This window comes from Mangrovibacillus cuniculi (genome assembly GCF_015482585.1).
Lineage (GTDB): Bacteria > Bacillota > Bacilli > Bacillales > R1DC41 > Mangrovibacillus > Mangrovibacillus cuniculi.
This window is the reverse complement of the sequence record NZ_CP049742.1, coordinates 70,172-184,476: the sequence shown is the minus strand read 5'-3', so window position 1 is coordinate 184,476 and position 114,305 is coordinate 70,172. Positions and strand designations below refer to the sequence as shown.

Here is a 114,305-nt window from a genome sequence, read left to right as displayed (position 1 = left end):
ATATAAGAGAGAGCCGACGAGGCGGTCGTCTGTTGTTGAGTCATGTTTTGATCCTCCATCATGGAAATCGTGAATTAGTGATAATTATTTTCATTTAGATTCTAATTGAATATGATTCTCACTGTCAATTATATTCCCCACAATTGCATATTCCGTAGCTGTTTATTTCCTTAGTATGGAAGTTTTTTTGATTTTTAGCCGGTGAACTTGGATTTGAGGAAAAAGTCGTGGGGGGATTGTTGAGGAGAGGGATGGGGTGGTGGGGTGTATGGGCTTTTGTAGATAGGTTTCCTTCTCTTGTCTGGCGGCTTAAGCGCTTTGTACATGGGGGCCTTCTCCTCCCTGGCGGCTTAAGCGCTTTTGTACCCTTGATTTCCTCTCTCGCATGGCGGCTTAACCCCTTTGTCGCCTTCCCATCCTCTCTCGCATGGCGACTTAATCGCTTTGTCGCCTTCCTTTCCTCCCCCATATGGCGACTTAACCCTTTTGTCGCCTTCCCTTCTTCTCCCACATGGCGACTTAACCGCTTTGTCGCCTTTCTTTCCTCTCCCATATGGCGGCTTAACCCCTTTGTCGCCTTCCCTTCCTCTCTCGCATGGCGACTTAATCGCTTTGTCGCCTTCTTTTCCTCCCCCATATGGCGACTTAACCCTTTTGTCGCCTTCCCTTCCTCTCTCGCATGGCGACTTAATCGCTTTGTCGCCTTCCTTTCCTCGCCCGCATGTCGACTTAACCCTTTTGTCGCCTTCCTTTCCTCCCCCGCATGGCGACTTAACCCTTTTGTCGCCTTCCTTTCCTCCCCCGCATGGCGGCTTAACCCTTTTGTCGCCTTCCCTGTCACCCCCGCATGGCGACTTAGCCTTTTTGTCGCCTCCACTCCCTCTCTCGCATGGCGGCTTAAGCGCTTAAGCCGCCATCCTCTCTCAACATGAGCTAAGTTGTTACTGTTCACGAACACAAAAAAGACCAAGCTCAATGCCTGGTCTATCATAATTAATTATTTAAATACTTTTCAAACACCGCGCCGAAGTCTTTGCGACGGTAGTTTTGGTGTGCTTCCTCTAGGAAGGAGAAGCCGTACTCGGTGATTTGTTTAAATTCTGCAGATAAGGATTGCTCTTCGGAACGAGAGCTTGTTAGTACCTTTGCAGCGTTTTGCAGGCTGTTTTCCGCGAAGCCGAAACGCGTGTTGTTTTCTTCTACCATTTCAGCAATGCGAAGTAATGTTTTGTATAGGTCTTTTAGTAGTTCGATTTGTTCTTTGTGAACGTCGATATCAAAATCCACATTTCCCATACGGAATTTAATTTCTACGTCTAGGTCCACTTTACCAGCTGTTTCTAGGAATACGTTTGAGATAGGATATTTTGCATAAGGGTAACGCTTAAGTGTACGTTTAGATGAGATGGCATTTTCTCCATCTACGTGTATTAGCGCTAAGTTTGTGAAGCAATACTCATCCGCTTTTGTCTTGATCAAGAAGTAGATTTTCTCCGAGTCCTCTTCAAAAACGTAGTCGTCTGAATCTGTTTTATCATAGTCTTGTGGGGAAATAATCTTTCCGATATCAGATAGTCCTAATGCGTCTGCTGCTAATTTTTTAAACATAATGATCACACTCCCTTGTGATAATTGTAACTTTTCTTCCAATTCCTCACAAGGGTCATTAGATGGAAAAAATAATCCCGCACTAACAAAGCACAGCTATCTTCCCGAAACCTCCATACTTCTAATCATTCTCCCATCCATTTCAAGAACAGTGAATTCAGTATGATCTTCTACAACAGTTTCGCCAACTTCAATGTCGATGTTTTTTGTTAAGATCCAGCCACCTATGGTATCTAGCTCCGAATCATCAATGGTCAAATTAAAAAGCTCGTTGACATCACTAATGTGTACTCTTCCGTCTAAAATGTATTGATGACTAGATATCTTTTGTATTTGGGGTTTTTCATCTTGATCAAACTCATCTCGAATCTCCCCAACAATCTCTTCTAGGATATCTTCCACTGTCACTAGCCCAGCGGTCCCACCATACTCATCTATTAAAACAGCAAGGTGTTTTCGTTCTTTTTGCATTTTCATCAATAGATTATGGATTGGAATTGTTTCAATTACTTTCAAGACAGGGCGTACATATTTTTTTAAAATAAATGTCTGTATCTGGTTTGGTGTAAAGTGAATATAATCCGTAAAGATTTCTTTTGTGTTTAACATTCCGACAATGAGGTCTTTATCCCCATCTACAATTGGGTAACGAGTAAACTGTTCCTCTTTAAATGTTTCCAACACTTCTTCGATTGGATCGTGCAAATCTAATACGACCATGTCCGTTCTTGGAACCATTATTTCTTTTGCTACACGGTTGTCAAATTCAAAAATCTTATTTACATAATTAAATTCAGATTTATTGATTTCTCCTTTTTCGTAACTCTCCGTAAGGATTATGCGAAGCTCTTCCTCACTGTGTGCTACCTCATGTTCGGAAGCTGATTTGATTCCAAACACTCCTACAAGAAAACGAGCAGAGCCATTTAGCGCCCAAATGAATGGATACATAATTTTATAAAACAAAATTAATGGCCTCGAAAGCAACAATGATACTTGTTCTGCTTTTTGAATCGCCACTGTCTTCGGTGCTAGTTCACCAATTACTACATGTAAAAAAGTAATTAAAGAAAAAGCTATTCCGAAAGATAATATATGTGAAACAGAGCTTGGTACAGCCAGTTCCTCAAATACGGGATGCAGAATTCGCTCGATAGTTGGTTCCCCAAGCCAACCAAGACCTAATGCTGTGATGGTAATACCCAATTGGCATGCGGAGAGATAGCCATCTAAGTTATCCAGTACTTTTTGTGCTGCTAAAGCGGATTTGTTTCCTTCTTCCGCCAATTGTTCAATACGCGTTCCCCTTACCTTTACCACTGCAAATTCTGTTGCCACGAAGAATGCTGTCAATGCTATTAATACCGCGACTAGAAAAAGATTTAGTATAATCAAGTTATCCAAGACCAAATCGGTCAAGGTTCACCTCCTATGTAAAAAAGCTTTCTAGTAGCTTGTGCAGAAAATTAATTTTTAACAGGGAGAAGAAAAAAGGGGGAAAAATTGTGGTTAAACTAGCATTATTAAGCGCTTGGCATGTACATACGGGAGGATTTGTTACAGAGGCATTAAAGCACGGTGCAGAACTGTCTGTTGTTTGGGATGATGATGTGACTAGAGGCAAGGCTTTTGCCGACTCGTTTGCTACATCATTTAATCCAAATTTAGAGGATGTATTAGCTGATCCAACGATTGATGCCGTCATGGTTGAGTGTGCGACGGTTAAGCATAAAGAAGTCATTATAAAAGCGGCAAAAGCAAAGAAACATATCTTTACGGATAAAGCATTAGCCTTAAGTGTAGAAGACTGTGTGGAAATACAAGAAGCGATGGAGGAAAATGGTGTCCATTTCATCATTTCGTTAGAGTCATTAGAAATTGGGCCATATCGTTATGCTAAGCATTTAATAGATGATGGAAAGCTAGGCGAGATCACCTCGGTTTACTTCAGACGTGCACATCAAGCAGCTTTGGATAAAAACATGCTTCCAAGCTATTGGTTTGACAAATCACAAACAGGTGGCGGAGTAACGCTAGATTTAGGGTGCCACGGACTATATTTGTTACCTCATTTTCTAGGTAAGCCGCAGAAAGTATCCTGCCTAATGAACGAGTTAAAGGGAACAGGCAGCGATGAAATTTCTACAACTGTTGTCGAGTTTGAAAGTGGCGCAATTGGAACAGCTCATACGTCATTTGTTTCTGGAAAAATGGATAACTTACTAGAGATCGTTGGTACAGAAGGATCCCTTATTGTGAATGGAACAAAGCCGGAAAATTTCCGCGCATTTCTTCAGTCTTTTCACGTAGAAGGATTTGAGCAATTGTCACCTGTGCCAAAAGAAGCGTTTCTTTTAGAGGAAAAAAAGCCAATAGTGGAGTTTATTCAAGCTATTCAGCGTTCCGATTTTACTCCATCTCGCTACTATAATATAGAAGCTGCTACAGGTTTAACAAGAATGATCGAATGCGCGTATGAATCCTCGAAATCGGGTAAAGTGGTACATTATTAACCAAATAATAGCTGACCACTTGTTGCGTCAGCTATTTTTATTTTGTGATTTTAGTATGAAATATTCACGAATAAACGCACCTACCATACCAGATAATATAATAATGGATAGCAAATTAATTATTTTCACAAAAAGGAATGGTGTAGTTAATAAAACTACGCTGCTAGACAAAATAATGCAACTAAACAATAGGCAGAAAAGAAGTATTCTATTAGGAGGAATCATCTTTCTCTCCTAATAGCAAAACCATTATCCAACATCTCCATCCCAATCTTCGGATAGTAGTCCATAGCTGTTGGCGCTGATAATAAAATTAAAGAAACTTGTTCTCCCAACTCTTCTTTTGTCAGTCGCACTAATTCCTTCCCAATCCCTTTTTTCTGATATGCTTCATCCACCGCTAAATCAGATAGGTAACAACAATAGACGAAGTCCGTAACGGAACGCGAAATCCCTACTAGTGTGTTACGATCCCATGCAGTGACTGTTAAATCAGCATATTGCAGCATTTTGTCCAGTCTTTCTTCGTCTTCTATCGGGCGATTGATGGTGGATTTCTTGAATAGGCTGGCTAAATCTTTTGCGAGAATCGGTTTATTTATTTCGTATGTAATGGTCATCATTTTCTCTCCAATTTTGAGAATTTTTCATTTATTATACCAAGAAATTGTATAATTCACCTATAAGGTGGTGGGGAATTTGAAAAAAGATAAAAATCCCATAGGTGACCATAGAGATGCCGTGGACCGCTCCATGTTTGGTGATATGAGATACTTAACTGATGGAGGATGTTTAACGCAAATCGTCACCTTGATTATCATTGTAGGGGGCATTTTATTACTATCTCAGTGTTCTGCGGGTTAAATTAAGGAGAGTTTAGGCCAAAACTAAAAAAGTACATTCAAAAAAATGCCTAGTAGAATAAGTTTCATTCTTCTAGGCACTTTTCTTCATATAAATCATAAAGCTTATCTTGATTAGGTAACATGGTTTCTCCAACCTTAATCATACCTAACTTCTCTAAAACTCTTGCAGATGCTACATTTCCACGTGTAGTAATGGCAAGGATCTTTTTCATCTTTAAAAAATCTTTTCCGTACTTTAATGTAGCTTGCGATGCCTCGAATCCATATCCTTTCCCTTGAAATTCAGAAAGGAAAGCGAATCCTAGGTCGGGGTGCTCTAATCCGATTCGTTTCACAATGCCACAGATTCCGACAGGCTTTCCAGAATCTTTCTGTTCAACCACGTACAATCCGTGCCCATATGTTGCATACATAAGAATAAAGCCGTCTTGGATATATTGTTTTACTTCTTCTACACTGGTAAATCCTTTGTCCCCAATATATTTTACCCAGGTCGGGTCTTTAAGTAGATTCCATAAAAATGAAGCGTCTTCTTCCGTGATGAAACGAATGGCTAAGCGTTCCGTTTCAAAAATCATGCAATTCCCCCTTAGTAAACTGGGTTACTATTAGCTTTCCACACTTACTATCTCTTCCTCAACACGCGCAGTGCTCACCATTTTATCTATGGTAACATAGACAAAGCCAGCAATGACACATCCAATGCCAAGTCCTGTAAACATAATGTTTCCTAGTGAACGATCTAACAAATAACCTGATAGTAAAGGTCCAATTGCACCACCAACTATCCATTGCAATCCAGATGCTCCCATGTAGGTTCCACGTAAATGCTCTGGAGCAATATTAGAGATAAAGGTCATTTGCACAGGAGTGATTAACATTTCTCCTAATGTGTAAAAAGTATATATAACTAGCATAATCGCGATAATTGTCCAAAATTCTGTCTTTCCTGCAAAAAATACTAATGGCAACCAACCAACTGCAATTTGACTTAGTCCAAATAATGCTGCACCGATAATCATTACGAACCCTACTGTTCTCTTTGCTGCCCAACTGGAAACAGCTAATTGGAATAACACGACCAACAATCCATTGAAAGCCATTAGATATGGAAATGGATTTTGTTCTGGTGCTAAATGTTTTAATTCCTTATCAAAATGTAGAGGTAACATTCCTTCCATTTGAGAAAAGGACATGGAAATGACGATTCCCGTCACGATAAAGATTAGTAAAATCTTGTCTTGTACCAACACTTTAAGTGGAGATGGTAATTCCTCTTCTTTCTCTTTTTCGCCTTCTTTTTTACTTGGTAAACTCTCATATATGAAAATCGCGACCACAATTGCATAAATAAATACCGTTGTAGCAGCTATGAAGAAGATTACACTTTTAGAAACTACGATAATAGCGGCACCAATTAATGGCCCAATTGTTGCGCCTATGTTGTGTCCTAACCTTAATAACCCAAACGCTTCTGTTCTTTTCTCTGGCGCTGTGACATCTGCCACCATTGCAGAGGCTGCTGGATGAAATAACGAATTAAAAAAGCCCATAAAAGCGGAGAGAATGATATATCCTATTAAAGAATCTATTACTATAAATAAAGACATCACAATGGCATTCCCTATCATGGACCATACCATGACTGGTTTTCTACCATATTGATCAGCTAATCTTCCTCCAACCATCGTTCCTACAACTGATGCAATTGGCGCGACAGCAATAACTAAACCAACTAGAAACAGCGAATCTACACGATCTTTTAGATATAATGCAAAAAACGGCATCAGCATCATAAACGCAATACCATTAATTGCTTCTCCAAAGAAACGAATCCATACGTTGCGATCTAGATCTTTTAACTGACGGAAAGAATTCATCTTTACGCCCCCTTTCTTCTCTAAGTTCATTGTAAGGTAAAAATGGAAAAAATATATTTTTTAGAAATTTTAAACAATAACATAGCAACTCATGTCGATGTTGGTAGTTTTATAGAATAATTCCCTGTGAAATATTGTCGCTATTTCCTAGGAAATGTCGATTAAAGGGAAAAGAGCAGGTAGCACTTAATCGCTACCTGCTCTCTTGTTACCTATTTCATTTGCAACCGTCCAACCACTCAGACTACTCCCAAGTGAACCGGCTCCTGGGAAAACAGTGTCTCCACACAACCATAAACCTTCTATGCCAGAATTAGGCGAGTAAGCTTTGAATAAACTGAATTTACTCGTAGGTACATACCCACCTACTAACCCTAGTTTCCTTTGTGTATAGCGATGAAACGTAACAGGGGTGCCTGGAAGATTGGTTTCTATTTGTTCTTTAAATGTAGGATAAGTTCGTTCGATTGTTTGAAGAATGCGGTCTGTATAGTTTTTCTTTAGCTCATCATACTGATTTCTGTTCCACCATTGTTTTGCCTCGGTATGTGTAGAAATCGTAATGGCTCTCTTACCTACTGGAGCAAAAAGTGTATCTCCTGGCTGAGAGATAGAGAATAAAAACTGATTGCCTTCTGATAATGGACGATCATAACTCCCGATGAATTGATGGAATGGTATTGAATAAGAAGACTCATCTAAAAAGCCTTCCTCTGCTCCAACGTATAAAGTAAACGCTCCCCATGATTCTTGGCGTTCTTCTTTTTCTTGTTTAACAGCCAATCCATTTTGAGCTTCCTCAGAAAGTAACGTAAATATGTTATGAATTGGCGCGTTGACGATGACTTTCTTAGCTTTAAATTGTTCTCCTCTTTTGGTCTCGACAACCCAATGATTTGACTGTTTTTTAATAGAAACAACTCGCTTTCGCTTCTTTACGTCACCACCATTTTGCTCAATCGAATCTGCTAATGCATGTATAACGGAAGCTAAGCCACCGTTTACATAATAAGCCCCTTTATGAAAAACTCTTAACGCCATGTAACCAAGTAAAGCCGGGCTTCTTTCAGCTGTTGTTTGGACACTATCCATCAACTGGCCATTGATAAAAGTCATGAATTCTTTATTCGTATGCAAGTTATACTTAACTAAACCATCATAGACGGATTTCGTCAAAAAAGGGGCAAGAGACAACGTTTTTACATCCACTGAATAAAGTAGCTTTTTCCATTCTCCAAGTGTTGCAGGAGGAAAGATGACTTTCTTATCAACAAAAGAATAAAGTTTATTTGCTACGCTAAACACTTCTTCAAAAAAGAATTGAATGTTCTCTTTTTGCCCAAATACACGGTCTGCTTCCTTATACCACAGCTCTTTTTCCGCGTAGTAACTCACTTTTCGATCAGGCAAATACACATTCATGATGGTGTCTAGCTTATTCATCGTAGGTATCGGCATTTCTAACTCTTCAAACAGCTGAGCAAACACTCCACCCTTTTCAAAGCCCATACCAACTGTTGCACCAGCTGCAAACCGATAACCATCTCTGTCAAATTTACTCGCACTACCTCCAAGTTCATTAGCCGCTTCCAACGTTAAGGTAGAATATCCCCTTTTTGCTAAAACTGCCGCCGCCGTTAATCCACCAAAACCTGTACCAATAATTATCGCATCGTACATGCTCTCACCTTCTCTTTAAGGTTATACCATTCATTATAATAATCCTGTTGTTTCAGTTGAAATTTGAGTATGTTATATAATCTTAATATTCTAAATTATTAAACTATAACTTATTGAACTTTGTCCCTTCCAAAAGTACTATTGTTCGTGCTAGAATGACAACTATACTATTTCGGTATACAATTATCGTTCGTAAGGAGGGCAACATGATGAGAAAGCTAATCCAAACATGGAACAGCTGGAGCTTAGTAACAAGAATAATAATAGGTATGGTTCTCGGGGTAATTCTAGCTTTAGCTGCTCCAGACACATTAAGTTGGATATCCATTTTTGGTATGCTATTCGTTGATGCGTTAAAGGCTGTTGCACCGATCTTGGTCTTATTCTTAGTGTTACATGCCATTGCTAAACAGCAAAGTGGGCAAAAAACAAACATGAAATCCGTCATTATTCTATATGGTATTGCAACGTTTTCTGCTGCATTCATTGCGGTTTTAGCAAGCTTTTTATTCCCTGTAACACTTTCTCTACAAACTGGTGCAGAAGGATTTGAGCCTCCTGGTGGCGTGAATGAAGTGTTAGAAACAGTTTTATTTAACATCGTAGATAATCCAATCAGTGCGTTAATGAACGCAAATTATATCGGTATACTAACATGGGCAGTTCTGTTGGGACTTGCTCTACGAAAAGCTTCAGATGCTACAAAGAGTACGTTAAATAGTTTTGCGGATGCAGTGACAAAGGTAGTCCGCTGGATTATTAACCTAGCGCCAATTGGTATTTTAGGTTTAGTTTTTGATGCCATTGCGACAAACGGTTTGGAAGCATTACTAGAGTATGGTCAATTACTTCTTGTTTTATTAGGTTGTATGTTTTTTATTGCACTTATTGTCAATCCCTTAATTGTGTTTATAGCGGTCCGTAAGAATCCGTATCCATTAGTTTTTCAAGCGTTACGTGAAAGTGGGATTACTGCATTCTTTACGAGGAGTTCGGCTGCCAATATTCCGGTTAACATGAACCTTTGTGAAAAATTAGGATTAAATAAAGATACGTATTCGGTTTCTATTCCGTTAGGTGCTACGATTAATATGTCTGGAGCAGCGATTACGATATCCGTCCTAACGCTTGCAGCTGTGAACACTTTAGGGATCGAAGTGGACTTTGCAACTGCCTTCATCTTAAGTGTACTTGCTGCCGTTTCAGCATGTGGTGCTTCCGGCGTTGCGGGTGGATCACTATTATTAATTCCTTTAGCAAGTAGCTTGTTTGGAATTCCAAATGACATTGCGATGCAAGTGGTTGGTGTAGGATTTGTTATCGGTGTCCTACAAGATTCTTGTGAAACAGCATTGAACTCTTCTTCTGACGTGGTGTTTACGGCTACTGCCGATATGATGCAACGTAAAGCTGATGGGGAAGCAATTTAACCAAAAAAGAGAAGCAAAGCCTGGGTGGCTTTGCTTTTTTTGTTATAGCGTATTTATTCCATCGATATCTCTTCACTACTCACCAGGACCAAAAAAGGAGACAAAGGTCTCTACCTTGTCTCCCCAAATCTTACTTATCTAATTCTAGCAATGCTACTACTTCCACATGGAATGTATGTGGGAATAGGTCTACTGGTTGAACCTTTTTCAGCTTGTAACCGAATGGTAGCAACTCTGTGATGTCCGTTGCAAATGTATCTGGGTTACAAGATACGTAAACGATACGCTCCGGTTGTGCACGACCGATACGACGCATTACTTTACCGCCAGCTCCGGAACGAGGAGGATCTAGCATGAGAAGTTGCGGTGCTCCGAAACTTTCTAGCACTTCATCAATTCCTTTACGAGCGTCTTTTGCTAGGAAGTATGTGTTGTCGATGCCGTTATCCGCTGCATTACGCTTTGCAGATTCGATAGACGTCTCCACGATCTCAATACCAGCAAGCTTCTCTACTTTTGTCGCGAAAGGAAGTGAGAACGTACCGACACCACAGAATAGGTCGATCATTTTCTCGTCTTTCTTCGGCTCACCCATTTCTACCGCTAAGTCTACTAATACTTGCGCTTGAACTGGATTGGTTTGGAAGAAAGTATCAAACCATAGACGGAAACGGTAGCCGTCCATTTCGTCATAGATGAAGTCACGACCAGCTAAGATGTGTACGTCTTCTGCTTGCGTACGGTCTGCCCAATCTGTATTTTCCATCCATAGTAAACTTTTCACATGAGGGAATTTACTTTCCACACGTTGTTTTAAGTCTTCTGCTGCCGCTTCTAGTTCCCCTGTAGGACCTTTCGTTGCGAATACAGCAAGCATTAACTCGCCAGTTACGAACGATTGGCGCACCATTAGATGGCGAAGAAGTCCTTCATGCTTGTCCTTGTCGTAACCAGGTAAACCGTGTTGCTTCACCCACTCGGATACTTCCATTGTTGCTTCCACCATTTGTTCGCTTGCGATTAGACAAGTTTCTAGTGGGATAATTTTGCGGAAGTTACCTGCTTCGTGAAGGCCTAGAGAACCGTCTGGAGAGAAAGTGAACTCCATTTTGTTACGGTACTGCCAAGGATTTTGTTTCATACCGATAGTTGGTTGAACGATCTCAGGATCAAAGCCTTCTGTCTCAAGCGCTTTTTTCACGTGATTCGTTTTTTCATTTAATTGTCCCTCGTATGTCCAGTGCTGCCATACACACCCTCCACAACGAACAAAGTGTGGACAAGGCGGTTCTGTACGATCTGGATTTGGTTCAACGATTTCTTCTAAGTCTGCGATTCGACGACGGCGGTCTGGACGATCTACCGTTACTTTTACCTTTTCGCCAGGTAAAGTTTGTGGGATCGTCAGTTTTAATTTCTTCTTGTTGCCGTGTTCATTCTCACGCCAAACAATCGCTTCTCCTGAGCCTTTTGCATCAAGTTTTCGTATATCAACAATCATTGTTTCTGGATTACTCAATTTGGTGCCTCCTGCTACTCTATTTTTTCTAGTTTGTCTGATTTCTACCTCAGCTATTATAACACCTAACGTGGGAGAACATAACTGTGTTTGGAAAAGTGGGTGGAATTGGTGTGGAATGTGTGTGATTCTCTTGATTTTCTGAGCATTACTTTCGGATTGTGCGCAGTTACCTCGATTTTGTGTGCATAACTTCCAATTTATGTGCAGATCTCTCGCTTTTGTGTGCACAACTCTCCAATTGTGTGCAGATCTCTCGCTTTTTTGTGCACAACTGCCAAATTGTGTGCAGATCTCTCGCTTTTGTGTGCACAACTCTCTAATTGTGTGCAAATCTATCGCTTTTGTGTGCACAACTCTCTAATTGTGTGCAGATCTCCCGGTTTTGTGTGCACAACTCCTAAATTGTGTGCAGACCTCTCGCTTTTGTGTGCACAACTCCTAAATTGTGTGCAGACCTCTCGCTTTTGTGTGCACAACTCCTAAATTGTGTGCAGACCTCTCGCTTTTGTGTGCACAACTCTCCAATTGTGTGCAGATCTCCCGGTTTTCTGTGCACAACTCTCCAATTGTGTGCAGATGCCTCATTTTTCTGTGCATCAACCAAGAAAAACCGGTCACCCCGAGTGACCGGCATACCAAGTACTATTCCAACTCCATCCACTTCAGCATCGCGGCTTCTAGTTCTGCATCTGCCGCCTGCTTCTTCTCATACAGTTTCTGCATGTCCTCTAGCCCGAGCGTCGCATCTTCTAATTTTTTCTCCAGCTCTGCTACTTGCTGCTCTAAGGCGAAGATTCGCTCTTCTACTCGCTTCCGATCAACCTTTGGTGCCTTCTCAACTTCTCGCACCACCACTTTCTTCGGTTTCTCTACAACCACAGGCACTTCTTTCTCCTTCTGCTGCCGGTAGTAATCGTAGTTCCCCGCATAGCTTGTGAGTGTGGCATTCTCTAACGCAATCAACCTGCTTGCAAACTTATTAATAAAGTAACGGTCATGCGAAATGAAGAAGATCGTACCTTTGAAATCGTCCAAAGCCGCTTCGAGCGTTTCTATCGATTCGATATCCAAATGGTTCGTTGGCTCATCCAGAATCAAAACATTGATTTCCTGGAATAACAAAATCGCTAACTTCAAGCGAATTCGTTCGCCTCCTGACAGCTGTTTCACTTTTTTAAACACACTGCCACCGAAGAACATAAACTTCGCCAAGTACTCTCTTGCTTTTCCTTCAAAAATATCAAAGTCTTCTCGGAACGTTTCTAACACAGTGCTATTTTCATCTGTAAACGTAAATTTTTGTGGTAGATAAGCAGCTTTCACACTCGCTCCGAATGCTACTTGACCGCTATCGGGTGCTTCTTCTTCGAGTAGCATACGTAAGAAGGTAGTTTTACCACTGCCGTTTGCACCGATGAGACTTACTCTTTCACCGTAATGAACGATCGCATTCGCGGCATCCAGCAAAACTTTGTCACCATACCGTTTACTAATCTCCATGGCCTTGATCGTTTCTTTCCCCGAACGGTCTGTCGTATGAAATTGAAGTTTCATCTTTTCTCGTTCCGACACTGGTTTATCGATCTTCTCCATTTTATCAAGTCTTTTTTGAATGCTCGCTGCCCGTCTGAAAAACTTGTTGTTGTCCGCCCTCATTGCCCAGTCTCGCAAACTTTTAATCTGCTGTTGCATACCATGAATCTTCTTTTGCTGCTCTCGGTATTGCTCATATAAAATGCGCATATTTTCTTCTTTTTGCTCTACAAAAGAGGAGTAGTTCCCTTTATACATGGTCGATTCCATATCTTCTATTTCAACAATTTTTGTTACTACATTGTCTAAGAAGTAACGATCATGGGAAACGATTAACACGATACCTTTATAGTTACGCAAGAACCCCTCCAACCACTCCACCGAGTCCATATCTAGATGGTTGGTTGGCTCATCCAGCAGTAAGACCTCAGGATTATTCATCAGCAATCTCCCTAGTCCAACAGTGGTTTTCTCTCCTCCACTTAACATCGAGAAGTCTTTCTGAAGGAACTCTTCGGTAAATTTTAGCCCTGTGCACACCTTTGCAAGTTTTTCTTCTCGCTCATATCCACCTTTGGCTTCAAATTGTTGGGTGACATCGCTGTACTTTTTCAACAGTCGTTCTAACTCTACGCCCTCTACCTCATTCATCTTTGCCTCTATTTCGCGAAGCTGTCCCTCTAGCTCCATTACTTCCTCAAATGCTTCATTAAGCACATCAATGACTTTACAATGGCTAGGGTAATGTGGTGTCTGTTCGAGGTAAGCACACGTCGCGTGTTTCGGCCGATGGATCAGTCCTTCATCATAGCCAAAACTCGTAGTCTGTGGATATCCTGGGTAGTAATTCATAGGTTCCAAACCTGCGATAATTCGCAAGATCGTACTCTTCCCACTTCCATTCATTCCGACAATGCCTACTTTTTCGTGACCATAAGCCTCTAACGATACGTTTTCTAATACGAGCGTGGAATCCATATATTTTTTGATGCCTTGAATTTTCAGTTCTAACATGTTCATTCCTACTTTCCTTCAAAGTCACTTATGGACCAATAGAAGATGAAAGTAGCTTACTAGTTGGATATTATATTAGGGATACTCCGTTAAGAGCTGGCCACATCACGTGGCCGACACGGAGTTGTTACTGGTCAAGTAACAAAAAAGACGACAAGAAGTCTACATCACTCCTTACCGTCTTTTCTACGCACGTGTGGAAAGAAACATGCTTCAAGCGCATGCATTTCCGCATAATCCGCGAGTCCAGTATAGTAAGGTACCTTCTAATTTCTATCCATTCCATAAGCGCATAACAAATAAACCTATTTTGCTAGGCAATTTTTTCACGTCTTACAAAATGACTATTAATTTTTCAATTAATAAATTAGAAATTAGTTGGTTCCATACTGTACCGTCCCTCCTTTAATTACCATAATCATCTCATTTTTCCATCACCGTGTAAATAGCTAGTAACGTGTTAATTCACATATATGTAACAATGCGTTCACTGTCTTGACACCACATATTCACAAATATTCACAGATTACCACACAATTATGGTGTAGAGTAATAGACAGAGAGGTGAAGAGAATGTTACCAGCAGAAAGAAAAGAACAGTTAATAGAGTGGTTAAGGCAAGAAAAATATTTAAAGATATCCGAAATAAGTAAGCGCTTAAATGTATCAGAAATGACAGTTTATCGTGATGTGCATCAGTTAGTAGAAGAAAAACTAGTGGAAAAAACGCCAAATGGAATTTCACTAAAAGTCACAAGCTCTGTATCTTCTAATGACTGTGTCGTTTGTTTTAAACCTGCAACAAGTAGATTATCGATGAAATTTGTGAAAAAGTCACAAGAAGTTGTTAGTGTATGTTGTCCTCATTGCGCCTTACTACATATGCAACATGTGGAAGAAGAAGTGTTAAACATAATCGGACAAGACTACCTGATGGATACAACGATAAACGGAAGAATGGGTTACTATGTTTTACAATCTTCTCTTCCACTAAAGTGCTGTGAGCCTCAAGCTTTGTTATTTTCTTCAGAAAGTGACGCAATTGGTTTTACAAAAGGATTTGGTGGAGAAGTCCATACGTTTGAAAGCGCCAGAAGAACAATTGAAATGCAGATGACTAAACCTTGTTGTAGTAAAGGAGAATAATAGTGGAAGCAGTAAAACTAAAACAAGATAATGTACCAAACAAAAATAAATCTGCCGGATGGAAACAAACCATATGGCGTTGGCATTTCTTTGCTGGAATTTTAGTTGCGCCATTTGTACTAATACTAGCGATTAGCGGTGGTGTTTATTTATTTAAACCACAGATAGAATCTATGGTTTACAACGATCTGTACTACGTGAAGGAGTCAGGAGAAGCAGAACTATCGATAAGTAAGCAAATAGACAGTGTAAAGTTAGCTCTTCCATCTGCAATGGTTACTTCTATTCAACTTCAAGCTGATGATAGAAAAACCACACAAATTAATTATATGGATGGAGAAGCAATGAGAACCGCTTACGTCAATCCATATACAGGTGAATACCAAGGTTCCTTAGCAAACGAACAAAAAGTAACGGAGATTTTTAGAAGGATACACGGCGAATTATTTGTTGGTGGGACAGCCGCAAACTACTTAGTAGAACTTGCTGCTTGTTGGACACTTATTTTAGTGATTACAGGACTTTATCTGTGGTGGCCTCGTAAAAAGTCCTCTATCTGGGGGACAATTATTCCAAGATGGAGAAACAAAAAATTACGACTAAGAGATTTACACGCAGTTCCAGCATTTTGGCTATCATTTTTTACTATTATTTTGATTTTAACGGGTCTACCATGGTCTGGTGTAATGGGAGAACAAATTAACAGATTAGCAACAGCAACAAACTCTGGATATCCGGCATTTGCTTATCCATTCATGGGAGCGCCAGAGTCACCAATAAAAGCAACAGATGTAGCCGATGATGTACCATGGGCATCGGAAAATTTAGCAGTCCCTGCATCTTCTCCTACGCCTACACCAATATCTATGGAAGATGCTTCTCACGTAGCTAGTTTTATGGAATTACCTAGACCGTATACCCTTTCACTCCCGCGTGGTGAAACAGGTGTATATACGCTATCTTCTAGTCATGGAGTTCCGACAGAATCATTTACCATTCATTTAGATCAGTATTCAGGAAATGTTTTATCGGACGTACGATATGATGATTTTGGTATTATGGCAAAGGCAATCACACTTGGAATTGCCTTACATGAAGGTCGACTGTTTGGTTTACCTAACCAGCTAATTGGCTTGTTAGTTTGTATTGGATTAATATTTGTTGTGTTAAGTGCACTTGTTCTTTGGAGAAAAAGAAAACCTGAGAAGCATTCTGGGGCTCCAACAACAGCAAGAACGAAAAGCGTTACCATTAGCGCTTGGGTGATTATGGTACTCTTTGGACTACTTATGCCATTAGTTGGAGCATCGTTAATTATTGTCTTCCTTCTAGACCGTATACTGTTATCCAGGTGGAGTATTACGCGTAAATGGTTACAATACGATTAAATGGTTAAAGGTAAAAACCGTTCTCATAGATATGAGAACGGTTTCTTGTTATAGAGAAACTACAAGGACTATTACCGAGTGGGATTTAACTAATTGTTCAAGTTTTTACGTCCAATCTCAATAATGCCTTGGAAAAAGTATATGATAAAGGAATAACTTGTAAAGAAAAGAAGAATGTGTTTTTGTTTAAAATTTAGTAATTTGTACAGCTTCCACTTTTGAAAAAGGTGATTTAACGGATAGGAAAATGCCCAATCAAAAAGGAAATTTACTAACGCATATACCTTAAAATTCCCATATGTAAGATGGAAGATCCAAAGTGTACCTGCAAAAAACGGCCCTAGAATAAAGGATGCATCATTTAGCACTTTTCCTTTTATACCACCGGTGACTTTCCACCACTTATAGGGCACAGCTAATGTGCACATAAAAATCACCAAAAAGGATGTAAAGATAGATGTAGGTAAGAAGCGTTTTAGTGCTTGTTTTGGTAACAGAAAAAGGGAGATAATTGCAATAAAAATCATACCTAACCGAACTAAATTTGGTGAATTAATTCTCATATTCCTTCCTCCTCTTCCCACCTATCTTTCCCATATAAGTCTATTTGATGTGATTTCCTTCTTAATCATTTTGTCACTTCTAATAGCTCCCTCATTCCTTTTGGATCGTCACAACGAACAGCTATTTGTTGATACTTCTTTGAAAACCCTAAATAATACTTCACCTTAACCGGCTGCGATAAAAGAATAATAAAATCAGGCTCAGGTGTATTCATATCACTCGCCATGAATTCTACGGTGCCTTTCTTGCGTAAAATCTTCATCTCTTCTGCGTTTTCCACTACACGCACCACACTTGTCAAAGGGATCTTTACTCTCTTCATTAATCCCATCGATAAATAAAGGGTACCATCTTCTACATAAGTTGGATTTAATCTCATGGCTTGAATATCTCCCAAAAAGAAAAAGACAGTGTAAGCATTCAGCACCAGTAGCACAATGGAAAGAACCGCTGACTCCTTATGCAAAAACCAATGAAACCCTACTGATTCTAAGACAATCGCATGGATAATCATCATTTGTGTTGCTAGGTAATTAGAGTTTTTATACATTGTAATACCTTGTCTCGGCTGCTTATTCCAGCTACCGAATGCATAGTACAGCATTAACATTTCTGTGCAAATGATGTGGACGATTGGATTTTTATTTACGTAGCGGTCTACCGATTGCGGAAAGGCAAATACGGTTGGAGTGGGTGATTTTTTTACTTCACTTGTGATTTTCGGTAAGTAAAGAACTAAGGAGATGACTAGAAATAGTTCTAAAGCGATAATCGTCCCTTCAATAGCAAACCCGACCCACGTAAACGCCACGAACGGTTCTAGGTGTTGAATAGGAATGAGGAATCTTGCTGCAATAAGACCACCGGCACCTAAAAGAATGGCTTGCTTCCAAGTGAATTGCTTCTTGTAAGCCATCCACAATAATGGTGCGACGATGACCAAGTCCAAGAGCGAGCCTAGAACGACTGCTTGGCTGCCTTCGATTACAATGGATTGCCCAAAGGTGGTGTAGTAGAGCATGAGATTACTGGATAATACGAGTCCTAATAATAGAAGCCAGATGTTGCGTTTTTCTTTTAACACCAACATGATTAACTCCCCCTATCTCTTTTTTAACATTATATCCCACCTAATCTGATCATGTATTTATATGGAAGAAAGTTACTGAATTAGACACACTCTTTATGACAATGTTGGAACACTTCAAAAAATGTAGTTTCCGACTACGTTTGATGAAAAACTTCAAAAAATTTCTTAATAACAAGGATTCTGAAAATGTACCTGTAACTTCTACTTGGAAAAATCGTCTAGTGTAGTGATTAAATTCAAGGAGGCAACATGAAAAAACTTTTATTATTAATGCTGTTAACTCTCATTCTTACTGCATGTGGAACAACCAGCACTGGAAGTTCACAGACTCCGCCATCTGCTGAGGAACCAGTAAAAGAAGTTCGAGCGGAAGTTACGGAAGGCGATTTTATTTATCGATTAGTATCCGAAAAGAATGTATATAAAGAAGGCGAACCGTGGGAGTTTTATGCGGAGCTTGAATATGTTGGGGAGTTAGATGAGGTGGAGATTGGGCATGCCGCTTCTCCTTTTTATTTTGATATGGTGGAGACGACGAGAGGATATCAGATTGGTTATCCTATGGACGAACCATATATTGTAACGACGCTGAAGCGAAATGAACCTTACCGCGAGAATGGTTATGTGGGTGGAGGGTATTCGGAACACGATTCGGAAGAGTATGTGGAGTTTATGAAGAGTCTTATGAATGACGAGTACCCTCATGGCCATTACGTAATCAACGGCGCGACGGATTTCTATTTGCATGACGAGAGTGTCAGCGAAAAGCAGAATGTGAGATTAGAGGCAGTCGTTGAGTTTGATGTTATAAAATAAAGTGGAGCTGGAGCGCGTGGGTGCGTTCTGGCTTTTTTGTTTGGGATTGTTTTTCTTCTTTTGGCGGCTTAAGCGCTTTTGTGCATGGTTCTGACCCTTTCCCTCTGCGGCTATGGCGACTTGCCGCTAGAGTCCGTTCCTTCTCTCTGCGGCTTAAGCGCTTTTGTACACGGTTCTGACCTCTCCGCTCGGAGGCTTTGGCGACTTGCCGCTGGGATCTTTCCCTCCCTCCTGCGGCTTAAGCGCTTTTGTGCCCGGTTCTGACCTCTCCGCTCTGCGGCTTTGGCGACTTGCCGCTGGATTCCGTTCCCTCTTCCTGCGGCTTAAGCGCTTTTGTGCATGGTTCTGACCTCTTCTCTCTGCGGCTTAAGCGCTTTTGTACACGGTTCTGACCTCTCGGCTCGGCGGCTTTGGCGACTTGCCGCTAGATTCCGTTCCATCGTCCTGCGGCTTAAGCGCTTTTGTGCATAGTTCTGACCTCTCCGCTCTGCGGCTTTGGCGACTTGCCGCTGGAGTCCGTCCCCTCTTCCTGCGGCTTAAGCGCTTTTGTGCATGGTTCTGACCTCTTCTCTCTGCGGCTTTGGCGACTTGCCGCTGGAGTCCGTCCCCTCCCTCCTGCGGCTTAAGCGCTTTTGTACACGGTTCTGCCCTCTCGGCTCGGCGGCTTTGGCGACTTGCCGCTAGATTCCGTTCCCTCTTCCTGCGGCTTAAGCGCTTTTGTGCATGGTTCTGACCTCTTCTCTCTGCGGCTTTGGCGACTTGCCGCTGGAGTCCATCCCCTCCTCCTGCGGCTTAAGCGCTTTTGTGCATGGTTCTGACCTCTTCTCTCTGCGGCTTTGGCGACTTGCCGCTGGAGTCCGTCCCCTCCTCCTGCGGCTTAAGCGCTTTTGTGCCCGGTTCTGACCTCTCCGCTCTGCGGCTTAAGCGCTTTTGTACCAGGGATCGCAATCCTTCAAAGGGCGACTTCCTCCCTTTACTGCCTAAAAGTCCTCGCAAAGAATCTTCTACCATAAGTACTCAATTTGCCACATTATCAAATGGTACCGACTCTCCGTTTATTGTTGCTTCTACTCCGAAATGGTCTACTTTAGTTTTTAGTTCAAATACATGTGGGGTTGACATCTCTTCCTCGTTAAGATTAGTTTCCATAATTTCTATCACAGCTGCGTCTCCACTCTCACCTAGCTCCATCGTTACATCCCCATTAGAGCGAAAAACAACAAAGTAATTTTGTTCGCCCTTCACAATGAGTTGCAGTCGATAGTTACTGCTCATGTGACGAGATAAATCATCCGGAATTTCTTCTATTTTACTTATTCCAGGTTCATTAGAGGTACATGCCTGTAAAACCAAACTTATACATAGTACAAATAACCAGATTTTCTTCAACTTAGTTCCCCTTTAGATCAAATCTATTAAAATTTTAAATTTTTCTTCCAAGATATAAATACTATCGTTATTATGCTAAAAAAAACCGCTACTACCAGCACACTTACTACCATCCCATGAGGAGAAATTCCTCCTATAGCCACAGAGTTCTCGGTTAAAAACACCGTTTGCTCTCCCAAACCACTCGGTACATAAAACCAAGTCTTAAGTAACTCCACTCCCACGGTTCCATTAAAGAATATTACATGCAGCACCACGGAAAAAAACATTGATCTTATCACTAATTTTCTCATGTCCTTCAATCCCTTTCTGCTAAAATAAGCTCTCCAGACACAGCGTCCACGTAACGGATAGGATTTCCCGATTCCTTATCACAAAGCTTGTAAACTAGTTTGTAAGACTTCTCATCCTCATCGTAGTCAATTTTCCACTTCAGTTCGATGTCTAAGCTTTTCGAAATTCTCTCCACTGCTTCTTCCATAGATATCGGCGGATTGGTTTCTAAGGCAGCGGCAGATTTGAGGTCTATATCAATGCCACTGTAAAAATAAACTCGGCCTGTTCGTTTGTTAACATTGACACCAAGCATAGTAGGTAACTGCAAGGAAGTATTTTTTAAGAAGATTTCAAAATGAAACAGCTGTTTTTCTGTATTTATATTCTCTCGTTCCACTAATTTCAGAGTGAAATTCTCAAGTAGCTCTGGATTGATTGCTTGTATGTAATCCACGGCAAGTTGCAAACATTCTTGTGAAGATAAATCCACATTCCCATCACGCTCCATAAACCATAAGAACCCCTGCAGTTTACCTGATTTTTTATCAAACTTTGCCTTCACCGTTTCCCCTGCTCTATTATGGATGTAATCGTCAACTGAAAGTGTACCCTCCTTCTCTTCAAAGCCCGCTTTTCGCCATACGACAGCGGAGACATCTTCCATATCCCCTTCACGAATCTTTTCTAAATCAGGCGTAATACCAATCAGCTCTTCTACACTCCAGTTCATCAGCCTGTTAGTTGGCGCAGGAGGATCCACCATCACTTGAGATTCCTCTTCTATTATCTGATCCACTTTTGATCCATCAACTGGAATGGGGCGATAAAATCCATCCCACTCATACACCAACGCCAGGCGGTCCACTTCCCCTAAATGGATTACTTTTATAATAGAAGCAACGCTAAGTTTTAGTTGAATGTCCTTCTTCACCTCTGCTAGAACCTGTTCTTTCGGCGCGATATAACTCAGGATTTTCGGCTCGACTTCCAGTGGTCGATAAGATACGTCTGTCACAATGCCTTTTTTGTTTACGCGAATCGTCACGCCTGCATCCTCTATTGGGATCTCCATTATCACAGGGCAAAATTCAAGATACCCCGCTTCCTGTTTTACAAGTGTCCATCTAGACAGTTCTTCTCCATAATGCTTGTCCAAAAATGCCTTCGCAATTTCTATACGCTCTTCCAAAGAGATTTCTGGCAACTCCGAGTCATGTAGAAAAGCATGCAAAGCAAGGAGGCGTCCTTCTGAATCTAATCGAACGGATACCCCTTCCTCCATCCCCTCTTCCCAAACAAAGTAGGCTTCTTTATCTTCAAAGTAATCTTCTATGGTTAAAGGTAAGTGCGAAGGTACGTCGAAAACGGAAGTGGCAATTTCCTTTAGTTTTGTGTGGTCCATTTTTATTCGCTCCAATCAGTTAAAAAAAGTTTCCAATAAAACAACTGTCCCCAACAGTCCTAGATACATCATCGCATGATAACGAAACGCCACTTTCCTATTCAACCACCCTATCTTCTTTGCTAATAAGTCAACGATTGCCATAGCTGCGAGCACGCCTCCAATCACCCAAATAGTGGAGAGACCTACCTGAAAAAGAAGTCCAGCTACTAAGCTACAAACAATGATTAGGATAGGATTTTTTATCTTCACTGTTATACACCTCCATCCTATATTTTACAGTAAATATTCACCTAGATGTGTGTAAATGGATAAGATGCTACAAAATAGTGGAGCATTATTTTCGACGGTGGCATACTATTAGATTATAATTATTATAATTTAATATATATTTTAATAAGGAGGTCTTTACTATGCCCTTTCAACTTTCGTTATGGAAAGATACGTTGCATCAACATGTGGAATTGATATTAGCAATACTCTCTGGCTTTTTGTTAATCGGTGCATTTATTTTAGAACAAAATCAGCTGGAGTCTGCTGCTGTAACTCTGTTTCTCCTCGCATATGTTATTGGGGGGTTCTTTAAAGCCAAAGAAGGTATTGAAGATTCCATAGAGACAAAATCTTTCAATGTAGAGTTGTTGATGGTACTGGCTGCAGTTGGAGCTGGTATTATCGGCTACTGGTTTGAAGGTGCCATGTTAATTTTTATCTTCGCGTTGAGTGGAGCACTGGAGACCTATACGCTTCAGAAAAGCACGAAAGAGTTGTCTTCTCTTCTTTCTATGCAACCGTCAGAAGCAATCGTGGTAAAAGGAGAGCATCATGAACTTGTTCCAATTGAGTTAATCGCTGTTGGAGAACAGATTTTTGTGAAGCCCGGTGAAAAAATAGCTCTAGATGGAAGGGTGGTAAACGGGACTTCCACAGTTGATCAAGCAGCGATTACTGGTGAATCTTTACTCGTTACAAAGTCTATTGGTGAGCAAGTTTACGCAGGGTCCATTAATATGTCAGGAGCAATAACCGTAGAAGTGACGGCTGGGCACGAACATACCCTAGCTAGTCAGATGATTACTTTGGTGCAAGAAGCACAAAAAGCAAAAGCACCTTCTCAACTTTTCCTCGAAAAGTTTGAAAAAGTCTATGTTCAGATTGTGCTTTGGGCCGTTACTGTCATGATTTTCTTACCGGTTCTCTTGTTTGATTGGAGTTTAACAGAGTCGTTTTATCGCGCAATGATTTTGTTAGTAGTGGCTTCTCCTTGTGCGCTCGTAGCCTCCATTACTCCAGCCACACTTGCGGCTATCTCCAAGAGTGCACGTGAGGGAGTTCTTGTGAAAGGTGGAGACCACTTTGAGCATCTTGCCTTTGCAAAAGTGATGGCGTTTGATAAGACCGGGACGTTAACAAAAGGAGAACTACGTGTAACAGATTATCAATCACCTGCTGGTATGGAAGATAATGATTTTCTCAGATTGCTAGGCAGTATGGAGAAAAGCTCCGCTCACCCCTTAGCTGCAGCAATTACTTCTTTTATGGAAAAAGAAAGAGGTTTAATTTTACGTACGGTAGACACAACAGAGTATCCTGGGGAAGGGATTAGCGCTTCTGTAAATCATGTGAGCTGGAACGTCGGAAATGCTTCGTTCACAGGTGCCACTGTTACACCTACTATTCAAGAATTTATGGATAACGGGAAGACGGTAGTTTTCGCGAAAAGTGATCAAGGACAGGAAGGATATCTGGTGTTACAAGACACTATTCGTCCTGAGGCATCCTCCTTTATTACTAGTTTAAAAGAAGATGGGATTTATACGGTAATGATTACGGGAGATACGCACCATACCAGTGCATCTGTTGCAAAGCTTTGTAACGTTGATGAGTTTCACGCTGCTTGTTTGCCGGTGAAAAAAGTAAAGATTTTAGAGAGGTTACGTTCTACCTATACACATACTGTCATGGTTGGTGATGGAATGAACGATGGTCCTGCTCTCGCAACAGCTAAAGTGGGCATCGCGATGGGTACGGGAACGGATTTAGCGATTGAGACCGCCGATATCATTTTAACAAGAAATTCTTTGAAAGCTATTGGTAGCACGTTGAAAACTGCTAAGAAACTGAAGAAGATTATTCTTCAAAATATCGTCTTCTCTATTTCCGTTATCTTTCTACTGATCCTTTCTAATTACCTTCAAATCATTGATATTCCGTTAGGTGTCATTGGTCATGAAGGAAGTACGATTCTTGTTATTTTGAATAGCTTGCGGATGTTGAAGTAATTTTTACAAAATCGTAGAAAAAGAACATATACCTTAGTTCCATTACAACTATATCCTACCTCTATAGCGCACAATTTTTATTCATTGTGTGCTTTATTTTTGTATGATTACTTAGATAAATCTTTTATTACAGATGGAATTTTATGTTAAGATAAATTAAATTAGATTTAATTTATTGCTACTTTTGTAAAATAGTTAATTTTAAAGGAAGTGCCAGCAAATGTATGTAAAGAAAAATCTACTGTTATTTCCGTTACATGGTTTCCTCTATCTTTGTTTATTCATTTCCATTTTATTGGCTGGGGAAAAAGATGGTTATCTCTTCAGTGTATCGGCTGTAATTGCCCAAACATATATTATTGGATTGTTGCCAACTATCTACCTACTAATCAAAAACCGAAAGAAACCTCTCGATAAATGGGATCTTGCTAACACACTACTGCTTCTATTTCTTCCCTACGTCATCATTGCTACCTTCATGTACATACTTTACCTATGAGAATACTGGTAAAATGCTAAAACGAAATTTTTAATTACTTCATTTTAGTGGTCTCACAATCCAGAATTTCAATCAAGTAAGATCCTGAAATGCAAATTGCTATTCTGGTAAGCTAAACAGGCATGTTTAAAATATACTAAAAGAGGAGGGCAAATAATGAAAAGAATGAAATGGTTTCCTCTTATATTTACATTATTCATACTTTCTTCATGCATCGGGCCCTACACATCAACTACTTCCGCCATCTTCATTATCGACAAAGGTCACTCTGCTGATTATGAAGAATATTGGATAAAGGCCTATGATCCAAACAATCAAGAAGAATATGAAGCAATGAAAATCATCGTGAAAGAACGGATGGCTTGGAATTTAATTGAGGTGAACAAAGAGTATTTTTCGACTTATTCTAAAAAAGGAGAAAATCCATGGATCTTAGTTAACATACAACATTTCGAGTTGGACTAAGCTCTTAGGATTATTTTAATTACTATGAAATCTATTATTCTAACAATTACTGGCGCATTTGTTGCTTGGCTTGTCATTGGGTTTGTTACAGACGACTTCGAATCCAATACGTTGGTTGTTTTTATTATTGGTCTTTTAGTAGGCTATAACATTCGAAAAAAAGGAGAATGAATACTTGAAGAGATATATTCTCCTTCTAGTAGTGAGTACCTTACTTATTGCTTAATCTAGACGACGGAATAATAGCTTACCAAGTAAGATAGGGAAATAGACAATGAACCGGAGTACTCTTTCCTTCTACTGTATCCCATTGAGCTATTTCTTCCGCTTCCATTCGTTGATTCCAGCTTGGAAATTGTCTTGAAATCAAAAAAAACCAGGCCATTGCCTGGTTTTCCTCTTACAACCTTCTAAACTTCCTCAATGCTTGCGTATTCACCATATACAATACAAGCGCATAACCGAGCAACGCTAACAAATAGATCCAAATATCTCCAATTCCATGTCCATACACCATTACTCCTTTAATCGCACTCGCCCCGTAATAGATTGGCATAAGATAACATAAGTTTCCTAGATTGTACGGAATTAAATCTAACGGAATTAATCCAGAGAAAAACACCTGCGGGATGATCGTGAACGGGATCATCTGCACGACTTGTAATTCCGAATTAGAAAAAATAGAAATTGTTGCTCCAAAAGACACCGCTGTGATGGCTAATAATACCATCGTAAGCATCACCAGGCCGATGTTTCCAGCTGAAGGTAGGTCTAAAATGTAAACAGAATATAAAACAATAAAAATGGATTGGATAATAGCAAAGATTCCATAGCCTAACGTGTATCCGAGAATAACTTCTCCCCGTTTTATTGGAGACATTAATAATCTCTCTAATGTACCACCACTTCTCTCCCTTACTAATGCCATTCCGCTAATAATAAAAACTAAAAAGAACGAAAACAATGCTAAAAAGACAAACCCCAACGAGTCGAAAGTAGATTGTTCTTGATCTCCAAAAACAAAAGATGTTGTTACCTTCGCAGCTGGATTAAGTGAAGACATAGCTTCTTGTATTTCATTCGCTGCCTTTCCTCCTTTAGTGGAAGATTCAAACATCGTAATTTCCATGCCTAAATCTAATGAGTAGTTAAAAATGGCATCTACTTCTTGATGCTCCTCTAAATATGTTTTTGGATTTTCAACATCTTCACTTGATAAGTCTTTCATTTTTAGTTCTTGTTCCTCTAATGCATCCACTATTTTAGTCGGTATACTAGTTGGATCTACTCCGACTGTTGGTACATAATCAGAATTGCCTAATAAAAAGTAGACTAATGTTAAAATTAAAAGTGGCGCAAATAGAATCATCATCACACTGCGCTTGTCATTCCATGTTTGACGGAACACTCGTTTAGCTAAGTGCATCATTTCGCCTCACCTCCTTGAACATTTCCAGCAGCTTGAATAAATAATTCCTCTACTCTCCCACTCTCTGTTTTCTCTAACAATTTTTGCACTTCATCATACTGAATTAACTCTCCGTTATAAATCAAAGCTGCTTTGTCACACTCACTTACCTCGTCCATTACATGCGTAGAAACTACAATTGTTGTACCTTCTCGTTTAATTTTTTGAAACTGTTCCCAAATGGATCTTCGTAACACAGGATCTATCCCGACAGTTGGCTCATCTAAAAACAAAACAGATGGAGAATGTAAAATGGAAGCAGCTAACGAAAGTCGCTTCTTCATTCCTCCTGAAAAATTTCTCACGTGTTTCTGACGATGGTCCGTCAATTCCACAATCTCTAAAACCTCTTCTATTCTCGAAGCCAATTCCTTTTTATTCATTTGGTACAAACCACCGAAAAATTCTAAATTTGCCTCTGCTGATAAGTCATCATAAAGAGCATCATTTTGAGGCATGAATCCAACTTTAGAAAGCATGCTTCTATTCGGCATCTTTACTTCATCAAACTGAACCGAACCTTGATCGGCAGAGATTGCTCCAATCATTAGTCGAATTAACGTTGTTTTCCCTGAACCTGACGGACCTAACAAGCAGCAAATCTCTCCTGAAGGAATAACCAAAGAGATATCTTTAATCACTGCTTTTTTCTCAAAGCTTTTATGGACTTTTTTTAACTGGATATCCACACTACCGCCTCCTAAGTCATATAGAACATCATTCATGTTTCCCTTATAATAGAAAACAACATGTTGTTCATTTCCTATAAAGAGTATATTAGAGGAGTATACATCCTTCCATAATCAAAAATGTTGATACTGTTGGTTAAACGACACTTATATAAAAGGTGTTCAAAAAAATTTAAGGGAGGCTGTTCAGTGAGCGATATTGGAGCAGATTTGCGTGTAGTACGAACAAAAGAAGCGATAAAAACTGCTTTTATTGAATTAGCGGAAGAAAAGGGATTCGAAGCGACGTCAGTCAAAGATATAACGACGAAAGCTATGATTAACCGTGGGACATTTTATAGTCATTATCAAGATAAATACGATTTGATGACGAAATGTGAAGAAGAGTTAGTTAAAGAGTTGGAGAATAAAATCATTCAAAAAATGCCTCTTGTGATTGCTAATATGGAGACAAATAATTCTGATACACTACCTTTTGCACTCCTTGTTCCGTTCTTTGCTTTTTTACAACAAAATAAAAGATTAGTCCGGATATTATTAGGGCCAAAAGGTGATCTTTCTTTTCATACAAAGTTGAAGATTCTAATGACAAATGCATTATTCCAAGGTACTAGTCGCCCCATCATTAACGAGGAACACTTACTTGTGCCACGAGAATATTTTGTATCGTATGTATCGTCTGCTCACTTAGGAGTGATACAGGAGTGGGTACATAGTGATCGAGCAGAACCACCTGAGGAGATTGCTAGAATTATTGCAACAATGACAATTAATGGGCCGTTTTTTGCGGCTGGATTGAAGAAATAGATAAGAGACCTGCACTTGACAGGTCTCCAAGTTCTTAAAACACCGTATACAAAGTCGTGTTCGCAACAGTTATTGTCGTCATCAATAAAGTATTCACAAACGTTCCAACATACACGTTACCTGTCTTCAGGTAGAAGTAACGGTTAATGATAGAAGCTACTAACAGCACTGGCACTAGTCCGATCACGATGATGGAAGATAACGATTCTCCTGGATATCCCGCTGTTCCTGTTGTAAACAGTAATCCGTAGTGATAACCAAGGTACAGAAGTAATCCTCCTATAAAGTGTAATGCTGCCACCACATATCCTTTTGCTCCGTTGTATTTTTCTCCCGAAGTGTTCATGTTCACCGATAATCCGACCACAAAATAGTACAAGAAGAACAACGGTGCGTATTTTAGCACAGCTACCACATGATGAACTTCAAATGTTTTTACTGCCAATGTCCATAGACGGAAATCTGTTTTAAATACAGCGTCTACTAGGAAAAGTAGTGCATAACCAATAACAAGTGCAGACACTGCCAGACCAAGTGACGCGACGACGGACTGGACACTTGTTGTCACCCCATAATTTTTAATGGTTGCGCCGTTCGCCTTTTTCGATACGAAGTGATAGCACACCATGATCATCAGCGTGACGATGGATACATTGATTGCCCAATACGCAATTGGGTTAACCGTTGGAGCTCCAAAGAACGCGGTTGTTTCTAAGAAAGTTGCTTGGTTTTTCAAGTAGAAGAACTGCACCACGCTCAACACGACCATGATGCTCGCGCAAATCCTAATTTTCTTTTCTGTCGCTTTCCTATAAGTTTGGATAAGTATTCCTAACGATAAGACAAACACTATCATACTCGCTTGTAGCAATAGTCTCATGCCAGATTCATCGCCACTGTACAACGCTGGGAAGAATAGCGCTGGATACAGTCCACCGAATACTAGCAGCAATAGTCTTGCCAGTTTTGCTCCGTTTGTCTTTGGCTCTGATAAAGCTTTTGGCTTTTCTGTAAAAGATTTCTGGAAAAATGGCACTTTTGATAGCAACCTGATTAACGGTAAGAATGATAGGAAGAAACCAACTAGTGCAACAAACGAGAACCATTCTTTCCACATCCACGTTTGGCCGTCTGTCCCTACTTTGACCAAGTCTCCGTAGTCCGCAAATGCCATATCATAAAAATCGATCGCGTGACCTGTGGATGTTTTCGAGAAATGATTCCACGGGTGTGTCTCGTTTGGTTGGTAAACGATACGCTTCCCTCCATTTACGTCATACACCTCTCCAGCTGTTGCTGTTTCCGGATTACCTAAGAATCCTTTCCCTTCTTCTGTCGCTACATAATCTTTTTTCACAACAGACTTACCAGCCACTGCTGCTTCTGCGTTAAAGAAAAACTCGTCGTACTGCGCAGCAATGTTCCCTGCAAATCTTGGTCCATAAGAGTTGTTGATGTCCTCGTCCGTGAAACCAAGTACCTTCACCCATTGATAGTCAGATCCTACCGGGAGTGAAGCAAAAATTTTACGAATACCACTCTCCGCAAAGTCCAATTCGTCTAACATGACGGCATGTGTGGAAGAGAAACCTCCCATCGAGTGACCCGTTACACCAATGATACCGTTTTCATTTTTATCTTTTAAAACAAACGGTTGGTCATACATGAACTGAACCGCGTCATAGATGGCTTGTGGCCAGAAAGAGAAAAATGGAATAGGTTTCTCTCCTGTGTGTTTGGAATGTCCATGGTCGTATTGATCTAACGCCAGGACTACATATCCTCGCTTCGACATCTCGATTGCTTGTGCGTCTTGCATTTCGCCGGAGTTCAGATATCCGTGTGTTGCAACAATCGTGGGACGAGGTGTGTCATCTGCCCCTTCTGGTTTGTACAAAAGTCCAGAAAGTTCTCCACGAGGTGTGTCAAAGTAAATGCGCGTGACGTCTACTTTTCCAAAAGAATTGTTAAAAAGTGATGCGGCAAAGCTTCCTATGAAGATGAGGAGAATGGCAAAGAGCAGCAGAAATTTGGGATTTTTGAATTTTTGCATGTGGTCCTCCTTTTTATTTTATTGGGAGTGTGTTTATGCTGGATGGAGTGGTAGATTTGAAGTGGGTATTTTGTAAGGCTTGGTTTAGTTTATTAAAGGATTATGGGTTTCATGACTTGTACTTGTAAATGGGAGCAAACAAAAAGAACTCCATAGTTTATCGGGGAGTTCTTTAATACTTCAAAATTCAACATAAAAAGGATGCATATCTTCCGTCAAACACAACTCAATCCTCTGTCTAAAGTTCTTCCACGAAACCATCTCTAAAGCTTGCTCAATACTATAAAACCCTACCTCTAAACTCTCCGGTGAAGTTGTTAGATTACCACCTACTGATTTAGCTAGAAACAACGTATTGCAAATGGAGCCTTCGACGTTTTGAAAAATCCCACAAAACTTCACAATCTCCACATCAATACCCGTCTCTTCTTTCGTCTCTCGAATGGCCGCTTCTTTAATAGATTCTCCTACTTCCACTTGTCCACCTGGCATCTCCCATCCTCTTCTTGGTCCCTTTAGTAATAGAATTTCGTTTTGTTCATTTAGAACGATGGTGGCTGCTGAAACGATGTGTTTTGGTGGTGAGTATGTACTTTCAGTGTTTTGTGTCAAAGTAATCTCCTCATTTTCATCTTAGTAATTAACCATTTTATCAAATAGAAATTATTGTTAAAATTAGTTTATCATGTCTTATTAAAAGTAGGGGGCTAACATGAAAAAGCAGCTTGTAATCTATACGTTGTTGAGTACTTCTCTAATAGCACTTTTCACCTTGTGGCTAATAACGTCAAAAGAAAAAGACCTTTATGAAGAATATCTTTCTGGTGAACTAGTAAATCAGATTGTAAGAATTTCGGTCGCACCTAGTTCTAATTTAAGTATATTGGAAGATGTATTAACTGCAGGTACAATAACAAGAACCCAAGCAGAACAGTTACAAATGAATTTTAGCTATCTTACTTTTGAAATACAAGACGTTATTCATATGGCAATTTCTATTCAAAGAACAAAAGATACTAGTAATAATGTAACATCCATTAATAGCGATTATGTATTGTTTTTCATTCAACTAGATTTCCAAGAAGATGAAATTCAATTATCAGAAGAACAACTAGCCTCGTTAAAAATAATGAATAATCTAATGGGAAAATACACGAAAGTTGTTGGAGAAAAACTTAAGTTCGTTTCAATAGACGACACGAAAGGACGTTCAGGGCATTTTTTTGATTATTACAGGGAAAAAGGTCTTGAAGACGATTATTGGCTAGAACTATTAAATGGATTTGAAAAGGTTACAGAGGAGACAGACAGCTTAGATTACTAGTCGTTTGGGGGCTAGGGGAAAAAACATTTCACTATTACATACGAAAGTTAAAGAGCGTACTGATTATAATTAAATGTAAAAAATTAGTGAGACGAGGAACCAGTCCCTCTTTCTCACCTCTGTCTCAATTTGCAAAGCTTTTATAATAAAGCTCAATAGCCTCTAGATCTTCCAGTTCTGTGAGTATAATTAATGCCCATTTTTCAGGAGAGTCGTGAAGTCCTATAGGATCTGTTAAGAGTTTATCAAGTAGTTGGGACTGATCTACAAGATTCCTTGCTTCCTCTTCATTCTTATGAAACGATTCTACTAGTGTCTCTTTCACTTTTTCTATAAGTTGATTAGCCTGAGCTTCTAAAATATCCATCGCCTCCGTTGCTATCATTCTCCAATCACCTCCATGTCTATTACTTCAAATAAATCAGCAGCTCTTTGTGTGTGGATTGCTAGTTGATTAAATGTTTCATATGCCTTAATTTTATGTGCATAGCCAGAGAATATACCACCGTCAGCAACTGGACCAAATGTAGTATCAAAGTGTCCACATAATGTTGTCGTGTTTCTACAATTAAGGATATGATCCTGCCAAACATGAGTAGGGTGTATGAAGAAATCTTGATGTATTAATTTTCCCCACTTTTCTTTATCTCTAATCTTAAAACTAATGATTACTGGTCTAAAATTTTTTCTTAGCTTTAAGAACTCTCTGGGTGTGATTTCTAACAACTGAAGAATTTCAGGCCTTGGAAGTTCGACTCTCTTTGCTCTAATTTTTGCTAATTCTGTTACTTGATCTCTATTAGTCTGTGCTAAATAAAAACCTGGTCCAAAATCTAGAGAGACTGGTGAATTGGCAAATACCCTGATGCCTTTCTTTCTAATAAAATTACCATATATATCAACTGTACCATGGTAAAATATCGCAACATCATCCAATTGAAAATCCAAACTTTAAGCCTCCAACATTATATTTTGTTAATATTTTCTATTATATCATCTACTCTAATATATTACTCTTCTTAACTTAATTAAAAGTTACATGCACAGTTATTACACTATTAATAAAAAACCAAAAGCCCTCGGAATAATGCATCTTAAAAATCATAGTATAATAGAAATAAAAATGTAAGCGTTACCAAAAAGGAGGTTAACCCATGGAACTCGTAACAAAAAGAAAATTCCCCCTATGGCCAGAAAAAAGACGTTGGAGAATTACCATCTCTATCCTTCTCTCCCTTCTATTACTCTCGGCCATCGCAACAGGCTACTTCTATTGGATCTTAAACAAAAGCCTACCGCAAACAGAAGGCACCATTGAAATTAGAGGTTTACTAGATGAAGTAAGCGTTTATCGTGATGCAGCTGGCACTCCGCACATCGAGGCCAAAAACCAGCATGATCTGTTCCTAGCGCAAGGGTATGTCACAGCACAAGATCGACTTTTTCAGATGGATTTAAGTAGAAGACAAGCTTCCGGCATGTTGAGTGAGGTGGTTGGGAAACAAGCGCTCGACCGCGATAAATTTTTCAGGACCCTAGGATTGCGAAGAGCCGCAGAGAAGTCGATGACCCTTTATTCAGAAGAAGCGAAAAGCGCTCTTGTTTCCTATGCAGAAGGCGTGAATCAATATATACAAGAAGCCAAAGTCGCTAACAAACTACCAATTGAGTTTACGATTTTAGGCTATGAACCTACCGAATGGACAGAGCTAGATTCTTTAACGATAGGAAAGTACATGGCATTTGACCTTGGTGGACATTGGGAAGGACAAGCTTTCCGTCATTACCTACTTCAAGCTTTCTCAGAAGACAAAGCTTTAGAATTGTTTCCTAGTTATCCAAAAGACGGTCCTACCGTGATCCAAGCGGTAAAGGATGCCACTATTGATATCGAGAAAAGCTTTGCTAGCGCGGTCATCCCTCATGAGTTTAACGGAAGCAACAACTGGGTGGTTAGTGGAGATAAGTCGGAATCTGGCTTTCCGATCTTAGCGGATGATCCTCACCTTGGTTTAGCTACTCCTGCTATTTGGTATGAAACACATTTGCAATCTCCTGAAATCAATGTGAGTGGCGTTATTTTCGCAGGTATTCCGGGAATTATCCTTGGACGTAACGAAACGATTTCTTGGGGCGTGACGAACGTTGGTCCAGATGTACAGGATCTTTATATTGAAAAGCGTAATCCAGAAAACAAGCATGAGTTTTTGTACAACGACACGTGGGAGCCTGCTGAAGTAATAGAAGAAACGATTGCGATAAAAGACGATGAGCCTGTGAATTATGAAGTCGTTATCACTAGACACGGTCCTATCCTTTCGGAATTTGCTCATTACGAAGAAGCAGATACGGCGCTTTCGATGAAGTGGACGGCTCTTGAGCCTTCTACGGAACTAGAAGCTGTGTTGCGATTTAGCAAAGCGACGAATTGGGATGAGTTTAAAGAAGCACTAACGTATTTCCATACGCCAGCACAGAATTTTGTCTTTGCTTCTACAGATGGAACAATTGCGTATCGTGCGAATGGATTGATTCCTATTCGTAAAAAAGGCGATAGTGTTCTTCCGGTGCCAGGGTGGACGGATGAATATGAGTGGGACGGCTATGTTCCTTGGGAAGAGCTGCCTACGATTGTGAATCCGGACAGTGGTTATATTGCCACGGCCAATAATAAAATTGTTGGTGATGAGTATCCATACCACATTTCGAATATTTGGGCACAGCCGTATCGTCAGCAACGAATTGTGGATGTGTTAGAGTCAAAAGAAAAACTAAATGCGGACGATATGATGAAGTTGCAGTTCGATCATTATAATCTTCAAGCAGAAGAGTTTACGCCGATTTTACTAGAGCATCTAGATACGTACCCATTTAGTGAAATAGATAAAGAAGCATTGAAAACCTTGGAGAATTGGAATTATACGGATGATACAGAACTAGCTGCTCCTCTCCTCTTCCATTTCTGGATGGAAGAAATAGCGAACGTTTTATTTAAAGAAGAGATTAGTGACGAGATGTTAGATCTTTTTACAGGAAAAGCTCAAGTGGTTGACCAATTGTTACGAAAGGCTCATCAAGGTGATGAGGTGATTTGGATAAAGGAAAACGGTGGTTTACCGAGTGTCCTTCAAGAATCTTTCCAAAATGCCGTCACCAGAGCAAGCAAGTTCCAAGGAGAAAACCCAATCAAGTGGAAATGGGGCGAGGTACATGCTGTCAGCTTTGATCACCCACTGTCTTCGGTAAAACCTTTACATCTCCTTTTCAACAAAGAAGGATCTATCCCAATGCGAGGTAGCCGAGTGACGGTTGGTGCCGCTGGTTGGAAGAGCGAAACGGGAAAAGTGAACCACGGAGCGTCTTGGCGAACCGTTGTGGATATGAAGAATCCATTAGAGAGCTACAATGTGGTGGGACCGGGTCAGTCGGGTCATGTGATGAGTCCTTGGTATCATGATCAGATGGAGGATTGGACTAGTGGTGCGTATCATAAGACGTTGATGAGTGATGGATACCGTGATGATGCGAAGAGGTTGGTTTTGGTACCTGGGAATGAGTAGTTGGATTTGAGACATAAAAAAAGCAGGAGCAGAAAATTTCTTATTTTTCTGCTCCTACTTTTCTGTATTGGGTTTAATTTAACTCTACTTTATACTTTTCTTCTATTTCACTATAAACCTTTTTATTTACATTTTTCAGTTCATCTTCATAGTTCTCGGTATCTTTATCAAATTGCTCATCTCTTGCTGACTTATTTTTTTCAAACGCATACTTCCCATGCACTACACCCACAGCATTATATACGCCTTCTTCTGTACGGTTAGGTGTTAAGAATAAAATATACCTCTTGTTATCTTTCATTAACTTATACCCTTCGACACTATAAGAAATCTTATTTACTTCATCAATCGCTGCATTTTCCATAATGGTTATTTCACTTTTTTTCTTCACTTCATTTCCTGTTTCATTCTTCAATACTTTTTCTACAGAAAAGTCTGATAAAGTGTAATAAATTGCAGTTTCTCCCGAGTCATCCTTGATAAATACAGGCTCACTACCAATCTTCTTTCCTATTACAACAAGTTTTGAATCTAATTCAATTTCTTTAAAATCCTCATAAATCTTCACAAATTTCACATGTGAAGTTAATTCTTGATACTTTTCTACTTTTAGACTATCTTCTCCTGAAACCAATTGGTTACTAATAGTAGTAACGGCAAATATAATGACAATTACACTAAATAATCCAGCAATCACTTTATACATATTCATAAGCTCCCTTTAATTAATAAACAGCACTGATTCCTTTAAAATCATCCGTTGTAGGACTCTTTCGATCAATAAAACCTGCACCGCCACTGAGCATAATGCTAAAAACTCCGCTTGAATCTTCATGACCAAGTCCAAGTATATGCCCCATCTCATGAGTCATCGTCTCATGTCTTCTAACTCCTGTAGATGATAGTTTCTTAAAATCTACATTATTAATAACAATCTTTCCCCTAACAACTGTACATATAGTAGGTTGTACACATCGCGACCCACTTGAATTGTATCTAAATGCTTCAGCATAATATGCACCTAAATCGGTAGTAGATGTGACGATAGTCGTCAATCTTCCATTATCACTTGAAGAATATGTGCGTGAAACTTCTACTTCCGTTGCACTATTCCATGCCGTTGCTCCCCATGTTGCGTAATGTTCATTCCCAGCATACAGTGTTGAACTATCCACATAATATTGTAAAGAAGTTGGATTCGACCACTTTGAACCATTTTTTACGTATGCAAGAGAAGTTGGGACTTCCACTACAAGACTTGCAAGAAGGACAATTATAGAAAGTAAAGCAAATTTGTTGTATTTTTTCTTTTTCAATATAACTCACACCTCTTTTAGGTTAGTTTCAGCCTATTAATATAGTATTTAGAAGGATCTAATAACACTTTTAAGAGAACTATTTTCTTATGATATAACCGATAGTTTTTTCATGGAAGATGTCTACAAACAGTATGATGTCTCCTAATTCTGGGTTACTGCTCTTAAATGTAACGGAATATAGATGATCTTTACTATACTTAGGTAAGACAACATAGGTATTATCAGGTAAATCTTCTATCCTATTTATCTCTGCCTTTTCTTTATCAACTACTTCTTCCTTCTCTTGAGCAGATAGACTGCTATATGCTATCTGTTGAATCTTATTTATCTCCTCCTGGTTGTTTCCATTGTTACACCCAGAAAAAAATAACATTACTATTAAAGAAACACTCATGAACAATATGCTTTTTAATTTCATGCTCCTATCACCCCTATTATTATTTGTGAGCAGATAGATAAATGTAACTATATACCTTTTATCTACACTTACATATCTAGGAAAATTAACAGAAAAGCACGACACCGGTACCAGGTATATTATTACTATAGTACTAAATATAGGAAAATGGTATTGGGAAAATTTCTAATTTTTACGTCATTCTACTAGGTTATAGGTATGAAGAATCACTACTAGATTTTAAGGAAAAAGTAGTGCCTCCAACCACTAAAAAAATGCTCCTAGCATTAGGAGCATTTCATCATCCTTATTTTCTTTTAGCTCTCCACCAATCATAAACTTCACTAAATCTTTCTTCTCTCAATAATACCGTCTCCCCAAGCAGAGGAATTACTAACTCCACTCCTTCTTCGTTAGCCTTAAGAATCGCTCGCTCAATTGGATCCGTCCAACTGTGGTATGACAACGTAAACGCAGCCCAATGAATCAGCATCATCGTTTTCCCTTTCACATCCAAATGCGCTTGCACAGATTCTTCTGGTCTCATATGTACCCACGACCATCGATCATCGTATTGCCCACCTTCCATCATCGTAAAGGTAAACGGACCGTATGTATCTCCAACTTGTTTAAAATGATCGTCATAGCCACCATCACCACTCGTATAAAAACGCGTCTTCTCTCCAAGGATCACCCAGCCGCCCCACAACGTGGAGTCGCGATTCCATCCTCTTCTTCCAGAGAAGTGTTTAGAAGGCGTAAGAGCTAATGTTAAACCTTCGAAATTTACTTCTTCCCACCAGTTTAATTCGGTGATTTCATGAGATGGAACACCCCATCTGATTAAATGAGATCCGACACCAAGTGGGACAAAGAAGTGTTTTACTTTGTTCTTTAGGCGTTTAATAGACGGATAATCTAGATGATCGTAGTGGTCATGTGTCAAAAGCACAGCATCGATTAATGGCATTTCTTCAATGATGTGAAGAATATCTTGGCTGTATCGCTTACTGCCAATGAAAGATACCGGGGAAGCTGTTGGTCCAAGCATTGGGTCGATGAGTAGTTTTTTATTATTGATACTAAGCAAAAAAGCAGAATGTCCGAACCAAGTGATACTGTCCTCTTCGCTTTTAATCTTCTCCCAATCCACTTTCCTCATTTCCAGTTGTTCTTTCGGAGTTCGTTCCATTGTTTTGTTCCTAGAATCTTTGATAAATGACAGTATTTCAGCTGTAGTCATTTTCATATTAGTAGCTACGGAGTTGTGAAACTTTCCGTTTTTGTAGTTAGGTAGCTTTTCGAACGCTTGTTTTTGTTCTTTGCTTGGATCCCCACCGAATGCTGGGAATGTGTTAACGAACAAGATAATACCAGCAATAAGTAAAATAATTGCTATTGCTACATATGCCATGCTATTTTCCTCCGTAATTAAGCTGCATCACTTCATATAAGTACCTGTTTTGTATTTTAATCTCTAGTTAAAAGTTTGCCAACAAATCTGACTTTACAAACATACGTATTAGAAGACACGCATTCGGTAGATAGTCGTATTACCAAATCTTTAAATCCCTGTAACGAACACTTTACAAAAAATGAGTCTATATGACCACGTTCGACATAAATTTAAGACTTATGACCTCCAGTATTTTCTACTTACTTATGATAGTTTAGTAGATGCCTAGACAGGCAAACCAAAAAATGGAGGTACATACAAGTGAAAAGAAAAGGACTTTTATCATTATCCATTATTACTGCGTTAACTGTATTACCCGCTCAGATGAGTGCATCCGAAGTGACAACTGGCGTAGATTCACTAGGTAATGTAGTGGAAATAGGACACGAATTACCAAAGGCATCTATTAAAGGAGAAGAAACGTTTTCTACAGCTTCGATTGTAGAAGCAACTACAGAAGTCGAGATTTTAGATGGCAATGGTAACAAGAAGGGCGATAAGGTTATAAAAGAAAACAAAGACATGAAAGATAAAGAGTCTAAGCAAGAAGAAAAAGAAGCAAAAAAAGAGGAAAAAAATCTACATAAACATAGTGATGACTCAGAAGAATTATTTGGAATCTTTGACTGGTTCCGTAATGGTGACGATTCTGGATCCGGCGGTGGAACTACTCCTCCAACAGAACCAACAGGAAACCGTGTAGTGACAGTGTTAATCGCTGTTGATGAAGAATACCGTGCTGCTCGTCCTGATTGGCAGACTTTCACACAGAATATTGTGGAACGAGCAGATGATGCATTTATTCGTGATCATGGAATTGACTTTGAAATTAAAGCTGTGGCTGAGTGGTCTTCTCAAGGTAATAATGCATCTGAAATACTACAGGATCTAGACAGAGATTGGAACGGTAGAGGGTATGATTTCGTTGTAGGATTCACACGTGATGCGAAGTTTAATTCTGGTGGTATTGCTTATGTATACCCTTATGCCCCAAATGGTTCAGCAATAAGCGTTAACCTTGACCAAGGTGCAGAAAATACGTGGCATGCTGCACAACACGAATTCTCTCATAACTATGGTTTAGGACACGATCCACAAGGTAGTGGCATCCGTTGCATCATGAACTATGATTATTCCTACTCGGTTGATTACTGGGATCAAGAACATGATGATGTAATTCAACAACATAAGACTTGGTTTGGGCAGTAAGAGTTTATTCTAAATGAAAATTCAAATGGGCCAGAGGGAGAAACAGATGTACATGTCTTATCCCTCTGGCCTATTTACTTCACTACTACTATCCTTTCTTCCAATACTAATTGTCTTTGTACATATTAATCCATTTACCCTTCCTTACATTTACCTCTTTAATTATCTGCACCTAGAAATAAATAAAAGATCGCTCTCAAAAAAAAAATAATTGGCTCTTTGAAAAGATAAAACCTGTTAATGAATCTCAAATCATCTTTCACACTTTTTCAAACTAGGATGCTTGTATATCCAGTCTATACTTTGGCAAGAGTAGAGCTATAGCTTTAGAGAAAGGTGGTATTTATGGAGGAGATTATTGAATTAAGACGGGAATTGTTCTCTATTGTTTATTCCAATTGGAAAGAGAACACGCTCTTTACACCACAGTGGTGGATATTACTAATCATAGTAATTGGATTATGGTTTATTTGGTGGAAGTTAGTAGATAAGAGTAGATTAATGGAGGTATGTTTCTTAGGTACTGTTGTAGGTATTGTTTCTACCTTGTTAAATAGCATAGGGATTGAATTGGTGCTTTGGGGTTTTCCCAATCAGTTATTCAGCTTGGTTAAGACCTTCAATCTACTTGACTTAACATTTATCCCCATAACGTATATGTTACTGTATCAATACTTCACTAGATGGTTACCTTATTCCATCGCCGTGATTATTTTTGGATTATTAGGTAGCTTTATCGGACAACCTCTTTTTACTATGTTAGGTATATACGAGACAATCAATTGGGAGTATGTCTATTCTTTCCCTGTTTATTTGCTCATTGGTTTCGTTGGTAAACTGGTTGTTTCTTTTGCGAAGAAACATCAGACTAGATAATAGTAAGGCAAAAGTAAGGTGCACCAATAAAGGTAGTGAGAATTATACACTTTTTGTGTGCACCCTTACCATTTCGCAATATAGATTAAGATTCTACTAACTTTGATTTTTTTTGGATTGTGCTAAGCATCTTATTTTAATCCTATAAAAACTCAATACCAGTCCATGCTTACACCTTAATAATCGATCTTCCTAAATGCTGACCATTTTTCACCACTTCCATGGTAGCAGGTACATCACTTAGTGTAATTTCATTAATGAGAGAAGTTTTAGAAATATTCCACTCGTTCGCAATCTTATCCCACATCCCCTTACGATCATGAATTGGGATGTTAACGGAATCAATTCCTAAAAGATTAATTCCTCTTAGAATGAAGGGCAGCACTGTGGTAGTAAGCTTCATCCCGCCCGCATTTCCGCACATACTCATACTTCCACCATAAGCAATCTGTGGAATTAACGTAGAGGCAATATCTCCTCCAACCGTATCTAATACAAAATCATATTTTTGTTTATTGAGTGGTTTGGTCTGTTCTCCTAACTCACTTGCAAAAACAACATCTGTTGCTCCTAAAGATTTCGCTACCTCTTCTTGATGATCTTTTCGAACCAATGCAGATATATTTTTATAACCAATTTTTGAAAGGATTTGGAGCGCAATACTTCCGACTCCACCAGTGGAACCAGTCACTAATATTCTTGGATTGTTAGGAATGCTCATCCCGTTATTTTCTAGTGACATGATGGATAACGCTGCAGTAAAGCCTGCTGTACCAAAAACCATTGCATCTTTAAGGGTTAAGTTGTCTGGTAAAGGAACAATCCAATCCGCTGGTACTCTAGCATATTCTGCATACCCTCCAGTATGGCTCATCCCCATATCAAATCCTGTTACGAGAATGTTCTGCCCTTCCGAGTATCTATGATCAGATGAATGAACAACGGTACCACTCAAATCAATACCAGGTATCATAGGATAATGTCGAATGACACCACCATTTTTTTGGACAGCAAGCATGTCTTTATAATTTATAGAAGAATAGGCTACCTTAATCAAGACTTCCCCCTCAGAGAGACTGTTAAGGGTAACATTTTCTAAATCATACACTACTTGGTCCTGGTCTTCTTTTAACACAATCGCCTTGAATGTATTCATCAATATCCGCTCCTTTGATTTGCAACAAAACACTTTTGGTGCAAAAGTATTTTGTAACAAAAACTAACATGTTATTATAGGAGTTGTCAATTGGAGGAGATTTTATGGAATTAAAAGAATGTATGAATTTTTTACTAAGTGTAAGTCAGAATAAAGTGTTTAAATATTTTAGCAAACTATTAGAGGAACATGGTGTAACTCCCGCACAATATGGTGTGTTGAATTGTTTGTGGAAAGAAGGACAATTATCTCCTAAACAAATTGGAGCGATGGTTCATCTAGAAGCACCAACTATATCAGGAATCTTAGACAAAATGCAAAAAGCTGATCTAATAGAACGTTCAATAGACCCGACTAATCGTAGAAATGTTTTAGTAATGGCTACACCAAAATCTTATGAAATGAAAGTAGATGTGGAAGCAGCAACAAATCACTTGAATAATTTGGTTCTAAAAAAATTATCAGATGAAGAAAAAGACGAACTAAAAAAAGCATTACAAACTATTATACAAGCTGATTTTGAATCTTAATCGTAACAATAGGACAGTTAAAACGAAAAGCCTAGCTTCTCTTTTGATAAGGAGAAACTAGGCTTTGCATTTTGGCTCTGTTAATTATAAAGAATTTCATTTATAACTTTACACGTTATCTAGTAAACGCATAGTAAATAACATAAAACCAACTAAACACACCATGAAGGATAGCCCAAAGAATAGATTTATGTAGGCTCCACGAAATGGTTATGGCTAAAACGGAACCAAACCCTATTGCACTCTTTGAACCAGTCGGCACTTTATACACTTTTTCTGACTTTGCCATCAAGAACTCCCCCACTTCATCATCTTTTTTCTACCACTAAATATATATTTTTCATTAGGCTTAATATTCTTTTGAGGTGAAAGAACATATTAGGACAATTTTCGCGTCCTTACTGGTTATTGTAAGAATATTTGTGACAAATGAATTCGTGATAAAATGCCCTCTCCGTAGTTAGATACTAGTAACTGTTTTATAAACTTTTTTCACTCTTTTCAACTGAGGGGGGGAAAGGTATTCTTCTCTTAGGCGTAACACGTGTAGAAACTCCTCTTTGTTATCCTCTGTTACTGCAATTAACGTACTTTCTGCATGCTGAGGGATTTCTTTCGGACGACATGTTTCCAAGTGTTGAAGTAAAAAAGGGAAAATGATTTGATTGTTTTCTTCCTTAACGGCTGCTAATTTTGCTAGGGTAAGAACCCCTTTATCAACTGTGATTACCGATCCGGTTTTCATCACGCTTTTTAGGACGTCTACGTGTAACATCAGCGTTTCAGAAGCTACTTCCGCAATCGTCGCCAGTGCTGACATACTGCCCCACACTAAGCGGTTATTGCGACTTCTTAACAACTCGATAAACACCACTGCATACTCACATATCAACTCTGGTTTTACTGCACCAATTTCATAAACAACTTTTATACAATCGTTTTGAATCTTTTTCTCCTTACTAGAGAGAAGCTGGATGAGATCCTGGATTGCTTCTCTGTCCTCTTCCTTAGCTAATTCGTGCGCCAGCTCAATATTCGGTACCTCATCATTCCGACCTTGCTGAGAGGCTAATTTGCTTACTATTGTCAGAGACATGATAATCCCCCTTTTATCTTCCTTGTATCTCCTTTATTCCCTTCCCACCTAAGAAAGCATGTCCAGTTTGTAAAGTAAGAATGGTAGTAAAGCCATAGCGACTATATACCTTTTCCACTCGTTCCGTAATCGGATGAACCCATAGTTTTTGAAGTTGTAGCTTTTGGGCTTCTTCTTGAATATGCTGTAGCAAAAAGCCTATTAACCCTTTTCCTCTATAGGCTTCGATCGTCGCGACACTTTCTACTCGCCCTTGATCTCCATGTACAAATAAACATGCTGTAGAACAAGGAACTCCGTTATACTTCAGTAAATAATGTGTATATCGCGAATCGTTAAATTCTGTTTCAAACGCCTTTTCGCGAACTGCTCGTCCTCCGAATTCCTCTATCTGACACTCCACCTCTACGGCATCCAGATAATTCGTAGCTGTTACCTTTTCAAGAGTGACAGCTTGATTTTCTGGCAACGAGGTAAGGACTCCATCCCATAGTTGAACGGGCTCTGGAAACTCTTCTACTTGAAACCCCTTCTCTTTTAACGCATGGATAAATGTTGTCAGAGACTCCATGTTATATAAATAAAATCTTGGAGTCACAGTCATTTTTTCATAAAATGAAATGACCTCATCGATTACGTATTCTGGCTGCAGCGGTGGTTCACTCACATGAGCATGATTGGCATTATAATAGTCTGGTTGATGCTCATTCCAAAACAACACTCCCCACGGTTGGTCTTGTCTATTTGAAAATGATTGTAGAAGAGCAAAGTTTAATTCTTCTATTTGTTTTACGATATTCATGTTGTTCCCGCCTATCTTCGTTTTTTTCTTTGTACTATTTTCCACAGAACCGTTTCAAACTCCTTTAACCTTTTAGTCTTTCCTACGAGCTACAGTTACTAGTTTAGTTATCCAAAAAGGAAAAGGAAGATTATTTCTAGTATCTATTTGTAAAAAACCATTGAAAGTAACACCATTTGGTTATACATTAAGTTTAGGAGGGATTGGTATGGCTACAACTAAACAACCCGATTTGTTTCATGCGCTAGGAGATCCGACTCGCAGACAACTTTTACAATTACTGATGCAATCGAGCGAGCCCATTGTATCCATCTGTGAACATTTTAACACCAGTCGAACAGCCGTTGTGAAACACTTGCAAGTGCTACTAGATGCTGGACTCGTCACGAAAGAAAAGCAAGGGCGTCAAACAATTTTTCATTTATCACCAGAGCCTCTTTCAACTGCTTTCGAATGGCTATCTCAATTTGAACCGTTCTGGGAACAAAAATTAAACGCACTAGACGATTACTTATCGACCATGGAAAAGGAGAAATAAACATGACTACTGAAATAATACTTACAAGGCAATATAATCAATCCATTGAACAGGTATGGTTCGCACTAACGAACAAAGAAGCTCTAGCCGCTTGGTTCTCTCCTCATGATCTAAAAGAAGATTTAGATAAACTTCCTACAGGTGAAGTGTTTCATTTCATCTCAAAAAGTAACCCATTTTGGGATGGGAAAATGATCTGTCGCTTGGTAGAAGCAACGACACCATACAAACTCCGCTATGAATTTGGCGGTGCATGGATGAAAACACCGACAATCGTAGAGTGGACATTAGAATCAAGGGACGGCGGTACTTACCTAACCTTGTCTCACACTGGCTTCGTCGGTATTCGTGGCTGGTTATTAAGTAAGATGCTGAAGTCCGGCTGGAATAGCATGATGAATTCGCAGGCATTTTCAGACAGTATGAAGTAGAAAGAGGTGGACGTATTCGTTGAAAAATAACTGGAAAAAGTATTTGTATCGAACGGGTATCACGCTAATCGTTTTATCCACTGTCTTATGGATTCTCCTTGTCGTGATCCCTTTTCTCCCTCTGACTAATCACCAGAAAGCGCTCGGCATCTCTCTAAGCTTGTTGGTTGCCGAAATCTTCTTCTGGATCGGTGCGATTTTGGTGGGAAAAGAAGTAGCAGGAAAGATGAGAAGATTCTTCTTGCCACGTTACTGGAAAGATAAATTTACTAAGAAACGCGAAAAAAGCTCGGAGCACTAGTGTTTCGGGCTTTTTTCATGCTTTATCAACTGAATATATGTACAAGTCATGTACTGTTTGCTAGGGCGTTGTCACGACTTTCCACACCAATCTTAAAAACGAACGAGTTGAATAAACTAGTAAAGATAGATAAAATGAAGGTATGAAATCACTTTATCATCCACCAATGGAATCTATACCGTATACAAAAGTACTTCAAGCTTTGAGCGAACCAAACCGTATCAAGATTATTCGCTGTCTTTTTGAAAGTGGATCGAATAATTGTACTGCCTATTCGATAGAATTAATGCTGAAAAAATCAACCGTATCACACCATATAAAAGTACTCCGAGAAGCAGGTTTAATTGAAGGGAGAATTCAGGGAAAGGAACATATTTATTCGTTACGAAAAGCTGAAATAGATGAGAAGTTCCCTAACCTACTTCCATCTGTTTTTGCTGTGAAAGAAGAAGATATCTAGAGCATGTGTAGGAATTACACATGCTCTTTTTTATTCTCTTTTTAAAAAAAGAAAGAACAGCATATTTGTTGAGGAATTTTTGTAATGGTGCTATGATCATAAAGATTCGATAGTTGTCGAACAATAAAACTATGGAGGTACCACACGTTGAAAAACATTTTAGTAATTAATGGACATGAGTACTATGATTTCGCGAAAGGTCAGTTAAATAAGACATTGTTCGAGGACATTGTATCGACTCTTTCCGATAAATTTGAAGTAAAAACAACGATTGTAGAAGAAGGATATGATGTTAAAAAAGAGCAAGAAAAATTCCAATGGGCAGACGTTGTAATTTTCCAAACACCAATTTATTGGTTCTCTCTCCCTGCTGCAATGAAAAAATATATTGACCAAGTCTATGCATACGGAGTGTTCTTTGGACCTGCTATAAACCAATACGGAGACGGTGGATTGATGGAAGGGAAAAAATATATGTTTTCCACTACATGGAATGCACCAGAAACGGCCTTTAATGATACTAATGAGGGCTCCTTCCTACAAGGTAAAGATATCGAGGATGCTATTGCACACTTACATCACATGCAACGCTATGTAAACATGGTACCTCTAAAAACATTTGGTGCTCACGACGTAGTGGCAAATCCAGATATCGAAAAATATAGAAGCGAACTGAAAAAACATTTACAAGATGTATTCATGAAGTAATCTTGTAGCATCTTTATTTTGATTTCTATAAAAAAACCAAAACAGATCGGCAACTTGATCTGTTTTGGTTTATCTAGTACATAGCTTTTTCGAAGAGAATATTTTACATTTGACTTTCTCATTAGGTAACAACCTACAATCTAATCAACTTGTGTGTAAATGGAAATAGATTGTAGAGCAAGATACCTCTCTTTTTCTCGGTCTACACTAACAAATTTTCTTCTACTTCCTTCAAACCAAAGAAATTAAATGACGAAATTAGTCGTGGTTGATGTTTAGTCAAACTCCTCCACTGCGAGGAGGAGTTTCTTTTTCTTACTGAATGGTTCTTGAACCATCCTGTTTCTATTTGGACAAGCATAGGTTGGAAGAAGTATGTTACGGGATAGCGGCAGACAAGGTATCTGTCTTGCTGTCTCCTAACTGGAAACAAAAGTTGTGAAACATTCTGTGGAACAAGATTTTTCGGGTTGTGACAGGCACTATTTATTATGCAAAAATTAAACCAAACGTAGAGCTTACAGCAAGTAATAATCCAATAAGGAACAAAAGTATTCTTTTTACCATTGTAGGTGAAAAGTTTAAAATCATATCGAATACTAGTTCAAAGAAACTAAAAGAAATACCTCCGCCTTCCATATCGTCAATTTGCTTTTTCTTTCCAAAAACAGAAAAATACATAAGCCAATAACCTAATGTTGCAAACAAAGCTAAAAGTACCTTTAACCACATATTGTATCTCCTAAAGTTGTATTTTCTAAATTATAATTACCGTAGATAAAAACTACTAGTTCTTAAATTTTCCACAAAAGAGTTTAATAGAGACACAGGGAAATTGAAGCGTACAATTACTATATCAACAAAAAATAGGATATTGGAACTGCTGCTATTATGTTAATAATTAGTAAGACAGTGAACCTGTCCCTATGTCTCCAGTTTGCTTGTCTTCCTTTACAAAAAAACAGCTAAACTACTGTAGAATTAGTAGTTTAGCTGTTTTATCAATATCATAACAAGTATGTATCATTCGTTCCTCATAGGACATCTCTTACTCGCTCTCTTTTCACTTTAACGATAAATAAAGTAGCTGCTACCCCTATAAAACAGATTAATAGGATAGGCCAAAGGAGTTGTGGTAAATACAAACTTGTTATGTTTCTGACAAAGTAATCTACTCCAAAAATGATTAGTAGAAACATTAAAGGAATTTGACTACCGATGTTCGTCATGTAGTTTGGCGTCATACTTGAAATATAAGCTACCATTAATAATATAGAGATCCCAATCACATAAATCCCGATAATGGTTAAAATGATGTAATGTAAAAACGTTAGGTCGTACCAAGATATTATATAGTTGAAGATAGAATTTATTTGTAACGGTAGAAACATGAATGTTCCGTTTCCTTTATATAGTGAAAAAAACAACAGCATCTGTAACAGGAGGACAGCTGTCGTTGCGATTAATGCTGCCACGAATTTGTGGGAGAACAATCTTCTTCCTAGCTTTGACGTATATTGAAGGAGCATTACTTTATTTTTTCGATCTTGTAAATACAGTGGGGTGACCACAATCATGATACTTAAGAAAATAAGCAAGGCGACATTTCCGATGAGATTGTTGTAGTTTTCAAATACAATCCAGCTCATTGTCGAGGTATATTGCTTGGTTTGTCGTAACTCATCTATGCGATTTTGCTGCTCTTCCATTAATATCGCATCACCTACATATTCTGGATGTTCATAGCGCTCTATAATCCCCTCTCTTGCTTGTAGTTCCCAAAAAACATCCACTCCTTCTTCATGAAAAATGCGGTCTCGAACATTATTTACGGTTTGGTTGCTTATATCATACGCTTTAAATTTTTCGTAGGTATCCACTCCTGCATCTACTAACTCTTTTTGTGCACCTATGTACATTTCCGCTTCTTGCTTTTGTCGATTATATATATCCTTAAAGTGACTAAATTCCGCTTCATCCATGTATTCTCCATACTCATCAATCATTTGTTTCACGACTTTAAATTCATCTGTTGCAGGACGACCATTTGGAAAATAGTCAATATCAAACAGGATAAACAAATGATAGAATACAAACGTAACAAGACTTAAAAGAATAATTGTTTTAAACGTGAATATCTTTTTTAACTCATTCCAAATGATCATTTTTTCGCTTCCTTATGATAAATTTTGTTGATAAAAACGTTTTATGCAGAATAGACTTGTTGTGGCAAATAACACAAACCACACGCTAACGGTTACAAGTTCATAATATTTGTACGTCGTAAATGCTCCGCTTTCCATCCACCAATATTTCACCCCCAGCATAAGTGAAAAAGGCGTATAATGCGCATAAATAATCCACTCGCTATTTCTTGGTATCTCCCCTGGTAAAAGAATAAACAGTCCAGCGATAATGAAAAAAAGAAAAAATACCACGTAGCTATTACGAATCCACATTGATAACACAAATATCATCAATGTAACGAGAAATAGAGTTACAAATACAAGCCCACAACTTAATAAAACATACTGAAGAAATGATAATTTCCACCAGCTCATAAATGCCATATTGTTGGATTCTGTTAAAAAACCTGAAGATATCGGAACGTGCCACAGTCTGGAATAATCAAATACAAGAAAATACGTGAACAGTGTACTACTTAAAAGGAAAGCAACCATTGTCATAGATGCAATAATAGCAGCGTTTAATTTATTTTTTACAATCTGTCTACCTCGTTTAGTCGAATACGTAACAAGCGCTGTCCGTTGATCAAATTCATAGTTCACAATAAAGGAAGTTACCAGTGCAATTAAGAGTGCCGCTTCAATCATCACAGAAAGGAAGAGGCTTCTAAACAAGAAGCTATGAGTCTCGTATGCTTTTCCATTAAAAAAAAGGGAGAGATACTCGTCATTCTGCTTTAGTTCATCAAATCGTGGTTGAAACGAATGGTAATGCTTTTTCACAACTTCAGCTGCTTCTCCACTCAATCTAAACAGCCGAATATAGTTTGTTGCTAGATCTTCTACATTGATATTGTGATATCTCTGTACAATTTCTTCTGCCTCCAAAACATAGGTTTCTTTCACTGCTAGATTACTGGCATATACCATTTCTTTTTCGGAATATACATTATTATCCATAATAGAATAGTAGTTTTCAGCTTGAAAGAAATCTTGCATTGTGGCATAGGTTTGTCCCTGTTTCTTTTTTGACAGTTCATTCCAAGCTTGCATCTCTTCCAGATAATCTGCTTTTAAGTTGGCTTGTCCTTGCTCGTCCATTACAGTCCCATGCTCGTCGATAATAGCATTTACTAGATGCATATTATCTTTCATTGGGGCATGCATGTATATTTGATAACTATTAAAGGCAGTAAATAGAAGTAAGAGAATCCACACAATCGGGGACGCTACAATTTTCTTTACCTCTAGCAGCGTAATCATACCTGTACCGCTTCGTCTTGATAAAGGTGAAGAAACACATCTTCTAAGTTTGGAGTTACTGCTTTCCAATGCTTATGTGCCGGTTCGTGCGTTAAGAAGCGCACATACATGTTCCCATTTTCTTGTTTTTCTGATAAAGAGAAATACGCTTTCCGAAAAGTAGCTATTTCATCAAACGCCACTTCCGTTTCGTACACAAGCCCTTTAATTTTTTGACAAATGTTTGAAACTGTATCTTTGTATAACACCTGTTTGTCTTTTATCATGATGATTTCATTTGCTATAGATTCCACATCAGAGACTATATGTGTGGATAATAGGACAATACGGTTCCGTGCTAAGTCTGTAATTAAATTCCGAAATCGAACTCGTTCTTTTGGATCAAGTCCAGCTGTTGGTTCATCTAAGATTAAAATCTTTGGGTCGTTCAACATGGCTTGAGCAATCCCAACACGTTGGATCATTCCACCTGAAAATTTTTTCATCTTTTTATGTGCTACATCATCTAAGGCTACCAATTTTAAAAGTTCTTCCACCCTTGCAGTTGCTGTTTTACGGTCTAAACCTTTTAATGCTGCAAGATAAAGCAAATACTTCGTAGGCGTATACTGTTTGTAGTAACCGAATTCTTGTGGCAAATATCCAAGTACATCTCGGTACCGTTCGTCTAATTTAATAATGTCTTCCCCTTCGTACAGTATCTCACCACTAGTTGGAAATAAAAGTGTTGTAAGCATTTTAATTAACGTCGTTTTTCCCGCGCCATTAGGGGCAAGAAGACCGTATACTCCATGATGAAATTCAAGGTTAACATCGTTTAATGCTTGAAATGACCCAAAGTTTTTTGATACGTGCTGTACTACTAGCATTTACAAAACCCCTTTCACTGGTTGATGGAACATCATATCTTTAAGACGTTCGACATACCCATACGCAAACAGAAGGAAAATCAGCATATATGCATACATAGGGATATGTCGAAGAAACATTGTATACAGTTCTGCGCTATAGAAGACAGCGGTCATGTTTCCTATTACCCACACGCCAATAAACGCATAACTTCCCCATTTCCTTTTAACTTTTTGTGACATGTATAAAAAGCTTGTGGCAAAGATACTGAGTGAGCTCATGGAAATACATAATGCTTCTACAGTGTGAAGAGTTGGATGAAAATAAGACAGAGCAACAATGAATAAGCCGTTGCATACAATTGCTCCTATGCCAAAAACAAGCATGCGGAATGCGGCTAATTGAAGAATGTGATATTTACAGGTCATTTCCACTTCAAATGTACGGTGCTCATTTGCACGAACGAAAGATAAAACAGCCATCCCTAGATAAAGCAGTGGCGATGAAATAAACAGAATCGTATACATTTCATTCATTGAATGTACTTGCTCAACTGTATAGAACAAACCTATTAGAAGAAGAGAAAATCCTATTATGAAGATAAACGAGAGGTCCATAGCATCATGAAACAAATTACGTACTCCCACCTGCTGGTACATTTCTTTTATAGTAGAAAGAAATGAGCGTGGTTTTTTCACTCCTTTTCTGACGATTTCATCAATCTGTGATTTCGTCATTTGTTCATCTGGATAGTCAATGTTCCATATTTCTTTTTTCATTCTTTGATCCTCCAGTTAGCGTTCGTTTTAATCTTCGGACGGTCGTATAGTATTTTGTTTTTACAGAGGACTCAGGTACGTTAAGCGTAGTTGCAATCTCCGCAAACGTATAGTCAGCGAATAGTTTTAAGCGTAGAATTTGTTGTGGATATGTAGCTAACTCATTTATATGAGCGATTACTTCTTCCACCTCTTCTCTTCTCTCCAAAGTCACCGTAAAGTCCTCTTCCGCTGACACCCACTCCACTTCCAGGTCATCAGTTGTTCGGTCGTACTTGTAGTGCTTAGAGCGATAGTAATCCACCAATCGATTTGTCGCTATTTTGTACAGCCATGTTTTAAAGGATGCTCGCTTTCCTTCAAAATGCTGAATAGACTGGAGCATGCTGATAAAAATTTCTTGCGTCAAATCGAGAGACAATTCTTTGTTCATTGTTTGCTTGTACACAAACGCATATATGTGTGAATAGTACATCGACACAAGTTCGTTCGCCGCTTGTTCGTCTGCTCTTTTCTGAATCAACTTGATCCATTTTTTCTCTTTATTCAACATGTTATCTCGTCCGTTTCTACCTGATTGTTTGCTCGTTCATTTGTTTAGTCGTTAATAGGGTGAAAATAGTTTTAAATAGGGGAGGAAAATCTTTTTTCGTTAAGTAGAAAAACTGGGGAATAAAGACACAGGGACAGGTACCGTGTCTTAAGAAAAGAATTTGATGGTGAAAAGTTCTAGGCAACGATTAGAAGACAAAGGAACTATTCCTCTGTCTACCACTTTTGTTTACTTAGAATTGAATTGATGAGCAGATGTACATGTTTTAAGACACGGGGACAGGCACCGTGTCTTAAAACATTATTTAATAGCGCAAAGTTTTAGACCCTAAATTTATTTAAAAAGAAAGTAATACAAGGTTCCTGTCTCTATGTCTCGGTCCCTATGTCTCGGATGAAATTTCAAACCTATATTGTATAAGTTGGCTCTCTGTTCCTAAATATACCTCACTGCCAATTCTACTAACTTCCCTAAACCCTATCTTCTCTAGCATCCTTCTAGAACGAACATTTATCTCATGTGTCTCTGCATTAAAAACTGTTATACCTAATTGCTTAGAAGCATAATCCATCATAGATATACTAGCATTAAAACCAATTCCTTTTCCCCATTGTGAACTATCACCAATTGCAATACCTAATTCGGCTTCAGTTCCCTTCATACAAGCTAAGTCTACATAACCTATTAATTTATTTTCTAATTCCAATGCTAATCGAATAAAATCTTCAGGTAGGCTACTTACAAAGTGCTGCCACCAGCTATTCACTTCTTGTTCATCTCTATGTAACTCCCAATTACTTGCTAAACAAAATTTTTCATCCTTACTCCATTCTAAAACGGATGAAAAATCGTCTATGGTTAAAGGTCTAAGTTTTATATTCTGGACATTACTATCTCTTACATTCATATAATCCTCCAAGACTTCAAACAATAATGGTACGTGCTTCGTCAATTTACTAGGCAGAGGACCGCTGACACTATACCCATTTTATACCACAAAGAAACTGAAAATAAGGGTTGTATTTAATAAAAGACAATAGGAAATGTACTGTGTTTCTGCAAGCAACAAGACGAAATACCTTTTCACTTGTCTCGCGGTAATGTATAGGTCTACCTAAACTTTCAGCTGCTTCTTCATCTTAATACTAGTCGCAAGATACCCCATCTTTCTATATAACTGAAATGCTCGTTCATTATGACCGAAAACATGTAATCCAATAGAGCTGACACTCTGAGAAACGAGACCCGCTTCCAATACAGTTAAAGCCTGCTTTCCATATCCCATTCCTTGAAACGCTTCCTTTAGCTGAATACTATAGATAAAAGCTACTTTCTCGCCCTTTTTTTCTTTGATAGCATACCAAAGTGTTCCTACTTGTCCTTTTACTGCATGTTGGATGGAACATATATAATGCCCCTCGGTCTGAATACCTTCAGGCAGCAACTCATGTGTTTCTTTCCTTGCTCGGTCCATTGCTTCGGAAGATGTCCATCTGCCTTCTTTTACATTTTCTTCGGCGTACTCTTTGACAGTCTCTTCAAAGAATTTATTGTATTGGTTTTCGTTCATTTTGATTAGGTGTATCACTTTTCTCTACCTCCATTTTGCCCAATTACCTCTTACTATTTTTCACCTTGACTACCAAGACATGTGAAAAGATACAGTATCTCGCAACCTACTCTTCTCTAATAAGATTGCCGTCTGTATCGTAATATTTATAATTACGATACTCGTAACTGTTTTGATTTGTTTTAGGCAGATCCAAGAATCTAACGGTGGCTTGATATGGTGTAAAGGTTTGTTCTAAGGTGGAATCATTCACATCTACCTGCATCCTAGCAATTTCATTATCATAGTTCGTAACGAACATCATTTTTGGATTTTCTTTTGTAAGTATGTAGATGCCAAAGGATTCATCTTTTGATGATTCGATATGTCTCCACACATAATTCCCCTTGTTATCTTTATTAAACTCAATATAAGAAGGACTATTATCCGCTAAAAATCCCACGATTCTATCATCCTTAGTATCATTAATTTCTAGAAGTTCAATCTCCATATCTTCATAGCCTTCAATAGAAAGAATCACTTTTACGATAGATTCTTTGTCATTTCCATATAATTTATTTGAGGTATAGAGATAATAGGAGATGAAAGAAAATACTATGATCACACTTACTATTATCGATTTATTCCGCATTCACTTTTCCACCTTTCTCTCTCTGGAGAAGACATGGGAACAGGTACCATGTCTTAAAAAATATTTAATAATGCAAAGGTTTAGACCCTGAATTTATTTAAATAGAAAGTAAGGAAAGGTCCCTGTCTCAAGCTAAGATCCTGCCAGTAATCAATAATAACTCAATGTTATCTTTGCTAAAGTTTCCTCAGTTGAATTTCCTTTATTAATAGACAGCTCATTTTCAAACTCATCTATTGGAATAAGTATACTTTCGGTCCCTACCATGGCGATCGGTCCGAAGTTGGGTTCATAATAAAATTGGACCACTTTAATATTATCCATTAATTTTCTTTGGGTTAAAAAATACAGCATACTTACCGCTTCACGCGTTACTACTTCTTTAGGCATTAAATTAATGCCATTAACTCCATTCACATCTGTAAAAGTAATCTGCAGTATTTTATTCCCTTCTGGGTGAGAATATTTAACCAAATCGCTTTTTCTATCATCCCATAAAGTAACAAGGTAGTCTTGATCAATGGTAAACTCCTCAACTGTTTCAATTTTATATCTGCCTTCATAAACAACATTTAAATCATTACTAATCTGTTGGAGACTTTGATATTTCTCACCTTCTGAAGTAACTGTATGAAAATATAACTTTATATCTTCATAATTCCATACGATATAGAGAAGCAGGATTGCAGATAATGTTAGAAAAACATTTTTCTTGCTTAGTTTTCTTAAGCCACTTTTTATCGAGTCCATCCCGTATCAGCTCCTTCTATTAAAAATAGTGGAATGTTTCTATTTTTAGCTAACTCTATACACACCACTGTTTGTTACTTTTGCTACTAACTCTTCCACCGTCCCTACGACAATTTCTACTTCAGGTAAATGATAGAATGTGCTCGTCGTTTCAAAGTTATTTACCTCATTATCCTCACAATAGAGATAGATCTTTTTCCCTTGCCCTAACGCAATTCCAAACTCAATATGACTTCCCTTCCCTGCTGGGAGTAAGACTAGCAAAAAATCTGCATCTAATACCGCTTTTTTCTCTTCTTGGCCGATTTCTCTTAAATCGTTATTGGACGATGCTCTGTTGTTTTTCGTCCAATCATATGTATGAATATATCCTTTATCTTTTAAACAATCGCTAACACGTCTTACTACTTCTTTATTTTGAAAACTGGATGCAACATAGAATTTATGCATTTCAATCCTCCTATCAATCTTCCTACGAGTAATACCTAAATAAATTTTACCAAAATTTAATAATAAGAAAATGAAAATTCTACTAAATTTCTCTCCATATTTCCTACCTGACACCATTCCTCTCTAGCAAATAAAGGAATATCCTATTTCCACAGTAAAAAGAAGAAATTAATGCTATTCTAAAATCCATGAAAGTTTACAAAGTGAGGTATGACAGAATGGCTAGCTACGGATATGTACGCATTTCAACAAAACAACAAGATCTACCGATACAGATTGCAGCACTATTGAAGAGTGGTGTAGATGCGGAAGAAATATATACAGACATGATTACGGGTTCTAATGCAGACAGAACTTCGTTGAAGGAGTTGCTTTCCTTAGTGGAGAAAGGTGACGTAATCGTAGTGAAGAAACTCGATCGATTAGGTAACTCTTTATCACAAGTGACGAACTTAGTGAATAATTTGGCTGCCAAAGGAGTGGGGATAAAAGCAATTGACGATGACATCGACACTAGCGTTGACTCTCCTATGACAAAGGCAATGTTTCACTTACTTACTATGTTCTCCGAAATGGAACGCAATTTCATTGTTGAGCGAACGAAGCCAGCTATTGAAGTAGCACGACAAAAGGGTGTGAAATTTGGACGACCTAAAGTTGGAAACGAGATGTATGAAAAGGCTGTGAAAGAATACTTAGCAGGTGGCATTACTACTAAGGAATTAATAAAAAAATACGGTAAAGATAGTAATGGGAAAGATTATATTACGGAAGCTACTTTGTATCGTCGTCTTAAGGAGTATAAAAAGGAGAATGGGTTAGATTAATCATCTCATAGCAGAATTAAATAAACGAGTGAATCTATACTTTTGATTACTAGTTTCTATATTTTATATACCGTTTACTAATGAGCTTTCAGTTAGCATACAAGCTAGCTGAAGGCTCTTTTTCATCTAATACATCTCCCCTCCCTCTTCAGCTAATTGATTCTAAAAAGGTAAAATTACATGTTAGCTTAGTATCTTGCGAAAGATTTACATATTAGCTCTCATAATACATACCACATATTCCCTGTTTATTTCCTATTTTTATTATTTTATACTGTTATAGGTTTACATATCCTGAAATTAGGAGGGTACATGTTGAAAAATTTTTTTTCATTATTTATGATTTTAGCTCTTATTCTATCAAGTGGCGTAACTACGCAGGCAGCAGACAAGAACTGTAGTGATTTCTCTACTTGGAAAGAAGCACAGAAATTCTTTGAATCCCAAGGAGGTCCCAAGTCTGATCCTCATGGGTTAGACAGAAATGGTGATGGAGTAGCTTGTGAGTCTTTACCAGGTTTCGACCCATCATATAAACCATCTCAAGGTAGCACTGGGCAAACTGGACTTTTTACTGACACTGGTGGTCACTGGGCAGAATCGAATATTGATTTCTTATATAATCTATCCCTTGTAGGTGGCTATAACGATGGTTCATTCGGTGTTAAAAAAAGTATCACTCGTGCAGAAGTAGCTACGATTATTACTCGTCATTTAGGCTTATCCAGTGCAAAAGCATCCTTCTCCGATGTCTCTTCAAAACACTGGGCAAATTCCTCAATTGGTGCTATAGAAAAGGCAGGAATAATGGGTGGTTATAAAGATGGTAGTTTCAAACCGAACGCACCTATTACAAGAGCGGAATTATCTGCTTTACTTGTAAGAGCTTATAACCTATCTGGAAAGAGTTCTTTATCTTTCTCTGATGTGTCTTCTAAGCACTGGGCTTATAACAGTATTCAAGTTCTAGTTAACAATAAAATTACTGGTGGATATCCTGATGGGACATTTAAACCAAGTAATGATGTAAACCGAGCAGAATTTGCTACATTCTTAGCTAGAATTATTAGAAACGAAGATATGAAAATTGCAGGCGGCGAAATTGCCGTCTCTTTTATTGATGTCGGTCAAGGAGACAGCATTCTACTCGAGACCTCTAACGGTAACACGATGCTAGTGGATGGTGGTCATCGTTATGCTGGGGATGAAGTAATTGCTCATCTTAACAGAAGAGGTGTCTCAAAAATCGATTTGATGGTTAGTACACATCCAGATGCTGACCATATCGGAGGATTAATTGACGTACTGAGTGAATTCCCTGTTGAAAAGGTATTAGATAGTGGTAAGGTACATACTACACAAACGTACAATGATTATCTGACATTAATCGATCAAAAAAATATCTCCTTTGAAATTGCGCAAGAAGGACAACATGTAGATTTTGATGATAATGTGATTATTCAAGTGTTAAGTTCGACAAATGCTAGTAGTGACTTAAACGAGTCTTCTGTTGTACTAAAAGTAATACACGAAGATGTTAGTATCTTACTTACAGGTGATGCAACTGTGGAAAATGAGAGAGATATGATGCAAAAGTATAATGTAGATGCAGATATTTTAAAAGTTGGTCATCATGGTTCTAGCACTTCTACATCAATTGATTTTTTAAAATCTGTGACACCTGATAGTGCTATTCTTTCTTATGGTGATAACTCATACGGTCATCCAGATTCTGAAGTGGTTCAGCGTCTTAATAATATGTATACAACAATTTGGTCCACTTATTATGATGGTAGTATCTTATTAGAAACTGATGATAATGGATACAGTATGATAAGTGGTGATATGTACTGATGAAGAAATACATCGTTGACTCTATTGAAAATCAGTTAGTGACCCTTCTCTCAGCGGATAACGAAGCGCAGAAAGTAGTTGTTTCGTTCAATGATTTCAATAAATCTATAAAAGATGGCGACCGAATATCGGCTGATATTGATCAAAGTGGTATTGTTGTAAAATACATTTTGTTAAAGGAAGAAACGAAAGAATTCAAGAAGAAAAATGAGGATTTGCTTAATAAGCTCTCAGAAAATAATACGGAGTAATTTTAAACCTTTCTCGATTATATGGGAGAGGTTTTTATCTTGGATATAATTTTTCCCGAGACACTAGAACAGGTAAAGTGACTGACCATTTTCTACTGTAAAAAAAAATATGATACGTTACTACTTGTATCTAAGTGTAAATAATAGGTAATACAGTAGACCTATCCCTTGATTTCTTAAGTTTTTATAGATTATCTAGTTCACCTCTTACGTTGAAGCATTAACATAGATGATGCTGTTCCAATAAGGCATAATACTATCCCTATTGGTAAAAGAATAAATTGCCATACTGTAGGTAAACCCAGCAGAGGGGTTAACGTGCATAGTGGAACACCAATTAATAGAGTTAGTAAGACATTCCTATTTAAGTTTTTCCCATTCATTTTAGTACCTGCTTTCGCTATAATGTAATGTTATTATTGGGTAAATAAGTAATATACTAGATTTATTTTATCATATAAGAATTTTTTCCAACGGACACATTATGCAATGCATTAGTTATTTATAAATCTCCTAAAAAGGTGGACTCACATGCCTAAAACGGACAATATGTTAGCAATTCTATGGATGCTTCGCTCAGGTAAAAAAGTGACGGCAAAAGAAATTTCGGAAAAGCTAGAGATGAATATCCGAACGGTGTATCGGTATATGGATACCATCTCCACAAGTGGCGTACCAATCATTTCAGAACCAGGACATAACGGTGGGTACACATTGTTGAACAATTTTATGGATGCTCCTCTCTTTTTCGATTCTGAGGAACAAACTTCTCTCTTTCACGCTGCTGTTTTTGCCAAAGAAGCTGGATATTATGGTGGCGAGGCACTAGATAGGGCCGTTACTAAACTAGGAAATTACTCCAACCCAGAACAGGAAACAACGATACACCAACATGTAGCGAGTCTGGAAGTAATAAGTCGTGTAAGCTCCTCCCCTATTGAACCTTTTTTGAAAGAGTTGCAGCAAGCCGTAGTGGACGGGAACTCCGTAAACATTTGGTACCGAAAAAGTGGCGAACAGCAAGTAAAGGATAGAGTGATGGACCCGTACAAACTACTCTACTGGAATCATAAGTGGTATGTGATTGGATATTGTCATCTTAGAAGTGATATGCGTAGTTTTAGAGTCGATCGAATCGAACGTCTACTACTAACCGAAAATATGTTTACCCAACCAGAGCATTTTTCCGCTCGTGACTACTTTACAGACAGCCTCCTTCCGACGATGGAAGATACAGAAGAGGTTATCTCTTTAGATCTTAAAGGGGATAAAAATGTATTGGCGGATATATGCCAACATTGGTTTTTAGGACATTATGTAAAAGAGCTGACTTCCACTCAAGCCGTGTTTCTTCTAGAAAAAGATATCCTACATACCTATGTACCTTATTTACTTTTACCATACAATAAATCGATTCAAGTTATAGAGCCAATCAGCCTAAAGGAAAAGCTGGTGGACGTTCTGACGGAATTAATCGATTTCCATCAAGTTTAACAACTCCCCTGACGCTACCTGTCAGGGGAGTTGTTTTATACTGGCACTATCAACGGTGATGGGAGTGTTATTCGATGCAAACAAAGAAAGCTTTTCTATATGTATTTGATACCATGTCGGACTGGGAATATGGCTATCTGATTGCGGAACTTAACTCAGGACGCTATTTCAAAGAAGGTGTAGCACCTCTGAAGGTAGTTACTGTAGGAGCTCCTAAAGAAATAATTACTACCATGGGTGGCCTCCGCATAAAACCAGATATCTCTCTTGATGAATGTAAGCTAGAAAGTAAGGATCTTTTACTCTTGCCTGGAGGAACTACTTGGAGCGATGAAATTCATCAGCCTATGTTGGAAAGAGTTGGGGAAGCTTTGAAGGTTGGCACTATTGTGGCGGCAATCTGTGGTGCTGTTGAGGCACTTGCGAATATGGGATATTTAGATACTAGAAGGCATACGAGTAATAACTTAGACTATACGAAAATGGTTTGTCCTACCTATCAAGGAGAAGAGTTTTTTGAGTTGGGATCTGTGGCGGTATCTGATGAAAATATAGTTACTGCATCTGGGATAGCTCCTTTGGAATTTACGGTGGAGGTATTGAGGAAGATAGATGTGTTTTCATCGGATGTGTTAGAGTCCTGGTATAAGCTGAATAAGACTCAGGAGCCTGTGTATTTTTTTGAGTTGATGGGTTCTTTGAATAAATGAGTACATACACAAATATGGTAAACTACTTTATGGTACTATAGAGCAAAAGGAAGTGGTATAGAATGTTTTCCATGCATATCATCGTTCCTATTTTATTAACTACGTCATTGAGTGCTATCCTGTAGAGATGTAACTTTTCCAGAGTCTCTCTACGGGATAGTGCGCTATCTCTGGAGGGACGTGGTTAGGAATGGAACGAACTAAGCGTTATCGTCGTCATCATCGAAATCGTGTGATTAGGAACAAATTATATGTAGTGAAACAAGTATGGGGTATTGTTGAGGAAGATGAGCATAGATGGGTTGTAGAACCTGGTAGGCTATCGAAGCAACATCTTAATTGTAGTTGTTACATGTGCAAGTATGAAAAGGTTGTTAAGTTACCTAAGTCTCAATATAAGTCGAAGTTGGATGCGATGGAGCGTGAGATTTAGGATTATTTTTGTTTTGGTGAGTAGGTTTTTAGTTAAGTAGTCTTAGATACCAACAAAACTTCATTTTAAAAAGGTGCATCTTTAACACATGCACCTTTTTTATATTGGATTATCTCTGAGTTAGGATTTATTTCTAGAAGGAAGGCACCTAGTCCACCATCATTGATGTACATATCCGCTGACATTATGTAAATAATTAGTAGGAAAGAGAACCTGTCCCTATGTCTCAATAAGGCTAACAAAACCGATAATAGTTGCTATTTCACCAATAGTTCCCATCATAGGCACCACCCCATTAATGTGTTTAAAGACTTTTAGCCCTCAGTCCGTCCGTAGACCATCTTGACTTCCCAATCTCTCGCTTGAGCGCAGCAGGCATATACATATTAACATTTTTCACTTCTGATTATAATTACTAATTTCTAAATAATAAGTTCAAATTTTCGATTTACAATCACTTGTGATACGGTTCACCGTGGTGTTTCTAAATGAGGGGATCTTTGAATAAAAGAATTGATTTCATCTAATTTATCAATCTTGATTTTTAAAGATTTATAAGATTTATTCTGAACTTCATTATTAATAAATAAGTAATTCATAATGTTCTTCATATTAGTAGAGGATGCTTTATACTCAATATCTGCTATTGGCGAATAGGATATAACATTTTTTAAATCTTCTACTAAATTCTCATTTTCGAGTTCTATCTCAAAATAATAATAAATTGCTGCTAATACTATAGATACTCCAATTAAAAATTTACTCAAGCGTTGCTTGTCATCAGACACCATACCTGTAGAAAAAGGAAATTCTACTTTCTCAGATATCTTTAAAAGCAAATTATTAAATTGCTCAAACTCTGTTTTTAAGGAATCTAGATTTTCACTTTCATTATTCTTATATTTTTTTGACTTTCTCTCTAGAAATTTCTTCGAAGCTGTCACACCGTCTCTAACATTCTCTTGAAGTCCTATTTCTATAACACTAAATATTATGCATATCTCTTGATGATTTTTTTGCTTATCAGTACGAGATTTTGTTATATTGTATATTTTATATAATTTTTCTAAATTTGATTCTTCCATACGAAAGAAATCTTCATTAACTTTATCACTTTCTTCAATTAAAACATTAACGAACTTACTAATATATTTACTAGTTTCTGAAAAATATGTTGCCATTTCAATTTCTTGAATTTCTAGAGGTTTAGTATTCCTGTTATATCTTTTAAATAATTCAATTTCAACTTCTGGGTCCTCAAAACTTTCAAATTCCAAGATTGATAAGTGACTTCCAAGAATCTTAATCTTATCTTTCTTATCTAGTTCAGAGAATTTTTTATTATCATACTGTGGATTAATTCCTAATACCTCTAGGTTCTTTAATGGAAACTTATTATTTATGTACCTATATATTGCATTTAATCGATGTTGCCCATCCATTACATGTCTAATTTGAGCATCGTTTTTACCAGAAACAACTAAGAATACTTCTGGAATGGGTATTCCTATTAATAATGACTCAATAATAGAGCTTTCTTCCTTTATAGATGACCTATAATTCCGCTGATAGTCTGGACTTAGAACTATCCCTTGTAGAATTTCCATCTCTTGTTCTTCCGTCATTTCCTCTATAGAAAGTTTTAAATATTTTTCTCCTTTATCAATAAAAGTAACTATATCTTGAACAGAGATTAGTGGGCGACTTGATTTTATATTTTTCATAGATTCTTTAAATCTTGTATTCATAATTAATCATTTTCTCCTTGCATTTCTTTATAATGAAAATTAATTGACTTTACCGCATTATCTTTGTCAGGGTATATGTTTTCAAATGTAACACCTAAGTTAAATAATTCTTTTAAAATTTTCTTTTTTGATGCCTTGTTAATTATTACCGCCTTACCGTGATTAGATATTTTTTCTTTAAAATCATCTTTATCCTGTGTAGAAACTTTTAAGAAACACCCTTTTTGAAAATGTATTCTTTCATTAGAGTTACCTAACTTGATAAAGTAAGATCTTGATGAAAATTTCCTTACTGATTCAACTACAGTAGAATCAGAGAAATTAATTAATTTCTCTTTTAAATCTACAGTTTCAAGATTATACGATAAAGCATCAATAAAATAAACGATAGAATGCTGTTCTGCATACTCGTAATCTTCAATAGCGAATAGTAGTGAAATTAAATGTGCTTCTGTAAAATCCAAGTATTCTGTCGGTAACCCAAAATGTTGTCCTTCAGCTCTTAGTTCTTCATTAGATATACCCTTTATTTCCCTATCATAAAATACGATCTTTTGCTTAAATGCAGCCTCATATTTGTCTGCATGAATTTCATAATCTTTTTTATGTTTTCTATGTAACGAAGGTAATAATTCATATGTACAATTTTTTTGCCCTCTGGAGACATAATTTACTGCTGGTTCTAAATTAGCTACAAACGAAATATAATCACTAAGATTCGAAATGTATTCGATATTTGACTCCTGTACCCCAATTATATTAGAAATTGTACTTATTATATTATAATCCTTCCATTTTTCCTCTTCCTCACGTTTTATATTTACCATTTCCTCAATTTTCTCATTAGTAATTTCTATGTTTGTATTACCGCTAAAGTCTTCAAGATCTATTAGTTCATCTAATCTTAATTGCTTTATTGTGTCTAGATCAATTATTCTTGACTCTTCTTCCTTTTTATCAATAAAATATGATTGCTTAATATACCTTAAATTATTTAAGTAAAAATCAAATTCAGGAGTGTCCTTTACTAATGTAGTTAATTCATTTAGAGTCTCTTTTATTTGAGAATCATCCATCTTTGATAATGAAGTAATCTCTGTAATATATTTGTCTATTATTCTCGAAAGCTCTTCCTCATCCTCAGTTAGATTAATATGTTTCAATTCTTCTATATTAAAAATATTACCTAAAGTCTTTAACATTTCTCCACCTCATTATGCCAAACAATTTTTCATATTTGAATAAACTACTTATAGAAAATATAACACTTTTTACTAGATATGTCCTGACGTGCTTGTGCCTGTCACTTACCGGTATATGTCGATAAAATAATCTTGACAATTCAATAACAAGCAACATTCTCATATAGTAAATAATACCAAATAACTTCATACTTTAACACACATAATACTCGTTCAGATAATAACCTTAAATTTTACCTACCACAAAATGTAGGATTGTTGATTTGGAATTACTTAAATCTAGTATTATGAAACAAAATTTTATATATTTCTATCATATCCAACAGTTACATCCATTATAGTTGGCTACTTCTGTTAGAAACTTATTATCAAGTTTCTAAATAGTTCATTTTATCCTAAATTTTTTTACAGTTTTAATTGTTTAATTTAACCACTGTAAGTGCTTGGATGTACTAATTATCCTTTTCAACTGAAGAACTATCACTAAGGTTTATATATAAAGCTTTTAGTTAGCAATAGACTAACTGAAAGCTTTCCTCCTAATTTTCCCTCTCCATCAAAGCCCCAACAACAGCTCTCTGCAGCTCCTTAGTATCAAAAGGCACTATAACATTATTAGCCAATTCCCTTCTATTTTCTAGAAGTTGATGCATTAACTCCTCCACCGTGCCTTGCGGGAATTTTTCTTCATCTATTGTAATCAATTTAAGACACGGGGACAGGTACCGTGTCTTAAGAAATTATTTAATAACGAATAGTTTTACATACTGGATTTATTTAAAAAGAAAGTAAGACAATCTTCCTGTCCCTATGTCTCTTGTGTAGTATAAACATGAGGCAGATTAACAAGTGAAGTTCTACTAAAGTATTAGATTAATTGAGCAAAAGTGTAAAACCTTACTGAGCAAAAAGCGTCAATTTTATTCTAGTGTTTTCGATAATACTCGTATGAAATATCTAAGCATAATTTTATATAAAAGGAAGAAACTGTTTAATTCTAATTGACGGTTACAATTGGTTACCTTAAAGTCCCTTTTATGTTAAGGTAGATTCTCTGTTATAATGGTTTATTGTACAAAAACATCATTTCTCAAATAAACTCATTGATCTTTTCATCAATCTTTATTATAATGATATTAATATATAACCGAAAGGATGTTCGGTCATGATTAACGTGATAGAATTATTCGCAGGTGTTGGTGGATTTCGTTTAGGACTAGAAGCTACAAATGGCTTTAACGTAGTTTGGGGGAACCAATGGGAACCATCCAAGAAAACTCAACATGCTTTTGAATGTTATGCAAGGAATTTTGAAAACAAAGGCATCCATTCTAATGAAGACATTAGCACCGTAGATACTAAAATTTTCACTAACCACAACATCGATATGATTGTAGGAGGATTTCCTTGTCAAGATTACTCTGTTGCAAGGAGTTTAAGTGGTGAAAAAGGGATACAAGGAAAAAAAGGAGTATTGTTTTGGGAGATAATAAGACTAGCACAAAGCACTAACCCTAAGTATATTCTTTTAGAAAACGTTGATAGGTTATTAAAGTCTCCCTCCAAACAAAGAGGTAGGGATTTTTCTATCATGCTAGCTAGCTTAAGGGATTTAAATTACACTGTCGAGTGGAGAGTTATTAACGCTGCAGATTATGGACAAGCCCAAAGAAGAAGAAGAGTTTTTATCTTTGCTACAAAAAACGAAACAGCTTTTGTATTAAATAGACAGCAAGTACCAGACGAAGAGATGCTTCGCACAGAAGGTTTTTTTGCAAAAGCATTTCCTGTAATAAATGAATTGCATGAAAAGAAGAAACCCAATTCATTTATTATGAAAAGAGACATTGTTGATATATCTGATAACTTTTCCATGAACTACTACAATGCAGGCATAATGCGAGATAGTGTAGTCTACACGGAAGAAGTTACACCCATTCAAGAAACCCCAATATCATTAAAAGATATTTTAGAACACGATGTATCAGAGCAATATTACTTGAAGGAATCTTCTATAGAAAAATTCAAATACCTAAAAGGTCCTAAGAAAATAGAGAGAACATCAGCAACTGGACACAATTATACATTCTCAGAAGGTGGAATGAGTTTTCCTGAACCTTTGGATAAACCGGGTAGAACCATGTTAACCAGTGAAGGGACAGTAAATCGTAGCACACATGTTGTGGAAGATCCGACAACTAATAGATTGCGTACACTAACTCCTGTTGAATGTGAACGTTTAAATGGATTTCCAGATAATTGGACACAAGGTATGCCTGAGAGAATGAGATACTTTTGTATGGGTAATGCACTAGTAGTAGGTCTTATTGAACGTATGGCCCAAAGAATAATTAATATTGAAAGTGAAAATATTCAGGGCATACAACAAGAATTGTTTCTAAGTAACGATTAATGCTTAGAAACAGAAAGCCCACAAGCTGTGACTTGTGGGCTTTCTATTAATTTAGATACTTAATCAAGTATTTTATTATCTATTTGAGTTAGAATGTAAGAGTTATTTAACCAAAAACATTGCTTTGTCATTATTCTACCATCAGGTAACTCATCACCATGATTACGGTTCTCACCTATAATTTCTCCATCATTTAGATTATAATATCTTTTAGAAGAATGGGGACGAATATGAATAACTCTATTTTCTTTTTTTGAAGGAAAGTTATTAGTAACTTCAAAGTTTATGCCATCCTTCCTATATTTCTTCTTTAAGATTACTCCTCTTTTAACTATTTCTTTTGTTCTTAACCAACCTAAACTAGCTTCCTCTAAATCTTTGTTAGACATATTCCATAACTGACATCCTTTCAACGTATATGTCAGTCCTTCTTTTTTAAAGAGTACAAACAAATATTTTTTTGAACTTAATTGATTGTAAAGTTGTGACTCTTCCCATTCTTCTTCAATAAATTCTTTAAAACTAACTGTTGGAAAAGAGATACTTTCACGCATTCTTCCATTTTCTTCTATTCTAATTGCTTTTACTTCTATATCAGCCTTTAAAAATTCTTCTGCTCTGTTTGATTTCACACCTAAAATTCTATAGGATATTGCACTCCAAAAATTTAAGATACCTTTTTTCACATCAAAGATTTCTGATAAATCTCCATCTGAATAGCCTCTATATAAGTTTATCTTATCTACTATAATATCTTCAAAACGCTTATCTTCTAGTTCTTTAATATTCTGAATGATAGGTTCATAGGTTTCTATTTTCTCTCTAGAGTACTTGTTTAATATATACGTCATATATGATTGTTTAAAACAAAAAGCTCTAGTTCTGGCCTCTATACTAGGAGCATAATATTCTTGAATAACATTTCCTTTAATGGAATTAGCTCCTTTTGTACATGCTCCTAAATACATAGTATCTCCTTCTGAAAGTTCGTGTGCCTTCCCTTCTTTTATTTTAGAAATAATTTTTTCATAATCCTGTTTAATTATTTCTAAATCTTCCTTTGGCGGAGAGAACAAAGTTACATAATTAATAGGATAATCTAACCTATTGAGACTCCTGTTTCTTAAATAGTGAATTAGCAAAGTATATCGAAACTTTTTATATACATGTGAAGAATAGAAATTATCTTCTACTGGTTGATTGTAATTAATCATGGTAATGACTAACCTTTCCCCAGCTTTATATCCCCCTTTTTTTCCAACTTCATACGGAGTAACTTTTAGCTCTACTCCCGCTTTTGGAAAATCAGGTTCTTGATCACTATTAATCTTATATTCAAAATAATATTCCTCTATAAGATGGCCCATACTCCCTTTATATCTAGGATTATTAGCCTTTGTTATAATACCTAGCTTTTCATCAACATTAATTCTTGCAGATTCTAATACCTCATAAAATGTTTTTCCAATAAGCTTATCTGCGTAATCCTTTATGCTTAAAGGATTTGATTCATCATATTTGTAGGTCATAGTTGCTCCTTTTAATTGTATTTATTTATATATGTATTTGCTTATATAGAATAGAGAGTGTTCTATCTACTAGTACTAACTCGTTTAATCCTATTGATTTTCTAATTCTTTCACGACTTTTTACTAGTACATTGTTAAATATATCTATTTTACATTCCAGGTATGTAACTGGCTATATTTTACCCTGGCCCCCAAACCCCATCAAACCCATTCCTAACCGCATACTCATACAACAACCCAACCTTATCCCTACGATAATTCTCCATCCACCGAGCCACCTGCGAATCCCCAGTCTCCCGCAACACTTCATTCCGCTCCATAATCACATCCACAAAAGCACGAAACGGCAACTTATCACTCTTCTTCAAATTACACTGATTACAAGACAACACCAAATTCCAAATCTGATCCGACTGCACAAACGACCAAGGAATAAAGTGATCTACATGCGTTTCTCGAATACCCATCTTCAAGGGCTTCTGACAATAGAAGCAACAACTATCAAAGTAGGAGAGTAATAGTTTTTCAAAAGGCTTAAGAGAAGTCCTTTTTGCAATACTCTCTATTTTATTTAGTAAACCGTTCGTATCCGGCACTTCATTTAGACTATCTATCATTTTAGCCATGTGGTAGTTCGTCAAATAGATAATCAATCTCTGATACTTCATCATAAATTGATGAACAGTAGGGTGAAGACGCAGGACTTCTACCTGGTGGTTAAACGCATAGAACACGCCGTTTGTATCTCCATATAGTGCACCAAATACATTCTCTTTCATTACCGCCTTTACCTTATTCGTCAACTCTAATTGGATACTGTCGTCTAAGGTGTCAAACATCAGATCATCTGGAATGAAATATCGTTGTTGAATAGCTTTAATAACCGTTACTACTTTTGCTTTCTTCTGTTTGTTACTGTTGTGTTCCAGTAAGTTGTTTTTCACAACAAGATTCCAATACATCTTCGCAAACGTATAAACCAACTGGTTATACGTAAGTTCACAGTCTTCATTAACGTTATACAAGTTCTCTATCAACGCCTTCATCAACGCAAACTTATATGTAGATGACTTAACCGATTTCGTGGAGAGCACAATGGTAAATATACGCCAGATCTCTTCATCTGTACGATACGCCTCCTGCAACTCTCCAACCTTCAACTTATGACTCATCGTCTTCCACTTCCATCAAAAATATCCTTTCCTCAAAGCCACCACGTCTAGCAGCTTTCGCTTTGCGTAAATCGTCCACTTCTTTCAAGCTAGCCCCATGAACCTTACACAAAGCATTCATCACCTCAAGCAAGTCCGCTAATTCTTCCATAGCTTCTTGATTAGACTCTGCCTTCCTATATTCCTCGAACTCTTCTAAACACTTAGTTTGCAAAGCATCTATATACTCTTCCTCCGACAAAATTCTTGTCGTATAAGCTTTCTCACTCGCTTCAATAATCTTAGGTATCCTATCTCGCACTAATTTGTTATATGTCGGCATGGCCATATCCTCGCTTATAAATTGGTAATTTCATTCTAGCAGAATATTCCTATTGTCACTACGTGTTTTCCATCTTGAGAACACAAATAACCGCCCTCCTAACCATGGAGAGGCAGCTAGTATTGTCATGGTTAGATGAAACATATCTTTCACCTTCCTTGTTAAGAGTTTCATAGAGGTCTGTATTCCTTTTTTTTAATAATAATACTCCATCCGCAAAAACTCATACGTACTCCCATTCGTTTCTTGCATAAACACTTCTACATCCTCAAAGCCAACATTTCGATACAGCTTAATTGCTCTCTGATTAAATGTAGCCACCGCCAAGGTCACTTTATCTACTCCAAATTCTTTCTGTATAAAGTTCAGCCCAGCTGTCATAAACTCTGCACCAGCTCCTCTTCCAGTCAACTCTGGTTTAAGCCCTAGCCCAATGTCTATCGTATCTTCCCTTACTCTATTCATACTTAAAAATCCCACTAAATCCTGAGCAATACTTACTGCGTATACAGAACCTTTACGTACAGCAGGATCTAGAAACTCTGCCAAGTCCTCTTCATCCGCTTCCATGTTATAAAAGGAATACACCCCATCATAATGCCAGGTGTAAGCAATTTCCTCTGCTTGTTCTTGTGTCATTACCATAAATAGATACATAAATGAATTCTCCTTTTCTAACTAACACATATTCTAACATATTTTTACAATAGTTAACTTTTCTCCTTTTAAATTGATTGGCAAAACTCTCCTTACCTTCTTACTCCATTTTCCAAAATTTATAGTATACTTGGATAAGTCACAAACAAGATATTTTGATTTAGTACAAGGGGAATCACGTCAAAGTAGTTATCTAATTTAATATGGCCAGGAAAATTGAAAGGGGTACAGAATGAGCATTGAAACAGTAAAGTTAGTAGAAGTAACTACAGAGAACTGGTATGAGTGCTGCAACTTAGCATTATTACCAGATCAACAGGTATACATGGAACCAAATGCTATATCCATAGCTCAGTCAAAATTTGAGCCTACACTTCAGCCCTTCGCTATTTATGCTGATGAGAAAGTAGTTGGATTTTTAATGTACAATACTGTTCCAGAAGAACTGGATGGTTACTGGGTTTATAGAATCATGGTGGATAAGGACTACCAAGGTAAAGGGATAGGCAAAGCCGCAACTAAACTAATGATCTCAGAGATAGCTAAGCTACCTAATGCGAAAAAAATTGTCGTAGGATATCATCCTGAAAACTTGGGAGCACACCATCTTTATGCCAGCTTAGGATTCGTAGACCAGGGGGATAGGTTTGGTAGAGAGATGGCTGTAATAAAATATATCAACGACTGATAGATTACTATTTTCTACTGAGTCATTAAGTAAAAAATAGTTCTTTCCAATAAAAACACGATCAGAGACTCTGAGCGTGTTTTTGTTTTTTAGAGAAAGGGTACCTCTATGACGCTGCTTTAGAACTTTTACTATTTGACACTTATACTCTCTATTCATTGCATATAAAGAGCCTAAATACTGTAAAACCCGCAGTTTCCCCTAAAGAAACTCCCCCTACCCCAACTCGTCCCCCTCCCGAAATACCAGTATCCTAAACTCACCTAGGAAAAACTGATCGACGCGTCGCTCCAAAGGATACAGGCATGGAACCATTTACGGAACTCGCAGAAAACTACACGAACATGATACATAAAGTCATTCACACACTTCGAATCTACCAACATCACGAAGAATACTATCAAATTGGATTGATTGCTCTTTGGGAAGCCCACGAACGCTTTGAAGATGACAAAGGAGACTTTGCGCCTTATGCCTACTCCTATATCAAAGGCAAAATGCTGCACGAGTTAAATCGCAAAGTGCGAGATGGGGAGCGATATGTGGCACCTAATGAAGATTACTGGGCTGTGGTTGCAGACAGTCATCCGAGTGGCGCGTTGGAAATGGAGATGTTACTTTCACACTGCGGATCCCTTAATGAGAAACAAAAGAAATGGGTCCAGTATACGTTCTTTCATATGCTGACACTTAGCGAAATTGCCAAAGTGGAAAATGTGTCGGAGTCGGCCGTGAAAAAGTGGCGAAAAGGGGCTAAAGAGAAGCTCCGTCAGCTGAAATTGGAATAGATGAACCAAGCCTCTCTAAATTCTGAGAGGTTTTTTCTTTATTTTCCCTCTAATTACCAAAATACCGCTTATAGACTGTGTTCACTCTCTTTTTCTCTTTAGATAATGAAACAAAAAGAGGTAACGCTATGAAAAAAGCAAGCATGGAATTTGGACAAAAAGTACGAAATCTGCGTAATCTCCAAGGACTTTCTATTGAACAGCTAGCAGAAAAAGCTGGATTGAACGATAAGTATCTTGGAAACGTAGAGCGTGGGGAAAAAGCTCCTACTATTGAAACGATCTACTACATCATCACAGCATTAGAAGTTACCGATTTGACTACCATCTTCCCTGACCCGAGTGAACTTACTACCTGGTACAACACCAAAAAGAAATAATCCTCTCGCTCGACCCTTCTACTCCCTCTAGAAGTAACCATCTACCAAGCCCACTTTAAAGGAGCCTATTTTCTGATGATTCCCATTGTCTCTTCCTACCGTATTAACGAACGTACCATGATCTTGATTCCCGTGTACCACGCGGATTATCACACCATGGTCAAAGAAACAAACCGTACCCTCTATGTCCGCAAAACGCCTCTAGAGATTATTGAATCTGGCTGCATCCACGGATTCTCCACCTACGAAGGCAGACGCAAAGCCATTATGTTCTTAACTGGCTATCAACGAAAAGTTCCGATCCCGATACTCCCTACCAAACACATCTTTGCATTCCCTACTTTGTCACCCGAAAACTATGACTGCCATTGGCTATTCCCCATACATATTGAAACATTTGCACACGTGCGTAAAACGAAGAAAGTCGGTAAGAGTAAAGCGGTGTTTAAGAATGGCGAAGAGGTGTTTCTGCAGGAGTCTGTGGAGGTGCTGGAGAAGCAGATGCAGCGGACGGCGTATTGTGCGCTGCGGATGGTTCAGGAAGGTATTGTGAAATCTTTTGTGTAAAAAGAGGTGATTTCCGTTCTTTTCACGAATTTTCTTAGCAAGATGGAAAGGAGTGTTTCAATTGATTACGAAACTTGGACAAGTGAATATCTATGTACCAGACCAAGCGAAAGCTCTAGCTTTTTGGCAAGAGAAGATGGGATTTCGTTTGGTGAAAGAAGAAACATTTCATGGCATGCGCTGGTATGAGTTAGCAGCAGATGAACAGAACGAAACATCGATTGTGATCCATGATAAGGCAAAAGTTGCGGAGATGTCACCTGATGTCCATCTCGGCACACCTTCTCTTATGTTTGTCACGAAAGATATAGAAGCGTTTCGCAGCGATTTGCAGGCGAAAGGTGTGTTCGTTGGCGATGTGATGGAGTTCCCTACAGGAAAAGTGTGCAATTTCGCCGATGACCAGGAGAATTACTTTGCGGTGATGGAAGTAAGGTAAAACCAAATACCCTATAGTGCTTGCCGTTGCTGGCAAAAACTATAGGGTATTTTTTATCCTGAGATAGGTTTTTACTTTACTACAAATTCTTCGTTTGCCAATCATGAGGTTATGTAGGGTTTAGGTATGTAGGACCTAACCACTACTATGGTAGACATCTTATCGTGCCAATATACTATTTATTGTTATATTACTATAATTCGAGTTTCTTCTATTGCATGCGACAAAGTTTTTGTCCTAGTTTTACGCTTGTGGTGCTTGATTGAGTATGTCGAGGAGTGGTCATTTTCATCCCAATTTATTAGAAGATTGAGAGACCATCATCTCTGGACGGTGTTACTTAGAGTTTATATAATAGACCAGATGATCCGTCCACACATCATCCTCATATATAAATCCTTTCCTTGTGCACTCATACTGCATCCCAACACTCTCGGCTAGATGCTTAGAAGGTTCATTATCAAGGTTTATGTGCGCTTCGATTCGATGATAGTTCAGCTTCTGGAACGCTAAGTCTAGCGCAGCTTTCACCGCTTCTTTGCCGTATCCTTGTCTCCAAAACTGATTATGGATGGTATAGCCAAACCTAGCCCACTGAAAGTCGGAGCGCATAATGGTGGAAAAGTCGATGGTGCCAATGTGCGCTTGGTCTTCTTTTCGAAAGACATCCAAGATATATTCCTTATCCTCGGCAGCTAGCTTTTGATATTTATCAACCAGCTGATGAAACCATTCTTCGGTGCAGATACTCATGTCCATTTTGCCTTCGTCGTATTGGTGTTGGGATGGGAGTCTGTTTTCGAATTGGGTTAGCCAGTTGGTGTAGTCGTCTTTTTGTAATGGTCGGATGATTAGTCTCTCTGTTTCGGTTTGGTGTGTGAATGGTTGCATGGGGCCTCCTTAGTAAATAGTATTATTATATATGGAAACTTTTTCTACCTGTTAATCGTATGTGTAGATTATACTACGAATATTGGGGGTGTTGAGGTTGTATTGGAAACTAAGAATTCCTTTGTTGTTGTTCTTGGTAGGAGCAACATCTGGATTGTTTCAGTTGTTGGGTGACGTTTTGGGAGATGTAACGTATTTACTTAGTAGCATCTTGTATATTGGGTTCATCGGCATTCTTTTTACTATTTTTGAAAAAACGCATGTGAATGAAAAGAAGGTTCATTTTTCGGTTGGGATTGCGTTGGTTGCTGCTGGGGTTTTGGTGGATTATTTTTTGAGGTAGTTATTGCAAGGCATTCAATTTAGAGTTGTATATCATGTCCCACGAGACGCTCTTGCGGTATACCTAAACTTACTTTTCTCGCTTCTCCTATACCTCTGGCGCTTCCTCTGGTATACCTGAGCTCGATTTTTCTGCTTCTCCTATACCGCGGCAGCTTCCTCTGGTATACCTGAGCTCGATTTTTCCACATCTCCTATACCACGGTAGCTTCCTCTGGTATACCTGAGCTCGATTTTTCCGCTTCTCCTATACCACGGCAGCTTCCTCTGGTATACCTGAACTCGCTTTTTCCACTTCTCCTATACCGCGGCGGCTTCCTCTGGTATACCTGAACTCCATTTTCCGACTTCTCCTATACCGCGGCAGCTTCCTCTGGTATACCTGAACTCCATTTTCCGACTTCTCCTATACCGCGGCAGCTTCCTCTGGTATACCTGAACTCGATTTTTCCGCTTCTCCTATACCACGGCGGCTTCCTCTGGAATAACTGAGCTCGCTTTTTCCACTTCTCCTATACTGCAGATAACAATACCGCTTCTCCCTAAGGAAAAAGCGGCGTGTAATTAAGTAGATTCTGTGGTCCGGCACTTAAACTATTTCATTTTCAAGAAATCTATACTACAAACTCAAACCCTTCAACTCTTCCATCAACTCCGAAAATCGCTTATCCAACGCTTGATATTCCTGACTTCCTGGGGCGGCGAAACTCAACTTTCCTAGCACTTCCTGCCTCTCCGTTTCTAGTCTCATCTTCCGCTCTTGCACGTCATCCACACTTGCAATCTCAAGCGTCGACTGTTTCACGATTCTCCCGTCTTGCAGCAGCCACTTTTCCGTCGTCACTTTATCCATAAAGTAGCGATCGTGCGAGACAATTAGAAGCGTACCCGTGTATTGCTCCAACGTTTCTTCCAACTGCTCCCGCGACTCGAGGTCCAAGTGGTTCGTTGGCTCATCCAGCACGAGCACATCTTTTTCGTCCAGCAGATGCTCCATCAACTTGCACTTCATCCGCTCTCCCATGCTCATCTCGCCAAACGGCTCTTCCCACTGGCGCGCTGAGAATCCAAGGTGTTTCATCATGTTTTGTACTTTCCCTTTTTTCTCATAACTCTCTTGATAGAACCATTCCGCAGGGGTTTTATCCAGTGGGAGATCTGTAATTTCTTGCGAGATGTAACCAATTTTCGCTGCAGGAGAAATCCAGATGTCTCCGTCCATTTCCTCATTTCCAAGAATGCCTCGAAGGAGCGTCGTCTTCCCACTTCCGTTCGGTCCAACGATTCCGATCTTTTCTCCGTACTTTACTGTTTCGTTTAGGTTCTCAAACAAGACTCTCTCCCCAAAACGCTTCGCCACGTTCGTTACCTGCAAGAACCGCTTCCCAACTTTATTATTCGCAGAAAACGCAAACGAAACTTCATAATCCGCTTGCAGTCGATCGACCGATTCCTTTGCCAACTCATTCTCCAATCGCTTTCGCTTCGACTTCACTTGCGCATCCATCCGTTTCGCTTTCACGCGGTAATACTCCTTATATCCCTCCTGCTTCGTCGATTGCGCATGCGCTTTGTGCGACCAATTCGTCAGCTCATTCATCTGCCCTTCCATCCGCGCAATTTTCTTCTGCTGCTTCTCATACGCTCGTGCTTGCGCCTGCCTTTCCTGCTTCCGCTGATGTGCAAAGTCCGAATAATTTCCTTTGTATTCACGGATCCGTTTATCCTCAATTGACCAGATCGTTTTTGTTATTTGGTCTAAGAAAAACCGATCATGAGAAACGATAATGACAGTTCCTTCATATTTTTTAATCTGGTCCATTAAAACTTGCAGCGCTTTTTCATCCAAGTGATTCGTTGGCTCATCTAGTAATAAGATATCTGCATTGTTGGAGAACCCTTTAGATAAGCTGATCTTTCGCTTTTCGCCGCCACTAAGATGTTGAAACTCGCCCTTTTTCTCAGTAAATTGTTCCACCAGGTACACTTGTAATCCGGACACAACCTCGGATAGATCACCTTTCGTTGGCAGCAAATCGCCCTTCAACATTCGTAGAAGAGTAGACTTGCCGGCACCATTCTTCCCAATGAGACCTACTACATCTCCTTGTTTCACCGACAAATTAACATTCTCTAAAATCGTTTCACCCTCAACGGTGTAGGAAACATTGTGTAGTTTTAGCCATTCGTTCATACAAATCCCTCGTTTCTAGGGAGAAAAAAATCCTCCCATTAGTAATGGAAGGATTAGTCAAGCCGTAACGAAATAAGCCGTGCGTGGGCACAACTATTTCTGTATAAGTAAAAATGGGCAGACTAATCCAATTTCGTCATTTGAAGTTATTTTCAAATAGTGAGAATAAGATTAGTACTTCATCGTTCACCCATCAGTCCTTTCGAAATTGTAGTTATAGTGTATCACACATGATAGAATAATAACTAGTATTTTCCAAAAGGAGGATGGCGATGATTCAGCAGATTTTAGCGCAGTGGCAGCTAGACGTTACGGACATTCGGGGTGTGGAGGATTCGCACAGTTCGACGGTGTATCAGTGTACTTTAGCTAGTGGCCAGCAAGTGTTTGTGAAGATTCCGTTTAGTAAAGTGAAGTTTGAACGAGAGCTGGAGACTTACCGTTTGTTAGAAGGCCGCGTGCCGATTCCAGAGTTGTTGGATGTGTGGGATGGGAATGATGATTCTCCCGGGGCTTTTTTGCTGTCGAAAGTAGAGGGCGAACCGCTGGTGATGGGTGTGGACCCTCGTCTTGCGTACCAAGTTGGGGCACTGCATGCTTCTTTGCATAGCGTGACTCCGAGGGTGAATGAAACAATAGATAATGAGTTTGATAAGTGGGCGGAATTTGTGGATGAGAAGTTTTATTTATTCGCGGAAGCCGTTGTGCAGGTGTTGGATGAGAAGACGTACAGGCAATCTATTACTCTTTTTGAAGCGTGGAAAAAAGAGCTTCCCGCTCCGGATGGGCCAGCGTTTTTACATATGGATTTCCGTCCGGCGAACATTCTGGTTAACGGCGACGTCGTGACTGGTGTAATCGACTTCGAAAGTGTGCGGTTTGGTTCTACGGAAGTGGACTTTACGAAGATCCATCGCGACTTTTTGAGTTTAGATCCTATGAATACGCAGGAGTTTCGCAAGGGCTACGAAAGTGTGCGGCCGATGATTGAACTGGATGTGGTGCTACCTTTCTATCAATTTACCGATGCGTTTAATAGTATGGGTTGGTGTGTGCAGCGCGGGTTGGAGAAGCATAGGGGTTTTTATGAGCAGAATGAGGGGATTTTGCGTGGGTTGTTGGCGAAGTGACTGTCAAATATGTTTGACATTTCAGGTGGATAGTATTACCATTAAGGTGTAAAACATGTTTTACACCTCTTTGGCGAAGGTGGATGTATGTATGGAAAATACTATTAAAAAATATCGCGAACAACTCGGACTTTCTCAAGGGAGTCTGGCGGAGCGATGTGAAGTTAGCAGGCAGACGATTAACGCGATTGAGAACAATAAGTATGACCCGAGTTTGCAGTTGGCTTTTGATATTGCGCGAGTGCTTGGTGTTTCGATGGAAGAGTTGTTCAAACCTTAGAACGGGGGATGCTTGTGGGGAAAACGGAGAAATGGTTGGCCGGATTGTCGTTTGTGTTTACGCTTGGGGCGTTGGGGTATTTTCTTTATAAGTGGTTGGTGTTGGATACGATTGATGCCAATTTAATTTTTGGTTTCTTTCTATTTTTATCTTTCACGTTGAACTTGGTAAACTGGGGCAATCACGAGGGGCCGACGGAAAAAGATGAATTGGTGGAGCACGTGCAAACGCAGAGTGCTAGAATTGGATATTACGTGTTGATGGCCTTGAGTGGATTGATCTTGTTTATCTCGGAGGGCTCTGGTAACTTTAGCGAGATTAGTAATATTCCTTTATTAATCGTGGTCGGATTGACGTTTGTGACAGTTCCGATTGTTGAGTTTTTCTATAAGCGAAGATATATGTGAGGCTTGGTCGTTTGTGTGGTGCACGAGCGGCTTTTTTCTTTGTTCGAAATTCTTGTGGTATAGCTGGCTTTGCTTTTGTTTGGCTGCTATACCGCTGGGCGTTTTTGCGGGACACCTGAACACGGTTTTCCCTCTTCTCGTGGTCCGCGAGACGCTCTTGCGGGACACCTGCACTACCTTTTCCCGCTTCTCGTGGTCCACGAGACGCTCTTGCGGGACACCTACACTACCTTTTCCGCTTCTCGTGCTCCGCAAGACGCTCTTGCGGGACACCTGAAAACGGTTTTCTCTCTTCTCGTGGTTCGCGAGACGCTCTTGCGGGACACCTACACTACCTTTTCCGCTTCTCGTGCTCCGCGGGGCGTTCTTGTGGGACACCTGTACTCACTTTTTCCGCTTCTCGTGGTCTTCGAGAAAATAATTACAAATCATCTCTATCGGACAAACAAAAAAAGAACACACATTCGCATATCCTTCGCATTCAATCTATCATTAATGGTAAAATAAAGAAGACAATTACATAAAGCAGGTGGGCGGTTAGCCATTTCCCTTCTGAAGGGAGGTGGATAGAATGTCCACATACGAGGCGATTGCTTTGGTACTAGAAGCGAACATGGTTTTACTTAGTATCATTAATATCGTAATAACTCTTTATGTCACTTACAAAAAGAAATAACCGCCACCACACCACGGTTTGCGGTTATTTCGATACCCTATAATCTTGGTTAGCCGCCCACAGCGGCATGTGACTGTCTTGATCAGGTGTTAGCGCACCTGATCTTTTTTAGTATAGGATAATTATAATGGAACTATACCACCAATTCAATTCTTACTAACAGACTATGTAAACTTACAAATTATTTAAAAACAAGCAACTACAATTCCCAAAATATAGTTAATAAGATAAACTATCTATATATTCTGATTTTATTGGAGGCAAATGTATGATAAAGAAAGACCTAGCTTTATCCATTGTGTTGCATTTGTTTTTGGCGTATTTATGGATTTTGTTTGTTTCGCACAATATCGGTTTACAGAACGAAACAGGAAACATGATGTATATTGCCATTGTAGTGGTCGGGACGCTGTTATTCGGTGAGCTTGTTCAGCGTCTGAAACCTTTAAGTGAATACAAATTTACTCACCCAGTTCGTCTTGCTGGATTGGCAACGTTTGTCTCCGTGGTTGTGGTGGATTTATTTTTGATTAGTTTAGTGTAAAACTTTGATGATTAGGTGTGATTGGCGCCTGGTCTTTTTATATGAAAGGAGGATGGACATGCAGCTTTCAGATATTTTCCGAGAAGTTGTCTCTATTACAGAACAAGATTATTCCGGTTGTGAAGATAGGAAACTAGTAGCCTTCCAGCCATTTTTGGACATGGTTATTAAACTTGAACGTAAAAACACTCTCTCCTCTTTACTATTTTCGAAGATTGTTAATACCTATTTACATCAGTTTCTAGATCCTCATATGTATTTTACTTATCGAAGTAATAGCGAAGAAACCATGGATGTAGGGTTTGGAGTTAGGAGATACGGCGATAGATTATATGTAACTCAAACTATAGAAGAAACTCCTCTTTCTAAAGGAGATTCTATTGTCTCCATTGATGGAAAAAGTATCGAAGTAATCTCAAGAGAACACCATCTTCCCGTTGCACACACGGAGAGACAAAATTGGAACTACCTTATTCAGCGGGCTAAGTCGATTGAATTAGAAGATAACAGAGTGTTGGAGATTGTAGAATACCCTAGTAAGCAAAATGAAGATTCTTTTGTCGTCAAAGTTTTGGAAGATGACCTAGTTTACATGAATCTTCCGCACTTCCAGAACCCTAGTTTAATAATTAATATACTTCAAAAGTATAAGGATGTTCTTGAACGTAGCACTAGACTTATCATTGATGTCAGGAAAAATAACGGTGGTTTGAGTGCTGCTTTCAATCCTCTACTGGATTTTATTTTCCCTTCGTCTGAAAAACCTAAATCAATTGCGAAAGCAAAAGAGTTTAACTGTACGGAACGGAATGCTGCTTTGTTTAACGAACTCTACAGAAATGTTAAAGAATCTTACCCCAATCATGAGAGTCTTCCTTTACTGACCTATGCAAATGAGATGTTCCAAACTAATAAGGGTTTTACAGAGTTTGATTTCTCCCCTTATACAAAAGAAGTAACCACTGATTTCAACAGTAACGATCAAATAGAAAAGATAGTAGTTTTATCAGACTGTTATTGTGCGAGCGCCGGAGATGATTTCGTGGAAATGTGTAAGCAGTCTTCTAAGGTTACTGTGATGGGGCGTGCAACGTTAGGAGTTAACGATTATAGCGATTTAGTTACAATGAAGTGGAATAAGGACTTTTCACTGCACTATCCTACTTCTAGATTGGTTCGAAAAACAGAGGTACACCCTATCCATGGTACAGGAATTGTTCCAGATATTTATATCCCTTGGACGCCAGAGCATATTTCTAGGGATGTGGATTTGGAGATGGCTATAGAGCTAATCCTTAAGAAATAAGAAGTTATATAAAAGATAAGACGCGCAGTAACATGTAAAATGTATCATACTGCGCTAAACTTTCTTCTATTCATATAGTACTTCAAATCTCATCAACTACACCAAGTGCCTGCCTCATCCCTTTCACAATCCCCATGTGGAAATTCTCATGGTTCATATGAAAAAGGATCATCTCCTCTACTGTTTCCATACCTAAGAAAGATTGTTTTAATGGAGTTTTCAACTTCCCTTTACAAGCCACTTCCATATTACTAATTTGCGATTCCAGGAGTTCAATAATTTCATTCAGCGACGGTGGATTGCCAGTCCACTCTTTCGGACTAGTACCTCTGGGGAACATTAGATGATAAGACGGATCTAATTTTCTAGCTTCACCAATAATCGTGTAAATGGTATTATCCCAACCTACTAATATATGTCCCGCATTCCAAAGTATATTGTTCTTGTGGCCAGGTGGAATCTTGTTAGTGATTTCGTTTGGTATTGTTTTAATCCACCTGGTTTAATAACCACCGACTCCTTTGAAGAGGTTTTTTCTTCATTATATAACTTATAAGAATTTTTTGGTAAATAAAGAAAGACCACATCCCCTTTGTGAGAATGTGGTCCCTTCATGTTCTGCATTTCTATGTCTTTTAAATACTTATATCACTGCATATCCTGCGTGATTAATGTTAATCGATCAGCCGAATTTGAAACCTCATCAAATGCTTTCCCCAACTCTTCTACAACATTAACAAAAGAAGAAAGTTCGGTTTCTGTCATTGTCGTGTTACCTTTATCCACTTCTGTACGAATATTTTGCAAGAATGAAGTTAAGTGTTCGACTTTGTTTTGCGTATTTTGGATTAACGATGAGACGTTAGAGACGGAATCTTTTGTTTGCTCCGATAGCTTTCGTACTTCATCTGCCACAACCGCAAAGCCTTTCCCCGCTTCCCCAGCACGCGCAGCTTCAATTGCTGCATTAAGAGAAAGTAAGTTGGTTTGATCAGCAATCCCCGTTACGATGCTGACGATGTCTTTCATTTGAACAGAGATGGTTAAAAGATCTTTTACTTCTGCTGACACTTGGTCCACAGATTTGTGGATGGAAGTCATGTTCTCTGCTTGATCTTTCACTTGTGATTTGCCGTCCTCTGCCCGTTGCTTCGCCAACTCGGCTTGAGCAGTACCATCTTTGGCCATTCGGACAATATCATCTGCTTGTCCCATTAGTTGATGGAACGAAGCGTTTGTTTCTTCTGAAATCGCTGCTAAGTTTTGAGTTGCGCTAGCGACTTGTTCACGAACTTGTTGCTTTTGTGACTCTACTAGTTCTTTTAGTCTCGTAGTTTCTCGGTCGTATTCTTCTAGAACTAGCTGCTGCTCTAGATTCATCATTTTCGAGACCGCCTGTATGCCCTGGAATAGTTGGTCTCTATCTTTCACTGTTTCGTGGATCATGGTGATAAGGGAGAGAGTTAAATCTTGGAACGCACACATATACCACTTCGTCTGCAGTCCTATTTTCACATGAATTTGTGCAATTTTTAGACGTTTATGGATAAATGTCTCATTTACATGACCATTAAACATCTCAATAATGTGCTGACGAAGCGTTTCTTTTAGACGATCAATAGAACTATTATTTTGGATAATGCTCACTAAAGATGGTTCGTATTTCAACGTGCTATAAAACGTGTCGACCATGGAATCAATACGTTCGATGACATATGGCTGCAGGGCACGGATGATATCTAAGTCTTCTTGTGTAAGCTGAATCATATCTACTTGTTTTCGTAGTTCACTATCATTTCGGATATCTAAAATACCAGAATTGCGTTCTATTTCTAGAAGCGAGATCTTCTTTTTACGATTAAACATGGTGGGCCTCCTAAGGCGAATATATGTGTAACCTTTTCTTCTATACTATCGTCAAGTTAGGCAGAGAATTTAGGTTGAAGGGGACATATTAATGCGGAAAAGAGGATTGATTTTTTTCACGGTTTTGCTAATAGTTTTATCCGTTGGAGGATGTACATCTGAAGAAGCTGTTAAACAGAGTGTCGCGAGAAAAGTAAGCGTCTCTGAATCTAGAGAGTTCGACAGGATTGATACTAACTTTTTCTTTGAAACCGAGGATCCCAGGGAAGTAAATACGATCCGAGGCATCATCTCCTCTGCAGTTAAGAAACGTGGAATTGTCGATATGGCTGACCCTGAGTATGATATGGAAGTTATATTTTCAAATGGTGATGTTTGGCGTTACCATTTATGGATTGGTAACGAAGGTGAGACAAGTACGTTAATGAATGTAGAAGATACGCATACTATCTATACGGTTAAGGCGGAAGACACGAATAGATTGCTGGAGATTTTGGAAGTGGAGTAGATGGTGGTGGGGCTGCTGGACTATTTTTGGGGTTCTGCTATATTACGGTTCGGTCTCCTGGTATACCTAAACTCTGTTTTCTTGCTTCTGCTATATCGCGGCGACTTCCTCTGGTATACCTGAACTCTGTTTCCTTGCTTCTGCTATACCGCAGCGGCTTCCTCTGGTATACCTGAGCTCTGTTTTCTACCTGCTGCTATACCGCGGCGGCTTCCTCTGGTATACCTGAGCTCTGTTTTCTTGCTTCTGCTATACCGCGGTAGCTTCCTCTGGTATACCTGAGCTCTGTTTTCTTGCTTCTGCTATACCGCGGCGGCTTCCTCTGGTATACCTGAACTCGATTTTCCTACTTCTGCTATACCGCGGCGGCTTCCTCTGGTATACCTGAACTCGATTTTCCTACTTCTCCTATACCACGGCGGCCTCCTCTGGTATATCTGAACTCTGTTTCCTTGCTTCTGCTATACCGCGGTAGCTTACTCTGATATACCTGAACTCGCTTTTCTTGCTTCTGCTATACCGCGGCGGCTTCCTCTGGTATACCTAAACTCGATTTTCCTACTTCTCCTATACCGCGGCAGCTTCCTCTGGTATACCTGAGCTCCGTTTTCTTGCTTCTCCTATACCGCGGCAGCTTCCTCTGGTATACCTGAGCTCTGTTTTCTTGCTTCTGCTATACCGCGGCGGCTTCCCCTGGTATACCTGATCTCTGTTTTCTCGCTTCTGCTATACCGCGGCGGATTTTTGCAGGACACCTAAACCAGATTTTCCTACTTCTCCTATACCGCGGCAGCTTCCTCTGGTATACCTGAGCTCCGTTTTCTTGCTTCTCCTATACCGCGGCAGCTTCCTCTGGTATACCTGAGCTCTGTTTTCTTGCTTCTGCTATACCGCGGCGGCTTCCCCTGGTATACCTGATCTCTGTTTTCTCGCTTCTGCTATACCGCGGCGGATTTTTGCAGGACACCTAAACCAGATTTTCCTTCCTCTTGTGGTCCGCGAGACGCTCTTGCGGGACACCTAAATCACATTTCCCTGTCTCTCGTGGTCCGCGAGACGCTCTTGTGGGACACCTGAACAGCATTTTTCTGCCTCTTGTGGTCCGCGAAACGTTCTTGCGAGACACCTGAATCACATTTCCCTGCCTCTCGTGGTCCGCGAGACGCTCTTGTGGGACACCTGAACCGCATTTTTCTGCCTCTCGTGGTCCGCGAGACGCTCTTGTGGGACACCTGAACCGCATTTTCCTGCCTCTCGTGGTCCGCGAGACGCTCTTGCGGGACACCTGAACCGAATTTTCCTGCCTCTCGTGGCCCGCGAGACGCTCTTGCGGCACACCTAAATCGCATTTCCCTGCCTCTCGTGGTCCGCGACAAAAAGTTCACTCTATGTACCTTGTATCTAAATTAAAAAAGAGAGAATTTTAACTTACAAAGAATAAAAGTAACTTAACATCGCAAGGTTCACCGGCAACGCCACTACTAAAAACACCGGTAGATACCTCTTCACCGACGTCCCTCTTACTTTTTTCGCTCCCCACTCAATCACCAAGTTTACTACCAAACTCGCAAGTAGCATCCCAAGGTACAATCCAACTTTCTCTTTAAACAAAGAAGTAAACGCTGGCGAGAATACTATCCATATTTATGCGAATTGAAAAGACCCTCTCGCGAAGATCTTAGAATCTAGTAACTTCTGTTTCATGCTGATCACTCGCCTCCTTTTCAGCGCCTATTATACCCAAAAAAACCACCATTACCTTTACCAAAATTTTTCTACAGTGTAGAATTACTCTAATATCTACTAGGAGGAACCTTATATGACTTGCGTCGGCTGTTTGCTCGCAAACCATCAAGCTCCAACACACCTAATCTACGAAGACGAACATGTCAGCTGTATTTTAGACATCGATCCATACAATGAGGGGCATGTTTTAATTCTCCCAAAAAAACACGTTAGATACTTCGATGACTTGGATCACCAAACATCTCTGTCGATTATGCACGCAGCTGGCCTTTTAACAAAAGTGCTTAAAGAGCTCTTTAAACCAGACGGCATTACCATCTTGCAGAACGGTGGGAAGTTTGATGACCTCACTCACTTCCATATGCATATAATTCCTAGATTTGAAGGACAGAACTTTGCGGAGTTTTTTTTGGAAAACCAGGAAATAAATTCTCGAGGTATGGACAAATTAGTGAACATACAGAAGAAGTTGTTGGAGGAAATGAAAACTAGTTAATGATTAATTACTTATAGAAAGGGTGAGCCCTATGCAATATGATGTCTCCACGCCTCATGAATATATCGAAGTGCTTGAACATGACTGGCGAAAAGATAAATTACTAGCAATCCGCGAGTTAATCCAAACGTTGGCTCCAGAATTAGAAGAAGGCATTCAGTACAAGATGCTTGCTTTTGGAAAAGGCAATGATTATCTGTTTCATCTGAATGCCCAAAAGAATTATGTTAGTTTATATGTTGGAAATATCGAGAAGGTTGACCCTACACAACAACTTCTTGAAGGTTTTAACGTTGGAAAAGGGTGTATACGATTAAAAAAATCTAATGATATTACCTCCAGTAACCTTCCTGCTTTTATAGAAAAAGCGATCGCTTTATGGAGAAATGGTATCGATACATCTTGCTAATCTATACTCTTGTTCGATCTCATTTTCATATCGGGTAACGGAAAAGAGGTAGTTACCTCTTCTTCCTTCACCTGCTTCAACGCAGCCACGATAAAGAAGCTCACAATTACAAGCAGAAACCACGAACTAACCTTTCCGAGATGCACCAGACTCCAGGCATCCACTTGATTCGGATATTGCCACGCTCCGAAATACGTCGCGATGTTCTCCGCGATCCAGATGAAAAAGCCAATTAGTGCGAACGCGAGAGGCACTGGCATGTTGTAACGCGTGCCAATTACTTCATAAAAAACGACCGATTTCAGGAAAATAAGTAGTACAGCTCCTATCAAAACCCACCTCACGTCCCACCAGAAATGATGAGTAAAAAAATTACTGTAAATCATTACGGCGAGCATCACCACCATGTATAACGGAGGCCAATCAATGAGTTGCACACCCATCCTTCTCCACGCCTGGCAAAGGTAACTCGCGACACTCGCGTACATAAACCCACTATAAAGTGGTACCCCGAGCACTTTCGTATATGCCTCTTCCGGATATGCCCATGAGCCCATGTGTACTTTGAATATTTCTAAGGTAAGGCCAATTATATGAAACATCATGACTACTTTTAACTCGTCTTTTGTTTCCCGTCCCGTATAGACCATGACGACCTGCACCGCAATACAGAAGAGAAGGAGCCAATCATACCTTGGTAAAAAGGGAAGTGACACTACTTGTGTAAAAGCTAGTGCCCCAAAAATCGCTACTGGAAATGCACACGCTAGCGCTTGCTGGTATCCAAAGTGAAGAAGCTGGGTGAGGGCTCTCATTACTCTGCCTCATCCGGTCGATATTCTAAAATGTCGCCTGGCTGGCAATCGAGCGCTTTACAGATCGCTTCTAAAGTGGAGAACCGCACAGCTTTCGCTTTCCCGTTTTTCAAAATCGATAAGTTCGCCATTGTGATACCAACCTTCTCCGAGAGTTCCGTCACACTCATTTTACGTTTTGCCAACATCACATCTACATTAATAATAATTGCCATAATCTCACCTCACACTGTTAAATCGTTCTCTGATTTTATCTCAATAGCCTGTCGTAAAAGGCGGTGCAGTACCGCTGCGAAAATCGCGATGACAAGGGATGCCGTCATGATGATGAAGCCGATGAGAATGAGGCCTGGAGCGTCATCGTTTTCTGCGACTAGGTAAAGGAGAGGCAGTGCAGCTAGGTAAAGACCGCTGATGATGAGCGCGTACTGCTTGATTTTCTTTAGGGATGCGACCGATAATTCCGAGAAAGCTTCGCCAAGATCGATGAAGCGCAATAAGCGGAAAGCTTGGAATAGCGCAGAGAAATATGGGATTGCGGATAGATACATGATGATTAGAATCGCAAGGAAAAGGTATCCAATGGAATCTTGGTTTTGAATATTGCCTAATGCTTCTAATCCAATTTTCGGTAAGACCGTTAAACATAAAATCAATACGGGTAAGCCAATGATGAAAAGCGTAATTTTCAAAAACAGTGTAGACCCTCTGTTCATGGGAAGCACCTCTTTATTGTTTGATATATTGAAAATAGCATATTATTTATTGTTTTACAATAAATAATTATTTAATTTCGTATACTTTTCTTTTTGTAGGCTTTCTCGGTTTGTCGGCTTCTTTCGTCTTTTCTCCTGGCGACTTTCTCGGTTTGTCGCCTTCTTCCGCCTTTCCTCCTGGCGACTTTCTGGCTTTGTCGCCTTCTTCCACCTTTCCTCCTAGCGACTTTCTCGGTTTGTCGCCTTCTTCCGCCTCTCCTCCTGGCGGCTTAAGCGCTTTTGTACATGGCGCAGCGGTGCTTTCTCGGCGGCTTCTCCGACTTGCCACCGGGACTGCACTTCCTCTCCCGCGGCTTAAGCGCTTTTGTACATGGCGCGGTGGTGCTTTCTCAGCGGCTTTTCCGACTTGCCGCCGGTACTGCACTTACTCTCCCGCGGCTTAAGCGCTTTTGTACACGGCACGGCGGTGCTTTCCCAGCGGCTTCTCCGACTTGCCGCTCAGACTCCTCTTCCTCTTTCGCGGCTTAAGCGCTTTTGCACATGGCGCAGCGGTGCTTTCTCGGCGGCTTTTCAGACTTGCCGCCGAAACTGCACTTCTTCTCCCGCGGCTTAAGCGCTTTTGTGCATGGCGCAGCGGTATTTTTTCTTCGACTTCTCCGACTTGCCGCTGCGACTTCTCTCCCTTCACCGCGGCTTAAGCGCTTAAGCCGCCAGCATAGATCCCACATCACACACCCATTTCTCCAACCAAAAGAAAAAATAGTATCATCCCCACCACTTTGTTATATACTATATAGAACAGTTTCTGTTATACTAAAACTATAACAATCAGGAGGTGACCTTTTGTTTATTCAACTAGATCCTGCATCTGACGTACCTATTTACGAACAGTTGCGCAATAGCATTATGGAAGGGATTGTGCGTGGAGACTTGAAACCCGGCGACGTTCTTCCGTCTGTTCGTTCCTTAGCCGGTGACCTTAGCGTAAATATGCATACCGTAAACAAGAGTTATCATGAGTTGGAGAAGAAAGGCATTATCCGCATTGTTCCGAAGTCTGGAGCCGTTGTGGAAGAATTTTCAAAAGAAGATATGACGGAAGATTTCCTGCATCAACTATCAGAAGCACTCCGCCCTACTCTTGTGGAGTCGCTCATCATTGGTCTTTCGGAAGAGGAAATTCAACAACTAATTAAAAAAATCATTGAAGATGTAAAGGGGGATTAAGATGGATGTTTCCATACTTATTTTAACAGTGGGGATATTAGTTATTCTACAAGCCGTTTTACCTTTCATGGTAAAGCGCACAGTAGTTTTTGGAGTTACCGTTCCTGTTGCGGAAGTACGAAATCCACAACTTGTGCGTTACAAGATTATGTACACTGTGTTATCTAGCAGTTTATCATTAGTGATTTTGGCCGCTTTCTTATTTTCACCAACTAGAACAAACCCAGTTTTACTAGCACTTCTTTTACCATTTATCATTTTGTTCATCTCCATGGCACTATTTTTCTTTTTCCAGTCGAAAGTTACAAAACTCAAGAAGGCGGAAAGATGGTTTAAAGATCAGAAGCAAGTGCACGTGACGGAGCTAAATATCCGCGCACAAGATGAGATGTTGCCGCTAAGCATTTTCATCATTCCAATGCTTATTACGTTTGGTTTAATTGCTTTTACCGTCGTAAACTTCGGTGCATTTCCTGATCCGCTTCCGACTCATTGGGGTCCCGATGGTCAACCGGATGCTTGGACGGATAAGACATATCTTTCGGTTCTGATCTTACCAATCATTTCTCTATGCTTAAATGCCATGTTTATTGGAATTAACGAAATGACAAAACGTTCTGGTATTAAGCTGAGTGCCGGGAATATCCCAGCGTCCAAAGCACGTCAGCTAAAGTTGCGAAAATATTCAAGTTGGCTACTGTTTTTCGTTTCCGTTGCAACCACTATCTTGTTTACGTTTTTGCAATATACAACCGTGAATCCTGAAAAGATAGACGGCCTTGCTCTGATTGTTGCTCCGCTTGGCTTTTCTGCTCTGGTGACGATAGCAGCCATTGCTTTAGCCGTGAAAGTTGGAATGAAAGATTCTGATCTAGACTCGGATGTAATTGTTGTTGTGGATGAAACAACAGTTAATTTTGACGACGATCGTTATTGGAAAGGCGGACTAATCTACTTTAACTCGGAGGATCCATCTATCTTTGTGGAAAAGCGCTTCGGTATTGGATTTACGCTAAATTTTGCTCACCCCTTGGATATGTAGTCCTATTCGCACCACTCCTATTAATAGGGTTGCTGACATTTTTTATCTAACCAAAAAAGCAGGTGCTCAGTATCGGCACCTGTTTTCTTATGTCCTCACCGGCGAGAGTAGTTGCAGATGGTTGCTGTTACTTACTGGTCTGTCGGTAAGAGAGTGTGGATTTTTGCCCAGAAATCCTTTGTATCTTGGTGGGTTAGTTTTTCTGAGATTTCAGCGAAAGGTATGAACGCCAGCTGGTCAATCTCTTCATCATTAGGTTGTAAGTCTGTTCCATCACCACAGTAACGAACTAGAAACATGGTCGTCTCTTGTCTTTCCAATCCTAATTTTGCTGCTAATGCAGGTGGAAAAGAGAAGCAGATTTTCTCTGGAAGCTGGCTGAGGATTTCATAATTAGTGGAGCCCGTTTCTTCCTGTAACTCTCGTAAAAGCGCAGATTCTAGATCCACATCATCCGCTTCTAAACCGCCTTTTGGAAAGTCCCACTCTCCTGGAATTGTAATATCTTCAGTTTTCACTGCCCCGATTTTCACTTTGTGTACTAGTAAAATCGTATTCTTTGAAACTATTACTGCGCCTACTGCTTGTCTGATCATCTTCTTTCTCCTTATCGCCATAGATATCTTTATTATACCAAAATATTCAAATAATTAGTGTTATACTTAAATAGATACATAAGATTAGGAGTGAACAACAATGAATAGTAAATCAAAAGAGTATTGGAATCGTTTTTGGGAAAAGCAAGGAGAGACTGCCCCTACTAGCGTTACAGCGTGGCAGTTTGGGGCTAGTCCAGATCAATTAGCTCAACTAGTGATTGATGGGATAAAAACAGCGACGTGCTCCGGTTATGTTTTCTATGGTGAGGACGAGCCGCTTCCCGCTGTGGGAGATTATAGTGTGGTGTTAAGCAGTAAGGATGAACCCGTTGCGATTATTAAGACAACTAGCGTGGAAGTCATGCCGATGAACGAGGTGTCAGAGGACTTCGCTATTTCTGAGGGCGAAGGAGACCGAACGTATGAATACTGGCGCAGTGCACACGAAAAATTTTTCACAAAAGAACTAGCCGAACTGGGCTTGGAGTATACAGAAGATATGATGCTAGTTTGTGAGAGGTTTGAGTTGGTGGATAAAAATAGTGGAGAGTAAATACTTCGCTCATGACTCTTCATTTGTAGAGCACTTGTTATTTATTTAATGTGTGCTCTACTTCTCTCAAATCCATTCTTGACCACACGTTATTCATTTAACGTGCGCTCTACTTCTCAAATACCCTTCCTTGAACACACGTTATTCATTTAACGTGCGCTCTTCTCTGCTTATACCTCTCCTTGAACACACGTTATTCAGTTATCGTGTGCTCTACTTCTCTCATACCTCTCCTTGAACACACGTTATCTCCAAATCTACTTAGAAAGATTCCCTGCCAACACGTCTTCTAACTCCAAAGGTGAAATGGTCCCCTGATGATAGAACAGTCTCCACTCATCATCTACTAACTTCCAGATAGAACTTCTTAGTGTATTGCGGTTTCTGGTAGAGTCCACTATAAAATATGTAGATAACACAACTCCTTCTGCCAATGGGTAGATTTCGTAGTTGTATAGTTTCATCTCTGTCTGCACTATGCCGAGTTCTAAACATTCGTTTCGTCCGTACTTGTAGCCGGAGCTACCAATCTCAAAGAAGTCTTCGGACAATATGGCACCAAGCTTCTCGCTGTCTTTTCGCACATTCATTCCAGTGTGTGCTTCTTCTAGTTTTTGCAAGGTTTCCTTTAACTCACTGTTCATGTTTGTTCGCTCCCTTCGCCTTTACCAAAATGGTCTATCAACTTACTAGTATTATAAATCCTTTTTCATCTAAATACTGTCAGAATTTCAAGCACTGGTTACTCTCTATTTATTGCTCTACCTTTTTTCACGACCGTCTCCACTCGCTCGCGGTCCTCAAATCTCCGCTCTCCCACTTTTCACGACCATCCCACGACGCTGACAGTCCTCAAATCCCCGCTTCCACACTTTTCACGACCGTCTCCACCCGCTCACGGTCCTCAAATCTCCGCTTCCCCATTTTTCACGACCGCCTCCACTCGCTCGCAGTCCTCAAATATCCGTTTACACACTTTTCACAACCATCTCCACTCGCTCATGGTCCTCAAATCTCCGCTTCGCCCATTTTCACAACCACCCCCACAAAAAAAGACCGAAGCATCCCTGCTCCAGTCCCCACTCACCCCTATTCACTTCCCAACACGCACCCCACTACTCTCCCGCACGACAAAGTTCGTCGGGATCACTACCTTCTTCGTAATGGTCTTCGTCGAGTTAAGCTTCTCCACCAGCAGTTCCACCGCCGCTTCGCCCATGAACTCCGTGTGCACGTGCACGGTGGAGAGCGATGGCTGCAGGTACTTCGAGGTGCTGATATCGTTGAAACCGACGATGGAGATGTCGTCCGGCACCGAGATGCCGTTTTCGTGCAGCGCCCGCAGTGCCCCGATTGCCATGGAGTCGCTCGCGATGAAGTAAGCCGTTGGACGCTTTTCTTCCATCAGTGACTGCATCATCAACGCGTATCCGTCCTCCGCTGCAAAGCGACCGGTCCAGACGAAATCTTCCTTATAAAGATTGCGCAGCGTTAAGTATTCCACAAACGTTGCTTCTCGCTCATCTTTCAGCGGTTCGTCTCCAAAAACGTACTCGCGACCACCGATGTAGCCGATTTCTGTATGCCCCATTTCCACCAAGTAATCTAACACTCTCGTTACGGCTTTTCGGAAGTCTACGACCACACAGTTGTAGTCATCCGTTGGGGAGTAGTCGACTAATACAAGGTTTTCGCTCAGTTGATAAAAGTAGTCGATTTCTTCGGCGCTATATTTACCAAGGGCAATGACGCCTTCGTATTGGTCTGGCTTTTGGCCAACTGCTTGCTGGATGTTTTTATCAAAGAGTTTGACTAGCTCCATGTTTCGTTCTTGCAGCTCTTTTTCTATACCTAAACGAATAGAAAGATAGTACGGATCAGCTAGTTCCTGCTCTTCGGAGTACCAGTAGATTAATGCCACTTTCAACGTCTCTTTTACCGCATCCGTTGATCGCTTTCGATTCGTCTTGTAGTTTAGCTCTTGTGCAATTTTAACGATTCTATTTCTCGTATCTTCTGCAACTGATAAAGTGGCATCTTGGTTCAATACTCTGGACACCGTCGCTAACGAAACACCCGCCTTTTCCGCAATATCTTTCAACGTAGCCAAACGCTCCAACTCCCTTAGTTAGTGATTTCTTTAATTATACTGTCATACGGCGCTAATGTAATTCCATTTACACGTTTTTCTTCTGCCGTGTGGTTTAACATAAATTCATATACTTTTCCGTCTGCCTCGCGCTGATACACTTCCACGCCCGCTTCTGTCTCCTGGTGCCAAATTCCGTGGTGCTCTAACACATCTTTTGCAATCGGCAAGATCGCTGCTTCATCCAGTCCGCCACCGATATAATATACCGTTCCCTTGCCGAACTGATTGCGGGTCACCGCTGCTTTATCTTCATAGAATTGGTCGCCATAGTTGTATAGCGCCTCTGCCGTTGTCGGTGTAATTAGATCTCTCCAAACCGAAACGTGTGCAGTTCCATTTTCACCGCTAACTTCCACAGATTGTGTATTAGAGAGCGCTTCTGTTTCATGAACGTGGACACCTGCAAGCTCTGCGACGTGACCTGGTAACGTAGATTTGAACTGTACATTGTTATCTTTATCCTTCAGCCCTGCACGGAATGAGAAGATAATGGTTCCGCCATTCTCTGCAAATTCTTTGAGACGATTCGCCAAGTCTTCCTCAATAATTTGCAATGCTGGCACTAGTAAAACCTTATAAGATGAGAAGTCACGTATTACTGGAACAACGTCTAGATGAGCGTTGTGCTCAAAGAATGGTCCGTAAAGTCGAAGCAATTCTCTTGTGAAATCGAATCCTTCACTTTGCGTTTGGAAACGCCAAGACCAGATGTTGTCGTAATCGTACAGTACGGCTACATCGGCTTGAATCGGCGCTTGCAGCACGTTTTCGTAAGGTCGAATATCGTTAAATAACGATTGAACTTCTTTAAACTTTCTTCCACGATGGTTATCGTGATCGACGACACCAAAGCAGAACTGCTCAGCACCACGCGTCATTCCTCGCCATCTGAAGTAAAGCATATCGGTACAACCGTGTGCGAAAGCTTGCATCGACCACATCTTCGCTTGGTTCGGTCGAGGAAGATACCCAATCACGTTATGTCCTTGTGCCCCCATTAATTGTTCTACGATCCAGTAGTTCTTCCCTAGTAATCCACGGTTAAAGTCATGTGTCATCGCAATCGCTGCAGGTGGAATTGGTTCTGCTAAACCGCCCCAAACTGGGTAGTTGTCGTACGACACGAAGTCTAATGGACGAACGTTTTCTTCATGATCAAACCACTTGCCGAAGAAACCTCCAGAAACGTTGGTTGTCACTTGTTGGTGCTCTCCCATTTCTTCTCGCACGATCGCAGTCATTTCGTGTGCGTAGCTGTTAACAGAGTGAGAACGGAAACGAGCCCAGTCTAATTGAAGAGATGGATTGTGCGTCGTAATCGTCTTTTTCGGTACTGGAATTTCCGAGAAGTCGTTGTACGTTTGTCCCCAGAAAATAGTGCCGTAACGCTCATTAAGTTCATCGATTGTTCCGTATTTCTGTTCTAAGAACTTTTGGAATCCTGCGTGACATTGGTCGCAGTAACACATGTCGCTTCCTTCATGTCCAAATTCATTATCCACTTGCCATGCGACGATCGCTTCTTCGTTGGCATAGTGTTTAACAAGCTCACGAGTGATTTTTGCGGAGTATTCACGATAGACGGAGGAGTTAAAGCAGTATTGTCTTCTTCCACCGAATACACGTTTTTGTCCGTTTTCTTCTTCTGAGAGAATGGAAGGATATTTATTTGCAAGCCATGCAGGGAATGTTGCTGTTGGGGTACCAAACATCACGTCTATTCCATGTGCTTTTGCTTTGGCAATTACTTCGTCAAAGAAAGAGAAGTCGTAGTTGCCTTCTGTTTTCTCCATGAGGTGCCAAGCAAATTCACCGATACGAATCATGTTGGAGCCCATTTCTTTGATGCCAAGAATGTCTTCTTCTAGCATTTCTTTCGGCCAATGTTCTGGATAGTAGTCTACGCCTAGGTACATATTATCTCTCCTCCGAATTCGGAAAGAAGTGTACTTCGCTTAAGTACACTTTCCTCCCCCTTAATATATTTCTCGCGCGCCTTCCCCTACGCTGATGACGTAGAAGTCCGCCTCGTATCCGATTTGTTGTTTGTATGTTGCACCGACTTCTTCGATGAACTTGTCTGTGTCTGCACTTCTTACGATGTTGACAGTGCAGCCACCGAATCCTGCTCCTGTCATTCTTGCACCGAGTGTACCATTTTGCTCCCATGCTGCCTCTACTAATGTATCAAGTTCTTTGCAGGAAACTTCGTAGTCATCTCGCAAGGATAGGTGAGATTCTTTCATTAGTTGACCAAACTGTTCCATGTCTCCTGCAGTCAGTGCATCCATGGCTTTTAACGTTCTCGCATTTTCCGTTACCACGTGTCGAACTCTTTGTTGTTCTTCTTCTGTTAGTAACGGTAATACTGTCGGTAGTTGGTCTTCTGTTAGATGTGCCAGTTCTTTCACATCGATTGTCCCTTGGATTTTCGCTAGTGCTGCTTCACATGTTGCTCTTCGTTCATTGTAAGCAGAATCTGCTAATCCACGGCGCTTGTTTGTGTTCGCAATGACGATTTTATATTCTCCTAAGGAGAAAGGAACATATTGATACTCTAGTGTTTGACAGTTTAGTAGAATGGCATGTTCTGCTTTCCCGAAACCGACTGCGAACTGGTCCATGATGCCGCAGTTCACTCCGATATATCGATTCTCGACCGCTTGGCTTAATTTCACTAAATCCAACGTCTCGTATGGTAAAGTAAATAGCTCTTTTACCATCACTGCTGTTGCTAGTTCAATGGATGCAGACGATGATAACCCTGCACCGTTTGGGATGTTTCCGACATAGTAAAGGTCCACTCCGTTTGGCAATTCATACTCTTCCTTAATAGCAGCAAACACTCCTTTCGGATAGTTCGCCCAGTCGTGCTTTTCATCATATGAAAGGTCTTTTAAGTCTACTTCGACCACTCCAAGGTCAGCAAAGTTCTCTGAATAAAACCGAATGCGTTGATCATCTCGCTTTTTGGCCACCACATACGTTCCAATCTCTAATGCACATGGCAGTACATTCCCCCCGTTATAGTCGATGTGTTCCCCAATTAAATTCACTCGACCTGGAGCGAAGAAAGTGCGTACACCTTCTTCTGTTCCTCCGTAAATCTTCTGAAAGCTCGCTACTGCATGTTGCATTGCGTCCCCACTCCCTTATGTCCATTCCTTCAGCTTCCAAATGGTTGATGCGTAATCTCCCACCATTGTTGTCTTATTCGTGTGTACGGTTCCGTTATAGATAGGTGATAGTAATAATCCAACATTCATGAGCTCATCACCGTAATACACTTGTTCTGTTCCTTCGACTTCGTATTTCTTCGCCGGATCCAATCCTGCTAGCTTCACTCGTTGTAAAGATGGATTTGGTTGAGCAAGCGTTCGGTAAAAGGCCACAACACTTTCCGTCTTCTCCTCATTTACTACCATCCAAGCTGTATCATTGGAGGTAAAAGGACTAAGTAATCGGTGGAAAGTCCCTCTTTGTAACAACGCTCGATTCGCTTGATAAAAAGCAATTTGCTCTTTTACCACTGCTTTTTCTTCCTCCGACATTTTCGTTACGTCGAGCTCGTAGCCAAAAACGCCAAACATCGCAACGTGGAAACGTGTGGATAACGACGTAATTCTACCCGTTTGATGATTCGGTACGTCTGATACATGTGCCCCCATTGTGGATAACGGATAGACAAGCGACGTGCCGTACTGGATTTTCAGTCGTTCTACCGCGTCTGTATTGTCACTCGTCCACGTTTGTGGCATGTAATAGAGCATTCCTGGGTCAAAGCGATTCCCACCGCTTGCACAGGATTCAAATAGGATATGTGGATAGTTTGTTGTTAACTTTTCCAACAAACGATATAAGCCTAAAACATAGCGATGATACACTTCTCCTTGTTGATCTGCTGACACAGAATCTGTACCCGCTTCCGTAAAGTTACGGTTCATATCCCACTTCACATAGGAGATGGGCGCAGTGTCAAAAATTCCGGAAAGTGTGTCGTATAAGTAATCCTGCACTTCTTGTTTTGTTAAGTCTAAAACGAACTGGTTTCTTCCATTAGATAAGTGGTGCGCTTTATGTCCTAACACCCAGTCTGGATGTTGCTCATACAACTTACTCTTTTTTGAAATCATTTCTGGCTCAAACCAAAGACCGAATGAAATACCTTGCTCTACTACTTTTTCTCCAAGGTGCGGGATGCCGTTCGGTAACTTTTTACGATCTGCTACCCAATCCCCAAGAGAGGTCGTATCATCGTTTCTTCCTTCAAACCACCCATCATCTAGCACGAATAATTCGACTCCTACTTCTTTTGCATCCGTTGCAATGTCTAGAATCTTTTCTTCATCAAACGTAAAGTACGTTGCTTCCCAGTTATTAATAAGAATAGGACGATCCTTGTCGCGCCAAGGTCCTCTTGCTAATCTTGTTCTATATAGTTCATGGAATTCGTGACTCATTCCATTCAAACCATCTTTGGAGTAAACCATGACTGCTTCTGGAGCAGTAAATGTTTCTTCCCTCTCTAATTTCCAAGAGAAATGAAACGGATTGATCCCAATCATTGCGCGAGAAGTGTCGTATGTATCCACTTCTACCCCTGCATAGAAGTTACCGCTGTATACTAAGTTAAAACCGTATACTTCTCCTGTATGCTCCGTTGTTTCTGGTTTTTTCAACGCCATAAACGGGTTATGCCAAGAGCTGCTTGTTCCTTTTTTGCTATCAATCATCTGCACGCCTTTACGCAAGCGATTGCATGAGATATGTCTCTCTCTGATCCACGCTCCGTCTAGGGTGATCCAATCGTATTCTTTCGACGGTAGGTCTACTGATGCACTCAACAATCGATGCACTTGTAAAGGGACCACACCTGTATTACGAACGGAAGCGTTTCTTGTTATTACCCCTAACTGTTCAAAGACCGTGTAGGAAAGGGTTAATTCTGTTTGTTTTTGTTCATCTTTCAGCGTGATCGTTAAAGTCTCTGCTTCATCTTCGTTTTCCACATATGTCGCTGGCATATCAGGAAGACTCGGCTTCCCTTTTTGCACCTTGTACGACTGGAACGTAAAATTTGTGTAGCGACTACCGTCTGCTGATTCGATATCCACAAACGGCTCGCGGTAATCCGTTGTTCCGTAAGAAGGAGCCTCTTGCTTCACGAACTCTAGTGAGAAGAATGGATCTCCCTCGTACGGAAAACAGGCATTACCAAGTGGCTCCGTTGGCAACTGAAACAGATGAGAGAAATCTTCGCGATGGCGAATTTTCTCTCCATAATATAGATGTGCTAGCTGTCCATTTTGCATGACTTGGAAGATGTAGCTTGCCGTCTTGTTTTGTAAGTGAAATTGCTTTTTCTCTTCGTTTACAAAGATCATGTTGTACCCCCCACTTTACTTCACGGCACTTCCAAGCATTCCAGAAATGAACTGGCGCTGAAGCACTAAGAAGAACACGATTATTGGTAGTGTTGCGATGGTCACTCCCGCCATTACTTGACCATAGTCGATACGAGACAGTCCGAATAAGCTAGATAGCGCTACTGGGAATGTGTACATATCTGTGGAAGATAGAGCAATCAATGGCCATAAGAAACTGTTCCACTGATACATGAATAAGAAAATTGCTGTTGCAGCAAGTGCTGGACGCATGGATGGAAGTACGATTCGGAAGAAGATCTTCCACTCCCCTGCCCCGTCGATTCTCGCTGCTTCAATCAGGGAGTCTGGGAATGCCAGTAAGTTTTGTCTCATTAAGAAAATCGCAAATGGGTACGCCAAGTTTGGTAAGATAACCGCTTGATACGTATTTAACCATCCTAAGCTCGCCATCATTTTAAACAACGGAATAATCGTTGCATGGTACGGTACCATCATGGAAAGAAGGAAAATCGTGAAGATTGTCTTTCTTCCAGGGAACTGATATTTCGCAAAAGCATACGCTGCCATCGTACAAATTAATAGACTTAGCACGGTATACGTAATCGATGTGAACAAGGAGTTGAACATGACTCTGCCAAGGTCGATCTGTGCATTTAAATTAGAGATGTTCTCCATTAAGCTTGAACCTGGAACTAATGTAGGTGGTTTTGAAAACATCTTTCCACTTTCGTTAGAAGCTCCAATTGCCGCCCAGTAGAACGGGAATAAAGAGACAAGTGCTCCAATAATTAATGCGATATAGAGAGTTATTTTTCTGATAGGCGCGTTTTTCTTCATTTGTCATCACCCGTCACTTTAAATTGAATTGCTGTTAAGATAGCGATTAGCACTACGATGACGTATGCAATAGTGGATGCATAACCGAAGTCAAAGTATCTAAAGCCTGTTTGATATAAGTACATACCGATCGTTAGTGTGGAGTCACTTGGACCACCTTTTGTTAACGTGTAAGGCTCATCGAATAATTGAAGCGTTCCGATCGTGGATAATACCACTGTAAACAAGATAACTGGTTTTAGTTGAGGAATGGTAATGGAGAAGAACTGTCGGATTTTCGACGCTCCATCCATACTCGCTGCTTCATATAGTTCCTCTGGGATGTTTTGTAATCCAGCAAGGTAGATGACCATGTTATATCCAACCCATCTCCATGTCATGGCGATAATTAACGATACTTTCGCCCAGAATGGGTTTGATAACCAAGGAATTGCATCAAGTCCAACTGCTGCTAAAATCTGATTGATTAGTCCATCATTCATCAACATGATTGAGAAAATGATCGAGTAAGCAACTAAAGATGTTACCGCTGGCAAGAAGAATGCTACGCGGAATAGACCTTTTAATTTCAGCAAGGCAGAGTTAAGTAGTGTGGCAACAATTAATGCTAGAATCATCATGACTGGTACTTGGATGATCAAGATGATGAAGGTGTTTTTTAAAGCTGTTAAAAAGATTGCATCGGAGAATAGACGTGTGTAGTTGTCTAGTCCGTTGAAGGCCATCTCTCCACCTGTACTTGTTTGGAAGCTCAAGATAAAGGAAGAAATGATGGGATAAAGCATAAATATGGAGAAAAGAATCACAGCTGGTGCGATAAATAAATATGGTACATGAGCTTTTACTCTCATTTTCAACAACTCTCTTCCACTACTATTTAGAAAAGCGTAAGGCGCGTGTTCAGCCGCGGCAGCAAACTTCAGAAGACCGAGGAGGTAGTTCTCCAACCACCACAGGGCTTTTGGAGTTTGCCGAGCGGTTGCGCAACTGTAGCTAGACATCAAGAAAAGCGTAAGGCGCGCGTTCAGTCGCGGCAGCAAACTTCAGAAGACCGAGGAGGTAGTTCTCCAACCACCACAGGGCTTTTGGAGTTTGCCGAGCGGTTGCGCACCTGTAGCTAGACATCAAGAAAAGCGTAAGGCGCACGTTTGCGCCTGTAGCTACTGATTAAGTAAAATCTGTTTTCTTCTGTGTTACTTTCAAAAAATTGGATAGTGGAAAACCCGTTGCCCTGCGCTCCAGATGCTACGCTTTCCTAGGGGCGTGAGCTGAGCCGCTTCCCTCGCTTCGCTCAGTCCAGGGTCTCAGCCTTCCCGCTATATCCCTCAGGAGTCTTCGCATCTTCCGCTCCGGGCAACTAGGAATGTGCAGAAAGGAGACTTAGTTGTAACGAGTAAAACTTAGACTAAGCTGTTCCATTGTCATTTTTAAAAAGTAACAGTTAATTTTAGAAAAAGAGAGCTAGAAACAATCTTCTAACTCTCTTCTATTTTCCTTAGTACGAATTTACTTCACGGCCAGAACGGTCGCTTAGACGTTTTGCCGCTTCCTCTAGAGCTTGTTTTACATCTTTTCCATTGAAGACATCAGCTTGTGCTTTGATCGACTCATCAAGACCAAGTGAATAGTCTTGTGTGTAGTAAGCTGTTGGGATGTTTTCCATTTCAGAAGCGAATAGCTCCCAAATCTTTTGTCCGCCGAAGAACTCATCACCAGAAGTGAATAGTTCAGACTCGTAAGCTGTGTTTAACGATGGGAATAAACCGTAATCGCTCATTGCCATGTTTTGTACTTCTGGATCTGTTGAGAAGAACTCCATGAAGTCATACGCTTCCTCTGTGTTTTTACCTGCAGAAGGAATCATCCAGCTACTTCCACCAAGGTTAGATGCTCTGTTTCCGTCTTCTTCAAATCCTGGTAGTAAGAATACTCCCCAGTCACCGCTAGATTCTTTCGCTTGGTCGATGATAGTACCGTAGTACCATGCACCAAACGGAATTGTTGCAACAGAACCATCAACTGTAGAAGATACAACACCGTTCCATCCATCTACATCTTTGATCAAGTCTGCATCCGCAAACGCTTTCAATTTTTCCATAGCTTCTACCGCTTTTGGACTCGTTAAATCGATGTTGCCATTTTCATCGAAGTAGTACACTCCAAGTTGGTTTAGCATCATACGGAATGTTGGGTCATCTTTAAATTTATCTAGTGGCATCGCGTACGAGCCAGTAGCATCTTTAATCTTTTTACCAGCTTCTAAGAAGTCATCCCACGTTTTAATGTCCTCTGCGTTTACACCAGCTTGCTCGAATAGGCTACGACGATAGAACATTCCACCTGGACCCGCATCAAACGGCATTGCATAAAAGTTGCCATCAAATGATGCTAACTCTTTCTTGAAGTCTGGGAATTTATCTTCATGCTCTGTAAATCCTTTTTCTGATAGATTTAAGAATCCTTTTGGGAATGCCTCTACATACCCTTGGATACGGTCATCCTCTACTAATACAATATCAGGAAGACCAACTCCACCTGCTGCTAGACCAGTAGATAACTTGTCGTATACATCTAGGCGTCCAATATCTTCTACTTTTAAATCTACGTTCGGGTTTTCTTCTTCGTACATTTTTACTGCATCGTTTAGTGCACCAACGTTGACGTTCCATGCCCATGCAGTTAATGTTACTTTGCCGCCGTCACTGCTAGATCCTTCGTCGTTGCTACATCCAACAAGAGCTAGTGACATTGCTGCTGTTAAACCTAATGCCTTAACAAATCTTTTCATCCTATTTCCCCCTTAAGATTGTTAGAACGGTTATGTAAACACTTGACTTGCAATCCCCTGGTTCGTAGATGAGATAATCTTATTAAAGAAAGCGTTTACATTAACTATCTATGATTTTAGTAAAAATTTTAGAACAAATCAATCATATTTAGTAAAATATTTTATTATTTTAGTAATTTCATACGAAATTCCCACGTATACTCTCCGTTCGGCGGAATTTCCGTTACTTTGCGAATCTTTTTCGCCACATACACATCATCATAAATCCCCGTACAAGGCTCGAGCGCCATGTTGTAATGACCTCTGTAGCCACCTTCCGTCTTCCATACACCCAAGTAGGGTATTTTCTCATGAGGAAACTCATAGCGAAGGGTTGTGCCGAGATCATGCTGCTTCACTGCACACCAACCTTCTGGGAGAGGTTTAGTAAAATAAAATTTCTCACACGTCCCACTCTCTATTGGTGCAACTTTAGATAAATCCATCTCTTCCCCAGTGCTTAAAGATTTCGTAAAAGGATACGTATGGCGAGTGCCCCATTCTCCTAAATGCTTTGTGCCGTGCTCTACGGTTATTACTTCCTCTAATCCAGAAGGTACCTCAATCTTCGTATACTCATTCATGTTTAGTAAACAATGAGGTGTCCAGATAAACGGGAAGGAAAGTGGTCCGTTATTGACTGCACGATAGTCAAATTGGAGACCTTCCTCCTCCAGCGTAACCGTACGAATCAGTTCATAAGGAAAGACTGAACTTTTCACAGTAAACTGTAGTCCATGGTCGACCTCTTCTACCTCCCAAGGGAGAGCCCACACTTCTCCGTGATCTGGAACTATTTCTCCTGTTGTCGGATGGAAGGTTTCATCAATGCTAGGAAACACTTCATCAAATCCACTAGAGTCATAGAGGGAAAAGTCACTACCGTACTCTGGGATGCGGAGATTCTCCTCTTCCGCTTGGAACAGCCATTCGTACTCATTTCGCTTATCGTAGAATGATGCGAGCTTTCCACCGTAACTAGGTAAAAACGTACACTTTACGGCCTCATTTTCTAAAACAACGGCTTCTATCCCTTTAAACGTTTCGTACTTCATGCTGGTCACCTACCTGTTGCAACTCTTTTGTAAATCGAATAAATGCCTCTAGTCCTTCTTTATCTCGTTTGAACACACCAGCATGCTCTAGGACGATAGAGAACAATCTTCCTACTTCTTGCTGGATTACTTCTTGCCAATCTGACACTTCCTCCACGCTGTTTACAAGCTGCTGTACCCACTCTGCATGCTTCGCTGTAAGTGGATCTTGTGCTACTTGCGCTAGTTGGTTCTCACTCACGTACTCTGTGATTTTTTGTAGTTCTTCCTTTAAACGACCTGGTAGTACAGCTAATCCCATTACTTCGATTAAGCCGATATTTTCTTTCTTAATCGGGTGAACTTCCGCATGTGGATGGAAGATTCCTAGTGGATGTTGCTCACTCGTTCTATTATTTCGAAGTACTAAATCCAGTTCGAATTGGTCTCCTCTTCTTCTAGCGATTGGCGTAATGGTGTTGTGTGGTGTGTCACCTGTGAACGCTTCAATGTCGACAGCAGGATCTGAATAATCTTTCCACATCTCTAAAATATACCCACTAGCTTCTACTAAACTAGCTGCATCGGTTCCCGTTAAACGCAACACAGACATTGGCCAATCGACAATTCCGATGGAGATATCTTTATATTCGTCCAAGGTAAACGTATGTGACACGCCCGCTTTCGCCATCGGAAACTCGTGGTTACCAGCTTGGAAGTGGTCGTGGCTCAAAATAGATCCCCCAACGATTGGTAGATCGGCATTCGAACCGATGAAATAGTGTGGATATTGCTCCACAAAATCTAGTAATTTCGCAAAGGACTGCTTCGAGATTTTCATTGGTGTGTGCTCTTCTCGGAAAACGATCGCATGCTCGTTGTAGTACACATACGGAGAGTACTGTAATTGCCACTTTTCCTCTTGTAACGTAAGCGGCACTGTACGTAAGTTACTGCGAGCAGGATGCGTTAAGCGACCTTTGTATCCCACGTTTTCTTTACATAATAAACATGTTGGATACGCATATTGCTTCGCTTGTTTCTCTAGCGCAATTGTCGCAGGATCTTTCTCTGGCTTTGATAGATTGATAGTAATTTCGATATCACCGTAATCTGTATTTGTCAGCCAATGTTGATTCTTCGCAATACGTCCTGTTCGGATGTAGTTGGAATCATTGGATAGTCGATATAAATAGTCCGTTGCAGCTGTAGGACTCTCTTGTTCATATAGTGTGCGAAACACTCTGTTTACTTCCGATGGGCGAGCCACAAAGCAGCCCATGATTTCTGTATCTAGAATATCTCGATGCGTGACATCGTTATGCTCTAGACGTTCATGTTCGTAAGCCCAATCAAGGATGGATTCTAAAATTACTAGGTGATTGGACTCTTCCTCTATCTCGGTAGGCACTTCGTAATGTTCTACATCCAACACCGCTAACAATCGATTCCGAACATAATCCTTATCTGTTTCTTCTATTAAATTAGTTCGTACACCATATGTTAAAAGATTTTCTACGTGTGAAAAGATCACCGTATTCATTTTCTCTCCACCTTTCCATAACCAGTTGGATGGTTGCGGAACCAGTCGTACGCACTTTGAATCATTTCTTCCATGGAAGAGTGTCGCGGTTCCCACCCTAATACAGCCATCGCTTTTTCAGAAGAAGCAATTAACTGAGCCGGATCGCCACCTCGTCGCTCGGACACAACTGCAGGTATCTCATGACCAGTAACCTTACGGACAGCTTCGATCACTTCTTTTACAGAAAAGCCGTTTCCATTCCCTAAATTGAAAACGTCGCTTCCTTTACCCTCACGCAAATGAGTAAGCGCTAATAAATGGGCTTGAATCAAATCCGTTACATGAATATAATCGCGGATACACGTCCCATCCGGCGTTGGATAGTCGTCTCCGTAAATGTGAATTTGCTCTCTTTTACCAAGAGCCACTTGTAAGATAATCGGCAGCAAGTGCGTTTCTGGCGTGTGGTCTTCCCCAATCACACCGTCTGTATCAGCCCCAGCCACGTTAAAGTAACGCAGAACCACGTGACGAATACCGTATGCTTGCTCCGACCAATGAAGCATCTTTTCAATCGCTAACTTTGTCTCACCATAAGGATTTGTCGGCTGTACTCGATTCGTTTCTGTGATTGGCACCGTATCCGGCTCACCGTACACCGCAGCAGTAGAAGAGAAAATAATCTTCTTCACATCGTGTTTCACCATCGCTTTCAGCAAGCAGTTCGCACCGTGAACGTTGTTATCATAGTAGGTTAGCGGATCTGTTACACTTTCCCCAACAAGAGAATCCGCTGCGAAGTGAAGAACTGCTTCGATGTTGTGTTTTTTGAACACCCCATCTAGGAATGTGGCATCGCGCAGATCCCCTACGTGCAACGTCGCTTCTGGATGAACTGCCGGCGCGTGACCCTTCTGAAGGGAGTCCACCACCACCACTTCTTCCCCTTGCTTCACTAACTGCCAGACCGCATGGCTACCAATATATCCTGCTCCACCACAAACTAAAATCGCCATAACAAACTCCTCCTTTGCAATCACTATATGTTTTACTAAAAATTTTACTACTTTTTAGTAAAATAATCTATGGTAAAATGTATGCGTTTTCATTTTATTTGTCGTGTGAGGTGTGGTCTGGGGTTTAACTACTTCATCTTGAGCGCATGCTATTGATTTAATGTGTGCTCTGCAACCTCTCCTCTCCTCCTTGAGCGCACGTTATCCATTTAACGTGTGCTCTGCAACCTCTCCTCTCCTCCTTGAGCACACGTTATCCATTTAACAGGTGCTCTACAACCTCTCCTCCTCTCCTTGAGCGCACGTTATCCATTTAACGTGTGCTCTACACCCTCTCCTCTCCTCCTAGAGCGCACGTTATCCATTTAACGTGTGCTCTACAATCTCTCCTCCTCTCCTTGAGCGCACGTTATCCATTTAACGGGTGCTCTGCAACACAACTACTCCTTCTTGACCACACGTTATCCCCAAAAACAGTAGAAAACTCCCACTTCTAAACCTCCCATTCACTCCATATATATCTACGAACAAGCTTTTACCTCTAAGGTGGTGGAAAAATATGTACAACCTATACTGTCGTGCTTATCAATTTGTATTTAAATATAGTTTGTATTTCCTTCAGTGGCGCAAGCCGTGTTTATTGGAGGGAGAGAACAGTATTTTGAAGTTACCAGATTTACTTCGGAATATTGGGTTTAAGAAGATCTTAATTGTGACCGATGAGGGTATCGGGAAAGCTCGATTGATGCAGCCTTTTTTAGATGTGTTGTCCGCTAACAACGCTAGTCACGTTGTTTATGATAAGGTGGTCCCTAATCCCACGATAGAAAATATGGAGGATGCGGTGAAGCTATATTATCAACATCAATGCGACGTTATTGTTGCCTTTGGCGGTGGCTCTTCTATTGATTGTGCGAAAGGAGTCGCGGCACGAGTTGCGAGGCCGGACAAGTCTTTGGCAGAGATGAAAGGCTCTCTAAAGATTCGCAGAGGCATTCCACCTTTAGTAGCGGTGCCGACGACTTCTGGCACTGGGAGCGAGGCAACGGTTGCAATTGTTGTGACAGATCCAGCAAATCGAACGAAGTATACCATAACCGACACGGTTCTAATTCCACACTATGCGGTGCTTGATCCACTTTTAACAACTGGACTACCTCCTCATATCACCGCTGCAACAGGAATGGATGCGATGACGCACGCTATTGAAGCTTATATTGGAAGAAGTAATACACCAACCACCAGAAAACAAAGTGTGGAGGCAGTGCAACTCATTGTCTCCAACCTAAAAGAAGCTTTTACAAACGGGTCCAATGTGACAGCGCGATCCAATATGCAGAAGGCTTCCTATTTGGCAGGAAGTGCGTTCACTCGAGCGTTCGTGGGAAATGTGCATGCCATCGCTCACACACTGGGTGGATTTTACGGTATTCCACATGGGTTGGCGAACGCCGTAGTGCTGCCGCATGTACTAGAGTTTTATGGAGAGTCGGTGTTTAAACCGTTGGGAGAATTGGCGGATGAGGTGGGGATTGCAGAACCAGGAGATAGTTTGGAGGTGAAGGCAGGAAAGTTTGTGGAGTTGGTGAGAGAAATGAATGTGGAGCTTGGCATTCCAGAAGTTATAGATGGAATTAAGGCGGCAGATATTCCGGAGATGGCGGACCGCGCGTTTCTGGAAGCTAATCCGTTTTATCCAGTTCCGAAAATCATGAGTCGGGCGGATTTTGTGGAGTTGTTTGAGAAGATTACGGGGTGATAAGGAAGGAGGACCGATGCTGCGTGGGTTGACGGTCCTCTTTTTTGCTTTCTTTCCAGTTTAACAACCGTCACTGTCCTCTGACGGTTCTCAAATTTCTTTCCCATCGCTTTTGACGACCGTCTTCACTCTCTGATGGTCCTCAAATTTCTTTCCCATCGCTTTTGACAACCGTCTCCGCTCTCTGATGGTCCTCAAATTTCTTCTCCATCGCTTTTGACGACCGTCTTCACTCTCTGATGGTCCTCAAATTTCTTTCCCATTGCGTTTGACGACCGTCTTCACTCTCTGATGGTCCTCAAATTTCTTTCCCATTGCGTTTGATGACCGTCTTCGCTCTCTGATGGTCCTCAAATTTCTTCTCCATCGTTTTTGACAGCCGCCTCCGCTCTCTGATGGTTCTCAAATTTCTTCTCCATCGCTTTTGACGACCGTCTCCGCTCACTGATGATTCTCTACTTTTCTTTTCTCATCATTTAACGTCCGTCACCAATTTACTTCTGCACAGGCAAAGGATATTTCACCGCATTCTTCACAATCTTCTTATGCGCTTCTTCTTCCAAATCCACACCAAGACGATCTGCTAATTGCAACAAGTAGATAAATACATCTGCCATCTCTTCTCTTATATTTTCAGATGTTGCTGCAATGGCTTCTTCACTAGTCTTCCATTGAAAGTTTTCTAGCAACTCGTTCGCTTCCAACGATATGGAGATGGCTAAATCTTTTTCACTTAAATTCGCATCCCATCCACGCGCTTCTCGAAATGCTGTAATCTTTTCCATTAGTTCTTTCATTTCGTTACACCTCTCTTGATTGTCATTTTTTCTTATTGTATCGAATAGGATACTCAAAAACTAGTTAATAGAATGATATAGTAGAACTAAAAAGAGGTGAAGCCAATGTTACCTGTTACACTTCGTCGACCTACTGTAACTGACGTCCATATCTTACATCGATTTTTCGAATTGATGATTTTCGACACATATGAAAAAGATGGGATTGGCGATAAGGTAGAGGACATCCAGCAGGAGATAGAAGAAAAGAAAACATACTTAGAAGTCGATTTTCGGAGCAATGGAAAAGATCGTTTTTTCTTATTAGCATTTCTTGATGATGAATTGATTGGAACGATTGAATATGGCCCTCCAAACTCGCTTATTCAAGAATGGGTTGAAGAAGATCCTCAAACATTTGTAGAGGTCGGAACTGTTTACATTCACCCTTCCTATCAACAAAAAGGGGTCGGTAGTTTTTTAGTAAAGAGCATGTTGGTAGAACTTCACGCTAAGCAAATGACCCGATTCTATTTAGACAGTGGGTTTATTGCTGCGCAGCAAGTTTGGTGCAAAAAATTTGGAGCTCCCACTATTCACCTGAAAGACTATTGGGGAAAAGACCGCGATCATATGATATGGAATCTTTCTGTTCAAAAGTACATCTAAAAAAACCACCGCAAACCGCGGTGGCCTCCTCTTTACTTTTTAAACAATCCAACAAACAACTCCCAAAAACCATTCTTCTCTTCCTCCACCGCTTCCTTCTCCTTCGGCTCTTCCTTCTCAATGCTTTCCGTCTTCAGAACGAATTGTACAGACTTCACATTTTCGTTCTCTGGAGAAACGAAAGAAATTGGTTCAAAATCTGACTTATCAAACTGTGCAACCATCTCATTGATTTCCGCTTGTAAACGCTCTGGTAAGTCTGCCGTTTCATCGCTCAACTCTTGTGTCCCATCTTGCAGTTCACCAGCTCCACTTTGTAACTCACCTAAGCCGTTGGAGACTTCCGTGACACCTTTGTTCAACTCTTTATACGAGTTCGCTAACTGTCCCACACCTTGCGTATAGCTGACAATTCCGTTGTGGAACGTATTGTAATTAGATGCCAATTGAGCTATACCTTCTTGCAGCTCGACTAAACTTCCTGTATCCATCTGCGCTAAAGACTTCTCAAGGTTGGCAGAAATGCTATCTAACTGACCACTAATAGTAGTAAGAGAACCTTTCACTTGTGTCATCGTTGGGTCCACCGCTGCAAACGCACCTTGAACAGACTCATACGTGCCTCTAACCTTTTGAGCTGCTGCATAAGATGCTACCAACTTATCCACCACTACTGCATCTGCTCCACTTTCATATAGCGCAGCGATTTCCGCTTCCGTTACTTGCGCCGTTGGAATGGCACGTATTGCTTCGTTCAGCGCAGCATATGCTTGATTGTACTGTTGTTGAAAAGTCGTTAAGCCCTCATTCGTTTGCTTCAAACCATCCGAAAGCTTCCCTAACCCAGCTGGCAACTCCGCCAAAGCACCTAAATCCATCTCACCAGCACCGCCGGATAATCCTGCGTTTATCGTTTGCAATGCATTCTTAATCTGCGTGGATCCAGCAACAATGTCTCCAGAAGATCCGTTCAACTCTCTAACCCCTCTTTGATACTGAGCAGACCCCTTCTCCAACTCTGCAGCGCCATCACGTAATTGACGGATACCATCTTCCAATTCCGTCATCCCGTCATTCACTTTACTGATGCCGTCGGACAACTCTCCCATGTCTCCCGTCAACTGATCTGTATCTCCTAGGTCAATCGGAAAACTAGAAGGAACTGCAGCAATTTCGACTCCTTGAAATGCAAAGTCTTCTACGTCCGCTTCCACTTTCAACGCTTCTTCTTGTTCCGGTAGTACGGAAAACGTAATTTGTTTGTTCTTCCCTACGTTCGCAACCATCCCGCCAGTTGAATCAATGTTCTGATACGTGTTTGGCAGCGTCACCGTTACTTGTAATAAATAGTTTTGATAAAAAAGAGGATCTACAGATTCATTTTGTTGTGTGGTGATGGTCATTTCCACTTTTCCAGATGCTCCTGCAAGTTCGGTAGCATCAATCTCTTGGCCGTCTAGAAAATAAGTGACCTCTACGTTCCAAGGTAGCTCGGTGCTATTATCGAGGTTTCCTTGATAGTAGAACTTCCCTTCCGGAGCTTCTACGGAAATCGTATTGCCTTCTTGTTTGATAGGAGACACGTTCGTTAGATTCTTGATCTTTTGATAATCACCGAAGTCCGTCACGACGCCATCTTTCTCCACATCTAACGTGTTAACGACGTATATATTAGCGACCTTTCCTTCTGCACTCAATGTTGCATACACTACTTCTTCTTTCGCAGCCACATTCTCTGCAGCTTTCGCCGGATTGGCTAGGACATTAGGTGCGACAAGCATGGTTGCGACAGCGACAGGTAAAATCGTTTTTTTCTTCATCCTCACTTCTCCTCGTAATAGTTTGCTTGATACGTTGTTTTCTTCATAAATTTATCTAACACGACTAATAATGCTGGCAGGAAGACTACAACCATAATGAATGCTAGTAATGCTCCTCGCCCAAGTAGTAAGCCGATGGATTGCACGATTGGATTGGACGACGTAATCCAAAGAATAAATCCCACGCTGGAGAGAATTGCAGCCGAAATAGATATCGAGAATGTCTTTTCATCAAGCGTTTTACGGATTGCTTTCCCCGCTGGCATTTCCTTGCGGTTATGGGTGTATGCTTCTGTTAATAAAATGGCGTAATCTACGGTTGCTGCAAGCTGAACGGTACTGATAATAAGGTAGCCAACAAACACCAACGATGCGTTCGCAAAATAAGGAATTGATAAGTTGATCCACACCGCTGATTGAATTGTAATGAGTAACACAATCGGGATGGATATCGATCGAAAACTTATCAATAAAACAAGTGCAATGGTAACGATGGTTAATGCATTCACAACAACATTATCTTTCGTCACCGTGTTTTTAATATCGTAAAGCGTAACACTTTCCCCTAGACTAAGTGCTTCGTCCCCGTAGTAATCCGTAGCAATCTTCTCTACATTTTCCACTATCGTGAACGGAACGTCCCCTTCTGTCGTCTGGTTGGTATTAATGACAATTCGAGCGTAATTTTCAGAGTAAAACTCGTTTCGAACTGATTCTTCCAAATACTCTGGTGGGATAGCTGTTCCTACGCTGTTGGCATACGCAATAACGCCAGTTACATAATCTAATTGCTCTAAGTCTTCCACCATTTCTTCTTCTTTTGCCACATCGCCTCTAGGCACTAACACGACAATTGGCGTCATATCACCGAACGCTTCTTGGACTTTGATTAAATCACTGCCGTTTCGAGTCGTTTCCGGCTGCTCTCCTAATCCGTAGATGAAGGACGTGTTACTTTGTGCTAAAAATGCTGGTACGATAATGATTCCGATAATGACAAGACTTGGAATCTTAAACTTTAAAAATTTATTACCAATCCCTTGGAAACTTGGAACAAAGTTTTTATGTTGTGTTTTGTCCATCCATTTATAGAAGTAAAGCGTTAATGCTGGCAAGAACACCATGACACTGATGAAGCTTAGCACGATTCCTTTTACCAGGTTTAATCCTAAGTCCGATCCAATCTCAAAGTTCATGAACATCAGTGCGATAAAGCCAAAAAACGTCGTTGCAGCACTTGCCGTTATCGCTGGGAACGCCTTTTTCATGGCAAGTTTCATCGCTACAGCAGGGTCTTCTTCTGTTTTACGATAATCAGAAAAGCTATGTAGCAAGAACACGGCGTAATCGAGTGAGACTGCAAGCTGTAAAATAGGAGCAACAGACTGTGTGACGAATGATACTTCACCTATAAATACATTGGTTCCGAGGTTGATTAAAACCGAAACTCCAATAGCTGTTAGGAAGAAAACAGGTTCAATCCAAGAGGTTGTGGAGATGACTAAGATGAAGATAATGATTGGTACCAAAAGTAGTGCAGCATACATAGATTCCGATCCGGCCATTTTTTGTGAGCTTGCGGTATTACTAGCTTCTCCCGCGATAGCTCCCTCTTCTCCAATTAGTTCATATATATCATCTGTTGCCGCTACTTCTTCCCCATTTTTGACACCGATAGAAAATAAGGCATTCTGTTCTTTATAATAGGTTTCTACTAATTCTTTATCTGCGAGTTCGAGCGGTGTTTTGACATCCATGACATCATCTAGCCAAAGGACGTCGGTCACTCCCTCTACCGCAGCTAGCTTTTCTTTATATTCCAGTGCTTCTGGGACTGTTATATCCGGAATCATCACTCGGGTGTTTGGAACTGCCCCAGTGAATTCTTCTTCCATAATCTCAATTCCTTTAACGGACTGCGCTTCTTCTGGTAAATAGTCGACCATATTATAGTTGACGGAAACAAAAGACGACGCGACAGCCGATAGTACCGTTAAAATCAGAAATACAAGTAAGACAGCTTTTTTATGTTTAATAATGCTCGATGCAATAGATATCGTTATTCATCCTCTCTTGTTTCTTCTTACTAATCCCTTTATCATTATAGTAAACACAGTGTTGGATATACAACAAACAGTTGTGTAGAGAATGTTGCGTTCCCAACACTTTTCCGCTTCGTGTTGAGGATGTAGCATATTGGACAAGTAGACAGGAGTTTTTATAAATGGATCGTCGAAAAAAGTACACACAAATGGTGCTAAAGAAAAGCTTATTAGCATTAATCAAAACCAAACAAATTGCGAATATAACGGTGAAAGAACTATGTGAGCTGGCCGATATTAATCGTTCTACTTACTATGCCCACTATGCAAACCCATATGATTTGCTTTATGCGATTGAAGAAGAGTTTATGGAGGAGTTAGTGGCTACGTTAAACCAATATAATTTTTCAAAAGAAGACGAAGCGATGGAGATGACGATTAAACTTTTTGAGTTTCTTGCGGAAAAGAGTGACATTTGCCAGGTGCTTCTAAGCGAAAATAGCGATATGCAATTTCAGAAAAAAGGGATGCGGATAACGCAAGAGTATATTTTTCATCATTGGATCACGGATAAAAAGCTGGATCCCGAAACATATGAGTATATCAATTTGTTCTTGGTTAGTGGTTGTATTTATGTTATTAAAAACTGGCTGGAATCTGGTCAAAATAAGACACCTAGAGAGATGGCGGAGTTTTTGTATGGGTTTGTGAATAAGGGGTTGAGTGGGGTTTGTGGGGGAGAGAACTAAGTTAGTTGGTTTTTTACCCTTTTAAGCTAAAGTAGTCATCCACTTCATCGGCTGAGATCCACTTCTTATCTCTAGCCGATTGTTCCCCCTTTTCAATTTCGGAAAGTAACGTTATTGTGGATTGCAATTTTTCTAAATCTTCCACCTTCACAATTGCATACTCACTCTTTCCTTCTCTAGTTAGATAAACTGGGGCATTATCTTTTACTTGCTCTAGAATCTCTTTATAGTTCCTCAATTCGGTTATTGGTTTGAAATTTTTCAATTTATTATACTCCTCTTTTATAGTGATATATGTTACTTATAGATTTCGCTATTATATTATTACCTTAAATAATGTCTACTAAAACGTATAGACACATAATAGAAAACACTGTAAGAAGTGTACCCCATAACCCTATCTGCCATTTTTTCTTTTCGCGGATTGCCTTAGTTAATTCTAAAGTGGAGCTGATGATCCAAAATCCTATTAAAATAAACAGTGGAAATGTGTCATTAGAGTCATTTCCATCAAAAAATGAGTACATAACATAAATCATTAAGCATATTACAAGAACTCTCCATACTATCTCTATAATTTTACTTTTCATTATTTTTCCTCCTAATCTCTACTTCCAAAGACGCTCCATATCCACCAGCTCAAATTCCGGTGACACTTCCACTCGATAAATATCTGGATTAGTAGTAGACAAGAAGAAGTCAAAGCCATAGGAAGAATCTATGTGGTTCATCATCGCCATTAAAATATATCCGTGAGTCCCGATGGCAATCTTTTCACCTTGGTGCTTTGCAACGATCTCTTTTAACGCTTCTACTCCACGAGCTTGAATCGAACGGCGCGACTCTCCGCCATCGTATGTAAAATCCGGGTTTTCCATCGCAAATTTTAAGGAAGCGTTGGCGTTTTCAAAATGAAA

At 39.8% G+C, this 114,305-nt stretch carries 122 protein-coding genes and 1 pseudogene (2 of these 123 running past the window's edge); 48 read left to right on the top strand and 75 right to left on the bottom strand.

Annotated elements, in window-relative coordinates; translation table 11 throughout:
- The 3 genes from G8O30_RS00935 to G8O30_RS00925 all read right to left on the bottom strand — a co-directional run.
- Positions 1-44, bottom strand: the 5' portion of a protein-coding gene (locus tag G8O30_RS00935) for a hypothetical protein (protein ID WP_239673145.1). Its footprint begins 136 nt before the window's first position; only the first 44 of its 180 coding nucleotides appear in the window; its start codon is at positions 42-44; its stop codon lies beyond the left edge, outside the window.
- 949 nt (positions 45-993) lie between these two features.
- Positions 994-1,608, bottom strand: a complete 615-nt coding sequence (locus G8O30_RS00930; protein WP_239673144.1) for a PH domain-containing protein — start codon at positions 1,606-1,608, stop codon at positions 994-996.
- Positions 1,609-1,704: 96 nt separating this feature from the next.
- The gene (locus G8O30_RS00925) at positions 1,705-3,003 is read right to left on the bottom strand and encodes a hemolysin family protein (protein WP_239674457.1); all 1,299 of its coding nucleotides are present in this window, start codon (positions 3,001-3,003) and stop codon (positions 1,705-1,707) included.
- A gap of 110 nt (positions 3,004-3,113) precedes the next feature.
- On the opposite strand from G8O30_RS00925, the gene G8O30_RS00920 reads away from it, so the two are divergent.
- Positions 3,114-4,121: a Gfo/Idh/MocA family protein gene (locus G8O30_RS00920; RefSeq protein WP_239673143.1), complete on the top strand. Its 1,008-nt coding sequence runs from the start codon at positions 3,114-3,116 to the stop codon at positions 4,119-4,121.
- Positions 4,122-4,342: 221 nt separating this feature from the next.
- Here the strand turns inward: G8O30_RS00920 and G8O30_RS00915 are convergent, their stop codons facing one another.
- Positions 4,343-4,744, bottom strand: coding sequence for a GNAT family N-acetyltransferase (locus tag G8O30_RS00915; RefSeq protein ID WP_338040651.1), 402 nt, complete (start codon positions 4,742-4,744; stop codon positions 4,343-4,345).
- A gap of 76 nt (positions 4,745-4,820) precedes the next feature.
- Here G8O30_RS00915 and G8O30_RS00910 point away from each other — a divergent pair, with 76 nt between their 5' ends.
- The gene (locus G8O30_RS00910) at positions 4,821-4,985 is read left to right on the top strand and encodes a hypothetical protein (RefSeq protein ID WP_239673142.1); all 165 of its coding nucleotides are present in this window, start codon (positions 4,821-4,823) and stop codon (positions 4,983-4,985) included.
- A 64-nt stretch (positions 4,986-5,049) separates the two neighbouring features.
- Here G8O30_RS00910 and G8O30_RS00905 read toward each other — a convergent pair whose 3' ends face one another.
- The 3 genes from G8O30_RS00905 to G8O30_RS00895 form a co-directional block, all read right to left on the bottom strand.
- Positions 5,050-5,565, bottom strand: a complete 516-nt coding sequence (locus G8O30_RS00905; protein ID WP_239673141.1) for a GNAT family N-acetyltransferase — start codon at positions 5,563-5,565, stop codon at positions 5,050-5,052.
- Positions 5,566-5,595: 30 nt separating this feature from the next.
- The gene (locus G8O30_RS00900) at positions 5,596-6,867 is read right to left on the bottom strand and encodes an MDR family MFS transporter (protein WP_239673140.1); all 1,272 of its coding nucleotides are present in this window, start codon (positions 6,865-6,867) and stop codon (positions 5,596-5,598) included.
- Positions 6,868-7,053: 186 nt separating this feature from the next.
- Complete coding sequence (locus G8O30_RS00895; RefSeq protein ID WP_239673139.1) at positions 7,054-8,547, bottom strand: phytoene desaturase family protein; 1,494 nt, start codon at positions 8,545-8,547, stop codon at positions 7,054-7,056.
- A 209-nt stretch (positions 8,548-8,756) separates the two neighbouring features.
- Between G8O30_RS00895 and sstT the strand changes: the two genes are divergently transcribed.
- A complete protein-coding gene (gene sstT, locus G8O30_RS00890; RefSeq protein ID WP_239674455.1) occupies positions 8,757-9,977 on the top strand; it encodes a serine/threonine transporter SstT in 1,221 nt (406 codons plus the stop codon).
- Positions 9,978-10,107: 130 nt separating this feature from the next.
- Here the strand turns inward: sstT and rlmD are convergent, their stop codons facing one another.
- Both rlmD and abc-f (G8O30_RS00880) read right to left on the bottom strand, forming a co-directional pair.
- On the bottom strand, positions 10,108-11,478 hold the full coding sequence (gene rlmD / locus G8O30_RS00885) for a 23S rRNA (uracil(1939)-C(5))-methyltransferase RlmD (RefSeq protein WP_239674454.1): 1,371 nt from the start codon (positions 11,476-11,478) through the stop codon (positions 10,108-10,110).
- Between the two features lie 663 nt (positions 11,479-12,141).
- Positions 12,142-14,046 (bottom strand): ribosomal protection-like ABC-F family protein, encoded by a 1,905-nt coding sequence (abc-f, locus tag G8O30_RS00880; protein ID WP_239673138.1) that lies wholly within the window; start codon positions 14,044-14,046, stop codon positions 12,142-12,144.
- Positions 14,047-14,619: 573 nt separating this feature from the next.
- Between abc-f (G8O30_RS00880) and G8O30_RS00875 the strand changes: the two genes are divergently transcribed.
- Positions 14,620-15,192: a DeoR family transcriptional regulator gene (locus G8O30_RS00875; RefSeq protein WP_239673137.1), complete on the top strand. Its 573-nt coding sequence runs from the start codon at positions 14,620-14,622 to the stop codon at positions 15,190-15,192.
- 2 nt (positions 15,193-15,194) lie between these two features.
- Positions 15,195-16,580, top strand: a complete 1,386-nt coding sequence (locus G8O30_RS00870; protein ID WP_239673136.1) for a PepSY-associated TM helix domain-containing protein — start codon at positions 15,195-15,197, stop codon at positions 16,578-16,580.
- 89 nt (positions 16,581-16,669) lie between these two features.
- Here the strand turns inward: G8O30_RS00870 and G8O30_RS00865 are convergent, their stop codons facing one another.
- The gene (locus G8O30_RS00865; RefSeq protein ID WP_239673135.1) at positions 16,670-17,143 is read right to left on the bottom strand and encodes a hypothetical protein; all 474 of its coding nucleotides are present in this window, start codon (positions 17,141-17,143) and stop codon (positions 16,670-16,672) included.
- 65 nt (positions 17,144-17,208) lie between these two features.
- A complete protein-coding gene (locus tag G8O30_RS00860) occupies positions 17,209-18,234 on the bottom strand; it encodes a beta-carotene 15,15'-monooxygenase (protein ID WP_239673134.1) in 1,026 nt (341 codons plus the stop codon).
- Positions 18,235-18,483: 249 nt separating this feature from the next.
- Between G8O30_RS00860 and G8O30_RS00855 the strand changes: the two genes are divergently transcribed.
- Complete coding sequence (locus G8O30_RS00855) at positions 18,484-19,050, top strand: hypothetical protein (RefSeq protein WP_239673133.1); 567 nt, start codon at positions 18,484-18,486, stop codon at positions 19,048-19,050.
- Between the two features lie 1,017 nt (positions 19,051-20,067).
- On the opposite strand, the gene G8O30_RS00850 is transcribed toward G8O30_RS00855, so the two are convergent.
- The 4 genes from G8O30_RS00850 to G8O30_RS00835 are packed head-to-tail and all read right to left on the bottom strand — an operon-like array spanning position 20,068 to position 22,369.
- Positions 20,068-20,439, bottom strand: a complete 372-nt coding sequence (locus G8O30_RS00850) for a hypothetical protein (protein WP_239673132.1) — start codon at positions 20,437-20,439, stop codon at positions 20,068-20,070.
- 26 nt (positions 20,440-20,465) lie between these two features.
- The gene (locus tag G8O30_RS00845) at positions 20,466-20,732 is read right to left on the bottom strand and encodes a hypothetical protein (RefSeq protein ID WP_239673131.1); all 267 of its coding nucleotides are present in this window, start codon (positions 20,730-20,732) and stop codon (positions 20,466-20,468) included.
- A gap of 5 nt (positions 20,733-20,737) precedes the next feature.
- Positions 20,738-22,117: a DUF4901 domain-containing protein gene (locus G8O30_RS00840; protein ID WP_239673130.1), complete on the bottom strand. Its 1,380-nt coding sequence runs from the start codon at positions 22,115-22,117 to the stop codon at positions 20,738-20,740.
- A 15-nt stretch (positions 22,118-22,132) separates the two neighbouring features.
- On the bottom strand, positions 22,133-22,369 hold the full coding sequence (locus G8O30_RS00835; protein ID WP_239673129.1) for a hypothetical protein: 237 nt from the start codon (positions 22,367-22,369) through the stop codon (positions 22,133-22,135).
- Positions 22,370-22,530: 161 nt separating this feature from the next.
- On the opposite strand from G8O30_RS00835, the gene G8O30_RS00830 reads away from it, so the two are divergent.
- From G8O30_RS00830 to G8O30_RS00815, 4 genes are all read left to right on the top strand, one after another.
- Entirely contained in the window at positions 22,531-24,399 is a 1,869-nt protein-coding gene (locus G8O30_RS00830; protein WP_239673128.1) for a heavy metal translocating P-type ATPase, read from the top strand.
- 220 nt (positions 24,400-24,619) lie between these two features.
- Positions 24,620-24,898 (top strand): hypothetical protein, encoded by a 279-nt coding sequence (locus G8O30_RS00825; RefSeq protein WP_239673127.1) that lies wholly within the window; start codon positions 24,620-24,622, stop codon positions 24,896-24,898.
- 156 nt (positions 24,899-25,054) lie between these two features.
- Positions 25,055-25,363, top strand: coding sequence for a hypothetical protein (locus tag G8O30_RS00820; protein ID WP_239673126.1), 309 nt, complete (start codon positions 25,055-25,057; stop codon positions 25,361-25,363).
- 24 nt (positions 25,364-25,387) lie between these two features.
- Entirely contained in the window at positions 25,388-25,534 is a 147-nt protein-coding gene (locus G8O30_RS00815) for a tRNA U-34 5-methylaminomethyl-2-thiouridine biosynthesis protein (RefSeq protein ID WP_239673125.1), read from the top strand.
- Positions 25,535-25,610: 76 nt separating this feature from the next.
- Here the strand turns inward: G8O30_RS00815 and G8O30_RS00810 are convergent, their stop codons facing one another.
- From G8O30_RS00810 to G8O30_RS00800, 3 genes are read right to left on the bottom strand one after another with little or no spacing between them, the layout of a single operon-like run.
- A complete protein-coding gene (locus G8O30_RS00810) occupies positions 25,611-25,748 on the bottom strand; it encodes a hypothetical protein (protein ID WP_239673124.1) in 138 nt (45 codons plus the stop codon).
- Positions 25,749-25,763: 15 nt separating this feature from the next.
- Positions 25,764-26,792 carry an ABC transporter permease gene (locus G8O30_RS00805; RefSeq protein WP_239673123.1) on the bottom strand — a complete coding sequence of 343 codons (1,029 nt, stop codon included), beginning with the start codon at positions 26,790-26,792 and terminating at the stop codon, positions 25,764-25,766.
- Positions 26,789-27,520 (bottom strand): ABC transporter ATP-binding protein, encoded by a 732-nt coding sequence (locus tag G8O30_RS00800; protein WP_239673122.1) that lies wholly within the window; start codon positions 27,518-27,520, stop codon positions 26,789-26,791. The genes G8O30_RS00805 and G8O30_RS00800 overlap by 4 nt, the downstream gene beginning before the upstream one ends.
- 189 nt (positions 27,521-27,709) lie before the next feature.
- Here G8O30_RS00800 and G8O30_RS00795 point away from each other — a divergent pair, with 189 nt between their 5' ends.
- Positions 27,710-28,327, top strand: a complete 618-nt coding sequence (locus G8O30_RS00795) for a TetR/AcrR family transcriptional regulator (protein WP_239673121.1) — start codon at positions 27,710-27,712, stop codon at positions 28,325-28,327.
- A 34-nt stretch (positions 28,328-28,361) separates the two neighbouring features.
- Here the strand turns inward: G8O30_RS00795 and G8O30_RS00790 are convergent, their stop codons facing one another.
- Entirely contained in the window at positions 28,362-30,380 is a 2,019-nt protein-coding gene (locus G8O30_RS00790) for a serine aminopeptidase domain-containing protein (protein WP_239673120.1), read from the bottom strand.
- A 180-nt stretch (positions 30,381-30,560) separates the two neighbouring features.
- Positions 30,561-30,992 carry an NUDIX hydrolase gene (locus G8O30_RS00785; protein ID WP_275576506.1) on the bottom strand — a complete coding sequence of 144 codons (432 nt, stop codon included), beginning with the start codon at positions 30,990-30,992 and terminating at the stop codon, positions 30,561-30,563.
- A 100-nt stretch (positions 30,993-31,092) separates the two neighbouring features.
- Here G8O30_RS00785 and G8O30_RS00780 point away from each other — a divergent pair, with 100 nt between their 5' ends.
- On the top strand, positions 31,093-31,704 hold the full coding sequence (locus G8O30_RS00780; RefSeq protein WP_239673119.1) for a hypothetical protein: 612 nt from the start codon (positions 31,093-31,095) through the stop codon (positions 31,702-31,704).
- A gap of 124 nt (positions 31,705-31,828) precedes the next feature.
- Here G8O30_RS00780 and G8O30_RS00775 read toward each other — a convergent pair whose 3' ends face one another.
- Positions 31,829-32,089, bottom strand: coding sequence for a hypothetical protein (locus G8O30_RS00775; RefSeq protein WP_239673118.1), 261 nt, complete (start codon positions 32,087-32,089; stop codon positions 31,829-31,831).
- Positions 32,086-32,652 carry a DUF3990 domain-containing protein gene (locus G8O30_RS00770; protein WP_239673117.1) on the bottom strand — a complete coding sequence of 189 codons (567 nt, stop codon included), beginning with the start codon at positions 32,650-32,652 and terminating at the stop codon, positions 32,086-32,088. Before G8O30_RS00770 ends, G8O30_RS00775 begins: the two co-directional genes overlap by 4 nt.
- A 206-nt stretch (positions 32,653-32,858) precedes the next feature.
- Between G8O30_RS00770 and G8O30_RS00765 the strand changes: the two genes are divergently transcribed.
- Positions 32,859-35,264, top strand: coding sequence for a penicillin acylase family protein (locus G8O30_RS00765; RefSeq protein ID WP_239673116.1), 2,406 nt, complete (start codon positions 32,859-32,861; stop codon positions 35,262-35,264).
- A gap of 73 nt (positions 35,265-35,337) precedes the next feature.
- On the opposite strand, the gene G8O30_RS00760 is transcribed toward G8O30_RS00765, so the two are convergent.
- The 4 genes from G8O30_RS00760 to G8O30_RS00745 form a co-directional block, all read right to left on the bottom strand.
- Positions 35,338-35,970 carry a hypothetical protein gene (locus tag G8O30_RS00760; protein WP_239673115.1) on the bottom strand — a complete coding sequence of 211 codons (633 nt, stop codon included), beginning with the start codon at positions 35,968-35,970 and terminating at the stop codon, positions 35,338-35,340.
- Between the two features lie 19 nt (positions 35,971-35,989).
- On the bottom strand, positions 35,990-36,580 hold the full coding sequence (locus tag G8O30_RS00755) for a matrixin family metalloprotease (RefSeq protein ID WP_239673114.1): 591 nt from the start codon (positions 36,578-36,580) through the stop codon (positions 35,990-35,992).
- 79 nt (positions 36,581-36,659) lie between these two features.
- Complete coding sequence (locus G8O30_RS00750) at positions 36,660-37,001, bottom strand: hypothetical protein (protein WP_239673113.1); 342 nt, start codon at positions 36,999-37,001, stop codon at positions 36,660-36,662.
- Between the two features lie 286 nt (positions 37,002-37,287).
- Positions 37,288-38,394 carry an MBL fold metallo-hydrolase gene (locus G8O30_RS00745; protein ID WP_239673112.1) on the bottom strand — a complete coding sequence of 369 codons (1,107 nt, stop codon included), beginning with the start codon at positions 38,392-38,394 and terminating at the stop codon, positions 37,288-37,290.
- Between the two features lie 303 nt (positions 38,395-38,697).
- Between G8O30_RS00745 and G8O30_RS00740 the strand changes: the two genes are divergently transcribed.
- Together G8O30_RS00740 and G8O30_RS00735 are read left to right on the top strand one after the other, a co-directional pair.
- Positions 38,698-39,645 carry a zinc-dependent metalloprotease gene (locus G8O30_RS00740; RefSeq protein WP_239673111.1) on the top strand — a complete coding sequence of 316 codons (948 nt, stop codon included), beginning with the start codon at positions 38,698-38,700 and terminating at the stop codon, positions 39,643-39,645.
- A 345-nt stretch (positions 39,646-39,990) separates the two neighbouring features.
- Entirely contained in the window at positions 39,991-40,521 is a 531-nt protein-coding gene (locus G8O30_RS00735) for a CBO0543 family protein (protein WP_239673110.1), read from the top strand.
- A 169-nt stretch (positions 40,522-40,690) separates the two neighbouring features.
- Here G8O30_RS00735 and G8O30_RS00730 read toward each other — a convergent pair whose 3' ends face one another.
- Positions 40,691-41,677 carry a YhdH/YhfP family quinone oxidoreductase gene (locus tag G8O30_RS00730; protein ID WP_239673109.1) on the bottom strand — a complete coding sequence of 329 codons (987 nt, stop codon included), beginning with the start codon at positions 41,675-41,677 and terminating at the stop codon, positions 40,691-40,693.
- Positions 41,678-41,781: 104 nt separating this feature from the next.
- Between G8O30_RS00730 and G8O30_RS00725 the strand changes: the two genes are divergently transcribed.
- Positions 41,782-42,207: a MarR family winged helix-turn-helix transcriptional regulator gene (locus G8O30_RS00725; protein ID WP_239673108.1), complete on the top strand. Its 426-nt coding sequence runs from the start codon at positions 41,782-41,784 to the stop codon at positions 42,205-42,207.
- Positions 42,208-42,322: 115 nt separating this feature from the next.
- Here G8O30_RS00725 and G8O30_RS00720 read toward each other — a convergent pair whose 3' ends face one another.
- The 3 genes from G8O30_RS00720 to G8O30_RS00710 all read right to left on the bottom strand — a co-directional run bounded on the left by G8O30_RS00720 (position 42,323) and on the right by G8O30_RS00710 (position 44,105).
- Entirely contained in the window at positions 42,323-42,496 is a 174-nt protein-coding gene (locus tag G8O30_RS00720; RefSeq protein WP_239673107.1) for a hypothetical protein, read from the bottom strand.
- 171 nt (positions 42,497-42,667) lie between these two features.
- Positions 42,668-43,303 (bottom strand): hypothetical protein, encoded by a 636-nt coding sequence (locus G8O30_RS00715; RefSeq protein WP_239673106.1) that lies wholly within the window; start codon positions 43,301-43,303, stop codon positions 42,668-42,670.
- Between the two features lie 13 nt (positions 43,304-43,316).
- Positions 43,317-44,105, bottom strand: a complete 789-nt coding sequence (locus G8O30_RS00710; protein ID WP_239673105.1) for a GNAT family N-acetyltransferase — start codon at positions 44,103-44,105, stop codon at positions 43,317-43,319.
- A 208-nt stretch (positions 44,106-44,313) separates the two neighbouring features.
- Between G8O30_RS00710 and G8O30_RS00705 the strand changes: the two genes are divergently transcribed.
- From G8O30_RS00705 to G8O30_RS00685, 5 genes are all read left to right on the top strand, one after another.
- A complete protein-coding gene (locus G8O30_RS00705; RefSeq protein WP_239673104.1) occupies positions 44,314-44,643 on the top strand; it encodes an ArsR/SmtB family transcription factor in 330 nt (109 codons plus the stop codon).
- Between the two features lie 2 nt (positions 44,644-44,645).
- A complete protein-coding gene (locus G8O30_RS00700) occupies positions 44,646-45,074 on the top strand; it encodes an SRPBCC family protein (protein WP_239673103.1) in 429 nt (142 codons plus the stop codon).
- A 19-nt stretch (positions 45,075-45,093) separates the two neighbouring features.
- Positions 45,094-45,375 carry a transporter suffix domain-containing protein gene (locus G8O30_RS00695; RefSeq protein WP_239673102.1) on the top strand — a complete coding sequence of 94 codons (282 nt, stop codon included), beginning with the start codon at positions 45,094-45,096 and terminating at the stop codon, positions 45,373-45,375.
- A 142-nt stretch (positions 45,376-45,517) separates the two neighbouring features.
- Positions 45,518-45,835, top strand: a complete 318-nt coding sequence (locus G8O30_RS00690; RefSeq protein WP_239673101.1) for an ArsR/SmtB family transcription factor — start codon at positions 45,518-45,520, stop codon at positions 45,833-45,835.
- A gap of 147 nt (positions 45,836-45,982) precedes the next feature.
- Positions 45,983-46,543 (top strand): NAD(P)H-dependent oxidoreductase, encoded by a 561-nt coding sequence (locus G8O30_RS00685; RefSeq protein WP_239673100.1) that lies wholly within the window; start codon positions 45,983-45,985, stop codon positions 46,541-46,543.
- 489 nt (positions 46,544-47,032) lie between these two features.
- Here G8O30_RS00685 and G8O30_RS00680 read toward each other — a convergent pair whose 3' ends face one another.
- The 11 genes from G8O30_RS00680 to G8O30_RS00630 form a co-directional block, all read right to left on the bottom strand.
- Complete coding sequence (locus tag G8O30_RS00680) at positions 47,033-47,275, bottom strand: hypothetical protein (protein WP_239673099.1); 243 nt, start codon at positions 47,273-47,275, stop codon at positions 47,033-47,035.
- A gap of 302 nt (positions 47,276-47,577) precedes the next feature.
- Complete coding sequence (locus G8O30_RS00675) at positions 47,578-48,708, bottom strand: ABC transporter permease (RefSeq protein WP_239673098.1); 1,131 nt, start codon at positions 48,706-48,708, stop codon at positions 47,578-47,580.
- A gap of 12 nt (positions 48,709-48,720) precedes the next feature.
- The gene (locus G8O30_RS00670; RefSeq protein ID WP_239673097.1) at positions 48,721-49,992 is read right to left on the bottom strand and encodes a hypothetical protein; all 1,272 of its coding nucleotides are present in this window, start codon (positions 49,990-49,992) and stop codon (positions 48,721-48,723) included.
- Positions 49,989-50,861 (bottom strand): ABC transporter ATP-binding protein, encoded by an 873-nt coding sequence (locus G8O30_RS00665; RefSeq protein WP_239673096.1) that lies wholly within the window; start codon positions 50,859-50,861, stop codon positions 49,989-49,991. The genes G8O30_RS00670 and G8O30_RS00665 overlap by 4 nt, the downstream gene beginning before the upstream one ends.
- A complete protein-coding gene (locus G8O30_RS00660; RefSeq protein ID WP_239673095.1) occupies positions 50,862-51,620 on the bottom strand; it encodes a hypothetical protein in 759 nt (252 codons plus the stop codon).
- Complete coding sequence (locus G8O30_RS00655; RefSeq protein WP_239673094.1) at positions 51,595-52,173, bottom strand: RNA polymerase sigma factor; 579 nt, start codon at positions 52,171-52,173, stop codon at positions 51,595-51,597. Before G8O30_RS00655 ends, G8O30_RS00660 begins: the two co-directional genes overlap by 26 nt.
- Before the next feature lie 382 nt (positions 52,174-52,555).
- On the bottom strand, positions 52,556-53,080 hold the full coding sequence (locus G8O30_RS00650; RefSeq protein ID WP_239673093.1) for a GNAT family N-acetyltransferase: 525 nt from the start codon (positions 53,078-53,080) through the stop codon (positions 52,556-52,558).
- A gap of 207 nt (positions 53,081-53,287) precedes the next feature.
- Positions 53,288-53,761, bottom strand: a complete 474-nt coding sequence (locus G8O30_RS00645; RefSeq protein WP_239673092.1) for a GNAT family N-acetyltransferase — start codon at positions 53,759-53,761, stop codon at positions 53,288-53,290.
- An 88-nt stretch (positions 53,762-53,849) separates the two neighbouring features.
- The gene (locus tag G8O30_RS00640) at positions 53,850-54,374 is read right to left on the bottom strand and encodes a hypothetical protein (protein WP_239673091.1); all 525 of its coding nucleotides are present in this window, start codon (positions 54,372-54,374) and stop codon (positions 53,850-53,852) included.
- 150 nt (positions 54,375-54,524) lie between these two features.
- Positions 54,525-55,124 carry a hypothetical protein gene (locus tag G8O30_RS00635; protein WP_239673090.1) on the bottom strand — a complete coding sequence of 200 codons (600 nt, stop codon included), beginning with the start codon at positions 55,122-55,124 and terminating at the stop codon, positions 54,525-54,527.
- 45 nt (positions 55,125-55,169) lie between these two features.
- Positions 55,170-55,574, bottom strand: coding sequence for a nucleoside 2-deoxyribosyltransferase (locus tag G8O30_RS00630; protein ID WP_239673089.1), 405 nt, complete (start codon positions 55,572-55,574; stop codon positions 55,170-55,172).
- Positions 55,575-55,792: 218 nt separating this feature from the next.
- On the opposite strand from G8O30_RS00630, the gene G8O30_RS00625 reads away from it, so the two are divergent.
- From G8O30_RS00625 to G8O30_RS00615, 3 genes are all read left to right on the top strand, one after another.
- Complete coding sequence (locus G8O30_RS00625) at positions 55,793-56,401, top strand: recombinase family protein (protein ID WP_239673088.1); 609 nt, start codon at positions 55,793-55,795, stop codon at positions 56,399-56,401.
- A 312-nt stretch (positions 56,402-56,713) separates the two neighbouring features.
- Entirely contained in the window at positions 56,714-58,255 is a 1,542-nt protein-coding gene (locus G8O30_RS00620) for an S-layer homology domain-containing protein (protein ID WP_239673087.1), read from the top strand.
- Positions 58,255-58,506 (top strand): DUF3006 family protein, encoded by a 252-nt coding sequence (locus tag G8O30_RS00615; protein ID WP_239673086.1) that lies wholly within the window; start codon positions 58,255-58,257, stop codon positions 58,504-58,506. Before G8O30_RS00620 ends, G8O30_RS00615 begins: the two co-directional genes overlap by 1 nt.
- A 200-nt stretch (positions 58,507-58,706) precedes the next feature.
- Here G8O30_RS00615 and G8O30_RS00610 read toward each other — a convergent pair whose 3' ends face one another.
- Entirely contained in the window at positions 58,707-58,889 is a 183-nt protein-coding gene (locus G8O30_RS00610; protein ID WP_239673085.1) for a hypothetical protein, read from the bottom strand.
- A gap of 148 nt (positions 58,890-59,037) precedes the next feature.
- On the opposite strand from G8O30_RS00610, the gene G8O30_RS00605 reads away from it, so the two are divergent.
- The 3 genes from G8O30_RS00605 to G8O30_RS00595 all read left to right on the top strand — a co-directional run bounded on the left by G8O30_RS00605 (position 59,038) and on the right by G8O30_RS00595 (position 61,143).
- Positions 59,038-60,000: a helix-turn-helix transcriptional regulator gene (locus tag G8O30_RS00605; protein WP_239673084.1), complete on the top strand. Its 963-nt coding sequence runs from the start codon at positions 59,038-59,040 to the stop codon at positions 59,998-60,000.
- Positions 60,001-60,074: 74 nt separating this feature from the next.
- A complete protein-coding gene (locus tag G8O30_RS00600) occupies positions 60,075-60,710 on the top strand; it encodes a type 1 glutamine amidotransferase family protein (RefSeq protein ID WP_239673083.1) in 636 nt (211 codons plus the stop codon).
- Between the two features lie 190 nt (positions 60,711-60,900).
- Positions 60,901-61,143, top strand: coding sequence for a hypothetical protein (locus G8O30_RS00595; RefSeq protein WP_239673082.1), 243 nt, complete (start codon positions 60,901-60,903; stop codon positions 61,141-61,143).
- Between the two features lie 470 nt (positions 61,144-61,613).
- On the opposite strand, the gene G8O30_RS00590 is transcribed toward G8O30_RS00595, so the two are convergent.
- Both G8O30_RS00590 and G8O30_RS00585 read right to left on the bottom strand, forming a co-directional pair.
- Complete coding sequence (locus G8O30_RS00590; protein WP_239673081.1) at positions 61,614-62,891, bottom strand: DUF262 domain-containing protein; 1,278 nt, start codon at positions 62,889-62,891, stop codon at positions 61,614-61,616.
- 2 nt (positions 62,892-62,893) lie between these two features.
- Positions 62,894-64,093 carry an FRG domain-containing protein gene (locus G8O30_RS00585; protein ID WP_239673080.1) on the bottom strand — a complete coding sequence of 400 codons (1,200 nt, stop codon included), beginning with the start codon at positions 64,091-64,093 and terminating at the stop codon, positions 62,894-62,896.
- 1,165 nt (positions 64,094-65,258) lie between these two features.
- Between G8O30_RS00585 and dcm the strand changes: the two genes are divergently transcribed.
- Positions 65,259-66,506, top strand: a complete 1,248-nt coding sequence (dcm, locus tag G8O30_RS00580; RefSeq protein WP_239673079.1) for a DNA (cytosine-5-)-methyltransferase — start codon at positions 65,259-65,261, stop codon at positions 66,504-66,506.
- Positions 66,507-66,565: 59 nt separating this feature from the next.
- On the opposite strand, the gene G8O30_RS00575 is transcribed toward dcm, so the two are convergent.
- The 4 genes from G8O30_RS00575 to G8O30_RS00560 all read right to left on the bottom strand — a co-directional run bounded on the left by G8O30_RS00575 (position 66,566) and on the right by G8O30_RS00560 (position 70,186).
- Positions 66,566-68,035 (bottom strand): Sau3AI family type II restriction endonuclease, encoded by a 1,470-nt coding sequence (locus G8O30_RS00575; protein ID WP_239673078.1) that lies wholly within the window; start codon positions 68,033-68,035, stop codon positions 66,566-66,568.
- Between the two features lie 179 nt (positions 68,036-68,214).
- Positions 68,215-69,207, bottom strand: coding sequence for an HNH endonuclease domain-containing protein (locus G8O30_RS00570; RefSeq protein WP_239673077.1), 993 nt, complete (start codon positions 69,205-69,207; stop codon positions 68,215-68,217).
- Complete coding sequence (locus tag G8O30_RS00565; protein ID WP_239673076.1) at positions 69,197-69,529, bottom strand: nucleoside triphosphate pyrophosphohydrolase; 333 nt, start codon at positions 69,527-69,529, stop codon at positions 69,197-69,199. Before G8O30_RS00565 ends, G8O30_RS00570 begins: the two co-directional genes overlap by 11 nt.
- A gap of 195 nt (positions 69,530-69,724) precedes the next feature.
- On the bottom strand, positions 69,725-70,186 hold the full coding sequence (locus G8O30_RS00560; protein ID WP_239673075.1) for a GNAT family N-acetyltransferase: 462 nt from the start codon (positions 70,184-70,186) through the stop codon (positions 69,725-69,727).
- A 232-nt stretch (positions 70,187-70,418) separates the two neighbouring features.
- On the opposite strand from G8O30_RS00560, the gene G8O30_RS00555 reads away from it, so the two are divergent.
- The 5 genes from G8O30_RS00555 (at position 70,419) to G8O30_RS00535 (ending at position 73,048) form a co-directional block, all read left to right on the top strand.
- On the top strand, positions 70,419-70,874 hold the full coding sequence (locus tag G8O30_RS00555; protein WP_239673074.1) for a GNAT family N-acetyltransferase: 456 nt from the start codon (positions 70,419-70,421) through the stop codon (positions 70,872-70,874).
- 305 nt (positions 70,875-71,179) lie between these two features.
- A complete protein-coding gene (locus G8O30_RS00550) occupies positions 71,180-71,662 on the top strand; it encodes a sigma-70 family RNA polymerase sigma factor (protein ID WP_239673073.1) in 483 nt (160 codons plus the stop codon).
- A 128-nt stretch (positions 71,663-71,790) separates the two neighbouring features.
- Positions 71,791-72,042 (top strand): helix-turn-helix domain-containing protein, encoded by a 252-nt coding sequence (locus G8O30_RS00545; protein ID WP_239673072.1) that lies wholly within the window; start codon positions 71,791-71,793, stop codon positions 72,040-72,042.
- 75 nt (positions 72,043-72,117) lie between these two features.
- The gene (locus G8O30_RS00540; protein WP_239673071.1) at positions 72,118-72,609 is read left to right on the top strand and encodes a competence protein ComK; all 492 of its coding nucleotides are present in this window, start codon (positions 72,118-72,120) and stop codon (positions 72,607-72,609) included.
- 52 nt (positions 72,610-72,661) lie between these two features.
- The gene (locus G8O30_RS00535; RefSeq protein WP_338040648.1) at positions 72,662-73,048 is read left to right on the top strand and encodes a VOC family protein; all 387 of its coding nucleotides are present in this window, start codon (positions 72,662-72,664) and stop codon (positions 73,046-73,048) included.
- Between the two features lie 336 nt (positions 73,049-73,384).
- Here the strand turns inward: G8O30_RS00535 and G8O30_RS00530 are convergent, their stop codons facing one another.
- Entirely contained in the window at positions 73,385-73,939 is a 555-nt protein-coding gene (locus G8O30_RS00530) for a GNAT family N-acetyltransferase (RefSeq protein ID WP_239673069.1), read from the bottom strand.
- A 97-nt stretch (positions 73,940-74,036) separates the two neighbouring features.
- Between G8O30_RS00530 and G8O30_RS00525 the strand changes: the two genes are divergently transcribed.
- On the top strand, positions 74,037-74,282 hold the full coding sequence (locus G8O30_RS00525) for a hypothetical protein (RefSeq protein WP_239673068.1): 246 nt from the start codon (positions 74,037-74,039) through the stop codon (positions 74,280-74,282).
- Between the two features lie 618 nt (positions 74,283-74,900).
- Here G8O30_RS00525 and abc-f (G8O30_RS00520) read toward each other — a convergent pair.
- Positions 74,901-76,475 carry a ribosomal protection-like ABC-F family protein gene (abc-f, locus tag G8O30_RS00520; RefSeq protein WP_239673067.1) on the bottom strand — a complete coding sequence of 525 codons (1,575 nt, stop codon included), beginning with the start codon at positions 76,473-76,475 and terminating at the stop codon, positions 74,901-74,903.
- A gap of 272 nt (positions 76,476-76,747) precedes the next feature.
- Between abc-f (G8O30_RS00520) and G8O30_RS00515 the strand changes: the two genes are divergently transcribed.
- From G8O30_RS00515 to G8O30_RS00495, 5 genes are all read left to right on the top strand, one after another.
- Entirely contained in the window at positions 76,748-77,605 is an 858-nt protein-coding gene (locus G8O30_RS00515) for a phosphotransferase family protein (RefSeq protein ID WP_239673066.1), read from the top strand.
- Positions 77,606-77,696: 91 nt separating this feature from the next.
- Positions 77,697-77,885, top strand: a complete 189-nt coding sequence (locus tag G8O30_RS00510; protein ID WP_239673065.1) for a helix-turn-helix transcriptional regulator — start codon at positions 77,697-77,699, stop codon at positions 77,883-77,885.
- A gap of 14 nt (positions 77,886-77,899) precedes the next feature.
- On the top strand, positions 77,900-78,292 hold the full coding sequence (locus tag G8O30_RS00505) for a hypothetical protein (RefSeq protein ID WP_239673064.1): 393 nt from the start codon (positions 77,900-77,902) through the stop codon (positions 78,290-78,292).
- A 944-nt stretch (positions 78,293-79,236) separates the two neighbouring features.
- Positions 79,237-79,512 (top strand): hypothetical protein, encoded by a 276-nt coding sequence (locus G8O30_RS00500; protein ID WP_239673063.1) that lies wholly within the window; start codon positions 79,237-79,239, stop codon positions 79,510-79,512.
- A 58-nt stretch (positions 79,513-79,570) separates the two neighbouring features.
- On the top strand, positions 79,571-80,818 hold the full coding sequence (locus G8O30_RS00495) for a S41 family peptidase (RefSeq protein WP_239673062.1): 1,248 nt from the start codon (positions 79,571-79,573) through the stop codon (positions 80,816-80,818).
- A gap of 82 nt (positions 80,819-80,900) precedes the next feature.
- On the opposite strand, the gene G8O30_RS00490 is transcribed toward G8O30_RS00495, so the two are convergent.
- From G8O30_RS00490 to G8O30_RS16230, 3 genes and pseudogenes are all read right to left on the bottom strand, one after another.
- Positions 80,901-81,302, bottom strand: coding sequence for a DinB family protein (locus G8O30_RS00490; protein WP_275576535.1), 402 nt, complete (start codon positions 81,300-81,302; stop codon positions 80,901-80,903).
- A gap of 164 nt (positions 81,303-81,466) precedes the next feature.
- On the bottom strand, positions 81,467-82,006 hold the full coding sequence (locus tag G8O30_RS16235) for a methyl-accepting chemotaxis protein (protein WP_420844607.1): 540 nt from the start codon (positions 82,004-82,006) through the stop codon (positions 81,467-81,469).
- A 156-nt stretch (positions 82,007-82,162) separates the two neighbouring features.
- Positions 82,163-82,684 (bottom strand): annotated as a pseudogene (locus tag G8O30_RS16230) (protoglobin domain-containing protein); the annotation flags it as partial.
- A 91-nt stretch (positions 82,685-82,775) separates the two neighbouring features.
- Here G8O30_RS16230 and G8O30_RS00480 point away from each other — a divergent pair.
- The 3 genes from G8O30_RS00480 to G8O30_RS00470 all read left to right on the top strand — a co-directional run bounded on the left by G8O30_RS00480 (position 82,776) and on the right by G8O30_RS00470 (position 85,843).
- The gene (locus G8O30_RS00480) at positions 82,776-83,192 is read left to right on the top strand and encodes a YhfM domain-containing protein (RefSeq protein ID WP_239673060.1); all 417 of its coding nucleotides are present in this window, start codon (positions 82,776-82,778) and stop codon (positions 83,190-83,192) included.
- A gap of 1,819 nt (positions 83,193-85,011) precedes the next feature.
- The gene (locus G8O30_RS00475) at positions 85,012-85,434 is read left to right on the top strand and encodes an HIT family protein (protein WP_239673059.1); all 423 of its coding nucleotides are present in this window, start codon (positions 85,012-85,014) and stop codon (positions 85,432-85,434) included.
- Between the two features lie 31 nt (positions 85,435-85,465).
- Positions 85,466-85,843 carry an iron chaperone gene (locus tag G8O30_RS00470; protein WP_239673058.1) on the top strand — a complete coding sequence of 126 codons (378 nt, stop codon included), beginning with the start codon at positions 85,466-85,468 and terminating at the stop codon, positions 85,841-85,843.
- Here the strand turns inward: G8O30_RS00470 and G8O30_RS00465 are convergent.
- From G8O30_RS00465 to G8O30_RS00450, 4 genes are all read right to left on the bottom strand, one after another.
- Entirely contained in the window at positions 85,840-86,658 is an 819-nt protein-coding gene (locus tag G8O30_RS00465; protein WP_239673057.1) for a DUF817 domain-containing protein, read from the bottom strand. The genes G8O30_RS00470 and G8O30_RS00465 overlap by 4 nt on opposite strands.
- The gene (locus tag G8O30_RS00460; protein WP_239673056.1) at positions 86,658-86,873 is read right to left on the bottom strand and encodes a helix-turn-helix domain-containing protein; all 216 of its coding nucleotides are present in this window, start codon (positions 86,871-86,873) and stop codon (positions 86,658-86,660) included. The genes G8O30_RS00465 and G8O30_RS00460 overlap by 1 nt, the downstream gene beginning before the upstream one ends.
- 9 nt (positions 86,874-86,882) lie before the next feature.
- A complete protein-coding gene (locus G8O30_RS00455; RefSeq protein ID WP_239673055.1) occupies positions 86,883-87,374 on the bottom strand; it encodes a DUF2975 domain-containing protein in 492 nt (163 codons plus the stop codon).
- 67 nt (positions 87,375-87,441) lie between these two features.
- The gene (locus tag G8O30_RS00450; protein ID WP_239673054.1) at positions 87,442-87,702 is read right to left on the bottom strand and encodes a hypothetical protein; all 261 of its coding nucleotides are present in this window, start codon (positions 87,700-87,702) and stop codon (positions 87,442-87,444) included.
- A 515-nt stretch (positions 87,703-88,217) separates the two neighbouring features.
- Here G8O30_RS00450 and G8O30_RS00445 point away from each other — a divergent pair.
- Entirely contained in the window at positions 88,218-88,601 is a 384-nt protein-coding gene (locus G8O30_RS00445; protein WP_239673053.1) for a GntR family transcriptional regulator, read from the top strand.
- A gap of 1 nt (position 88,602) precedes the next feature.
- Positions 88,603-89,643 (top strand): DUF1648 domain-containing protein, encoded by a 1,041-nt coding sequence (locus G8O30_RS00440; RefSeq protein WP_239673052.1) that lies wholly within the window; start codon positions 88,603-88,605, stop codon positions 89,641-89,643.
- 131 nt (positions 89,644-89,774) lie between these two features.
- Here the strand turns inward: G8O30_RS00440 and G8O30_RS00435 are convergent, their stop codons facing one another.
- The gene (locus G8O30_RS00435; RefSeq protein ID WP_239673051.1) at positions 89,775-90,239 is read right to left on the bottom strand and encodes an NUDIX domain-containing protein; all 465 of its coding nucleotides are present in this window, start codon (positions 90,237-90,239) and stop codon (positions 89,775-89,777) included.
- A 100-nt stretch (positions 90,240-90,339) separates the two neighbouring features.
- Here G8O30_RS00435 and G8O30_RS00430 point away from each other — a divergent pair, with 100 nt between their 5' ends.
- Entirely contained in the window at positions 90,340-90,795 is a 456-nt protein-coding gene (locus G8O30_RS00430) for an ASCH domain-containing protein (protein ID WP_239673050.1), read from the top strand.
- Positions 90,796-91,052: 257 nt separating this feature from the next.
- Here the strand turns inward: G8O30_RS00430 and G8O30_RS00425 are convergent, their stop codons facing one another.
- The 11 genes from G8O30_RS00425 to galE all read right to left on the bottom strand — a co-directional run bounded on the left by G8O30_RS00425 (position 91,053) and on the right by galE (position 105,573).
- Positions 91,053-91,439: a nuclear transport factor 2 family protein gene (locus tag G8O30_RS00425; protein WP_239673049.1), complete on the bottom strand. Its 387-nt coding sequence runs from the start codon at positions 91,437-91,439 to the stop codon at positions 91,053-91,055.
- A 449-nt stretch (positions 91,440-91,888) separates the two neighbouring features.
- Positions 91,889-92,905, bottom strand: coding sequence for a LacI family DNA-binding transcriptional regulator (locus G8O30_RS00420; protein WP_239673048.1), 1,017 nt, complete (start codon positions 92,903-92,905; stop codon positions 91,889-91,891).
- Between the two features lie 14 nt (positions 92,906-92,919).
- Entirely contained in the window at positions 92,920-94,863 is a 1,944-nt protein-coding gene (locus G8O30_RS00415; protein ID WP_239673047.1) for a beta-galactosidase, read from the bottom strand.
- A 60-nt stretch (positions 94,864-94,923) separates the two neighbouring features.
- The gene (locus tag G8O30_RS00410) at positions 94,924-96,084 is read right to left on the bottom strand and encodes a galactokinase (protein ID WP_239673046.1); all 1,161 of its coding nucleotides are present in this window, start codon (positions 96,082-96,084) and stop codon (positions 94,924-94,926) included.
- 15 nt (positions 96,085-96,099) lie between these two features.
- On the bottom strand, positions 96,100-98,331 hold the full coding sequence (locus G8O30_RS00405) for an alpha-galactosidase (protein WP_239673045.1): 2,232 nt from the start codon (positions 98,329-98,331) through the stop codon (positions 96,100-96,102).
- A 15-nt stretch (positions 98,332-98,346) separates the two neighbouring features.
- Positions 98,347-99,171: a carbohydrate ABC transporter permease gene (locus G8O30_RS00400; RefSeq protein ID WP_239673044.1), complete on the bottom strand. Its 825-nt coding sequence runs from the start codon at positions 99,169-99,171 to the stop codon at positions 98,347-98,349.
- Positions 99,168-100,022 carry a carbohydrate ABC transporter permease gene (locus tag G8O30_RS00395; RefSeq protein WP_239674451.1) on the bottom strand — a complete coding sequence of 285 codons (855 nt, stop codon included), beginning with the start codon at positions 100,020-100,022 and terminating at the stop codon, positions 99,168-99,170. The genes G8O30_RS00400 and G8O30_RS00395 overlap by 4 nt, the downstream gene beginning before the upstream one ends.
- A gap of 644 nt (positions 100,023-100,666) precedes the next feature.
- A complete protein-coding gene (locus G8O30_RS00390; protein WP_239673043.1) occupies positions 100,667-101,959 on the bottom strand; it encodes an ABC transporter substrate-binding protein in 1,293 nt (430 codons plus the stop codon).
- A 164-nt stretch (positions 101,960-102,123) separates the two neighbouring features.
- Positions 102,124-103,053 carry an aldose epimerase family protein gene (locus tag G8O30_RS00385; RefSeq protein ID WP_239673042.1) on the bottom strand — a complete coding sequence of 310 codons (930 nt, stop codon included), beginning with the start codon at positions 103,051-103,053 and terminating at the stop codon, positions 102,124-102,126.
- The gene (galT, locus tag G8O30_RS00380; protein ID WP_239673041.1) at positions 103,034-104,575 is read right to left on the bottom strand and encodes a UDP-glucose--hexose-1-phosphate uridylyltransferase; all 1,542 of its coding nucleotides are present in this window, start codon (positions 104,573-104,575) and stop codon (positions 103,034-103,036) included. Before galT ends, G8O30_RS00385 begins: the two co-directional genes overlap by 20 nt.
- The gene (gene galE, locus G8O30_RS00375; RefSeq protein ID WP_239673040.1) at positions 104,572-105,573 is read right to left on the bottom strand and encodes a UDP-glucose 4-epimerase GalE; all 1,002 of its coding nucleotides are present in this window, start codon (positions 105,571-105,573) and stop codon (positions 104,572-104,574) included. The genes galT and galE overlap by 4 nt, the downstream gene beginning before the upstream one ends.
- Before the next feature lie 559 nt (positions 105,574-106,132).
- Between galE and G8O30_RS00370 the strand changes: the two genes are divergently transcribed.
- Positions 106,133-107,332, top strand: coding sequence for an iron-containing alcohol dehydrogenase (locus tag G8O30_RS00370; protein WP_239673039.1), 1,200 nt, complete (start codon positions 106,133-106,135; stop codon positions 107,330-107,332).
- Between the two features lie 494 nt (positions 107,333-107,826).
- Here the strand turns inward: G8O30_RS00370 and G8O30_RS00365 are convergent, their stop codons facing one another.
- Positions 107,827-108,129, bottom strand: coding sequence for a nucleotide pyrophosphohydrolase (locus G8O30_RS00365; RefSeq protein WP_239673038.1), 303 nt, complete (start codon positions 108,127-108,129; stop codon positions 107,827-107,829).
- 105 nt (positions 108,130-108,234) lie between these two features.
- Here G8O30_RS00365 and G8O30_RS00360 point away from each other — a divergent pair, with 105 nt between their 5' ends.
- Positions 108,235-108,777 carry a GNAT family N-acetyltransferase gene (locus tag G8O30_RS00360; protein ID WP_239673037.1) on the top strand — a complete coding sequence of 181 codons (543 nt, stop codon included), beginning with the start codon at positions 108,235-108,237 and terminating at the stop codon, positions 108,775-108,777.
- A gap of 32 nt (positions 108,778-108,809) precedes the next feature.
- On the opposite strand, the gene G8O30_RS00355 is transcribed toward G8O30_RS00360, so the two are convergent.
- The gene (locus G8O30_RS00355) at positions 108,810-110,597 is read right to left on the bottom strand and encodes a coiled-coil domain-containing protein (RefSeq protein WP_239673036.1); all 1,788 of its coding nucleotides are present in this window, start codon (positions 110,595-110,597) and stop codon (positions 108,810-108,812) included.
- 2 nt (positions 110,598-110,599) lie between these two features.
- Positions 110,600-112,492, bottom strand: a complete 1,893-nt coding sequence (locus G8O30_RS00350; RefSeq protein WP_239673035.1) for an efflux RND transporter permease subunit — start codon at positions 112,490-112,492, stop codon at positions 110,600-110,602.
- Between the two features lie 329 nt (positions 112,493-112,821).
- Between G8O30_RS00350 and G8O30_RS00345 the strand changes: the two genes are divergently transcribed.
- A complete protein-coding gene (locus G8O30_RS00345; protein ID WP_239673034.1) occupies positions 112,822-113,388 on the top strand; it encodes a TetR/AcrR family transcriptional regulator in 567 nt (188 codons plus the stop codon).
- A gap of 13 nt (positions 113,389-113,401) precedes the next feature.
- Here the strand turns inward: G8O30_RS00345 and G8O30_RS00340 are convergent, their stop codons facing one another.
- The 3 genes from G8O30_RS00340 to G8O30_RS00330 all read right to left on the bottom strand — a co-directional run.
- Positions 113,402-113,653, bottom strand: coding sequence for a type II toxin-antitoxin system Phd/YefM family antitoxin (locus tag G8O30_RS00340; RefSeq protein WP_239673033.1), 252 nt, complete (start codon positions 113,651-113,653; stop codon positions 113,402-113,404).
- Positions 113,654-113,717: 64 nt separating this feature from the next.
- Complete coding sequence (locus G8O30_RS00335) at positions 113,718-113,978, bottom strand: hypothetical protein (protein WP_239673032.1); 261 nt, start codon at positions 113,976-113,978, stop codon at positions 113,718-113,720.
- 18 nt (positions 113,979-113,996) lie between these two features.
- Positions 113,997-114,305: the 3' portion of a histidine phosphatase family protein gene (locus G8O30_RS00330; RefSeq protein ID WP_239673031.1), read on the bottom strand. Its footprint extends 258 nt past the window's final position; only the last 309 of its 567 coding nucleotides appear in the window; its start codon lies beyond the right edge, outside the window; it ends in the stop codon at positions 113,997-113,999.

What these genes read in the sequence shown, in the direction of transcription:
- G8O30_RS00930 (WP_239673144.1), bottom strand. Translation starts at nt 1,608, where the DNA reads ATGTTTAAAAAATTAGCAGCAGACGCATTAGGACTATCTGATATCGGA.
- G8O30_RS00915 (WP_338040651.1), bottom strand. Translation starts at nt 4,744, where the DNA reads ATGATGACCATTACATACGAAATAAATAAACCGATTCTCGCAAAAGAT.
- G8O30_RS00905 (WP_239673141.1), bottom strand. Translation starts at nt 5,565, where the DNA reads ATGATTTTTGAAACGGAACGCTTAGCCATTCGTTTCATCACGGAAGAA.
- G8O30_RS00900 (WP_239673140.1), bottom strand. Translation starts at nt 6,867, where the DNA reads ATGAATTCTTTCCGTCAGTTAAAAGATCTAGATCGCAACGTATGGATT.
- G8O30_RS00895 (WP_239673139.1), bottom strand. Translation starts at nt 8,547, where the DNA reads ATGTACGATGCGATAATTATTGGTACAGGTTTTGGTGGATTAACGGCG.
- sstT (WP_239674455.1), top strand. Translation starts at nt 8,757, where the DNA reads ATGAGAAAGCTAATCCAAACATGGAACAGCTGGAGCTTAGTAACAAGA.
- rlmD (WP_239674454.1), bottom strand. Translation starts at nt 11,478, where the DNA reads ATGATTGTTGATATACGAAAACTTGATGCAAAAGGCTCAGGAGAAGCG.
- abc-f (WP_239673138.1), bottom strand. Translation starts at nt 14,046, where the DNA reads ATGTTAGAACTGAAAATTCAAGGCATCAAAAAATATATGGATTCCACG.
- G8O30_RS00875 (WP_239673137.1), top strand. Translation starts at nt 14,620, where the DNA reads ATGTTACCAGCAGAAAGAAAAGAACAGTTAATAGAGTGGTTAAGGCAA.
- G8O30_RS00865 (WP_239673135.1), bottom strand. Translation starts at nt 17,143, where the DNA reads ATGAGAATTAATTCACCAAATTTAGTTCGGTTAGGTATGATTTTTATT.
- G8O30_RS00860 (WP_239673134.1), bottom strand. Translation starts at nt 18,234, where the DNA reads ATGTTGGTGTTAAAAGAAAAACGCAACATCTGGCTTCTATTATTAGGA.
- G8O30_RS00855 (WP_239673133.1), top strand. Translation starts at nt 18,484, where the DNA reads ATGAAAAAACTTTTATTATTAATGCTGTTAACTCTCATTCTTACTGCA.
- G8O30_RS00845 (WP_239673131.1), bottom strand. Translation starts at nt 20,732, where the DNA reads ATGAGAAAATTAGTGATAAGATCAATGTTTTTTTCCGTGGTGCTGCAT.
- G8O30_RS00840 (WP_239673130.1), bottom strand. Translation starts at nt 22,117, where the DNA reads ATGGACCACACAAAACTAAAGGAAATTGCCACTTCCGTTTTCGACGTA.
- G8O30_RS00830 (WP_239673128.1), top strand. Translation starts at nt 22,531, where the DNA reads ATGCCCTTTCAACTTTCGTTATGGAAAGATACGTTGCATCAACATGTG.
- G8O30_RS00825 (WP_239673127.1), top strand. Translation starts at nt 24,620, where the DNA reads ATGTATGTAAAGAAAAATCTACTGTTATTTCCGTTACATGGTTTCCTC.
- G8O30_RS00820 (WP_239673126.1), top strand. Translation starts at nt 25,055, where the DNA reads ATGAAAAGAATGAAATGGTTTCCTCTTATATTTACATTATTCATACTT.
- G8O30_RS00815 (WP_239673125.1), top strand. Translation starts at nt 25,388, where the DNA reads ATGAAATCTATTATTCTAACAATTACTGGCGCATTTGTTGCTTGGCTT.
- G8O30_RS00810 (WP_239673124.1), bottom strand. Translation starts at nt 25,748, where the DNA reads ATGGCCTGGTTTTTTTTGATTTCAAGACAATTTCCAAGCTGGAATCAA.
- G8O30_RS00805 (WP_239673123.1), bottom strand. Translation starts at nt 26,792, where the DNA reads ATGATGCACTTAGCTAAACGAGTGTTCCGTCAAACATGGAATGACAAG.
- G8O30_RS00790 (WP_239673120.1), bottom strand. Translation starts at nt 30,380, where the DNA reads ATGCAAAAATTCAAAAATCCCAAATTTCTGCTGCTCTTTGCCATTCTC.
- G8O30_RS00780 (WP_239673119.1), top strand. Translation starts at nt 31,093, where the DNA reads ATGAAAAAGCAGCTTGTAATCTATACGTTGTTGAGTACTTCTCTAATA.
- G8O30_RS00775 (WP_239673118.1), bottom strand. Translation starts at nt 32,089, where the DNA reads ATGATAGCAACGGAGGCGATGGATATTTTAGAAGCTCAGGCTAATCAA.
- G8O30_RS00765 (WP_239673116.1), top strand. Translation starts at nt 32,859, where the DNA reads ATGGAACTCGTAACAAAAAGAAAATTCCCCCTATGGCCAGAAAAAAGA.
- G8O30_RS00760 (WP_239673115.1), bottom strand. Translation starts at nt 35,970, where the DNA reads ATGTATAAAGTGATTGCTGGATTATTTAGTGTAATTGTCATTATATTT.
- G8O30_RS00750 (WP_239673113.1), bottom strand. Translation starts at nt 37,001, where the DNA reads ATGAAATTAAAAAGCATATTGTTCATGAGTGTTTCTTTAATAGTAATG.
- G8O30_RS00745 (WP_239673112.1), bottom strand. Translation starts at nt 38,394, where the DNA reads ATGGCATATGTAGCAATAGCAATTATTTTACTTATTGCTGGTATTATC.
- G8O30_RS00735 (WP_239673110.1), top strand. Translation starts at nt 39,991, where the DNA reads ATGGAGGAGATTATTGAATTAAGACGGGAATTGTTCTCTATTGTTTAT.
- G8O30_RS00730 (WP_239673109.1), bottom strand. Translation starts at nt 41,677, where the DNA reads ATGAATACATTCAAGGCGATTGTGTTAAAAGAAGACCAGGACCAAGTA.
- G8O30_RS00725 (WP_239673108.1), top strand. Translation starts at nt 41,782, where the DNA reads ATGGAATTAAAAGAATGTATGAATTTTTTACTAAGTGTAAGTCAGAAT.
- G8O30_RS00720 (WP_239673107.1), bottom strand. Translation starts at nt 42,496, where the DNA reads ATGGCAAAGTCAGAAAAAGTGTATAAAGTGCCGACTGGTTCAAAGAGT.
- G8O30_RS00715 (WP_239673106.1), bottom strand. Translation starts at nt 43,303, where the DNA reads ATGTCTCTGACAATAGTAAGCAAATTAGCCTCTCAGCAAGGTCGGAAT.
- G8O30_RS00710 (WP_239673105.1), bottom strand. Translation starts at nt 44,105, where the DNA reads ATGAATATCGTAAAACAAATAGAAGAATTAAACTTTGCTCTTCTACAA.
- G8O30_RS00705 (WP_239673104.1), top strand. Translation starts at nt 44,314, where the DNA reads ATGGCTACAACTAAACAACCCGATTTGTTTCATGCGCTAGGAGATCCG.
- G8O30_RS00700 (WP_239673103.1), top strand. Translation starts at nt 44,646, where the DNA reads ATGACTACTGAAATAATACTTACAAGGCAATATAATCAATCCATTGAA.
- G8O30_RS00690 (WP_239673101.1), top strand. Translation starts at nt 45,518, where the DNA reads ATGAAATCACTTTATCATCCACCAATGGAATCTATACCGTATACAAAA.
- G8O30_RS00680 (WP_239673099.1), bottom strand. Translation starts at nt 47,275, where the DNA reads ATGTGGTTAAAGGTACTTTTAGCTTTGTTTGCAACATTAGGTTATTGG.
- G8O30_RS00675 (WP_239673098.1), bottom strand. Translation starts at nt 48,708, where the DNA reads ATGATCATTTGGAATGAGTTAAAAAAGATATTCACGTTTAAAACAATT.
- G8O30_RS00670 (WP_239673097.1), bottom strand. Translation starts at nt 49,992, where the DNA reads ATGATTACGCTGCTAGAGGTAAAGAAAATTGTAGCGTCCCCGATTGTG.
- G8O30_RS00665 (WP_239673096.1), bottom strand. Translation starts at nt 50,861, where the DNA reads ATGCTAGTAGTACAGCACGTATCAAAAAACTTTGGGTCATTTCAAGCA.
- G8O30_RS00660 (WP_239673095.1), bottom strand. Translation starts at nt 51,620, where the DNA reads ATGAAAAAAGAAATATGGAACATTGACTATCCAGATGAACAAATGACG.
- G8O30_RS00655 (WP_239673094.1), bottom strand. Translation starts at nt 52,173, where the DNA reads ATGTTGAATAAAGAGAAAAAATGGATCAAGTTGATTCAGAAAAGAGCA.
- G8O30_RS00650 (WP_239673093.1), bottom strand. Translation starts at nt 53,080, where the DNA reads ATGAATGTAAGAGATAGTAATGTCCAGAATATAAAACTTAGACCTTTA.
- G8O30_RS00640 (WP_239673091.1), bottom strand. Translation starts at nt 54,374, where the DNA reads ATGCGGAATAAATCGATAATAGTAAGTGTGATCATAGTATTTTCTTTC.
- G8O30_RS00635 (WP_239673090.1), bottom strand. Translation starts at nt 55,124, where the DNA reads ATGGACTCGATAAAAAGTGGCTTAAGAAAACTAAGCAAGAAAAATGTT.
- G8O30_RS00630 (WP_239673089.1), bottom strand. Translation starts at nt 55,574, where the DNA reads ATGCATAAATTCTATGTTGCATCCAGTTTTCAAAATAAAGAAGTAGTA.
- G8O30_RS00625 (WP_239673088.1), top strand. Translation starts at nt 55,793, where the DNA reads ATGGCTAGCTACGGATATGTACGCATTTCAACAAAACAACAAGATCTA.
- G8O30_RS00620 (WP_239673087.1), top strand. Translation starts at nt 56,714, where the DNA reads ATGTTGAAAAATTTTTTTTCATTATTTATGATTTTAGCTCTTATTCTA.
- G8O30_RS00615 (WP_239673086.1), top strand. Translation starts at nt 58,255, where the DNA reads ATGAAGAAATACATCGTTGACTCTATTGAAAATCAGTTAGTGACCCTT.
- G8O30_RS00610 (WP_239673085.1), bottom strand. Translation starts at nt 58,889, where the DNA reads ATGAATGGGAAAAACTTAAATAGGAATGTCTTACTAACTCTATTAATT.
- G8O30_RS00605 (WP_239673084.1), top strand. Translation starts at nt 59,038, where the DNA reads ATGCCTAAAACGGACAATATGTTAGCAATTCTATGGATGCTTCGCTCA.
- G8O30_RS00600 (WP_239673083.1), top strand. Translation starts at nt 60,075, where the DNA reads ATGCAAACAAAGAAAGCTTTTCTATATGTATTTGATACCATGTCGGAC.
- G8O30_RS00595 (WP_239673082.1), top strand. Translation starts at nt 60,901, where the DNA reads ATGGAACGAACTAAGCGTTATCGTCGTCATCATCGAAATCGTGTGATT.
- G8O30_RS00590 (WP_239673081.1), bottom strand. Translation starts at nt 62,891, where the DNA reads ATGAATACAAGATTTAAAGAATCTATGAAAAATATAAAATCAAGTCGC.
- G8O30_RS00585 (WP_239673080.1), bottom strand. Translation starts at nt 64,093, where the DNA reads ATGTTAAAGACTTTAGGTAATATTTTTAATATAGAAGAATTGAAACAT.
- dcm (WP_239673079.1), top strand. Translation starts at nt 65,259, where the DNA reads ATGATTAACGTGATAGAATTATTCGCAGGTGTTGGTGGATTTCGTTTA.
- G8O30_RS00575 (WP_239673078.1), bottom strand. Translation starts at nt 68,035, where the DNA reads ATGACCTACAAATATGATGAATCAAATCCTTTAAGCATAAAGGATTAC.
- G8O30_RS00570 (WP_239673077.1), bottom strand. Translation starts at nt 69,207, where the DNA reads ATGAGTCATAAGTTGAAGGTTGGAGAGTTGCAGGAGGCGTATCGTACA.
- G8O30_RS00565 (WP_239673076.1), bottom strand. Translation starts at nt 69,529, where the DNA reads ATGCCGACATATAACAAATTAGTGCGAGATAGGATACCTAAGATTATT.
- G8O30_RS00560 (WP_239673075.1), bottom strand. Translation starts at nt 70,186, where the DNA reads ATGTATCTATTTATGGTAATGACACAAGAACAAGCAGAGGAAATTGCT.
- G8O30_RS00555 (WP_239673074.1), top strand. Translation starts at nt 70,419, where the DNA reads ATGAGCATTGAAACAGTAAAGTTAGTAGAAGTAACTACAGAGAACTGG.
- G8O30_RS00550 (WP_239673073.1), top strand. Translation starts at nt 71,180, where the DNA reads ATGGAACCATTTACGGAACTCGCAGAAAACTACACGAACATGATACAT.
- G8O30_RS00545 (WP_239673072.1), top strand. Translation starts at nt 71,791, where the DNA reads ATGAAAAAAGCAAGCATGGAATTTGGACAAAAAGTACGAAATCTGCGT.
- G8O30_RS00540 (WP_239673071.1), top strand. Translation starts at nt 72,118, where the DNA reads ATGATTCCCATTGTCTCTTCCTACCGTATTAACGAACGTACCATGATC.
- G8O30_RS00530 (WP_239673069.1), bottom strand. Translation starts at nt 73,939, where the DNA reads ATGCAACCATTCACACACCAAACCGAAACAGAGAGACTAATCATCCGA.
- abc-f (WP_239673067.1), bottom strand. Translation starts at nt 76,475, where the DNA reads ATGAACGAATGGCTAAAACTACACAATGTTTCCTACACCGTTGAGGGT.
- G8O30_RS00515 (WP_239673066.1), top strand. Translation starts at nt 76,748, where the DNA reads ATGATTCAGCAGATTTTAGCGCAGTGGCAGCTAGACGTTACGGACATT.
- G8O30_RS00510 (WP_239673065.1), top strand. Translation starts at nt 77,697, where the DNA reads ATGGAAAATACTATTAAAAAATATCGCGAACAACTCGGACTTTCTCAA.
- G8O30_RS00500 (WP_239673063.1), top strand. Translation starts at nt 79,237, where the DNA reads ATGATAAAGAAAGACCTAGCTTTATCCATTGTGTTGCATTTGTTTTTG.
- G8O30_RS00495 (WP_239673062.1), top strand. Translation starts at nt 79,571, where the DNA reads ATGCAGCTTTCAGATATTTTCCGAGAAGTTGTCTCTATTACAGAACAA.
- G8O30_RS16235 (WP_420844607.1), bottom strand. Translation starts at nt 82,006, where the DNA reads ATGGCCAAAGATGGTACTGCTCAAGCCGAGTTGGCGAAGCAACGGGCA.
- G8O30_RS00480 (WP_239673060.1), top strand. Translation starts at nt 82,776, where the DNA reads ATGCGGAAAAGAGGATTGATTTTTTTCACGGTTTTGCTAATAGTTTTA.
- G8O30_RS00475 (WP_239673059.1), top strand. Translation starts at nt 85,012, where the DNA reads ATGACTTGCGTCGGCTGTTTGCTCGCAAACCATCAAGCTCCAACACAC.
- G8O30_RS00470 (WP_239673058.1), top strand. Translation starts at nt 85,466, where the DNA reads ATGCAATATGATGTCTCCACGCCTCATGAATATATCGAAGTGCTTGAA.
- G8O30_RS00465 (WP_239673057.1), bottom strand. Translation starts at nt 86,658, where the DNA reads ATGAGAGCCCTCACCCAGCTTCTTCACTTTGGATACCAGCAAGCGCTA.
- G8O30_RS00460 (WP_239673056.1), bottom strand. Translation starts at nt 86,873, where the DNA reads ATGGCAATTATTATTAATGTAGATGTGATGTTGGCAAAACGTAAAATG.
- G8O30_RS00455 (WP_239673055.1), bottom strand. Translation starts at nt 87,374, where the DNA reads ATGAACAGAGGGTCTACACTGTTTTTGAAAATTACGCTTTTCATCATT.
- G8O30_RS00440 (WP_239673052.1), top strand. Translation starts at nt 88,603, where the DNA reads ATGGATGTTTCCATACTTATTTTAACAGTGGGGATATTAGTTATTCTA.
- G8O30_RS00435 (WP_239673051.1), bottom strand. Translation starts at nt 90,239, where the DNA reads ATGATCAGACAAGCAGTAGGCGCAGTAATAGTTTCAAAGAATACGATT.
- G8O30_RS00430 (WP_239673050.1), top strand. Translation starts at nt 90,340, where the DNA reads ATGAATAGTAAATCAAAAGAGTATTGGAATCGTTTTTGGGAAAAGCAA.
- G8O30_RS00425 (WP_239673049.1), bottom strand. Translation starts at nt 91,439, where the DNA reads ATGAACAGTGAGTTAAAGGAAACCTTGCAAAAACTAGAAGAAGCACAC.
- G8O30_RS00415 (WP_239673047.1), bottom strand. Translation starts at nt 94,863, where the DNA reads ATGTACCTAGGCGTAGACTACTATCCAGAACATTGGCCGAAAGAAATG.
- G8O30_RS00410 (WP_239673046.1), bottom strand. Translation starts at nt 96,084, where the DNA reads ATGCAACATGCAGTAGCGAGCTTTCAGAAGATTTACGGAGGAACAGAA.
- G8O30_RS00405 (WP_239673045.1), bottom strand. Translation starts at nt 98,331, where the DNA reads ATGATCTTTGTAAACGAAGAGAAAAAGCAATTTCACTTACAAAACAAG.
- G8O30_RS00400 (WP_239673044.1), bottom strand. Translation starts at nt 99,171, where the DNA reads ATGAAGAAAAACGCGCCTATCAGAAAAATAACTCTCTATATCGCATTA.
- G8O30_RS00395 (WP_239674451.1), bottom strand. Translation starts at nt 100,022, where the DNA reads ATGAGAGTAAAAGCTCATGTACCATATTTATTTATCGCACCAGCTGTG.
- G8O30_RS00390 (WP_239673043.1), bottom strand. Translation starts at nt 101,959, where the DNA reads ATGAAAAGATTTGTTAAGGCATTAGGTTTAACAGCAGCAATGTCACTA.
- G8O30_RS00385 (WP_239673042.1), bottom strand. Translation starts at nt 103,053, where the DNA reads ATGAAGTACGAAACGTTTAAAGGGATAGAAGCCGTTGTTTTAGAAAAT.
- galT (WP_239673041.1), bottom strand. Translation starts at nt 104,575, where the DNA reads ATGAATACGGTGATCTTTTCACACGTAGAAAATCTTTTAACATATGGT.
- galE (WP_239673040.1), bottom strand. Translation starts at nt 105,573, where the DNA reads ATGGCGATTTTAGTTTGTGGTGGAGCAGGATATATTGGTAGCCATGCG.
- G8O30_RS00370 (WP_239673039.1), top strand. Translation starts at nt 106,133, where the DNA reads ATGTACAACCTATACTGTCGTGCTTATCAATTTGTATTTAAATATAGT.
- G8O30_RS00365 (WP_239673038.1), bottom strand. Translation starts at nt 108,129, where the DNA reads ATGAAAGAACTAATGGAAAAGATTACAGCATTTCGAGAAGCGCGTGGA.
- G8O30_RS00360 (WP_239673037.1), top strand. Translation starts at nt 108,235, where the DNA reads ATGTTACCTGTTACACTTCGTCGACCTACTGTAACTGACGTCCATATC.
- G8O30_RS00355 (WP_239673036.1), bottom strand. Translation starts at nt 110,597, where the DNA reads ATGAAGAAAAAAACGATTTTACCTGTCGCTGTCGCAACCATGCTTGTC.
- G8O30_RS00350 (WP_239673035.1), bottom strand. Translation starts at nt 112,492, where the DNA reads ATGGAAGAAGAATTCACTGGGGCAGTTCCAAACACCCGAGTGATGATT.
- G8O30_RS00345 (WP_239673034.1), top strand. Translation starts at nt 112,822, where the DNA reads ATGGATCGTCGAAAAAAGTACACACAAATGGTGCTAAAGAAAAGCTTA.
- G8O30_RS00335 (WP_239673032.1), bottom strand. Translation starts at nt 113,978, where the DNA reads ATGAAAAGTAAAATTATAGAGATAGTATGGAGAGTTCTTGTAATATGC.